Genomic DNA, 112,103 nt, shown 5'->3' on the forward strand with positions numbered 1-112,103 from the left:
CGACGCCCGGCAAGTCGTGCCCCATGGGGGTTCGGCGTCTTTCACCGATGCGCCAGGAGGGTGCGAAAGACGCTACAACTGTTCAGACCAGTAAGACCGAACGATCCCAGTAAAACCGCGGCCTGGCACCCCTGAAATCCACTCTTGGCACGACCCGTGCTCTGTCGAATCGCAGAAATCACTTTCCGCCGATTCGGAGATTTGCCATGACCCAGCGTTACAGCGCCCTCCTCGCCATCCTGTTTGCCAGCCTGATGCTGAGCCAGGCGCCCGCCCACGCCGACGGTCTGGAGGATGTGGTCAAGCGCGGCGTCCTCAAGGTTGCCGTGCCCCAGGACTTCCCGCCGTTCGGCTCGGTCGGCCCGGACATGAAGCCTCGCGGCCTCGATGTCGACACCGCCAGACTGCTGGCCGACCAACTCAAGGTCAAACTCGAACTGACGCCGGTCAACAGCACCAACCGCATCCCGTTCCTGACCACCGGCAAGGTCGACCTGGTGATTTCCAGCCTGGGCAAGAACCCCGAGCGCGAGAAGGTCATCGACTTCTCCAGCGCCTACGCACCCTTCTACCTCGCCGTATTCGGCCCGCCGGATGCCGATATCAAAAGACTGGACGACCTCAAGGGCAAGACCATCAGCGTCACCCGTGGCGCCATCGAAGACATCGAGCTGAGTAAAGTCGCTCCCGAAGGCGCGACCATCAAGCGCTTCGAAGACAACAACTCGACCATCGCCGCTTACCTCGCCGGGCAAGTTGACCTGATCGCCAGCGGCAACGTGGTGATGGTGACCATCAGCGAACGCAACCCGAAACGCATTCCGGCGCTGAAAGTGAAGCTCAAGGATTCGCCGGTCTACGTCGGCGTAAACAAGAACGAGCCGGCGCTGCTGGGAAAGGTCAATCAGATCCTCGCCACCGCCAAGACCGACGGCGCTTTGGATAAGAACGCCCAAACCTGGCTCAAAGAGCCGCTGCCGGCCGATCTCTGATCGCCGCAGGGGAGACTTGATATGTCCTATCAGTTCGACTTCATTCCAGTGGTGCAAAACACCGACCTGTTGCTGCGCGGTGCGCTGTTCACCCTTGAACTGACCGCCATCGGCGCGGTGCTCGGGGTTGGCCTGGGTATCGTCGGGGCGCTGGTGCGGGCGTGGAACATTCGTCCGTTCTCCGGGATTTTCGGCGTCTACGTCGAGTTGATCCGCAACACGCCGTTTCTGGTGCAGCTGTTTTTCATCTTCTTCGGCCTGCCGTCCCTGGGTGTGCAGATTTCCGAATGGCAGGCCGCGGTGCTGGCGATGGTGATCAACCTCGGCGCCTACTCGACCGAGATTATCCGCGCCGGCATTCAAGCGATCCCTCGAGGGCAGCTGGAAGCCGCTGCCGCCTTGGCGATGACGAGATTCGAAGCCTTCCGCCATGTGGTCCTCCTGCCAGCGCTGGGCAAGGTGTGGCCGGCCCTGAGCAGCCAGATCATCATCGTCATGCTCGGCTCGGCGGTCTGCTCACAGATCGCTACCGAAGAATTGAGCTTCGCCGCCAACTTCATTCAGTCGCGTAACTTCCGCGCCTTTGAAACCTATGCCCTGACCACGCTGCTTTACCTGTGCATGGCGTTGTTGATCCGCCAGTTGCTGAACTGGATCGGCCGCCGGTACATAGCCAGGAGCAGCCAATGAGCGATTTCACTTTCTGGGACATCCTGCGCAACCTGCTCACGGGCCTGCAATGGACGCTGGCACTGTCGCTGGTGGCGTTTATCGGCGGTGGCCTGATCGGCTTGCTGGTCATGGTCATGCGCATTTCGAAAAAACCCCTGCCGCGCAGTGTCGCCCGCACCTGCATCGAACTGTTCCAGGGCACGCCGCTGTTGATGCAGCTGTTCCTGGTGTTCTTCGGCGTGGCGCTGGCCGGGGTGGAGATTTCACCGTGGATGGCGGCGGCGATTGCCTTGACGCTGTTCACCAGCGCCTACCTGGCCGAGATCTGGCGCGGTTGTGTCGAGTCGATTCCCAACGGCCAATGGGAAGCCTCTTCAAGTCTGGCACTCAATCCGCTGGAGCAACTGCGTTACGTGATCCTGCCGCAAGCCCTGCGCATCGCCGTGGCGCCGACCGTGGGCTTCTCGGTGCAGGTGGTCAAAGGCACCGCCGTCACCTCGATCATCGGCTTCACCGAACTGACCAAGACCGGCGGCATGCTCGCCAACGCGACCTTCGAGCCGTTCATGGTCTATGGCCTGGTGGCCCTCGGTTACTTCCTGCTCTGCTACCCCTTGTCCCTCAGTGCGCGCTACCTGGAAAGGAGACTGCATGCCTCTGCTTAGAATTTCGGCCCTGCATAAATATTACGGCGACCACCATGTACTCAAAGGCATCGACCTGAGTGTCGAGGAAGGCCAGGTGGTGGCGATCATCGGCCGCAGCGGCTCGGGCAAGTCCACCTTGCTGCGCACCTTGAATGGCCTGGAGTCGATCAACGACGGCGTGATCGAAGTCGACGGCGAATACCTCGACGCCGCCCGCGCCGACCTGCGCAGCCTGCGGCAGAAAGTCGGGATGGTGTTCCAGCAGTTCAACCTGTTCCCGCACCTCACCGTCGGCGAAAACGTCATGCTGGCGCCGCAAGTGGTGCAGAAAGTGCCAAAAGCCAAAGCTGCCGAGCTGGCCCGGGAGATGCTGGAACGGGTCGGGCTGGGGGAGAAATTCGATGCCTTCCCGGATCGGCTGTCCGGTGGGCAGCAACAGCGGGTGGCGATTGCCCGGGCTTTGGCGATGTCGCCGAAGGTTTTGCTGTGTGACGAAATCACCTCGGCGCTGGACCCGGAACTGGTCAATGAAGTGCTGAGCGTGGTTCGACAGCTTGCCAAAGAGGGCATGACCTTGATCATGGTCACCCATGAAATGCGCTTTGCCCGGGAGGTTGGGGATAAGTTGGTGTTCATGCATCTGGGTAAGGTGCATGAGGTGGGGGATCCGAAGGTTTTGTTTGCCAATCCGCAGACGGCGGAGCTGGCGAACTTTATTGGTACTGTTGAAGCGGCAGGCTGATAGTTCTTCAGCGCCAGTGATACCCTCATCGCGAGCAAGCTCGCTCCCACAGGATCTGCGCTGGAATACGATTGTGTGTTCAACCCGGAAACCTGTGGGAGCGAGCTTGCTCGCGATTGGCTGCGCAGCGGCCGCCGGCTTTGCTGCTCAGGATCAATGCTTTGAACTCTGCGCGTTGGCGGCAGCGTTTGATCGTGGCACGATGTCAGGGTTATCGACCGAGACCCCCAGACCATGCCGCAATCCCAAGCCAAGAATCTGTCCCTGATCGCCGCAATCGACCTGGGCTCCAACAGCTTTCACATGGTCGTGGCCAAGGCCCAGAACAGCGAAATCCGTATTCTCGAACGTCTCGGGGAGAAGGTTCAGCTGGCCGCCGGTATCGACGATGAGCGCCAGCTCAGCGAAGAATCCATGCAACGCGGTCTCGATTGCCTGAAGCGTTTCGCCCAACTGATCAGCGGTATGCCGCTGGGTGCGGTGCGAATCGTTGGCACCAACGCCTTGCGTGAAGCCCGTAACCGCGTCGAATTCATCCGTCGCGCCGAAGAAATCCTCGGCCACCCGGTGGAAGTCATCTCCGGTCGTGAAGAAGCGCGTCTGATCTACCTCGGCGTCTCCCATACCCTCGCCGACACTCCGGGCAAGCGCCTGGTGGCCGACATCGGCGGTGGCAGTACCGAATTCATCATCGGCCAGCGCTTCGAGCCGTTGCTGCGCGAAAGCCTGCAAATGGGCTGCGTCAGCTACACCCAGCGCTATTTCAAGGACGGCAAGATCACCCCGGCCCGCTATGCTCAGGCGTACACGGCAGCGCGGCTGGAGATCATGAGCATCGAACACGCCCTGCACCGCCTGACCTGGGATGAAGCCATCGGCTCCTCGGGCACCATTCGCGCCATCGGCCTGGCGCTGAAGGCCGGCGGTCATGGCACTGGCGAGGTCAACGCCCAGGGCCTGGCCTGGCTCAAGCGCAAACTGATCAAGCTCGGCGACGTCGAGAAGATCGACTTCGAAGGCATCAAGCCTGACCGCCGGGCGATCTTCCCGGCCGGGCTGGCGATTCTCGAAGCCATCTTCGATGCCCTTGAGCTGCAACGCATGGACCACTGCGAAGGCGCCCTGCGCGAAGGTGTGCTCTATGACCTGTTGGGTCGTCATCACCACGAAGACGTCCGTGAGCGCACCCTCAGCTCGCTGATGGAGCGTTATCACGTCGATCTGGAACAAGCGGCGCGGGTCGAACGCAAGGCGTTGCACGCGTTCGATCAAGTGGCCGAGGATTGGGACCTGGATGACGGCATCTGGCGCGAACTGCTGGGCTGGGCTGCCAAGGTTCATGAAGTGGGCCTGGACATCGCTCACTATCACTACCACAAGCATGGCGCCTACCTGATCGAGCATTCGGACCTGGCGGGATTCTCCCGCGAAGACCAGTTGATGCTCGCATTGCTGGTGCGCGGTCACCGACGCAATATTCCCCGGGACAAGTTTGCCGAGTTCGGCGATGAAGGCATCAAGCTGATTCGCCTGTGCGTGCTGCTGCGCTTTGCGATCCTGTTCCATCACATCCGCGGCACCCAGCAAATGCCTCAGGTCGTGCTGCACGCCAACGGCGACAGCCTGGATGTTTTTTTCCCGGAAAACTGGCTGGATGAAAACCAGCTGACCCAGGCCGACTTCGGTCTCGAAGCGGAATGGCTGACTCGGGTCGGCTTTGTGCTTAACGTGCGCTGACACTGAAAAAGGCCTTCTTCGGAAGGCCTTTTTTTATGTCCTGAATTCAGCAAACAACGCCCCCCCTGTGGGAGCGAGCTTGCTCGCGATAGCGGACTAACCTTCAACATAAATATTGAATATGCTGCCCCCATCGCGAGCAAGCTCGCTCCCACAGGTTCCTGGCGTTAGCGAACTGTGAGAATCGGACTGCCCAAACGCTCCAGCAGCGTCGCTTGCGCACTGCGCGGGTTCTGGTTGCCGGTCGGTGTGTTGCGGATATAGCGACCGTCCGCCTGCAGGCTCCAGCTATGGGTGTTGTCGGTCAGATACAGCTCCAGCTCCTTCTTGACCCGCATGATCAGCTTCTTGCCTTCCACCGGGAAGCAAGTCTCAACGCGCTTGTCGAGGTTACGCTCCATCCAGTCGGCACTGGACAGGAACATCTGCTCCTCCCCGCCGTTAAGGAAGTAGAAGACCCGGGTGTGCTCCAGGAAACGCCCGATGATCGAGCGCACGTGGATGTTGTGCGAAACCCCGGCGATGCCCGGCCGCAGGCAGCACATGCCGCGCACCACCAGATCGATACGCACCCCTGACTGACTGGCCTTGTACAGCGCGCGGATGATCTTCGGATCGGTCAGCGAGTTGAACTTGGCGATGATGTGCGCCGGTTTGCCGTCGAGGGCGAACTGAGTCTCCCGGGCAATCATGTCGAGCATGCCCTTCTTCAGCGTGAACGGCGCGTGCAGCAACTTCTTCATGCGCAGGGTCTTACCCATGCCGATCAGCTGGCTGAACAGTTTGCCCACGTCTTCGCACAAGGCGTCGTCGGAGGTCAGCAGACTGTAGTCGGTGTACAGGCGGGCGTTGGCCGCGTGGTAGTTGCCGGTACCCAAGTGAGCGTAACGGACAATTTCGCCGGCTTCGCGACGCAGGATCAGCATCATCTTGGCGTGGGTCTTGAAACCGACCACGCCGTAGATCACCACTGCACCGGCCGCTTGCAGCCGGCTGGCCAGTTGCAGGTTGGACTCTTCATCGAACCGCGCACGCAACTCGATGACCGCGGTGACCTCCTTGCCGTTACGCGCGGCATCGACCAGTGCATCGACGATTTCCGAGTTGGCGCCGGAGCGGTACAGGGTCTGGCGCACCGCCAACACGTGCGGGTCCTTGGCCGCCTGGCGCAGCAGGTCGACCACCGGAGTGAACGACTCGAACGGGTGCAGCAACAGGATGTCCTGCTTGCTGATCACGCTGAAAATGTTCTCGCTGTTCTGCAGCAGTTTCGGGATCTGCGGCGTGAACGGCAGGTACTGCAGCTCGCGCTGACTGTCGAGACCGGTGATGCTGAACAACCGGGTCAGGTTGACCGGGCCGTTGACCTGATACAGCTCGGTCTCGTGCAGGTTGAACTGCTTGAGCAAATAGTCGGACAGTTGTTTCGGGCAGGTATCGGCGACTTCCAGACGCACCGCGTCACCGTAGCGACGGGAGAACAACTCGCCGCGCAAGGCGCGGGCCAGGTCTTCGACATCTTCGGTGTCGACGGAAAGGTCGGCGTTACGGGTCAGACGGAACTGGTAGCAACCCTTGACCTTCATGCCCTGGAACAGGTCATCGGCATGAGCGTGGATCATCGACGACAGGAACACATAGTTGTCGCCAGGGCCGCCGACTTCTTCCGGCACCTTGATGACCCGCGGCAGCAGACGCGGGGCCGGGATGATCGCCAGGCCGGAATCGCGACCGAAGGCGTCGATACCTTCGAGTTCGACGATGAAGTTCAGGCTCTTGTTCACCAGCAACGGGAACGGGTGGGTCGGGTCGAGGCCGATCGGGGTGATGATCGGGGCGATCTCGTCGCGGAAAAAACGGCGAACCCAGGTTTTGATCTTGGTGGTCCAGTGACGCCGGCGGATGAAGCGGACCTGATGCTTTTCCAGTTCCGGCAACAGAATGTCGTTGAGGATCGCGTACTGGCGGTCGACGTGACCGTGTACCAACTCGCTGATGCGGGCCAGGGCTTGATGCGGTTGCAGGCCATCCGCGCCGGCCTGCTCACGGGCGAAGGTGATCTGCTTCTTCAGGCCGGCCACACGGATCTCGAAGAATTCGTCCAGGTTGCTGGAGAAGATCAGCAGAAATTTCAGCCGCTCCAGCAACGGGTAGGACACATCCAGCGCCTGTTCCAGCACGCGGATATTGAACTGCAGTTGCGATAGCTCGCGATGGATGTACAGGCTGCTGTCATCCAGGCCGGGAATGGCAATCGCCGGCGTCGCCGCGGCAGGCTCGGCCACCACCGCGGAGGGAGCAGGGTCCAGTTCCGGCGGGGTTTCGGCGATTCGCTCTACCACAGGTTGAGCCTCTTTTACGGCGACTTCAGTGAGTCCTTCGGTAGTCATGGAATGTTCCTGGGAGGGCTATTGTTGCTCTCGTAACAATTGAGCGGCACGGACGGCAAAGTAAGTCAGGATGCCATCAGCGCCTGCACGTTTAAAAGCGGTCAGGGATTCGAGGATAACCCCTTCGCTCAACCAGCCATTCTGGATCGCTGCCATGTGCATGGCGTATTCGCCGCTGACTTGATAAACAAATGTCGGTACTTTGAATTCTTCTTTGACCCGATAGAGGATGTCCAGATACGGCATGCCCGGCTTGACCATGACCATGTCCGCGCCTTCAGACAAGTCCGCCGCCACTTCGTGCAGGGCTTCGTTGCTATTGGCCGGGTCCATCTGGTAAGAGGCCTTGTTGGCCTTGCCCAGGTTCAGCGCCGAACCCACCGCATCGCGGAACGGGCCGTAATAGGCGCTGGCGTACTTGGCAGAGTAGGCCATGATCCGTACGTTGACGTGATCGGCCAGCTCCAGGGCTTCGCGGATCGCCTGGATGCGCCCGTCCATCATGTCCGACGGGGCTACGACCTGAGCGCCAGCTTCGGCGTGGGACAAGGCCTGCCTGACCAGCGCATCGACGGTAATGTCGTTCTGCACATAGCCTTCTTCGTCAAGGATACCGTCCTGACCGTGGGTGGTGAACGGGTCCAGGGCAACGTCGGTGATCACGCCCAGCTCGGGGAATTGCGCACGCAAGGCGCGGGTGGCGCGCTGGGCAATGCCGTCGGGGTTCCAGGCTTCGGCGGCGTCCAGGGATTTGAGTTCAGGCGGCGTCACCGGGAACAGGGCTAATGCAGGAATGCCCAGCTCGACCCACTTGGCCGCTTCTTCCAGCAACAGATCGATGGTCAGGCGCTCGACACCCGGCATCGAGGCCACCGCTTCGCGACGGTTTTCACCGTCCAGCACGAATACCGGCAGGATCAGGTCATCGACGGTCAGAACGTTTTCACGGACCAGTCGACGCGAAAAATCATCACGGCGATTGCGACGCAGGCGGGTTGCTGGAAACAGACGGTTGGCGGGGGTAAAGCTCACGGCAGACTCCTGAGCCCGCGCTGGGGGCGAGCGTGACAGTTATAAGCGACCATTATGACCGTCGTATTACAGTTATGTGCACCCTGTGACCGGGGGGCGTTCTCAATTAGTTTCCCCGCCGCGCCGGGTCTGCTGTTGTGTAGGGCAAGGCGCGAGAAGAGAACGCCCCCTGTAGTCGCATTCCATTCTCCTTGTAGGAAATGTTCACGTCGAGACACATTTGGACACTTTCATGAATGTGCACGAAGGGTTAGGCTGCGCGTTCATTTCGCCAGCATCCAGACAATGCTCCAACAATTTCTTCAGGAATTCGGCTACTTCGCCCTCTTTCTCGGCACGTTCTTCGAAGGCGAAACCATTCTGGTGCTCGCAGGCTTCCTCGCGTTCCGCGGATACATGGACCTCAAAGTGGTGATGATCGTGGCGTTCCTCGGCAGTTATGCCGGTGATCAGCTGTGGTATTTCCTGGGGCGCAAACACGGCCGCAAGTTGCTGGCACGCAAACCGCGCTGGCAATTGCTGGGCGACCGGGCGCTGGAACATATCCGCAGGCACCCGGACATCTGGGTGCTGAGTTTCCGCTTTGTTTATGGACTGCGCACGGTGATGCCGGTGGCAATCGGCCTGTCGGGCTATCCGCCGGGACGTTATCTGCTGCTCAACGGGATCGGTGCAGCGATCTGGGCTGCCGCGCTGGCTGCCGCGGCCTATCACTTCGGCGCGGTGCTCGAAGGCATGCTCGGCAGCGTCAAGAAGTACGAGCTGTGGGTGCTGGGCGCCCTGCTGGTAGTAGGCTTTGGCCTGTGGCTGCGGCGGCGCTTCAAGAATGCCCGTCTGGCGAAGAAAATCTACGCCGACGAGCAAGCCCTGAAAGCCGAACAGGCCAAAGCCGACGGTCCTAAGACGCCAGTCGAGTGAAGCGGTTTCTGCAACAGTAGAGACCGATAACGCTGAGCAGGCTGTAACTGAGCACCCCGACCCAGCCCACCGCACTGGCCGGCCACAGCCCGACCACTGGCGCCAGCCATACCAGCGGCAGGTTCGATGCCAGCCGCAGCAGCTCCAGCTTCAACGCCCACGGGCGATTCTCCAGGGCCACGCCCAACACGAACAAACCCAGCGCCACGGCACTCCAGCCGAGCACCAGGGCGGCTGTCGGCAGATGCTGCGCAAGATTCATCAAGTAGCTGCCCAGCGCGATGTAGACGCAAAACTGCAACGCCACGTAAAGCTGCTGACGCCCATCCAGCGGCACCTCGAACTTGCGGAACTGACTCAGGTCCGGTTTGTTCATCGGGTACTTCGCCGCCACATCCGCCGGCCGCCAACCGGTGCGCATGAACCAGATCCGCAACTTGTCCCACCTGCTCCCGGCTCGCCGTGCGTCATCCCATAATTGCACGTAGAACTGCACGTTCGCCCACAACGGATTCCAGCTCGCCAGCGGCGTGGTCACGCCGAAAATCACCGGCTCGTTGTCGTCCTCTTCCTGGAACGAGCCAAATAGACGGTCCCAAATAATGAACACCCCGCCGTAGTTGCGATCCATGTAGAGAGCGTTCTGTGCATGGTGAGCCCGATGATTGGACGGTGTGACGAAGAACCACTCGAGCCAGCCGAGCTTGGGAATGTGCCGGGTATGCACCCAGAACTGATACAGCAGGTTCAACGCGGCGACGCTGACGAACACCAGCAGCGGCACTCCCAGCACGGCCATGGGCAGGTAGAAGATCCAGCTCAGAAGAAACCCGGTGCTGGTCTGGCGCAGGGCGGTGGAGAGGTTGTAGTCCTCGCTCTGGTGATGCACCGAATGCGCCGCCCAGAGGATATTGCGCTCGTGACCCAGGCGATGCAGCCAGTAGTAACAGAAGTCGTACAGGACGAAGGCGAACACCCAGACCCAGACACTGTCGGGCGCGAGCTCGAACAGCGCCAGATGCTTGAGGGCAAATGCGTAGGTGACCAGGCCGACACCCTTGGTCAGCAAGCCCGTAGTGGTCGACAGCACGCCGGTGCTGATGCTGTTGATCGCGTCGGCCACCCGGTAATTGCTCACACCGCGCCAACGGTCGGCCAGCAGCTCGATGGCGATCAGCACAAAGAAAAACGGCACCGCATACAGAATGAAGTCCATGACGCGCCCTGATCGGAGTCTTGAGGACAGATCCTATGTGTAGTCGCGAATTATCCCTATGGCAACGAGTGACAAATTAGTGGACATTTAACGCCATGAATCTGGAGAAAAGCCCATGAGCAAAAAAATTGCAGTGATCCTTTCCGGCTGTGGCGTGTACGACGGCGCCGAGATCCACGAGAGCGTGATTACCCTGCTGCGCCTGGACCAGCGTGGCGCCCAGGTGCAGTGTTTCGCACCGAATATTGCGCAGTTGAATGTAATCAACCACCTGACCGGCGAAGAAATGCCCGAATCGCGCAATGTGCTGGTGGAGTCGGCGCGAATCGCCCGGGGCAATATCAAGGATATTCGCGAAGCGGACGTTGAAGAATTCGATGCGCTGATCATTCCCGGGGGGTTCGGAACGGCCAAGAACCTCTCCAACTTCGCCATCGAAGGCGCGGGCTGCACCGTGCAGCCGGAAGTCCTGGCGCTGGCTGAAGCCTTTGCCGAAGCGGGCAAACCGGTCGGGCTGATCTGCATCTCGCCGGCGCTGGCAGCGAAAATCTATGGGCCGGGCGTGACCTGCACCATCGGCAATGATGCCGAGACTGCCGCCGCGATGAACAAGATGGGTGCGACCCACACAGACTGCGCGGTGACTGAAATCGTTGAAGACAAGGCGCGCAAACTGGTGAGCACTCCGGCGTATATGCTGGCGCAATCGATTAGCGAGGCGGCTTCCGGCATCAACAAACTGGTCGACCGCGTGCTCGAACTGACCCACGAAAACGACGCCTGACACCTGATCGTTCCCACGCTCCGCGTGGGAACGATCAAGGTGAACGGGACAACCGGGTGAGGATCCGGTCCAGCGCATTGGCAAACGCTTGCTTCTCGCGTTCGCCAAACGGTGCCGGTCCGCCACTCATCTGCCCCTGCTCGCGCAAATCGGTGAACAGATTGCGTACCGCCAGCCTGTCCCCCATGTTCTGTGCATCGAACTCCTTACCACGTGGGTCCAGCGCTGCAACCCCCTTCTTCACCAGCCGGTCCGCCAGCGGTACATCGCTGCAAATCACCAACTCACCGAAAACCGCGTGCTCCACCAGGTAGTCGTCCGCCGCATCCGGACCACTGGGCACCACGATCAGCTTCACCAGGGCCAGGCCCGGCTTGATCTGCGGCTGCCCGGCCACCAGCACCACTTCGAACCGGCGCTTGAGGGCGAACTTCACCACCAGATCCTTGGCGGCCCGGGGGCAGGCGTCGGCATCGATCCAGACTCGCATCATTTTTCCTCTTCCAAAAAAATTCGCGAGCAGGTCGAATCGTCGCACCGTCGCTCCCACAGGTTATACGCCATCCTGTGGGAGCGAGCCTGCTCGCGAATGTGAGCGAAGCGAATGCTGTTTAAGAAACCGGCACCCGCCGCTTCTCAGCCATCCGGCTACGACTGTACAACACGATGATCGCCAGGATCGCCACCACCTGCGCACTCAGCGAATACGCATCCGCGTGGATCCCCAGCCAGTCGAAGTCAAAGAATGGCACCGGTCGCGTGCCGAAGATCCCGGCTTCCTGCAACGCCTTCACGCCGTGCCCGGCAAACACCACCGACAGCGCGCACAGCAGCCCGGCGTTGATGCTGAAGAACAACGACAGCGGCAGTTTCGCCGAGCCGCGCAGGATCACCCAGGCCAGACCGACCAGCAACACCAGCGCCGTCGCACCACCGGCCAGCACAGCGTCATGACCTGCCGGGCCGGCCTGCAGCCACAGGGTTTCATAGAACAGGATCACTTCGAACAGTTCGCGATACACCGAGAAGAACGCCAGGGTCGCAAACCCGAAACGCCCGCCGCCGCCCACCAGGCTGCTCTTGATGTAATCCTGCCAGGCCGCTGCATGGCGACGGTCGTGCATCCACACGCCGAGCCAGAGCACCATGACGCTGGCAAACAGCGCCGTCGCACCTTCGAGTAACTCGCGCTGCGAGCCGCTGACGTCGATCACGTACGCCGCCAATGCCCAGGTCCCGAGGCCGGCCAACAAGGCCAGGCCCCAGCCGACGTTGACGCTGCGCACCGCCGATTGCTGGCCGGTATTGCGCAGGAACGCGAGGATCGCTGCCAGCACCAGAATCGCTTCCAGTCCTTCACGCAGCAGGATCAGCAAGCCGGAGATATAACTCAGGGACCAGCTCAAACCATCGCTGCCCAACAGGCCGGCGGCTTCCTTCAACTTGGCCTTGGCCGCGTCCAGGCGCAGCTGGGCTTGGGCCACGGGCAGTCCGTCCTGCAACGATTGACGGTAAGCCATCAGGGATTTTTCAGTGTCTTTGCGCACGTTGGCGTCGACGTTGTCCAGAGAGCTTTCGACCAGCTCGAAGCCTTCCAGGTAGGCGGCCACCGACAGGTCATAGGCCTGATCGCGATCGCCGGCCCGATAAGCCGCGAGGCTCTTGTCCAGGGTCTCGGCGGTGTAGTCGAGCAATTGCGCCGGGCCACGCTTGACCTGCGGCGGTTGAGCGCGTTGCGCACGGAAGGTCGCCGCCGCTTGGGGTCCGTCGGCGGCCTGCACTTCTGCCGGAGTCTGACGCGCCAGGTCAGCGATGTTGTAACTCTTCGGACTTTGGGCAGCGGCCGGATCGGCACTGAAGCTGGCGATGTAAGTCGCCAGGTCCCAACGCTGGCGATCGTCCAGCTGATCGGCGAAGGCTGGCATATCGGTGCCTTCGACACCCAGGCCCAAGGTGTTGTAGATCGCGTAGAGGCTCAGGTGGTCCAGGCGCGCCGCATCACGCAGATTGGCCGGCGGCGGTGTCAGGCCGACGCCCGCGGGGCCATCGCCGGCACCCGTATCGCCATGGCAGACGGAACAATGCTGGGCGTACAGCGGCGCTCCACGAGTCGGGTCCGGGGTGATGATCGGGGCCTGGCTGACTTCATAGGCCACTGCCAGTTTCGAGCCGAGTTGCCGTGCCTGGCGGGCGACGTCCGCGCCGTCCTGACGCGCTGTGATCGCACTGCGCAGTGTAGTGACACCTTGCTCGAGCCCGGCCTTCTCCGGCTTGGCCGGCAGCGCGACGATCAGGCCTTGCAGCACCTTGATAAATTCCAGCTGCTCGCGGTATTCGGACTCGTCGATGACCTTGCCTGCTTGCACGGTTAGCGGGTAGTCCGCGCCAATGTAATCGAGCAAATGCAGGGCTTGCGGCGCGCCTTCCACGGTGTCGGCCAGCAGATTGAAACTGCAAAGGGCAAACAACGGCAATACCAGCCAGGCCAGAAAACGGGACGGGACAGTCATGAATGAATCTCAATTGGAAATACGAAGTAACACATTGTTCACTTCCAATGCCATTCACTCAAGCTTTGTTCGTTGATATCGCGACGCCTGCAAAAAAAAACCTGTGGGAGCGAGCTCGCTCGCGATGGTCTCAAGGGCAACGCGTCTATTCAGAAGAAACGCGTTACCGTTGACGTCCATCGCGAGCGAGCTCGCTCCTACAGGGTATTAATCGAAGGTCGGTTGTTTGTGGCCGACCGATTCAGACAGCAACTTTGCGCAGCGTCGCCATGAACGCCGCTGCCCCAATGAACAGGCCGGCAAACGTGCGGTTCATGCGTCTTTGCTGTTTGGGTGTACGCAGCATCCGCAGTACTTTGGACGCCAGCCCGGTGTAACCGGCCATGACAATCAGGTCAACAAAGACCATGGTCACACCGATGATCAGGTATTGCGCCAGCAGCGGTGCATGGGGGTCGATGAACTGCGGCAACACCGCCAGCATGAACACCAGCGCCTTGGGGTTGCTGATGTTCACCAGGAAACCCCGGAACACCAGGGCCATCGGCTTACCAATCTGCCGCACCGCCGCGTCATCGCTCATGTCGCTGGGCAGCGCTCGCCATTGCTTGATCGCGAGGAAAACCAGATAGGCCACGCCAAACCATTTGATCGCGTAGAAGGCCGTGGCCGAAGCGGTGAGGATGGCGCCAACACCGGCGCCGACAATCGCGATCTGCACCGCCAGGCCCAATTGCAGGCCCAGAGCGTTCCAGTAGCCGCGCCAGAAACCGTATTGCAGACCGCTGGACATCGACGCAATGGCGCCGGCACCGGGAGACAGGCTGATCACCCAGCAGGCGGCAAAAAACGCCAGCCATGTTTGAAGCTCCATTGCACACCTCGATTCGGACTCGTGACAGACGTCTAAGCTAATGCTGCTTTGGGCTGATGACTACCGATTTTTTGTAGAACAGAGCGACTGCCAAACTGCGTTTACCGCTGTAAGGCCTCATCGCGAGCAGGCTCGCTCCCACAGTGGTGCTCGGTTGATCATAGAAAACAGGTTCGCTGAGGATCAAATGTGGGAGCGAGCCTGCTCGCGATAGCGGTGTATCAGGCTACAGAAAGCCTATTTCTCGAACCCATTCGAAGGGAATACATCACTACCACGCCAGCGCCTAACCGAACGCTGGAAGAACAGGCTGTTCGGCACTTGCACCATGGCGCTGCCGGTGCCGAGTTCTTCGGCTTCGATCAGCGTGGTGTAGAGCAGGTTGATCGCCACCACCCGCCCCTTGACCCCGAGCTTGTCGGTGGTGTCCACCAACTCGACCACGTCACCGATGCGGAATGGGCCGACGGTAAAGATCAGGATGGCGCAGAGCAGGTTGGAGAGCACACTCCACATGGCGAAAAACGCCACCGCCGCCACCGCGACAAAGCCGGACAATGCAGTCCAGAGCACCGTGGCCGAAACCCCGAGGCGCTCCAGGACGAAGATCAGCGCACTGCCCATGATCAGCCAGCGCAGACCACCGCGCAGCGGCATCAGCAACTGTGGCGGCAATGGATAGCGCTCGCCCAGGCGAGTCAGGCACTTGGCGACGAAGCGTTGCGCGATGTAACCCGCCAACAAAATCAGCAGGATTTGCCCGAAGAGCCAGAGCGGCTCGATCCACATTGCCGCCAGCGGCAGCTTGAAGGCCTCCATCAAGACAGCGCCTCCAGCTCCGCCTGCATGCTTTCGAGCAATTCCAGGGCTTCCATCCAGGCTTCTTCCAGCTCGGCTTCACGCACCTTCAGCCGGGCTTGTTCGGCTAGCAGGTCACGCAGTTCGTTCTTGCGTGCCGGTTCGTAAATATCGCTGTCGCCAAGGCTGGCATCGATTTTCGCCAGTTTCTCGTGCAGCTTGCCCAGCTCGGCTTCGAGCTTGTCCGCCTCGCGCTTGTGCGGGGCCAATTGCTGACGCAGCGCCGCGGCGGCCTGGCGCTGGGCTTTCTTGTCGGTCTTGTCGGGATTGACCGGGGTATTACTGACCGGGGCATTGCGCTGACGGTACTCCACCAGCCACCGTGTGTAGTCTTCGAGGTCGCCGTCGAATTCCTCGACCTTGCCGTCCGCCACCAGGTAGAAATTGTCGGTGGTGCTTTTAAGCAAATGACGATCGTGGGAGACCACCAGTACCGCACCGGTGAACTCCTGCAGCGCCATGGTCAGCGCCAGGCGCATTTCCAGGTCCAGGTGGTTGGTCGGTTCGTCGAGCAGCAACAGGTTCGGCCGGCCCCAGGCGATCAACGCCAAGGCCAGGCGGGCCTTCTCGCCACCGGAAAAATTCAGCACCGGTTCGTCGATCCGCGCGCCACGGAAGTCGAAACCACCGAGGAAGTCACGCAGGGTCTGCTCGCGCTCAGTGGGCGCCAGGCGCTGCATATGCAGCAACGGGCTGGCCTTGGAGTCGAGCGAGTCCAGCTGATGCTGGGCGAAGTAACCGACAACGGTGTTCTCGCCACGGGTCAGTCGACCGGACAAAGGTTCGAGATCACCGGAGAGGTTCTTGATCAGGGTCGATTTACCTGCACCGTTAGGGCCGAGCAGGCCGATCCGCGCGCCGGGGGTCAGTTGCAGCCTGACCTTCTCCAGCACGGTTTTGTCGCCGTAGCCCAAACGAGCATCGGACAGGTCGATCAACGGACTGGAGATCTTCGTCGACTCGCGAAAGACAAAGTCGAACGGCGAGTCGACGTGGGCGGCGGACAACTCTTCCATCCGCTCCAGCGCCTTGATCCGGCTCTGGGCCTGACGGGCCTTGGTGGCCTGGGCCTTGAAACGGGCGATGTAGCTTTCCATGTGCGCACGTTGCGCCTGCTGCTTCTCGTAGGCCTGCTGTTGCTGGGCCAGACGCTCGGCACGGGCGCGTTCGAACGCGGTATAACCACCGCGGTACAGGGTGATCTTGCGTTGATCGACGTGCGCCACGTGATCGACCACGGCATCGAGGAAGTCGCGGTCGTGGGAAATCAGCATCAAGGTGCCGGGATAGCTTTTGAGCCACTCTTCGAGCCAGATGATGGCGTCGAGATCCAGGTGGTTGGTCGGTTCGTCGAGCAGCAACAGGTCCGAGGGACACATCAAAGCCTGCGCCAGATTCAGACGCATCCTCCAGCCACCAGAGAAATCTCCTACCTGTCGATCCATCTGATCGTTGGTGAACCCCAAACCGGCCAGCAGTTTGCGCGCCCGGGCATCGGCGGTGTAGCCGTCGGCACTGTCGAGCTCGGCGTGCAGACGGGCCTGAGCGGCACCATCATGGGCCGCTTCGGCGGCGGCGAGGTCGTGTTGCACCTCGCGCAGGCGCAGGTCGCCATCGAGCACGTAGTCGACCGCGATCCGATCGAGGGTGTCGATCTCCTGGCGCATGTGGGCGATACGCCAGTCCGCCGGCAGGAAGCAATCACCCGAGTCCGGATGCAGGTCACCCAGGAGCAAGGCGAACAGGCTCGATTTGCCGGCGCCGTTGGCACCGATGAGGCCGGCTTTGTGGCCGGCGTGCAGGGTCAGCTCGGCGTCTTCTAGCAGACGTTGCGGGCCACGCTGTAAAGTCAGGTTCTGAAGTCGAATCATAATGGCGGCGGAGTCTACCAGCTTCGCTCGCAACTGGCGCGAGTAGCACGATGTCCTCTGACCTGTGGAGTTTTTCCCTTGGCACTTACGCCCGTCCTGGCGTCGAAGCCGCGTGCCTGAAATTGCAGTCGACGGGCGCCAATGTGTGCCTGCTGCTCTGTGGACTGTGGTTGGGACAGCGGGGAGTCGCCTGTAACGAGCAACGATTGCAGGCGCTTCGCAACGTGGTCGAGCCATGGGACTCAGAGGTTGTACAGCCGCTACGGACATTGCGCACGCAGTGGAAATCCGCTGCGGCCAAGGACATGGAACTGAATGCGTTACGCGAACAGGTGAAGGCACTGGAGCTCGAAGCCGAGCGACTTCTGTTATGGCGGCTGGAGCGATCGACGCACAGTTGGCCGCAGTGTAAGGCGACCGATCTCTCGGCCTGGCTGGAAGGTGTGACGGCAGGTGCCGCCCACCTGGACCGCGACGCGCTGCATCAGCTGCGCGTCGCGGCAACCGGCACTTAGGAAGCGCTGGTTGGGGTGGTGCTGGTGCTCGACGAAGCGGCTGGCGTTGGCGCAGGCGTGGTGGTCGAGGTGGTTGCTGCAGGCGAAGCCGAAGGAGACGGCGCTGGAGTCACTGGCTTGGCAGCGGGCGCAGGAGTCGGCTTGGTAGCGGCGACCGGCTTTTTCACGGCCGGTTTGGCTGCTGGCTTGGCGGCTGGCTTGGCAGCGGCAGGTTTTGCTGCGGCAGTTTTCGCGGCAGTCGCTGGCTTGGCGGCAGCTGTTTTGGCAGCCGGTTTAGCAGCAGTTTTTGCAGCCGGCTTGGCCGCTGCGGTTTTCGCTACGGCCGGTTTCGCAGCCGCGGTTCTTGCAGCAGGTTTAGCGGCCGTTGTTTTCGCAGCAGCTGGCTTGGCGGCAGGTTTGGCAGCCGCGGTTTTAGCCGCTGGTTTCGCAGCGCTGGCAGCCACGGTTTTTTTCGCCGCAGGTTTAGCGGCTGGTTTTGCTGCGGCTTTCACCGGTGCCTTGGCGGCGGTTTTTTTAACAGGAGCCGCAGCAGGCTTGGCCGGTGCTTTTGCAGCAGCCGGTTTGGCAGCGGCGTTCTTGGCAGGTGCCGCAGCAGGCTTGGCTGAACGCAGGGACAACGCCTTGCCGACAGCCTCTTGTACACGACCGACGCCCTGGGCCAGTTTCAGGCTTTCTTGAGCATCGCGCTTGAGTTGCAGGATATAGCTGCGGGTTTCGGATTGACGATCCTTGAGGGCGTCGAGCAGGTCCTCAAGCTCCTTCACTGCGCCCTTGGCTTTGGTCTGCGCCTTGGCCTTGCCGGCCGACGCAGCGTCCTGCAATTTGGTACGGGACTTGTGCAGTTTTTCCTGTGCTTTGCCGCGTTGTTTTTCCAGTTTGGCGAGCAGTTTTTCAGCATCAGCCAAGGCTTGGGAACAAGCGGTTTCCAGATGCTCGAGCAGGCTGCCCGAGAGTTGTTGGAGTAAGTGCAACGGGGTATTTACAGGCTTCTTGGTGGCCGACATGGTTCACTCCTGGCTGACGTGGGTGCGGCTCATACTAGACCTCTGCTGCTACCGCCGCTAGGGCATGTTGACAGTATCCAAAGCGCTGCGTTGCAACGGATGGAAAATGTTCTGCGCTTGCGCAAAACCAGTTCCCCGTTAAGCGTATTCACACTGGCATAATCCACCGCATCTCAGGTCGGAGAGTGCCCATGTCGCGTTACCTTTTTTTATCGCTTTGCGTGTTTTTTTCCGTGGCTCAGGCCGCGGAAAAATCCACGGAAAACGACGCCCGCGATCTCGCTTACAGCCTGGGCGCAAGCCTTGGCGAACGCCTGCGCCAAGAGGTCCCCGACCTGCAACTTCAAGCGCTGGTCGAGGGTTTGCAGCAAGCCTATCAAGGCAAACCCCTGGCACTGAAAGACGAGCAGATCGAACAGATTCTTGCCGAGCACGAAGCCCAGGTTGCCGAGCGACCGGCCATACCGCACAGCGAAGTCGCCCTTGAAAAAGAGCAGCGTTTTCTCGCCGAGGAAAAAGCCAAACCCGGGGTTCGCGAATTGGCAGACGGAATATTGCTGACGGAACTCGCTCCGGGCACCGGCGCAAAAGCCGGCCCGAACGGCAAGGTCCAGGTGGTGTATGTGGGTCGCCTTCCCGACGGCTCAGTGTTCGATCAGAACAGTCAGCCGCAATGGTTCAGTCTCGACAGCGTGATCAGCGGATGGCGCACTGCATTGCAACACATGCCGATCGGCGCCAAGTGGCGATTGGTGATTCCATCGGCCCAGGCGTATGGTGCCGACGGTGCTGGCGACCTGATCGCGCCGTTCACGCCGCTGGTGTTCGAAGTCGAATTGCTCGGCGCTACGGGCTGAATGGCACAAACGAAAAACGGCGCGCATAGCGCACCGTTTTCAACATCTTGCAGGAAGGCAGGTCTTGCAGGAAAAAGGTTCAGGCCTGAACCGGATCCTCTTCCTTGTGAGCCGTGTGCAACACTTCGATCAGGCAATCTTCCAGTTCGAAGCGTTCGTGCAACAGGCCACCCAGCTCCTTGAATTTCTCTGCGACGCATTTGCCCGCATCACACAGGTCGTTGAACGCGAGCAGTTTCTCTGTGATGACGTCAATGCGCGGATAGATCGTCTCGGCCAGTTCCAGGCCGCGCTTGTCGTTGAAGGCCTTGGCCTCGCCCGTCAGCTGTTCGTAGATTTCGAAATGCCCGGCGGACACATAGTCGACCAGCACTCCGCAGAATTCCTGCAGCGGTTTGCGGTTTTCACCCAGAGCCTCAGGCTTGGCGCCGAGATCATCATAGGCCCGAACCAGTTCGTGACGCTCCTGCAACCAGCGGTCGATCAGCAGATGAACTCCACCCCAACGTTCCTGAGCATTCTGACAACTTTCGAGCATGGCGGTCTCTCTTCCCTTGTGGGTCATGCTGCCCTACACCTGTCGCACACTTGAGCATCAAGTTTCGGCCAGGCAGAGCGTCATTCGAGCAACATAATTCCAATGACACGTGCGGGCCAGATTATGCCCGCGCGACAATGGCTTCAAGGTACGCAGGAGATAAAGTTCATACAAGTGTTTAATCACCCACCAATGCCCGGTGCGATGACTCGCCGCTGAGCGGTCGCTGACACGCGCCCCAGACCAGCCGCAACAGCTGGCAAACACCCAGAATCATCGTCGCGACGAAGAACAGCAGGCTCCACTCCGGAATGCTCAGGTCGAACAATGTCCAGGAAACATGCGCGCATTCGGTCGTGCCTTCGAACATCTGCTGCACAACGAACAACCAGGGTGAGGTGGCGAACAGGTCCGCCAGATTGGGAACGCAGTTCGACAGCTGATGCACCGGATCGCTTTGCAACAGTACCTGCCGCAACGCGGTGACCGTACCTGCCAGGCTGCAGCAAAACCCGAGCAGCCAATACATGAACGTACCGAAGCGTCCGGGACCATGCACCGACGCCATCAGGCAGACCCCCGTGAGCAGCGCCAGGCAAATCCGTTGCAACAGACACAACCCGCAGGGCTGGAGGCTGACTGCATATTCCAGGTAATAGGACACACCCAGGGCCAGGGCACCTGCAATGAAAGCCATGAAAAACAAGGAGCGTGAGCAGGCCAAAGACATGGCTTTTCCGTAACAGTGGAGACAGGCGGTTACGGTAGAGTAAAGCGCGCTAGCCTTTCAAGGCAGGCCGGCAGGGACAGTTCAGCAGATGTGTAGGGAATTCCCGACAGAAGCGAGAGGATCAGGTGTAGTCCTTTGTAGGATTATTCCGTCAGCGGCTACAAAGGTAAAAAATCGCCAATGGAAGGCAAACGTTGCGATACGGATTTGCCTGTGGCGAGTTCACCCACCACAGGTTTTCTGTCAGCCATCGCTGCACGATGGTAGGAGCCGGCTTGCTGGCGAAGACGGCGTGTCAGGCGACATCAATGTTGGAGGTGATGACCTCTTCGCTGCGGTGCGGCGATCCGACAAGCCAGCTCCTACAGGTCCCGGAACGCATCAAGCGTGGGCCGGTACCGGCAACGGCGCCGCCAGCAGGCGCTCATCCAGCATGCCCAAACCCTCCTGGAACAGCTGATTGCTGCGCTGGGTGTCGCCCAGTTGCGCCAGCAGTCGCGCCAGTTCCGCGCAGGCTTCCGGATTGCGCTGCACGCGCAGGCTGCTTTCCAGATAGTCCCGGGCCTTGCCCCACAAGCTGCTTTGCAGACATAGGCGCCCCAGGGTCAGCAACAGGCTCGGGTCGGCCGCATGATCCTTGAGCCAGCTTTCCGCAGTGTGCAGTTGACGTGCCGGATCACTGCCGCGCACCAACCCGTACAGGCGCGCCAGATGACTGTCGTAGTTGCGCTTGAGCGCTGCGCGCAGGACCTCTTCGGCTTCGACCTGGGCCCCCAGTTGCCGCAGTTGCTCGGCATAGGCGAGCACCAGTTGCGGCTCCTGACGCTGAGCAGAAGTGAGCTGCTGCCAGGCGCGGTTGAGCGATTGCAATCCTACCGTTCCGTCTTCTTCCCGATGCGCGGCCAGGGACAGGTTTTCCCCCCAGGCCCGGCGTTCCAGTTCGGCCAGTTCGGTCGGTGGCAGGACCTTGTCCTTGCGCAGCTCCGGCAGCAGGCGAATCACCGCCGACCAGTCGCCGCGCTGCTGAAGCAGGCGCTGCAACTGGCGCAAGGTCTGGACGTTATGCGGATGACGCTCGTGCATGGCTTCCAGGGTCACCAGGGCGCCGTCGGTGTCGCCGCGATCAGTCTGTAATTGAGCGTGACTCAAGGCGATTGCCAGCTCGGCCTGCGGCTGTCGTTCGAGGGCGCGCTCCAGCAGCCTGTCGCTTTCCTCGTAGTGACCTTGTTCGTTCGCGGCGCGGGCAGCGCCAAGGTAGTACAGCAGCGGTTGGCGCTCGGCTTCGGCGGCCCGATGCAGATGACGCTGCGCACTGGCCCAACGCCCCTCTGCCAGGTCCAGCTGACCGTGTTCGATCGCCACTTGCACCCGGCGACTGCGATTGCGCCGCGACCAGGGATTGACCACGCCGCTGGAGGTCATCACCAATTCGATCAACGCCTTGATTCCCCAGAATACCAGCCAGAGCACGGCGACCAGGGCCAGGGTCGCCCACAGGCTCGATTCATAGCGAAAGCTCTTGTAGGCGATCAGCACGTAGCCGGAATGCTCGGCAATCGCCAGCCCCAGTGCGGCGGCTGCGGCGATGACCAGGAACACGATCACATAGAGGCGTTTCATGGCGTGGCCTCCGGCTCGGTGCGCGCGGCAGGTTTGGCCATCGGCTTGACCGAATCCTCGGCGTTGACGTTACGCCGTTCCAGATACCCCTGGACCGCACTCAGCGTGCCGGTCAGATCCGGTGTGACCACGCTGACCGGCTGCTTGCTCAATTCACCCACTTGCTCAAGCATCACGTTGCTCTGAGGGTTGTCCGGGTTGAAGTTGCCCTTGAGCACATCCCGCGCCTCGGCCATCGCTTGAGTGTAAACGGCGGCCTGGCCATTGAGTGCCGCCCACTGCGCCTGCTCCAGTGCCAGGCTCAGGGCCAGGCGCACCTGACTCAGGCTTTGCCCTGCCAGCAACGGACGAACATTTTTGTCGGCATTGAAATCGATGCGGATGTAGCGCGAGATCTGATCCCACCACTGCGCCCAGCGACTGGCACCGTCGCCATCGGCGGTCAGCCCCAGCAAGGATTCGCCACGATCCTTGTACTCGGGCGCCAGTTCGGTGAGGTTGATCACCTGATCGCGCAGCGCCCCCAGGCGCAGGAACAGCCCGGTGCGGTCCGGTTGTTCAGTGCTGCGCAACGCCACCAGCGTTTTGGCTACCTGCTCGCGAGCGGCAAAGGAACCCGGATCGTTCTGTTCGCGCAGAATTTCATCGGCACCCTGTACCAGGGCCTGGGCGCTGCTGATGTCCTGCAACGCGGAAAGACGCAGGCTGGCCAGACGTAACAGATGCTCTGCTTCGGCCAGGCGCCAATCCTTGCGGCTGGCGCCCAGGACAGTTTCCAGTCGCTGGTTCAGGCGTTGCTGATCGCCCTGGAGTTGGACCACCAGACGACTGCGTGCTTCAAGCTCGTCGGCGGCGGGCAGTTGTTCGAGGCGCGCAGTCAGGCGCTGCTCATTGAGCTTCAGGCTCTGCGCCTGATCGTTCAACGCCTGCACCTGATTCAGTTGCTGCTGGTTATTGGCTTGCAGGTGACGCACCTGCCAGACGCCCCACCCCCCCACGGCAACACCGGCGGCGCCCAGTAGCAGCGCGACAATTGCCAGCCCGTTGCCTCGGTGCTGCACTTGAGCAGGTGGAGGCGTTTCAACCGGTGCATCGAGCACTGGCTGGACATCATCTTTTGGCAAGGCTGTTTCGCTCACGTATCCATCCTTTGCATTAGAGAACGGGTCCGGGATGCTCCCGTAACGCCGTCAGCAAAGCCGCGGCACTGGCGCCACGACAATCCACAACTTTTTCGGCCCCGGCGGCACGTGCCAGCTCGGCAACCCTGGGGCTTGGCACAAACAACGGCAACCGCGCCAATTGCGGCCAGGCATCGCCGGCCATCTGCCGCAGGTGCTCAAAACCCTGTCCACTGCTGACCACCAGCCCGTTCAAGCGTTCCGCCCGGATCCGCCCGGGCAGCGCCGCTGGCGGATAGTGCGGCAGTTTTCGCCGATACAACTCCAGGTACTCGACACTAGCACCTAGCTCACGCAAACGCTCAGCCAGCAGCTCGCGCCCACCCTCCCCGCGCATGATCAGCACCTGTGGATCGGCCCGTGCGATAGCCTCGCGCAGCCGGGGAAGTTCAAGCAAGGCTTCGCTGTCATCGCCCTCAACCGGGAAGCTGACGTCCACCCCGTGAGCCTCGAAGATCTGCGCAGTCGCCGCGCCCACGCTGAACCACTGCAGGCAAGGGGGTTGCGACCAATACTGGCCGAGCAGGTCCACCGCCATTCTAGCGGCCGGCTTGCTGACTACAATCACCGCGCAATAGCGCTCCAGGTCCTGGATCACTTCACGCATTGTGTCAGAGACAGGAATCGACTCGATCTCCAAAAGCGGCAAGCTGCTGCTGAAAATCCCCACTTGCGCCAAAGCATTGCTTAGCGCCGCTGACTCGTCCGAGGGACGCGTCAGTAACAGGCGCCAGCCGGTCACTCGTGACCCGCCTCGCCGTAGACCGCTTTCAGGATGTCGTTGGCGCCCTGGTTCAGCAGGTCTTCGGCCACTTGCACGCCCAAGGCTTCGGCATCACGGCGTGGCGCACGGGCTTGTGCACTGAGCAGCAGACCGCCGCTCGGATCGCCCACCAGGCCACGCAACCAGATCTGCTCGCCTTCAAGTACGGCGTAACAGGCGATCGGCACCTGGCAGCCGCCATTGAGGTGCTTGTTGAGGGCACGTTCGGCGGTGACGCGAGTGGCAGTGTCCTGATGGTGCAGCGGCGCCAGCAAGGCGTGGATGTCGCTGTCGACGCTGCGGCATTCGATCCCCACTGCGCCTTGGCCACCAGCCGGCAGACTGTCGTCGACGCTGATGGCCGAGGTGATGCGATCTTCAAAACCGAGACGAATCAGGCCGGCGGCAGCCAGGATGATGGCGTCGTACTCGCCGGCATCGAGCTTGGCCAGCCGAGTGTTGACGTTGCCGCGCAGGAAGCGGATTTCCAGGTCCGGGCGACGGGTCAGCAACTGGGCCTGGCGGCGCAGGCTGGAGGTGCCGACAATGCTGCCCTGGGGCAACTCATCCAGGCTCGCGTAAGTATTGGAGACGAATGCATCGCGCGGGTCTTCTCGTTCGCAGATGCAGAACAGACCGAGGCCTTCGGGGAAGTCCATCGGCACGTCCTTCATGGAGTGCACGGCGATGTCGGCTTCGTTTTCCAAAAGCGCGGTTTCCAGCTCCTTGACGAACAGGCCCTTGCCGCCGATTTTCGACAAGGGCGAGTCGAGCAGTTTATCGCCACGACTGACCATGGGTACCAACGTCACGAGCAGTCCGGGATGAGCCTCTTCCAGACGGGCTTTGACGTATTCGGCCTGCCACAGGGCGAGAGCACTTTTGCGGGTGGCGATGCGGATTTCGCGAGAGGACATGGATCAATCAATCCGTACTGAATAGATACGGCGGATAATAACAGCTCAGCCAAATCCACTTTGACTTGTATCAGGTAATGCCTGCCCTCCCTGGCCCCGGATGTCCGGCAATCGGGTGTGAAGTTCGCCTGGGACCGGCGAGTTAAAGCTGTTGCATCATTTTGCGAACACCCGCCACATGGCGGCGGCTGACGATCAGCGCATCACCGTTCAAGCCTTTGAGGAACAGCTGAAAATGTCCCAGAGGCGTGCGTTGCAGGCGTTCGATTCGCTCGCGGGCGACCAGCGCATTGCGGTGGATGCGCACGAAACGGTCGCCGAATTCATCTTCGAGGGCCTTGAGTGGCTCGTCCAGCAGCACCTCGCCGCCTTCATGGCGCAAGGTCACGTATTTATGATCGGCAATAAAGTAGACCACCTGACCCAACGGGATCAGTTCGATACCTTTGCGGGTACGGGCGCTGATATGACTGCGAGGCCCGCTGCCACTCTCGGCAGCCGGGCGGGTCAGGGCGGCGAGCTGGACACGATTGGGTCGCTCGGCTTTCTTTAACGCTTCATGTAACTGTTCTGTACGCACAGGTTTCACCAGATAGCCTACGGCGCCTGCCTGTAAGGCTTCCACGGCAAATTCATCGGGCCCTGTGCAAAACACCACGGCTGGCGGGGTTTCGCGTTCGCACAATCGTGCAGCCACTTGCAGGCCATCGAGGCCTGGCATGCGGATATCGAGCAACACGATATCCGGCTTGTGGCTGTCGATCAGTGCCAACGCCTCTTCGCCGTTCGTGGCGCTGGGCTCCAGGACACTGTATCCCTCGAGTTCGCCGACCATTCGGCTCAGGCGCTCGCGGGCCAGGGGTTCGTCATCAACGATCAGGACATTCATATTGCGCTGGATTCCTGCGTGAGTCTCGCACAAGGATAGCGTAGACAGGTGAAGTGACGTCCGTCACCGCGATCCACGCTAAGACTAGCGCGAGGGCCAAAAAGTGCCGCCGGTCCGACGGCTAAATTTTCATCTGGCGTGCGTTTGGCGGCCCGGGCCCGCACTGGCGAGGCATCGCCACAGGGTTTTCTGATACACAATATGAACACCCCTCTTTTTATAGGCAGCTGCAGCGCCCGGAAGTGCGCTGATCCTACTGTCCAACTGTAGACGGTTGCCGGGACGATATTGCTCAATTGAAAAATATCGTTGCGCAATTTGCGTGTGGCTTGCCTCAAGTATGGGCCGACGCTTCAAGAAAAACCTGTCGACCAGTGTCAGCGACAGGATTGGCAACCCTGTTATTATCCGCGACAGCTTTCAACGCCATCTTTCTTCAGCCGATACGAGCGAATTCATGAGCACTGACAAGACCAATCAGTCCTGGGGCGGCCGCTTCAGTGAACCCGTCGACGCCTTCGTCGCCCGCTTCACCGCCTCCGTCACCTTCGACCAGCGCCTGTATCGCCACGACATCATGGGTTCGATCGCCCACGCCACCATGCTGGCGAAGGTCGGCGTGCTGACCGATGCCGAGCGCGACAGCATCACCGATGGCCTGAAGACCATCCAGGGTGAAATCGAGGCCGGCCAGTTCGACTGGCGCATCGACCTCGAAGACGTGCACATGAACATCGAGGCGCGCCTGACCGACCGCATCGGCGTGACAGGTAAAAAGCTGCACACCGGTCGCAGCCGCAACGACCAGGTCGCTACCGATATCCGCCTGTGGCTGCGTGACGAGATCGACCTGATCCTGAGCGAAATCACCCGCCTGCAACAAGGTTTGCTGGAACAGGCCGAGCGCGAAGCCGGCAGCATCATGCCCGGTTTCACTCACCTGCAAACCGCGCAGCCGGTGACCTTCGGGCACCACATGCTGGCCTGGTTCGAAATGCTCAGCCGTGACTACGAGCGCCTGGTCGACTGCCGCAAGCGCACCAATCGCATGCCATTGGGCAGCGCTGCGCTGGCCGGCACGACCTACCCGATCGATCGCGAATACACCGCGCAACTGCTGGGCTTCGACGCGGTGGGTGGCAACTCGCTGGACAACGTTTCCGATCGAGACTTCGCTATCGAGTTCTGCTCGGCGGCGAGCATCGCGATGATGCACTTGTCGCGTTTCTCCGAAGAACTGGTGCTGTGGACCAGCGCCCAATTCCAGTTCATCGATCTGCCGGACCGTTTCTGCACCGGCAGCTCGATCATGCCGCAAAAGAAAAACCCGGACGTACCCGAGCTGGTGCGTGGCAAGACCGGCCGCGTGTTCGGCGCGCTGATGGGCCTGCTGACCCTGATGAAAGGCCAGCCTCTGGCCTACAACAAGGACAATCAGGAAGACAAGGAGCCGCTGTTCGACGCCGCCGACACGCTGCGCGATTCGCTGCGGGCCTTTGCCGACATGATCCCGGCGATAAAACCCAAGCACGCGATGATGCGCGAAGCGGCCCTGCGCGGGTTCTCCACCGCCACCGACCTGGCCGATTACCTGGTGCGTCGTGGCCTGCCGTTCCGTGACTGCCACGAAATTGTTGGCCATGCGGTGAAGTACGGCGTTGAAAGCGGCAAAGACCTGGCGGAAATGAGCCTGGAAGAACTGCGCAAGTTCAGCGACCAGATCGATCAGGACGTGTTCGCCGTGCTGACCCTGGAAGGCTCGGTGAACGCCCGTGACCACATCGGCGGGACTGCGCCGGCGCAGGTCAAGAAGGCTGTAGTGCGCGGCCAGCAACTGCTCGCCAGCCGCTAAGCAGTCAAAAGCATCGTCGGAACGCCGCCCGGAGCAAGCTCGCTCCCACAGTGGATCGGTGTTGAACACACATCTTGTGAACACCAAAAATCCATTGTGGGAGCGAGCTTGCTCGCGATGACTGACTTCAGATCACTACAAAACCTATCTCTTGGAAGCGACCATCGCCATAAACGCCGGCATCGCCGCGTCCTTGTCCGCCGCGATCCGCTGCACATGCGGATTCTGCTCCAGACGCTCCAGCAGTGCCTTGGCCGCCGGCATCTCCGCCAACAGATCGATATCAAACAGCTTCTGCGCTACCGCACAGGCCAGCGGCACGCTGTACAGGAAATACAAATCCGCCACGCTCAAACTGTCACCCGCCACATAAGGGGCGAACTTGCCGTGCCTGCCCAGGGAGGCAAACCCCAGCAGCAGTTCAGCTTTGGTCTTGTCCTTGATCGCCTCCGGCACCGACATGCCGAAAAACGCTTCGGGATAACAGGCGCGACCCGGCAACTCGATGTACAGTTCAATCTCCTTGGCCAACGCCAGCACCTGCGCCCGTTCAAAAGGATCGCTCGGCAGCAATGGCGTGCCTTTCTGGCTTTGCTCGATGTACTCGAGAATCACACTGGTTTCGTTGATGAAACCCTGTTCCACGCCCAGCACCGGCACCTTCCCGCGCGGGCTGATGGCTAACGCTTCGGCGCTCGGCCCCGGGTAAAACAGTACTTCTTCAAACGGCTGTCCCTTCTCCAGCAACGCCAGCTTGACCATGTTGTAGTAGTTGCTGACACAAAATCCATAAAGCTTGAGCATCACATAGCCTCCAGGCCGTGCAAGGGGTTGGCAGGGCCAGTTATAGAACGCCTGGGCGTTTCTCGCTAGCAGCATCACAGCGCTGAATGCAGGTAAACTGGCCGTCTTTTCTTAAGGAGCCTGCCATGAGCGAGCCAAACGATATCGACATCGACGACGAAGAGTTCGCCGAAAACACGCTGGTCGAAGCCATCGAAAACCAGATCGAAAGCGACAATCCGCCAGCAGCCAAGGCGACTTTCAACAAGCTGACCCTGGTGGGTTACGAGCGTGAGGAAATCCTCAACCTGATGGCCCATGTACTGGCGGTGGAAATCGACGCGATTCTCGAAGAAGACCGCGCGTTCAACACCGAATGGTATGAAACTGCGCTGCGTGCATTGCCGGAGTTGCCGCCAGAAAAGAAGTAAGAGCAAAGATCAAAAGATCGCAGCCTTCGGCAGCTCCTACGGGGGGATCGCATTCCAGGTAGGAGCTGCCGAAGGCTGCGATCTTTTTATTTCAGGCAACCATTTTTCCGGCCCTGACTACACTGGAAGCTGTCTCGCTCCTGCAAAGGCGAAAAAACCCTGTCGCGAGCACTGGACATGCCGCACGAGTGGGCTCACCTTAGGGGCGCTGTCGTCCAATTCCTAGAAAGTCTGGAGTCCTTATGTCGCTTACCCCTGAGTTGGTTGCCGAACTGGAAATCCTCGCACTCTTCAACCTGGACAGTTCCCAGGAAGGTTTGAAAATTCATCAGACCGCTGCCCCGAAAGCCATAGCCGCCGCCCAACGCCTGTACGAAAAAGATCTGATCGACCAGCCCGATGGCGGGTATCTGACCAGCCTGGGCCGTGACGCCGCGCAAAATATACAAACCGTGCTGACTATTCTGAGCGTCCAGGAAACAGCCTGAGTTTTACCGCGTCGCCCACGGAAACCCCTGCTACGGGATTTCCGTGGGCACACTTTGTTACCTGCACGGCTACTGTGCAGCTACCTGTCGTGCCCAACGATGGAAATCTGACGCCAGAAAAACAAAATCAGCTTAAAAGTCCAGGGGCCGAGGCGCTAGACTGCCCCTCATCCTGAGGCCTTCCACGTCCGGACCCATCGAGCCGGTTTGAGCTGACATGACCCACCCCCATGAAATCCGCCCCGACCTGGAAGAAGGCATCGACCGCAAGGTTCTGAGCCAACTGCGCGCACGGTTCCTGAAGCTCAATGAAGGCCGCATGGCACGCGCCATGGGAGGACTTTCAACCCGCCAGCAAGGCGTGCTGACCCTGCTGCCGCTGTTTTTTCACGTCAATCATCCGCTGCTGCCAGGTTACGTTTCCGGCAGCACGCCGGCCGGATTGTCGAACTACGAACCGAACGCCAACGTCCTCGCCGAAGCCCAGCGCCTGACCCGCTCGTTTTCCTATAAACCGCGCCACGGCAGCAATCCGCCCCGACCGATTCACGGCCTGTTCCTGATGGGCAGCCTCGGCACCCTGGCCCAGGCCGATCAGAGCGACATGGACGTATGGGTCTGTCATGCACCGGACTTGAGCGAAAGCGAACTGACCGAGCTGCGTAAAAAGTGCCAGCTGCTCGAAACCTGGGCCATCAGCCAGGGCGCCGAGGCGCATTTTTTCCTGATCGACCCGGCCCGCTTCGTGCTCGGCGAGCGCGACCATCAACTGAGCTCGGAAGACTGCGGCAGCACCCAGCACTATCTGCTGCTGGACGAGTTCTACCGCACGGCGATCTGGTTGGCCGGACGCACGCCAATCTGGTGGCTGGTACCGGTTTACGAAGAGGTCGCCTACGAACGCTACACCCACGCATTGCTTTCCAAACGCTTCATCCGGGCCGACGAAACCCTGGACCTGGGGCATCTGGCGTACATTCCGCCCGGCGAATTCGTCGGCGCCGGGCTGTGGCAGTTATTCAAGGGCATCGAATCGCCGTACAAGTCGGTGCTCAAGCTACTGCTGACCGAGGTCTATGCCAGCGAACATCCCAAAGTCCATTGCCTCAGCCTGCGCTTCAAACACGCCGTATTCGCCAACCAGCTCGACCTCGATGAGCTGGATCCCTACGTCATGGTTTACCGACGCCTCGAGGAATACCTCAGCGCCCGTGACGAGCCGGAACGTCTGGAGCTGGTACGGCGCGCGCTGTATTTGAAGGTGAATCGCAAGCTCACCGGCAGCAGCAGTCGCAGCGCGAGCTGGCAACGCTCGCTGCTTGAGCGCCTGACCCACGAATGGCACTGGGATCAGCGTCAGCTGGCCCTGCTCGATAGCCGCAGCCAGTGGAAAGTCCGCCAGGTCGGCTCGGAGCGCCGAGCCTTGGTCAATGAGCTCAATTACAGCTACCGCTTCCTGACCCGGTTCGCCCGCAACGAACAAACTGTCAGCCTGATCAATAAACGCGAGCTCAACGTGCTCGGTCGACGTCTGTATGCGGCCTTCGAGCGCAAGGCAAACAAGGTCGAGTTCATCAACCCGGGCATCGCCCCTGACCTGGCCGAAGACACCCTGACCCTGGTGCAGGCGCCGAACAGGAAAGAGTCCGGGCAAACTCAATGGGGTTTGTATAACGGCAGCCTGACCGCCAATGAGTGGGAGCATTTCGCGCCGATCAAGCGCAGCCGTCAATTGCTGGAGCTGCTGACCTGGTGCCACCGCAATGGCGTCATCGACAGCAGCACCCGCCTGGCCTTGCATCCCGGCAGCAGCGACCTGAGCGAGTTCGAACTGTTCAACCTGCTCGGCAGCCTGCAACAGAGCATCACCCTGCCCCTGGCGACCGTCGCCGAAGAGCCGCTATTGCGCGTGAGTGTGCCGAGCGAAGTGCTGATCCTGGTAAACGTCGGCATCGATCCGCTCAAGCACCACCGCGACCTGAATATCCTGATGACCACCGAGCGCACCGATTCCCTGAGTTACGCCGGGGTCCGGGAAAATCTGGTGCTGACCCTGGACCAGGTCACGCTCAACAGCTGGAACGAGGTACTGGTCAGCCGTTTTGATGGCCCCCATGCCTTGCTCGCCTGCGTACGCGATTACCTCAACAACCTGCCGAAGGGGCTGCAACAGCCCAGGCTGCGGGTTCATTGCTTCTGCCACAACCGTGCGCAATTCATCGCCCGGCGGGTCGAAGACATTCTCGACACCGCGCAGAACCTGTTGCTGAGCGAACTCAATCATCGCTACCTGATTCAGGTCCAGCAGCATTTCCACGTGCTGGAACTGGTGCCCGGCCATGTCAACCACGTCGTCCTCGCCTCGCTGCCGGCGCTGGTCGAATACCTGGGCGCAGACCTCGCCAGCTACAGCCCGTTGCACCTGGACCCGATGGCGCTTGAAGACCAGGATCTGGCGCTGGTATTACCGATGGGGCAGCCGGAATGCGTTCAGGTGTTCTATCGGACCAGCGAGTTCCACGCCGATCTGTATGTACTGGATGAATTCAATGCCCTGTGGCATCAACGTTTGCCCTACCACGATGAGCAAAGCCTGCTGGTGCCGTTGCAGAGATTCCTGCAATCGATCCAATACCGGCGCGAAGCCTTGCTGCCGATGGACGCTGCCCAGTCCCTGAGCCTGGACACCTTGTATTTCCAGCTGCTGCCATCGGGCCCCGTGCGAGCCCGTCGGGTCGAAGCCCGGCCGGCGCCGCAAACCCCGGTCAACGATCCGTTCTACGATGTGCAGGCGATCGTCGGCAAAGCCGCACCGGGGCAGGTGCAGATCACGTTGTATTGCAATCAGCGGGAGTTTTCAGAGCTGGAACATGGCGACCAGCTGTTCAGCGTGGTCGCCAGGGAAATCGTCGGGCAGCGCCGCGAGACCGCGCGCTACCGTTGCTACATCACCGACCTGGACCTGTCCGGTCTGCTCGGTGATGGTCAGCGTTCAAGCAATCTGTATTTGCGCTACAAGGCCGATCTGGAGCGCGCATTGAACGAGGCGCTCGAGCAGATCTGAGGGGCATGTCATTCCGGGAAGGAGCCGCCATTGGCAGGCTGTGATTCGACTTCCAGCAGGGTCAGCTTGAGGGTCTTGCCGCCCGGAGCCGGCCAATCGATATGCTGGCCAACCTTGAGGCCAAGCAATGCGCTGCCTACCGGCGCCAGAATGGAAATCTTGCCTTCGTCGGCATTGGCATCCTTGGGGTAAACCAGCGTCAGGTGGTAATCCTTGCCGCTGCTCTCTTCACGGCAATGCACACGGGAATTCATGGTCACGACATCGGCGGGCACTTCATCGTGACCGACCAGGGTATCGGCGCGATCCAGTTCGGTTTGCAGCGCGATAACGCCCGGCAGCGTGTCATCCAGGCTGTCGATCAGGCGCTCCAGACGTTGTACGTCCAGACGGGTAAGGGTGATGGAAGGTGCGGTCATGATCAGGGCAGACTCCTTTCTTCTGCACGAAAAAAGCAAAACCCCGCCAGAAAAAGGCGGGGTTTTCACGAGCCTCGATGGGTTGAGGCGTACCCGGACACTATCACAGCTCAATAAATATACAAGCCGCCACTCGGCGGCGTAGGAGCTGCCGAAGGCTGGGATCTTTTGATCTGGTTTTTAATCGATCGGGAATCGCTGAATATCAAAATCAAAAGATCGCAGCCTGCGGCAGCTCCTACAGGGGATTGGCGGTGGCCTTGCGATAGGAGGCCTGGGTGCAGATAACCCGTCGGCGCTCATCATCGGCCGAGCGCCATTCGCGGATGTCTTCGACATGGCGAAAACACCCAAGGCAGACCTTCTGCTCATCCAGCCGACACACACCGCTGCACGGCGAAGGCACCGCCGGGCTGACATTGCTGTAGAGCGGTTTGGGCGCACGAACGGGCGCAGGCTGGGTCACGACCTTACAGACCTTCGAAATCGAGTTCGACGTCAGCCTGCTGCTTGACGATGCGCTCGAGCATTTCGCCCAATTGCTCTTCGCTCTTGTCGCACATCCAGCGCTCGCTCTCTTCGTCATAGTCGAAGTGGAAGCCACCGGACACTGCCGCCAGCCACAACTGACGCAACGGCTCCTGGCGGCTGAAGATCAGCGCCGTGCCGTTTTCGAACTTGACGGTCAGCACGCCGGCCGAACTTTCCAGATCGATATCCAGGTCACTCTCGTCAAAAATATCCTCCAGCGATTGCTGGGTGGCATCGACCAGATCGTGGAAACGGGCTTCGGTCAAACTCATTGCGGCAACCTCAAAAAGTGTCTACTCACGCTCAAGCGCCGCAAGATACGGGCGAGCTCCGGTGAATGCAAAGGATAACGATCAAGCGCCGATATAGGTACATCAAACATCGCCCCTGTGGGGGCGAGCCTGCTCGCGAAGGGGTTGGCACATCCAACATCTTTGTTGACTGAACCACCGCTTTCGCGGGCAAGCCCGCTCCTACGGGGGATTGCACCTGGCTGGCCGGCATCGGGTATAGGCCCGCCGGACGGGAGCTCCGTTACATAGGCAAGCTGCCGGGTGGCCGGTATACTCCGGCGCAATTAACGCATTTTCAAGGATTTCGCCATGAAGCGCCTGATCTCTTCCTTTGTTGCGCTCGCTTCGCTCGTCGCTTTTGCCAGCCTGTTATCGGCCTGTGGTCAAAAAGGCCCGCTGTACCTGCCTGATGAGAACCTGGATCCTGTCGAGCAAGCCAAATCGTCGCAACAGCAGCCTGCGTCTAAAGCCCACAAGCACGACGTCTACCAATAAGGGAACATCATGGACGCTTTTAACTACCGTGACGGTGAGCTGTTCGCGGAAGGTGTTGCCCTGTCCGCCATCGCCGAACGCTTTGGCACGCCGACTTATGTCTACTCCCGTGCCCACATCGAAGCCCAGTACCTGGCTTACGCCGATGCTCTGGCCGGCACGCCACACCTGGTCTGCTTTGCGGTCAAGGCCAACTCCAACCTGGGTGTACTGAATGTCCTGGCGCGTCTGGGCGCCGGTTTCGACATCGTCTCCCGTGGCGAGCTGGAACGCGTATTGGCCGCTGGCGGCAGCGCCGACAAGATCGTGTTCTCCGGTGTCGGCAAGACCCGTGACGACATGCGTCGCGCCCTGGAAGTCGGCGTGCATTGCTTCAATGTCGAATCCACCGACGAGCTGGAGCGCCTGCAGGTTGTCGCCGCCGAGCTGGGCGTGCGTGCACCGATCTCGCTGCGCGTGAACCCGGACGTCGATGCCGGCACGCATCCGTACATCTCGACCGGTCTTAAAGAAAACAAGTTCGGTATCGCCATCGCCGACGCCGAAGATGTGTATATCCGCGCCGCGCAGTTGCCCAACCTGGAAGTGGTCGGCGTCGATTGCCACATCGGTTCGCAACTGACCACCCTGCCGCCATTCATCGATGCTCTCGACCGCCTGCTGGGCCTGGTCGACCGCCTCGGCGATTGCGGCATCTACCTGCGCCACATCGATCTCGGTGGTGGTTTGGGCGTGCGTTATCGCGATGAAGAGCCGCCCTTGGCTGCCGACTACATCAAAGCCGTGCGCGAACGTCTCGACGGTCGTGACCTGGCGCTGGTGTTCGAACCGGGCCGTTTCGTCGTCGCCAACGCCGGCGTGCTGCTGACCCAGGTCGAGTACCTCAAGCACACCGAACACAAAGACTTCGCCATCGTCGACGCGGCCATGAATGACCTGATCCGCCCGGCGTTGTACCAGGCTTGGATGGACGTCACCGCCGTGCGCCCGCGCACTACCACAGCCCGCGCCTACGACATCGTCGGGCCGATCTGCGAGACCGGCGACTTCCTGGCCAAGGATCGTGAGCTGGCCCTGGAAGAAGGCGACCTGCTGGCTGTGCATTCAGCCGGTGCCTATGGGTTTGTCATGAGTTCCAACTACAACACCCGTGGCCGTGCCGCTGAAGTGTTGGTGGACGGTGATCAGGCATTTGAAGTGCGTCGCCGTGAGACGGTAGCCGAGTTGTTTGCTGGCGAAAGCCTGCTGCCGGAGTAAAACCATGCTGCTGCGTTTTACCAAGATGCACGGCCTGGGCAATGACTTCATGGTCCTCGACCTGGTCAGCCAGCACGCGCATATTTTGCCCAAGCACGCAAAGCAATGGGGTGACCGGCACACCGGAATCGGTTTCGACCAGTTGCTGATCGTCGAAGCGCCGAGCAATCCGGACGTGGATTTCCGTTATCGGATTTTCAACGCCGATGGTTCCGAAGTGGAACAGTGTGGCAACGGTGCGCGCTGTTTCGCCCGCTTTGTGCTCGACAAGCGCCTGACCGCGAAACGGCAGATCCGCGTCGAAACCAAAAGTGGCATCATCGAGCTGGATATCCGCAGCGACGGGCAGATCGGGGTCAACATGGGCCCACCGCGCCTGGTGCCGTCCGAGATTCCGTTCGACGCAACGGAACAGGCCCTGAGTTATCGGGTTGATGTCGAGGGTACTGCGATCGAACTGGCCGCCGTGTCCATGGGCAACCCCCATGCAGTGCTGCGGGTCAGCGACATCAACAACGCACCGGTGCATGAACTGGGGCCGAAAATCGAACACCATCCGCGCTTTCCTTCGCGGGTCAATGTCGGTTTTCTCCAGGTCATCGACCGCAATCGTGCGCAGCTGCGCGTCTGGGAACGCGGGGCCGGGGAAACCCAGGCTTGCGGAACCGGCGCCTGTGCTGCCGCAGTGGCCGCGATCAGCCAGGGGTGGATGGATTCGCCTCTATTGATCGACCTGCCCGGCGGGCGCCTGTCCATTGAATGGGCCGGTCCTGGCGAACCGGTGATGATGACCGGCCCGGCAGTGCGCGTTTATGAAGGACAAGTGCGTCTTTGAGAGAGTCAAATCCATGAAAGATAAGCCTAAGGTTCCCGCCCTACAGCCCGACGAATCCCCTTCCGAAAGCCTTGAGGCGGCGGCGATTGCCGCGTACCTGGAGGCTCATCCGGATTTTTTCGTCGAACACGAAGAACTGCTCCCGGCCTTGCGCATTCCCCACCAGCGCGGCGACACCGTATCGCTGGTGGAACGCCAGATGACCATCCTGCGCGACCGCAACATCGAGTTGCGTCATCGCCTCTCGCACTTGATGGATGTCGCCCGCGACAATGACCGTCTCTTCGACAAGACCCGCCGCCTGATTCTCGCGCTGATGGACGCCACCAGCCTGGAAGACGTGGTGATCAGCGTCGAAGACAGCCTGCGCCAGGACTTCCAGGTGCCCTTTGTCAGCTTGATCCTGCTGGGCGACAACCCGATGCCGGTAGGCCGCTGGGTGACCCATGCCGATGCACAGACGGCCATTGGCGGCCTGCTCTCGGAAGACAAGAGCGTCAGCGGTAGCCTGCGTGAGCACGAACTGGACTTCCTGTTCGGCGAAGAACAACGCAAGCAGATCGGCTCCACTGCGGTCGTCGCCATCAGCCATCAAGGCATCCATGGCGTCCTGGCCATCGCCAGTCGCGACCCGCAGCACTACAAGAGTTCGGTCGGCACGCTGTTCCTGAGCTACATCGCCGAAGTCATGGGCCGCGTGCTGCCACGGGTCAACAGCTCCCTGCGCACGGTACGCTGATCGTGGAACGGCAACTGGACGCTTACTGCGAACACTTGCGCAGTGAGCGACAGGTGTCGCCCCATACACTGTACGCCTACCGTCGCGACCTCGACAAAGTGCTTGGCTGGTGCGTCAAACAGAACATCGATAGTTGGGCCGCTCTGGATATCCAGCGCCTGCGCAGCCTGATCGCGCGCCTGCATTCCCAGGGCCAGTCGTCGCGCAGCCTGGCGCGGCTGCTCTCGGCCGTACGCGGGCTGTATCACTATCTGAACCGCGAAGGTCTTTGCGACCACGATCCGGCCAACGGCCTGGCGCCGCCCAAGGGCGAACGCCGCCTGCCGAAAACGCTCGATACCGACCGCGCGCTGCAATTGCTTGAAGGCGCGGTGGAAGATGACTTTCTGGCGCGTCGTGACCAGGCGATTCTGGAGTTGTTCTATTCCTCGGGTTTGCGCCTTTCGGAGCTGACCGGGCTCAATCTCGACCAGCTGGATCTGGCCGACGGGATGGTCCAGGTGCTCGGCAAGGGCAGCAAGACGCGGCTATTGCCCGTCGGCAGGAAAGCACGCGAAGCACTGGAACAGTGGCTGCCATTGCGAGCCATGACCAATCCGGCGGACGACGCCGTGTTTGTCAGCCAGCAAGGTCGCCGCCTCGGCCCTCGGGCGATTCAGGTACGGGTCAAGGCCGCTGGCGAGCGCGAGCTGGGCCAGAACCTGCATCCGCACATGCTGCGACACTCTTTCGCCAGCCACCTGCTCGAATCGTCGCAGGACTTGCGTGCCGTGCAGGAATTGCTCGGCCACTCGGACATCAAGACCACCCAGATCTACACCCACCTGGACTTCCAGCACCTGGCGACGGTCTACGACAGCGCCCATCCACGGGCCAAACGCATTAAAGGCGATGATTCATGACCATCCAATTGATCACCTTCGACCTCGACGACACCCTGTGGGACACCGCCCCGGTGATCGTCAGCGCCGAAGCCGTATTGCGTGAATGGCTGATCGAGCACGCCCCCAATCTGGGCGCCCTGCCGGTGGAGCATTTGTGGACTATTCGTGAACGGATTCTGAGCAGCGAACCGAGCCTCAAGCACCGCATCAGCGCCCTGCGTCGGCGTGTGCTGTTCCACGCGCTGGAAGAAGCCGGCTACGACCACGGCCAGGCTTCGGACCTGGCCGACAAGAGCTTTGAAGTGTTTTTGCATGCGCGGCACCAGATCGAAGTGTTCCCTGAAGTCGAACCGACACTCGAGACCTTGGCCAAGCACTACGCCTTGGGCGTGGTCACCAATGGCAACGCCGATGTGCGCCGATTAGGGCTGGCGGATTACTTCAAGTTTGCCCTGTGCGCTGAAGACATTGGCATCGCCAAGCCCGATGCGCGACTGTTTCATGAGGCGTTGCAGCGTGGCGGGGCAACGGCGCAGACCGCGGTGCACATCGGTGATCATCCGGGTGATGACATTGCAGGTGCCCAGCAGGCAGGGTTGCGGGCGATCTGGTTCAACCCGGCGGGCAAAGCCTGGGAAGCGGATCGTTTGCCGGACGCGGAGATTCGCAGCCTGAGCGATTTGCCGGCGTTGCTGGCCCGCTGGAATGCGCAACACTGATCCTGAATTTACACACCCCCCCTGTGGGAGCGAGCTTGCTCGCGATGAGGCCGTAACATTCACAATTGATGTTGACTGACACACCGCCATCGCGAGCAAGCTCGCTCCCACAGGCATCCCCGCCAGGCTCCTGATTTCTCGGCTCCCATGAAAAAGCCCGCAGCGACGGCGGGCTTTTTCAGCAAGCACGGGCAGAGGCTCAGATAGGCCGGCTACCGTACTTGTTGTCAGGCTTCTTGGGAGGATCGGCGACCACATTGGCCTCCACTTCCTGCACCTTGCCGCCGCGCGCAAGAAACTCTTCCATGGCCTTGGCCAGGGCATCGCGCTCCTTGTTCTTGGCTTCGACGCTCGGCAGTTCATCGACCGACACCGCAGCCTTGGCCTTGCCTTTGGCAGTCGGAACGGGCGTATCACCGCCGTCGTCTTCAGCGACGTCTTCCGCCACCGCTTCAAGGCCTTCTTCGGTTTCGTCGTCGTCGCCTACTTCGAGGTCGTCGTTTTCCAGATCATCGTCGCTCATGTTCTACCTCATGACTTGCGAAAAGCAGATTAGTTATAGCCCAGCTTTGCCGTCTGTCGACGGTTGCCGGAAAAAATTCAACCGCCATTGGGGACCAACGGCTTTGCCTCTTCACCGTGCAGGGTGGCGAGGACTTTACGAGCACCACCCTGATCACGGTGCTCGCCCAGATAAACGCCTTGCCAGGTCCCCAGCGCCAATCGGCCTGCCTGAATCGGCAAACTGAGCTGACAGCCAAGCACGCTGGCCTTGAAGTGCGCCGGAAGGTCGTCCAGGCCTTCGTCGTTATGCTCATAGCCGTCCGTTCCTTGTGGGATCAGACGATTGAAAAATCGTTCGAAGTCGCGACGTACCGCCGGATCGGCGTTCTCGTTGATGGTCAACGACGCCGAGGTATGCTGTAGCCACAAATGCAACAGACCGACCCGACATGCCTTGATTTCAGGCAGGCCGGCGAGTAACTCGTCCGTTACCAGATGAAAGCCCCGGGGCCTCGCCCGCAAGGTAATCAGAGTCTGTTGCCACATACAGTTCTCCGCACGTTCGGGGCGCATTCTAGCGCGCTCTGGGAAAAAACAAAGGCCCTAATATTCCTTCAATCATGTAAGCCATTGGCCGCACAAAAACACGCTGCGTAAACGCCACGAAACCTGTACGAAAAAACCTTTCAGCTGCTCCTTCACTGACAAACTCCAGACAAAAAAATGCCCGGCAAGCCGGGCAAATTTTTAGGCGCGTTCTTACAAGTTGTAGCCGCGCTCGTTGTGAAGTGCCAGGTCGATGCCGACGGCCTCTTCTTCTTCGGTGATACGCAGACCCATGACGGCGTCCAGCACCTTGAGGATGATGAAGGTGACGATCGCGGTGTAGATCACGGTGAAACCCACGCCCTTGAGCTGGATCCAGACCTGCGCACCGATATCGGTGACGGTGCCGAAACCACCCAGGGCCGGAGCGGCGAATACACCGGTCAGGATCGCGCCGAGGATACCGCCGATACCGTGCACGCCGAAGGCGTCCAGGGAATCGTCATAGCCAAGTTTGCGTTTCAGGGTGGTGGCGCAGAAGAAGCACACCACGCCCGCTGCCAGACCGATCACCAGCGCGCCCATCGGGCCCACGGTGCCTGCGGCAGGCGTGATGGCGACCAGACCCGCTACCACACCCGAGGCGATACCCAGTGCGCTTGGTTTGCCGTGGGTGACCCACTCGGCGAACATCCAGCCCAGTGCGGCAGCGGCGGTGGCGATCTGGGTGACCAGCATCGCCATACCGGCAGTGCCGTTGGCCGCTGCGGCGGAGCCGGCGTTGAAACCGAACCAGCCGACCCACAGCATTGCAGCGCCCATCAGCGTGTAGCCGAGGTTATGCGGTGCCATCGGGGTAGTCGGGAAGCCTTTGCGCTTGCCCAGTACCAGGCAGCAGATCAGGCCGGCCACACCGGCATTGATGTGCACCACGGTGCCGCCAGCGAAGTCGAGCACGCCCCAGTCCCACATCAGGCCGCCGTTACCGGACCAGACCATGTGCGCGATCGGTGCATACACCAAGGTGAACCAGATGCCCATGAAGATCAGCATGGCGGAGAACTTCATCCGCTCGGCAAAGGCACCGACGATCAGCGCCGGGGTGATGATGGCGAAGGTCATCTGGAAGGTGATGAACACCGCCTCAGGAAACAGCGCCGCGGGACCGGTCAGGCTCGATGGCGTGACACCGGCGAGGAAAGCCTTGCCCATGCCGCCGAAGAAGGAGTTGAAGTTGACGACGCCCTGCTCCATGCCGGTGGTGTCGAACGCGATGCTGTAGCCATAAATGACCCACAGGATGCTGATCAGACCGGTAATGGCGAAGCACTGCATCATCACGGAAAGAATGTTTTTCGACCGAACCATGCCGCCGTAGAACAGCGCGAGGCCGGGAATAGTCATGAACAGCACAAGGGCTGTCGAGGTCAGCATCCAGGCAGTGTCACCCGAATTGAGGACTGGGGCCGCCACTTCGTCTGCCGCCATGACCAGGCTGGGCATTACGAGGGACAACAGGGCTCCTAGCCCTGCGAATTTACGCAGAGTCATATTGTTTTCTCCTGGGGCGTGGGGTGTAGCGGCTTAGATTGCGTCGGTATCGGTTTCGCCGGTACGGATGCGAATCGCCTGTTCCAGATTGACCACGAAGATCTTGCCGTCACCGATCTTGCCGGTGTTGGCAGCCTTGGTTATCGCCTCGATAACCCGATCCAGATCCTTGTCGTCAATGGCGACATCGATTTTCACCTTGGGCAGAAAATCGACCACGTATTCCGCGCCGCGATACAGCTCGGTGTGACCCTTCTGCCGACCGAAGCCTTTGACTTCAGTAACGGTAATGCCCTGCACGCCGATCTCGGACAGCGACTCGCGTACGTCGTCCAGCTTGAACGGCTTGATGATGGCAGTGACTAGCTTCATGAAAACTCTCTCCCGAATTGGTGGACTTGCCCCAGGAAAACAAACCCGACTCAAGTCTAAGCGCAGTGCCTGGCTTTGTAACGCATCGTCGGCCTTACCCGCCCGTCCGACGCCAGCTAACCGCTCCTGACGAAACTCCCCGTTCCGCTTGGCGCACTGCATTCGTCACAGCGACTGCATCAGTGCATGGGTCACTACCGCCTAAGCAGAAAGCTTGCCATCTCCACAAAATCCCCTGAATTCAATGGCTTGATCGCAACCAACTGACCCTGCGCCAGAATGGCCCGACGATTACGCACAACAACAGTGCGATGCCGTCCGTCCGCATGCGCGAAAAGCGTGCATCCCTGCAGTCCGGATTGACTATAGACACTGCGTGATACACTGCTCGCCATTGTTTCCAGGACCTTTCCCATGCTCGCGCCCAAAGACTTCCTCGACGCCCTGAGCGGCACCGCCTCCCGCCTCTTCAGCGGCGACAACCCACTGCCGAAAAGCGAAATCGAAAGCCAGTTCAAGGCTTTGTTGCAGAGCGGCTTCAGCAAACTGGATCTGGTGAGCCGGGAAGAGTTTGATAGCCAGATGGTCGTGCTGGCACGAACCCGGGCACGGCTGGAGAGTCTTGAAGCGAAAGTGGCCGAGCTGGAAGCGAAGCTCAATCCGCCAACCGAGTAACACCGCAATCCCTGTGGGAGCGGGCTTGCCCGCGAATAGGGGCACCTCGGTCTTCCGCCACCCCACACTGGCTAGACCACCCCTGTAGGAGCTGCCGAAGGTTCGGGCCGCGTTCGGACGATCTTTTGATCTTCAGCCCCGCAAACATCTCAGCAACGTCCTACAAACATCACCACCGCCGTCCGATTGCGCCGCAAAGCCCCGGTTCCTAAGCTCACCCAATGCTGAATGTTCAGCACTGGGTTTGGCGACCCGGAAGCTTAAGGCGTACGACGACCATCGACTCGAGTCATGGCGGTTGTGCGTGGGAGACTTTCGGGTCTGCCGGGTTCCTTTTGCTCCGGTTCGCCAACCCGCGTACAGCTGCCACCCAATCCTTTGGCGACGATTGCTGGCAGCCCTTTCAAGCAAAAGGAGCTGTATCAATGAATAGCGATGACGCTTATCTAATCCCCCACATCTTCACCCGCCACAAACTCCACCTCCACGCCCTCCTCCTGCAAAACCAACCCTGGTTCAGCGCCCGCGACCTCGGCCGACTGCTGCGCCTCTTCCTCGACGAACGCACCGTCCGAAAACTCGACCCCGACCAACGCCAAACCGCAAAAATAATCACCCACGGCCGCATCGAAAACACCCTGCTGATCAGCGAATCCGGCGTCTACGCGCTGCTGGTCTATCACTACTGCCCCGAATACCGAGGCCTGCGCGAGTGGCTGACCCACGAAGTAGTGCCAGCCCTCAGAGACGCCCAGCAACCGGCTTCAACCGAACGCCCGATTCTGAGCCGGCTGAATTGGCCGCAGATGTCGCTGAGTTTGCTGCACTGGAACAACCAGCCGTGGATTCGGCTGCAGGATGTGCCACACGTACTACCTGATCAGGATGTGTCAAAACGTACAGACAATACGCCTTGGTGGAAGCGAGCTTCGCGGATGCTGCAATCGTTTTAACACCAATTTGCACCGCTTATGGACTACGCCTGCTGCGCATCAGACGTAGTCATTTTCCACAACCATAGCCAATTCCACCTGTCGTGCGTCTGACGTCCTTCATACATCTAAGTACGGTCCTACAGTAGCCAGCTCCTGCGTCTGAATACGTGACCACGCCCGCGTCCGTTACCTTCTTCGCCTCGATCTCAACAGTACAAAAGCGATGAGAAGAAAAGGAAAAGGCACAGAACTCCGCAATCAGATATTCAAATCTGATGCTCGCAATCTCACTTACGAAGCCATTTCCGATGATCCTGACATTCGTGCCGCAGGCATCAACGTCTCAGCACTCAGGCTCGATCCGATCACCGTGGCTGCGATCAACTCCTGTCATCTGTGGGAAGAAATAATCCTGTACCCGTGGGAATGCATCCCGGACTGGAAGCGCAAGGATGCAAGGGGGCTGGATCTGGCTATCTGGTATGAAGAAGAGCTCTGTGGCTTGTGCTATGCGACTCCGCGTGAAAGCACTATCTGCATAAAAATTGTGCTTTTGCAGGGACATACAAGAAACACCCCCGCTTTGCGAGGCTGGATCGCTCCAATTGCATTGCTGGCTACGGAGCTTTATGCGCGGATGCTGGGCTGCGATGAGATCGAGGTACAACAACCCGACCCGGGTGCCATTTCCTATTATCAAAAACTTGGATTCATTTTTGACAAAACCAACCGCCTTGTCTTTTCGCTAGACGACCAATAAGATCAATCCACTCATCCAGGCACGCGAGGTGTCTATGAAACCCAAAAAGCAAAAAGCAAAGTCATTAATGATCGCTGAGTATCATGCCGAGGCGCTCCGCTTGGCCGGAAACGTTTCTGCCAGTCAGCGTCGCTTTTTTAAAGTCGCAGCAACGTATGGCAAAGAACTTGAACCTGATGGCTTGCTTGCAGGTGCACGAGTCTGACAGCCCGCCCGAAGAAACCGCCCGAGTGGCGGTTTTTTTTACATCCGAATTAGCTCATTAAAACCCGCACATCTTCCGACGTTTCCCCAAAAGCGTATGCATGGCACGCTAGTCGGACAGGTACCACGAGCAATACCGAATCAGAAATAAAAAAGGCGTCCATCGGACGCCTTTTAGGTAATTTTGAGGAGTAGTCGCAGCGATTCTTTAGCTCCCAGCCTTGCGACCTTGGGTTCAGAATCCGACAGGCGAACCCATCGTCACTACTTCAGAGAAACCAGCTTTCTCTGCTGCCAAAAATGCGGGGGGCCTTAGCTGGTGCCCAGTCCCGACGAATGCGCAGTTGCAGTCCTCAAAAACAATGATTCGTTAATGCCAGCCTATAGTCAAGTCGCCATCTTGGGCGTCATAGACGGGTCATTGATACTTCTTGTAAACGTCTACTCCAGCGCCTCCTTCCAGCTCGACTACCCTTAAAAAGCCGCAGGAAGCGGTTCTCCGTCAGCTCAAGGAGCGACCATGTCCCTCTCCATCGTCCACAGCCGCGCCCAGATTGGCGTGGATGCACCCGCCGTCACCGTGGAAGTCCATCTGGCCAACGGCTTGCCTTCGCTGACGATGGTCGGATTGCCCGAAACAGCCGTGAGGGAGAGCAAGGACCGCGTGCGCAGCGCGATCATCAATTCGGGTCTGCAATTTCCGGCGCGGCGCATTACGTTGAATCTCGCCCCCGCCGATTTGCCAAAGGACGGCGGGCGGTTCGACTTGGCGATTGCCTTGGGGATCCTGTCGGCCAGTGTCCAGGTGCCGACGTTGACGCTGGACGATGTGGAATGCCTTGGGGAATTGGCGCTGTCCGGTGCAGTGCGGGCGGTTCGCGGTGTGTTGCCGGCGGCACTGGCCGCGCGCAAGGCGGGACGGACATTGGTGGTGCCGCGGGCCAATGCCGAAGAGGCGTGCCTGGCGTCGGGGTTGAAGGTGATTGCAGTGGATCATCTGCTGGAAGCCGTTGCGCATTTCAATGGTCATACGCCCATCGAGCCTTACATTTCGGATGGCTTGATGCATGCCAGCAAACCTTATCCCGACTTGAACGAAGTGCAGGGCCAACTCGCGGCCAAGCGTGCGTTGCTGATTGCGGCGGCGGGCGCGCATAACCTGCTGTTCAGCGGGCCACCGGGGACGGGTAAAACACTGTTGGCGAGTCGTCTGCCGGGGCTTTTACCACCATTGGCAGAAAGTGAGGCGCTGGAAGTCGCGGCGATTCAATCAGTCGCCAGCTGTGTGCCGTTGAGCCATTGGCCGCAGCGACCGTTTCGCCAACCCCATCACTCCGCCTCCGGCCCGGCCCTGGTAGGCGGCGGCTCGAAACCTCAACCCGGTGAAATCACCCTCGCCCATCATGGCGTGCTGTTCCTCGATGAACTCCCGGAATTTGATCGCAAAGTATTGGAGGTACTGAGGGAGCCACTGGAATCCGGCCACATCGTGATCGCCCGCGCCAGGGACCGCGTACGTTTCCCGGCGCGCTTCCAGCTGGTCGCGGCGATGAATCCCTGCCCCTGTGGATATCTTGGTGAACCGAGTGGGCGCTGTTCCTGCACACCGGACATGGTCCAGCGCTATCGCAACAAATTGTCGGGCCCGCTGCTGGACCGTATCGACCTGCACCTGACCGTCGCCCGCGAAGCCACGGCGTTGAATCCCGCATCGAAACCCGGTGACGACACGGCCACCGCGGCGGTGCTGGTCGCCAATGCACGAGAACGGCAACAGAAACGCCAAGGCTGTGCGAACGCATTCCTTGATCTGCCGGGACTGCGCAGACACTGCAAATTATCCACAGCCGATGAAAACTGGCTGGAAACCGCCTGCGAGCGTTTGACCTTGTCCCTGCGAGGCGCCCACCGGCTGCTCAAAGTGGCGCGCACCTTGGCGGACCTTGAGCAACTCGATGGCATTCGACGCGAACATGTGGCTGAGGCGCTTCAATACAGGCCGTCGAGCCCATAGTCGTAATAAGTGTTTTTTCTGAAAAATCTCATTCACTAAGCATTTTTTTGCCCAAATAAGGTTTTTTGTACAAATTCATCTGATTCTAAGCGCCACTCACATCAACCATTGCTGTAAGCGTTTTTTTAATGAAACATGTATTTCTAATCGTTTTTGAGCACGAGTAAGCGAATTTATGTCCAGCATCGGCTATCTCTGGCTGTCTCACGAATACCGGATATTTCCAGTACAACCGTTTCCCATCAGCAGCAAGATAGGCTCACGTCGCTCAAGCACCCAGCTGGGAGATCTGCGCAACGAGATCTATCCGGAGGTTTATCGTCCCAAGCCCAATATGAGTGATCACTTGGCGTTTGCTCTGCGTTATGAAGGCGTGCATTTGGAATTCCTCGCGCGTCTTTACGCCTTAGAGACGGTGAAAGAGGCGCTGGAAGAGTGGATTACTCGAGAGCCCGTTGGGATATTTGCCCGGCGAGCGTGCTTTCTCTACGAGTGGTTGATGCCGGATGAACTGAGCGTTGCGTCTACTAGAACAGGTAACTATGTCGATGCATTGAATCCGAAGGATTATCTCGTCGGGACAGCCGTCAATAACCCCCGATGGCGTGTTCGAAATAATTTGCCGGGCAGCAGGGCATTCTGTCCAATGATTCGTCGGAATGAGGCAGTCCGAAACGCAGAACGTTACGACATTGCGAGCAAACTGGGAGAGCTTGAATCCGATTTCGGCATCGATCTAATCATGCGCAGTACCGTGTGGCTGACAGTCAAGGAAAGCCGGGCCAGTTTTCTCATCGAGCATGAGCAGGACGAAGAGGACCGTATACGCCGATTCGCCAATGTCATGGAAACGGAATGCGGAACACATTCCGATCCCCTTGAGCCAGATACGCTGGAAGGGTTACAGCGTGAAATTCTTGGGAAGACGGCGTTACGCTACGGCATCCGTCGCTCGCCAGTTTATGTAGGGCATACCGCGCGTTATCAGCCAGTAATCGATTACATCGCCCCGCATTGGGATCACACCCGCTCCATGCTCACGGGCCTGAGCCAATTTTTGCAGAATACTCAATCTCAGTCATCGATCTTACGTGCAGCCGTTGCCTCATTCGGCTTTGTCTATATCCACCCTATGGCTGACGGTAATGGGCGCATCTCCCGTTTCTTGATCAACGATGTACTACGGCGCGATGGAGTAGTACCTCCACCTGTCATTCTTCCTGTCTCAGCCACGATTACTCACAGCACTCAAAACAAAGCCGCCTATGATCGCGTACTTGAGAGTTTTTCCCGCCCACTGATGAAACATTACGCGCCCCAGTACCGGTTTGGCGAAACCGTCGAGGCAGAGGATGGCGTTCATTACAACCTCCACTTCACGGGGTATGACGATGCGTTGCCGACATGGCGCTACCCAGACCTGACGGCTCATGCGGTTTATTTGGCGCAAGTCATCAACGATACGTTGACTCAGGAAATGCGGCTGGAGGCGCAATTTCTTTGGGCGAATGACACCGCCCGCAGAAGCATCAAACAATTCCTGGAGGCGCCGGACAATGAATTGGATCAGATCATCCGGGCCGTACGCCAAAACGGACATACGCTTTCCAACAAATTACTCAAGCGCTATCCGCTGTTTGTAGAAAGACCAGAGTTAGGAGAGCGCCTCACGCGTGCAGTGGAGGAAGCTTTCAGCGAACTGAAATAAAAAACGGTCGGGATGTCATCCCTTGGTGAGATCCACCAACGGTACCTGCCGCACCTCGGTTTCCCGCCCATCCTGAATCTCGCTCACCCGCTTCAGCGCCTGATCCACGGCGCCCTTGTCCGCCAACAAGCTATAGCTGATCTGGAACTGCTTCTGTTCCTTCGGCCCAATCGTTGGTACCAGGCCCAATGGCCGCTGATACCGGCGGTTGTAGGAAAAACTCGTTCCCGGCTCCAGACCCGTGACATAGCCTTGCCCTTGGGTGTCGGTGTTTTTCCACAGGGAGAACACGGGCAATGTTTGAGTATTGAAGCCGACCGAAACGCCCAGGCTGCCGGCCTTGTTATGCAGCACCGTCAGCGTGTCGCCCTTGGCGTCGGCGTAGGGCACCACGTTGTACACCGTTTCGTCGTAGTCCTTGGTGGGTGCGCGGTAGGTTTGCCAGTCCGGCAGATCGCCTTTGGCCTTGTCGTTGAATGGCGATACCTGTTTCACCGGCGCGGCGAAGCGGGCGCCCTGCTCGAGGAACGGGGTGCTGAAGTTGCTGTGGTACAGCGCCTGGTATTCCTTCGGATAGTCGCCGTTATTGGTCAGGGTGTCGTTGAGGCTGAAGCTCACACTGCCTGGTTCGGTGACCAGTTCGGTCGCGACGGAGAAGTCGACCTTCTTGAACGCCTGCTCTTTCAACTCGCCGCGCAGGCTGATGGCATAAGGCGGTTTCTCGTCGATGTGCAGGGTGACTTTGCTGGCCGGGATATTGGCGGCGCGACCGTGCAGGGTCAGCAATTCGCCATTGTCCATGCCGGGATGGCCGACCCATTCGTAGCCGCAACGGGTGACCAGTTCGTTGAAGCCTTCCAGCCAACCCAGGCCACCGCGACCGTTGAGTTCGATGAAGGATGGATTGACCACCTCCTTGACCGGCGAATCCCATCCCATGCGCACAGTGCCGACCGACGCCTGCAAGACGTTCATCCCTCGTGTTGGCACCACCGAGAGTTTCATTGTGCCGTTATCGATGTCGACGATGCTGACGCCCTCCTGCCGACCGCCGTGCAAGGTGCGCAGAGTCACGGAGAAGGGTTTGTCGGTTTTCACGCCGAGTTGCTGGCTGGTGATTTGCCAGTTCTGGGCGGCCTTGTCGGTGTCGAGCAAGACGTAGTCCCAGGCCATGGCGTGGGAGGCAGCGGTCAGCGCGCCGAGGCTGACGAAGAGTTTGAGCGGGGTCATGGCAGCATGCCTTTCTTGGAGTTGTGCCATTTTTATAGACTGGCTGAAACGATTCATCAAGCTCTATAAACAAGATAAACCATGTCCGTCGATTCGGAGCATTGGGATAACCCAGAACAATTGAGCGATCCCTTCGCGAGCAGGCTCGCTCCCACAGGGTATCTGCGGCGAACACAAAATGTGTGACCACCGAAATCAATGGTGGAAGCAAAGCCGCCTCGATTCAGCCCAAGCGCTCGACGTCCGGTAACTCCATCGCCCGCACTTCGCCCTGCAGGAAATCGCTGAGCCGGCGCATACGCTCACCACCCGGTCGGGTTTTCGGCCAGACCAGGTAATATTTCTCACCACTGGCGACGGCCGTCGGCCACGGCAGACTCAGGCGTCCCTGGGCAACGTCCTCCGCTACCATCAGCAGATCACCCATGGACACGCCGTATCCTCGGGCGGCGGCAATCATGCCCAGCTCCAGCGTATCGAACACCTGCCCGCCCTTGAGCGAGACCTGATCGGTCAGGCTCATGCGCTCCAGCCAATTGCGCCAGTCACGACGATCAGGGGTCGGGTGCAGCAGTTCGGCATTGGCCAGGCGTGCTACGTCCCACGGCTGATCCTTCAGAAGATTCGGCGCGCCGACTGGAATCAGCTCTTCCGGGAACAGGAAACTGGCCTCCCAGTCCGGAGGAAAATTCCCGTTACTGAGGATGACGGCGCAGTCGAAGGGTTCATGGTTGAAGTCCACCGAGTCGACGTCCATCCAGGCGCTGGTCAGTTGCACCTCGTTGCCCGGTTGCAGATGCCGGAAACGGCTGAGCCGCGCCAGCAGCCAACGCATGGTCAGGGTGGACGGCGCTTTCATGCGCAGGATGTCATCCTCGGCGCGCAGCGTATTGCAGGCCCGCTCCAGGGCCGTGAAGCCTTCGCGGATGCCGGGCAGGATCAGCCGCGCTGACTCGGTCAGTTGCAAATTGCGCCCGCTGCGGTGGAACAGCCGACAGGCGAAATGCTCTTCGAGCGTTCGGATGTGCCGGCTGACTGCACTCTGAGTGATCGACAACTCTTCGGCGGCGCGGGTAAATGAACTATGCCGTGCCGCCGCTTCGAATGCGCGAAGGGCATATAAGGGAGGAAGACGACGAGACATCAGGAAGGCTCCTACAGCGCAATGACACCAAGTTATCAGAAACTCATAAGCATGAGTTTTAATCATGCCACCCATCCTTTTTATCCCTTTGTGAAAACCCCGCAGAGCGCCGAGAATCGACGCTCCCCCTGTTCTCTTTGACGATCGAGCGTGATGACCATGCAGCATCCAGCGCGTATTGAACTCTGGGCCATCCTGCGGCTGGCGGGGCCGTTGATTGCCTCGCAGTTGGCGCACATGCTGATGGTCCTCACCGACACCTTGATGATGGCGCGCCTGAGCCCCGAGGCACTCGCTGGCGGTGGCCTTGGTGCAGCCAGTTATTCGTTCGTGTCGATCTTCTGCATCGGCGTCATTGCGGCGGTCGGCACCCTGGTAGCGATCCGTCAGGGTGCCGGCGACATCGTCGGTGCGGCGCGCCTGACCCAGGCCGGCTTGTGGCTGGCGTGGTTGATGGCGCTGGTGGCGGGTTTGCTGCTGTGGAACCTCAAACCGGTACTGTTGCTGTTCGGCCAGACCGAAACCAACGTCGAGGCGGCCGGGCAGTTCCTGTTGATCCTGCCGTTCGCCCTGCCCGGCTATTTGAGCTTCATGGCCCTGCGCGGTTTCACCAGCGCCATCGGCCGGGCGACGCCAGTGATGGTCATCAGCCTCGGCGGCACGGTGGCCAACTTCCTGCTCAATTACGCGTTGATCACCGGCATGTTCGGCTTGCCGAAAATGGGTCTGGTGGGCATCGGCCTGGTGACGGCGATCGTTGCCAACCTCATGGCGCTGGCGCTCGCGCTGCACATCCGTCGGCATCCGGCCTACGATGCTTATCCACTGCGCCAGGGCCTGTCGCGGCCCAACCGTCAGTATCTGCGGGAACTGTGGCGCCTCGGCCTGCCCATTGGCGGCACCTATGCGGTGGAAGTCGGGCTGTTTGCCTTCGCCGCGTTGTGCATGGGCACCATGGGCAGTACGCAACTGGCGGCGCATCAGATCGCCCTGCAGATCGTCTCGGTGGCGTTCATGATTCCGGCAGGGCTTTCCTATGCGATCACCATGCGCATCGGCCAGCACTACGGTGCGGGGCAACTGTTGGGCGCGCGGCTGGCCGGGCGGGTCGGGATTGCTTTCGGGGCGGCGGCGATGCTGGGCTTTGCGATGGTCTTCTGGCTGCTGCCGAATCAGTTGATCGGCCTGTTCCTGGACCACAACGACCCGGCATTCCGCGAGGTCATCGACCTGGCCGTGAGCCTGTTGGCGGTGGCGGCGTGGTTCGAGCTGTTCGACGGGACGCAAACCATCGCCATGGGCTGCATTCGCGGACTCAAGGATGCCAAGACCACGTTCCTGGTCGGGCTGGGTTGCTATTGGCTGATTGGTGCGCCGGCCGCCTGGTGGATGGCCTTCCATTTGAACTGGGGCCCGACGGGCGTCTGGTGGGGCCTGGCGCTGGGGCTGGCGTGTGCGGCGGTGAGCCTGACGCTGGCGTTTGAGTGGAAGATGAAGCGGATGATTCGGCGGGAGCCTTCGTCAGGGGCGAGTTTCCAAATCGCCCAGCCGGATTGAGATCCCCTGTGGGAGCAAGCCCGCTCCCACATTTTGTCCGTGTTTAAACCACCACTTCCAGTGCCGGCTGCTGACCGCTGCCAAAGCTCAGATACTCAACCAGGTCCGCCAACGGCAACGGCTTGCTGATCAGGTACCCCTGCACCTGATCGCAACCAAACCCGCGCAACAGATGCAACTGCTCCGGCGTTTCCACCCCTTCGGCGACCACTTCGAGATTGAGGTTGTGCGCCAGATTGATCATCGCATGCACCAGTTTGCGATTTTCTTCGCGCTGTTCCATGCCGCCGACAAAGCTCTTGTCGATCTTCAGTAAGGCAATCGGCAGGCTGTTGAGGTGCACGAACGAAGAGAATCCGGTGCCGAAGTCGTCCAGGGAGAAGCGTACGCCCAGGCGCCCCAGGGCATCCATGGTCTGTTTCACCAGATCACTGCGGCGCATGACCGCGGTTTCGGTCAGTTCGAACTCCAGCCACTGCGCCTCGACGCCGCGCTCGGCAATCAGCCGGCTCAGGGTCGACAGCAATTGGCTGTCCTGGAACTGTCGGAACGACAGGTTGATCGCCATGTGCAACGCCGGCAAACCCCGTTCGCGCAGCGCCTGCATGTCCCGCAAGGCGCGGGAAATCACCCAGTAACCCAGGGGCACGATCAAACCGCTTTGCTCGGCCAGCGGCACGAATTCGCTCGGTGGCAGCAAGCCGCGTTCCGCATGCCGCCAGCGCACCAAGGCTTCGAGGCCGACGATATGCCCGTCCGCAAGGTTCAGCCGTGGTTGGTAGTGCAACTCCAGCTCATCGCGACGCAAGGCCCGGCGCAGCTCACTTTCGAGGTCAGCCATGCTGCGGGCATTGCGATTGATGCGTTCGTTGAAGATATGAAAGGTGCAGCCCTGTGTGCTCTTGGCCTGCTGCATGGCAATGTGCGCGTGCCACATCAGCGGGTCGGCCCCGGCCTGGGCCCGGGCGTGGGCAATACCGAGACTGGAACCGATCAGCAGGCTTTCGCCGTCGATCCAATAGGGCTCGGCCAGTGCTTCGGTGATGCGTTCGGCCATCCATTCGGCGCGTTCGGGCGCGCGACGGGTGTCGATCAGCAAGGCAAATTCATCGCTGCCCAACCGGGCCAGTTGATCGCCGGCTTCGAGTTGGCTTTTGAGCCGAGCCACCACTTGCAGGATCAATCGGTCACCGGCCTGATGGCCGAGGGAGTCGTTGGCATGACGGAAGTTGTCGAGGTCGAGGTGGCCGAGCGCCAGGCCGCGGCCTTCGTTTTCCGCCAGGCGCGCTGCCAGCAAGGTCTGGAACCCCTGGCGGTTGGCGATGCCGGTCAGCGGGTCTTGCTCGGCCAGGCGCTGCAGGGTGTTTTCCAGCACGCCGCGCTCACGCACATGGCGCAGGCAACGGCGCAGCATGCCCGCATCCAGCAGATCGCGCACCAGCCAGTCGCTCACACCATCGGGCGGCGACAGCGGCTCATGTTCGAGCAGCAATACCGTCGGCAGATTGCAACGACCCGGCAGAGGCGCAAGCGCCGGGATCGTCAATAACACCGCGCTGCGGTTGTCATCGAACAGACGGCTGACCGACTCCCAGCTCGGCGCGCTGATCAGCACGGTTGAGCTCCCCATCGGAGCCAGACACTCGCGCAATAACGCCGCCCACCCCGGCTCTTCGGCCAGCAGCAGCAAACGCAAGGGTTCGACAGGCGTAGACAAGCTGGCTCCCCAGACTCTGCAATGATGTAGGCGGCGGGCATTATGCAGCGCCGGTCACCAATGACCAAATGACATCGGTTGTCTAACGCAGCCTTGAATTCGAATTTTCGAACTTTAGTCGCAAACTCAGCGATCATCCTGCGTGAAAGTAACAAAACCGGCAATTGGAGAACGCGCGCTGCGTCACAAGTCGGAGAGAGCAGCACAATTCGCTGAGCCTGTTAAAATGCCGGCCCATTTCGCAACCGACTCCCTTATTTCGTATGTCCCGACTCAATCCCCGGCAGCAAGAAGCCGTGAGCTACGTCGGCGGCCCTCTTTTGGTGCTCGCCGGCGCGGGCTCCGGCAAGACCAGCGTGATCACGCGCAAGATCGCGCACTTGATCCAGAACTGCGGCATTCGCGCCCAGTACATCGTCGCCATGACCTTTACCAACAAGGCCGCGCGCGAGATGAAGGAACGGGTCGGCACCCTGCTCAAGGGCGGCGAAGGCCGCGGCCTGACGGTGTGCACCTTCCACAACCTGGGCCTGAACATCATCCGCAAGGAACATGTTCGCCTGGGCTACAAGCCGGGCTTTTCGATCTTTGACGAGACCGACGTCAAAGCCTTGATGACCGACATCATGCAGAAGGAATACTCGGGCGACGACGGTGTCGACGAGATCAAGAACATGATCGGCTCCTGGAAAAACGACCTGATCCTGCCGCCCGAAGCCCTGGAAAATGCGCGCAATCCCAAGGAACAGACCGCCGCCATCGTTTACACCCACTATCAGCGCACGCTCAAGGCGTTCAATGCGGTGGACTTCGACGACCTGATCCTGCTGCCGGTAAAACTGTTCCAGGAACATGCCGACATCCTTGAAAAGTGGCAGAACAAAGTCCGCTACCTGTTGGTGGACGAGTATCAGGACACCAACGCCAGCCAATATTTGCTGGTGAAGCTGCTGATTGGCACCCGTAATCAGTTCACCGTAGTGGGCGACGACGACCAGTCGATCTACGCCTGGCGCGGCGCACGCCCGGAAAACCTGATGCTGCTCAAGGACGATTACCCGTCCCTGAAAGTGGTGATGCTGGAACAAAACTATCGCTCCACCAGCCGCATCCTGCGGTGCGCCAACGTGCTGATCTCGAACAACCCGCACGAATTCGAAAAGCAGCTGTGGAGCGAGATGGGCCACGGCGACGAAATCCGCGTGATCCGTTGCCGCAACGAAGACGCCGAAGCCGAACGCGTGGCCGTGGAACTGCTGACCCTGCACCTGCGCACGGATCGGCCATACAGCGATTTCGCAATCCTGTACCGCGGTAACTACCAGGCCAAGCTGATCGAACTGAAGCTGCAACACCACCAGATTCCGTATCGTCTGTCCGGCGGCAATAGCTTTTTCGGTCGTCAGGAAGTGAAAGACCTGATGGCCTACTTCCGCCTGATCGTGAACCCGGACGACGACAACGCCTTCCTGCGGGTGATCAACGTCCCACGCCGGGAGATCGGTTCGACCACGCTGGAAAAGCTTGGCAACTACGCCACCGAACGCAAAATCTCGATGTACGCCGCCACCGACGAAATCGGCCTGGGCGAACACCTGGATGCCCGTTTCACCGATCGCCTGTCGCGCTTCAAGCGCTTCATGGACAAGGTCCGCGAGCAGTGCGCCGGCGAAGACCCAATCTCCGCCCTGCGCAGCATGGTCATGGACATCGACTACGAGAACTGGCTGCGCACCAACAGCTCCAGCGACAAGGCCGCCGATTACCGCATGGGTAACGTGTGGTTCCTGATCGAGGCGCTGAAGAACACGCTCGAGAAAGACGAAGAAGGCGAGATGACCGTCGAAGACGCCATCGGCAAACTCGTGCTGCGCGACATGCTGGAACGTCAGCAGGAAGAGGAAGACGGCGCCGAAGGCGTGCAGATGATGACCTTGCACGCCTCCAAGGGCCTGGAATTTCCCTACGTGTTCATCATGGGCATGGAAGAGGAAATCCTCCCGCACCGCTCCAGCATCGAAGCCGACACCATCGAGGAAGAACGCCGCCTGGCCTACGTCGGAATTACCCGCGCACGTCAGACCCTGGCCTTCACCTTCGCCGCCAAGCGCAAGCAATACGGCGAGATCATCGACTGCGCACCCAGCCGTTTCCTCGATGAACTGCCGCCGGACGACCTGGCCTGGGAAGGCAATGACGACACCCCGAGCGAAGTCAAAGCCGTTCGCGGCAATACGGCATTGGCGGATATACGCGCGATGTTAAAGCGCTAGAATTGAACACTTTTTAATCTACTTTCGGCGCCCGTAGCGCCAATAGAGGAAGCTGCTGTGGAAGCACTGCACAAGAAAATTCGCGAAGAAGGCATCGTGCTTTCCGACCAGGTCCTGAAAGTCGACGCCTTTCTGAACCACCAGATCGACCCGGCCCTGATGAAGCTGATCGGCGATGAATTTGCCACGCTGTTCAAGGACTCGGGCATTACCAAGATCGTCACCATCGAAGCCTCGGGCATAGCCCCGGCAATCATGACTGGTCTGAACCTCGGCGTGCCGGTGATTTTCGCCCGCAAGCACCAGTCCCTGACCCTCACTGAAAACCTGCTGTCGGCGACCGTTTACTCGTTCACCAAACAGACCGAAAGCACCGTGGCGATCTCCCCGCGCCACCTGACCAGTAGCGACCGTGTGCTGATCATCGATGACTTTCTGGCCAACGGTAAGGCGTCGCAAGCGCTGATCTCGATCATCAAACAGGCCGGCGCTACCGTGGCGGGTTTGGGGATCGTGATCGAGAAGTCGTTCCAGGGGGGGCGTGCGGAACTGGATGCGCAGGGTTATCGGGTTGAGTCCCTGGCTCGCGTGCAGTCGCTGAAGGATGGCGTTGTGACCTTCATCGAATAAACCAGTTGCACCACTGAACCTGTGGGAGCGGGCTTGCCCGCGATGAGGCCATAACATTCAACATCTATGTTGACTGATACACCGCCATCGCGGGCAAGCCCGCTCCCACAGGGTTTTGTATTGATTGTTATGGCGCGGAGGCCTTCAGGCCGGTGAGCAGCAACCGCTGAAACAAATCCTCTTTCAGCCCTTCCGGATTGGTCAGCCGCATCCGCTCCAGATGCCCGGGAAACGCCAACGGCTCTGGCGCATCCAGCGCCGCCTTGCCCAATTCCAGAATCTCCGTGAGCTTGAACTTGCTCTTCAACCAGTTCAGCGCCCGCAACAGGTCCCGCTCCTCGGCGGTGAAATCACACCCCAGTGGATACTCAGGAAACAGGTTCGGATGCCGCGCCTGAATTGCCTGCAATCGCTCAGGATTGTTATCCACAAACCGAGGATCGAGGCGGAAACTCTTCGGCAACTTACCGACATTCTGCGCCTGCTCGATCAAGCCTGACTGAAAGCGTGAATCGCTAATATTCAACAACGCCTCGATCACCGCCGCATCGGTCTTGCCCCGCAAATCGGCAATGCCGTATTCGGTCACCACTATATCCCGCAGATGCCGCGGGATCGTGCAATGACCGTATTCCCAGACGATGTTCGAACTGACTTCACCGCCCGACTCGCGCCAACTGCGTAGCAGCAGCACCGAGCGCGCGCCTTCCAGCGCATGGCCCTGGACCACAAAGTTGTATTGCCCGCCCACACCGCTGAGCACCCGCCCGTCTTCCAGCTGATCCGCCACCCCGGCACCCAACAGGGTCATGGTGAACACGGTATTGATAAAGCGCGCATCGAGACGCTGCAAACGCTTGAGTTCTTCCTGACCATAGAGCTCGTTGATGTAACTGATGCGGGTCATGTTGAATTCGAGTCGCTTGCTTTGGGGCAATGCTCGCAAGCGCTCATAAAAACTGCGCGGCCCGAGGAAAAAGCCGCCGTGCACCGAGATACCGTCGGTTTGCACGGCCTCATCCAGGGTGCCGGCATTCGCCTGTTGTTGGGTCGGTACATCGGAGTAAACCTTGCGCCGCACAATCCCGGCATCAGCCAGCACCAGCAAGCCGTTGACGAACATTTCGCTGCAGCCGTAAAGGCCCTTGGCAAAGGGTTCGACGCCGCCTTCGCGATCGATCAGTTGCGCCCACTGCCTGAGATTGAGGTCCGCCAACACTGCCTTGTAGCCATCGTTGTCGGCCTGTCGAGCCAGCAATGCCGCGGTCAGGGCATCACCCATGGCGCCGATGCCGATCTGCAAGGTGCCGCCATCGCGCACGAGCGTGCTGGCGTGCAGGCCAATGAAGTGATCCTGAAAACCCACCGGCATGTTCGGCGTGGAGAACAGCGTCGTGCTGTCTTTCTCGTCAATCAACAGGTCGAAGGCATCGAAGCCGATTTCCGCGTCGCCAGGCATGTACGGCAAGTCGTTGTGCACCTGCCCTACCAGCAGGATCGTCTCCCCTGCGGCCCGGCGCTTGTCGATCATCGGCAACAGGTCGAGGGTGATGTCCGGGTTGCAGCTCAGGCTCAGGCGGTCGGGATGCTCGCTGTGACTGGCCACCAGTTGCGCCACCAGGTTCAAGCCGGCAGCGTTGATGTCCCGGGCGGCGTGGCTGTAGTTGCTGCTGACGTAATCGCGCTGCGCCGGTGCACTGTTGAGCAGGCTGCCAAGCTGCAGGAAGAATTGTTGTATACGAATGTTGGACGGCAGGTTGTCTTGGTGTAGACCCGCCAGGAAATCCAGTTCCGGGTAGTCGCCGAAAACCCGCTCGATGAAGGGTTCGAGGAAGCGCTTTTGCAGACCGTCGCCTAACAAAGGGCGGCCGAGGCACAGGGCGGTGTAAATGGTCAGCTGCCGCTCGGGCAGTTGTGCAATGCGTTGAAACAGCGCGTTGACGAAGTGGTTGGGTTTGCCCAGGCCGAGGGGCAAGCCCATGTGGATATGCGCCGGCAATCGTGCCAACACGTCATCGACCGCCTGCTCGATAGAACACAGCTGCACCATCTGATCCTCCCTTACATTCCGTGAATCGGGATTGGACCGGGCTTGCCGGGCCTTTGCTGCAAAGAATAGTCCGAAGGGCAAATCGCACGCACAAAAAAGCCGCTTGGAAGCGGCTTTTTCGCGGAAGATGAAGCCTTATTTCAGGCCGGACATCTTCTGGATGGCGCCCTTGAGGTCGTCATCGGAGCAATCGGCGCAGGTGCCTTTAGGTGGCATCGCGTTGATGCCGGAGATCGCCTTTGCCAGCAAACCATCAAGGCCGCCTTCCTTCTTGGCGCGCTCGCCCCAGGCTGCGGCATCACCGACTTTTGGCGCGCCCAACAGGCCGGTGCCGTGGCAAGCGTTGCAATGCTTGGCAATCACTGAGTCAGGGGTTTTGGCATCACCGCCACCCGCAGAAGCGGCCACTTCCATTCCCTTACACTCTTGACCTTGTACACAGACTTTGCCGACTGGTTCAAGGCGTTTTGCAATGTCGTCGTTAGTCGCAGCTTGAGCGCTGACTGCCCATAGGGCCAATACGGTTGCTGGTGCAGCCAGCATTTTCATAATTAGATTCACGCGTTCACCCTCAATGGTGGCTAGTCACGCCCACGGCCACGGTTCGCAGGCGGGCGCAAGTATAACGGTAAGCCCGCCACACTGAAACAACCCCAAAGTCGAAGGGGTCTTGTTGTGCAACGGAAAAACAGTTCGGGTGCCTCCACCATGCTGGCAGGGCGCCTCTTTTGTTAAAAGTTCGCGGGTGTAGCTGCGCTGATTAGTCGCGCCGGCGCATCGAACGGATTGCGAAAACGGTGCGGCTTGGTGCTTTCAAAGTAGTAGCTATCGCCGGCTTCGAGCACAAAAGTTTCAAGCCCGACCACCAGTTCCAGTCTTCCTTCGAGCAAAATCCCGGTTTCCTCGCCCTCGTGGGTGAGCATCTCGTCACCGGTGTCGGCGCCTGGCGGATAGATTTCATTGAGGAAGGCGATAGCCCGGCTCGGATGGGCCCGGCCGACCAGTTTCATGGTCACTGCACCATCGGAAATGTCGATCAGCTCGTTGGCCTTGTAGACGATCTGAGTCGGTTTTTCCTGCAGAATCTCTTCGGAAAAGAACTCGACCATGGACATGGGAATCCCGCCCAATACCTTCCTCAGCGAACTGATCGAGGGGCTGACGCTGTTCTTCTCGATCATCGAAATGGTGCTGTTGGTGACGCCCGCCCGTTTGGCGAGTTCACGCTGGGAAAGGCCTTTGAGCTTACGGATGGATTGCAGTCGTTCACCGACGTCCAAGCTTGCGCCTCCAGGATTCAGGTTATTGGAATATTGAGCGTTATCATGGCGACAGCGTTCAGTATTTACAACACTTTGGCCTGAATCCTGTGCGGCGAGGCGACTTTCGGTCCGGGGTGCCTTGGGCTAAGCCCCGCAATAGAGCTTCGGCACCCGGTGCAAGTTGCAGAATATCTGGTAAGGAATCGTGTCGGCGGCCTTGGCCACGTCGCTGGCGAGGATATTTTTGCCCCACAACTCCACGGTCGAACCCAGGCCCGCTTGCGGCACATCGGTCAAGTCGATGCAGAGCATGTCCATCGACACCCGCCCGATCAATTGGCTGCGCTGTCCAGCGACCATCACCGGGGTACCGGTCGGCGCCTGACGCGGGTATCCATCGGCGTAACCCATGGCCACCACGCCAACGCGCATTGGTTTGGGCGTGATGAATTTCGCGCCATAACCGATCGGCTCGCCGGCTGGCAGTTCACGCACGCAAATCACTTTCGATTCGAGGGTCATCACGGGTTGCAGACGTGACGCCACGGCGTTGGCTTCCTCGAAAGGCGTCGCGCCGTAGAGCATGATGCCCGGACGCACCCAATCACTCGAAATCTGCGGCCAACCCAGCACCGCCGGCGAGTTGCGTAGGCTGATCTCGGCGGACAACCCCTGGCGCGCGGCTTCAAAGACTGCCACTTGCTCGGAACTGGCCTGACTGTGCAGCTCATCGGCGCGGGCGAAGTGACTCATCAGCACGATCTTCGCGACCTTGCCGCTCGCCAGCAACCGTTGATAGGCCGCCTGATAATCCTTCGGATGCAGGCCGACCCGGTGCATGCCCGAATCGAGCTTGAGCCAGACCGTGATCGGCTTGTTCAGCGCAGCTTTTTCGATGGCGTCGAGCTGCCACAACGAATGCACCACGCACCAGAAATCATGCTCGACGATCAGCGACAGCTCATCGGCTTCGAAAAAACCTTCGAGCAGCAACACCGGCGCACGAATGCCGGCGGCGCGCAGTTCCAGGGCCTCTTCGATGCAGGCCACGGCGAACCCGTCCGCCTCGGCCTCCAGTACCTGGGCACAACGCACTGCGCCATGGCCATAGGCATCGGCCTTGATCACCGCGAGGGCACGGGCCCCCGTGACTTCACGGGCGATCTGGTAGTTGTGACGCAGGGCTTGAAGGTCGATCAGGGCACGGGCAGGACGCATGGCGGCAGACTTCTGGTCGGTCAATGGGAAGAAAAACCGGCGCTGGCTGAGGGCATAACCGCCAGTAGCACCGGGAGAGGGATCGTTTTGAACTACTTACCTCAGAGTGGTTATCTCTGAGCTTACGGCAGAGCGGCTACAACCGACAGTTCCACCAAAATTTCCGGTTCGCACAGCTTCGATTCAACCGTGGCGCGAGCCGGTGCGACGCCTTTTGGCAGCCACTTGTCCCAGACCGCATTCATGCCTTCGAAGTGCGCTTCAATGTCTTTCATGTAAATCGTCACCGACAACAGACGGCTCTTGTCGGTCCCGGCCAAGTCCAGCAAACGCTCGATATTGGCGAGGGTTTCACGGGTCTGCTGTTCAATCCCGGCACTCATGTCGTCGCCGACTTGCCCTGCCAGATAGACGGTGCCGCTGTGGACAACGATCTGGCTCATGCGCTCATTGGTGAGCTGGCGCTGGATTGACATGTTTTGCGGACTCCTGGGTTTTGTTGCCATAACGGGAAATATCGAGGCCTTCGGCGCTGATTTGCGGCGTTTTCTTCGCCATCAGGTCAGCCAGCAAACGACCGGAACCGCAGGCCATGGTCCAGCCGAGCGTGCCGTGACCGGTGTTCAGGAACAGGTTCTTGAACGGTGTGGCGCCAACGATCGGCGTGCCATCCGGCGTGGTCGGACGCAGACCGGTCCAGAAACTCGCCTGGGTCAGATCGCCGCCCTGAGGATAAAGGTCGTTGACGATCATCTCCAGGGTTTCGCGCCGACGCGGGTTCAGCGACAGGTCAAAACCGGCTATTTCAGCCATGCCGCCGACGCGGATACGGTTGTCGAAACGGGTGATCGCGACTTTGTAGGTTTCGTCGAGGATGGTCGAGGTCGGGGCCATCGCCGGGTTGGTGATGGGCACGGTCAGCGAGTAACCCTTGAGCGGATACACCGGTGCCTTGATGCCCAGTGGCTTGAGCAACTGCGGCGAATAGCTGCCCAGCGCCAACACGTAACGGTCAGCGGTTTCCAGCTTGCCGTCGATCCACACGCCGTTGATGCGGTCGCCGGCGTAGTCGAGGCGTTGAATGTCCTGGTCGAAGCGGAATTCCACACCCAGTTTGGTAGCCATTTCGACCAGGCGGGTGGTGAACATCTGGCAGTCGCCAGTCTGGTCGTTCGGCAGGCGCAGAGCACCGGCGAGGATGTTGGTAACGCTGGCCAGCGCCGGCTCAACGCGGGCAATGCCAGCGCGGTCAAGCAGTTCGAACGGCACGCCGGACTCTTTCAACACGGCAATGTCTTTCCAGGCGCCGTCGAGCTGAGCCTGGGTGCGGAACAGTTGGGTCGTACCGAGGCTGCGGCCTTCGTAGGCAATACCGGTTTCGGCGCGCAACTCGTCGAGGCAGTCACGGCTGTACTCGGACAGACGCACCATGCGCTCCTTGTTCACCGCATAACGGCTGGCGGTGCAGTTGCGCAGCATCTGCGCCATCCACAGGTATTGATCGATGTCGGCGGTAGCCTTGATTGCCAGCGGTGCGTGGCGCTGCAACAGCCACTTGATGGCCTTGAGCGGCACACCTGGCGCCGCCCACGGCGAGGCATAACCCGGCGACACCTGCCCGGCGTTGGCGAAACTGGTCTCCATGGCCGCAGCCGGCTGACGGTCCACCACCACCACTTCAAACCCGGCACGGGCCAGATAATAAGCACTGGTGGTACCGATGACGCCGCTACCCAAGACCATAACGCGCATTTTCATATCCCTCATCGCGGCTTGCCGCTGACGTTTGTTGTTCAGACCGTTGATGAGGGCAGTGTAAAAAAGATTAGCCAGTGCTTTTCACTATATAAATGCCTATATTTGGCGACAATTCTCGGCAAAAACCCTTTTCACGGAGGCGCATCCCCTATGCGTACCAACACTCAGACCAAACGTGAGTTGGACAAGATCGACCGCAACATCCTGCGGATCCTGCAAACGGACGGGCGGATTTCCTTTACCGAGCTCGGGGAAAAAGTCGGGCTCTCGACCACGCCTTGTACCGAGCGGGTCCGGCGACTGGAGCGCGAAGGGATCATCATGGGCTACAACGCCCGGCTCAATCCGCAGCATCTCAAAGGAAGTCTGCTGGTGTTTGTCGAGATCAGTCTCGACTACAAATCCGGCGATACCTTCGAAGAGTTCCGGCGCGCGGTGCTGAAACTGCCTCACGTGCTGGAGTGCCATTTGGTGTCAGGGGATTTCGACTATTTGGTGAAAGCACGGATTTCCGAGATGGCTTCGTACCGAAAACTGTTGGGCGATATCCTGCTCAAGCTGCCCCATGTGCGGGAATCCAAGAGCTATATTGTGATGGAAGAGGTGAAGGAGAGCTTGAATCTGCCGATTCCGGATTGAAGATTATGCGGTGCCTATTCGGGCCCCATCGCGGGCAAGTCGGATCGCCGCACCGCCGCTCCCACAAGTTCACCACTGTTCTTGTGGGAGCGGGCTTGCCCGCGATTGAGTCGACTCGGATCGGCTGAAGTAACGCCGCTGCCTAAACCAACACCTGCCGGGTCGACGCCATGTATTCATGAATCTGCTTCTCGACCCGCGGATGAATCAGCTCCACCGGCCCCCGCCCATTGGGGCATGGCAAGGTCTTGGTAGTGCCGAACAGCCGACAAATCAACGGCCGCTCGTCATACACGGTGCAGCCGTCAGGCCCCAGGTGGACGCAATTGAGCTCATCCATCGCCGCGTCCTGCTCGGCCCGGGTCTTGCGCGGCAGACGGGACATTTCTTCCGGCGAAGTGGTCACCGGCCCACAGCAGTCATGGCAACCGGGCACGCACTCGAACGAGGGAATCTGCTGGCGCAATGTGCGAACTTTCTGACTGTTGCAGCTCATCGAAGCGTTGACCGAATGCGGGATAGACCGGGATTCTGACGCAAAAGCCGCGATCCAGACAGCAACAACCGACCAGTGTTGCCCGTACCGGAAGGTCAGGCTTATGCTCCGTCAAATTTTCTATACACCCGAATCAGGAACACGCACATGAATGCCCGTGCTCAGCAATCTGTCCCAAACCAGCACACGGCTTCCTATTACGCCGCCAGCAGTCTGCCGCAGCCTGATCACCCGGTGCTGCAAGGCGAGCTGGTGGCGGACGTATGCGTGGTCGGTGGCGGGTTTTCCGGGTTGAACACGGCGCTCGAACTGGCCGAACGCGGCCTCAGCGTGGTGCTGCTCGAAGCGCACAAGATCGGCTGGGGCGCCAGCGGACGCAACGGCGGGCAATTGATTCGCGGCGTTGGCCATGGTCTCGATCAATTCGCCAGCGTGATCGGTGCGGACGGCGTGCGTCAGATGAAACTCATGGGGCTGGAAGCGGTGGAAATCGTCCGACAACGAGTCGAGCGTTTTCAGATTCCCTGCGACCTGACCTGGGGTTACTGCGATCTCGCCAACAAGCCGCGCGACCTGGAAGGCTTTGCCGCAGACGCCGAAGAACTGCGCAGCCTCGGCTACCGTTACGAAACCCGGTTGCTGCAAGCCAACGAAATGCACTCGGTAGTGGGTTCCGACCGTTACGTAGGCGGCCTGATCGACATGGGCTCCGGGCATTTGCATCCGCTCAATCTGGCCTTGGGCGAAGCGGCCGCCGCACAGCAACTGGGGGCGAAACTGTTCGAACGCTCGGCCGCCACCCGCATCGAATACGGCCCCGAGATCAAGGTCCATACCACCCAGGGCTCGGTTCGCGCCAGGACACTAGTGCTGGGCTGCAACGCCTACCTCAATGATCTCAACCCCGAACTCAGCGGCAAGGTGCTGCCCGCCGGCAGTTACATCATCGCCACTGAACCCTTGAGCGAAGAACTGGCGCACTCCCTGCTGCCGCAGAACATGGCGGTCTGTGATCAACGGGTGGCGCTGGATTACTACCGGCTCTCGGCGGATCGGCGCTTGCTGTTCGGTGGCGCTTGCCATTATTCGGGTCGCGACCCAAAGGACATCGCCGCCTATATGCAGCCGAAGATGCTGGAGGTTTTCCCGCAGTTGGCCGGGGTGAAGATCGACTATCAATGGGGCGGGATGATCGGCATCGGCGCCAATCGCCTGCCGCAGATTGGTCGGCTCAAGGATCAGCCGAATGTGTATTACGCCCAGGCTTATTCCGGCCACGGGGTGAATGCCACGCATTTGGCGGGCAAGTTGTTGGCTGAGGCGATCAGTGGGCAGCACAGTGGGGGCTTCGATCTGTTTGCCCAGGTGCCGCACATTACCTTTCCGGGCGGCAAGCATTTGCGCTCGCCGTTGTTGGCGTTGGGGATGTTGTGGCATCGGCTTAAAGAGTTGGCCTGATGGGGTGATGGCGTCCTTGTGGACGCAAGAATCAGATCCGCCAAAAAGGCTTAAGCCCCTCCTCCCAAGCCTGCTCCCGACTCAGCCCCACATCCCTGAGTTGCTCCGGCGTGAGCGTGAGCAACGCCTTGCGCGTGTGCAGACGATGCCAGAACAGACCCCAGCGACCCAGGCCGGACGGTGCATTGCGCAGGATCGCCTCGCATGCTCCGTTATTTTGCCCTGCCGCCAGTTCCTGACTGCGTAACGTCAGCCGCACATCGCTCAAGCCGTTCATGTTGATTGCTCCTGTTTACTTGGGTAGCCAGAGCTTTCATGATGCGTGGACGGCGAAAAGCATTACAGACGCAACGTAATAGTATTAATTCCATACAGATTCGCGGTATTAACCTCTGAATCGCAATTTTTTGCCTCATCTGTATTGGTCAACTGAACCATCCACACCGAGACTGCGCCATGACCCTTTACGTCAACCTCGCCGAGTTGCTCGGCACGCGTATCGAACAGGGCTTTTATCGCCCCGGCGACCGGCTGCCGTCGGTGCGGGCCTTGAGCGTCGAACACGGCGTCAGCCTGAGCACCGTGCAGCAGGCCTATCGGATGCTGGAAGACAGCGGCCTGGCGATGCCGAAACCCAAGTCGGGCTATTTCGTGCCGGTGAGTCGAGAACTGCCGGAGCTGCCGGCGATCGGCCGTCCGGCGCAACGGCCGGTGGATATTTCCCAGTGGGATCAGGTGCTGGAGTTGATCCGCGCGGTGCCTCGCAAGGACGTCGTGCAACTGGGTCGCGGCATGCCGGACATCACCACGCCGACCATGAAACCGCTGCTGCGTGGCCTGGCACGGATCAGTCGGCGACAGGACATGCCCGGTCTGTATTACGACAACATCCACGGCACCCTCGAACTGCGCGAGCAGATCGCCCGGCTGATGCTCGACTCAGGCTGCCAGTTGAGCGCCAACGACCTGGTGGTCACCACCGGTTGCCACGAAGCGCTGTCCACCAGCATCCGTGCCATTTGCGAGCCGGGAGACATCGTGGCCGTGGATTCGCCAAGTTTTCACGGCGCCATGCAGACGCTCAAGGGTCTGGGCATGAAAGCCCTGGAAATCCCTACCGACCCGCTCACCGGAATCAGCCTCGACGCCCTTGAACTGGCACTGGAACAATGGCCGATCAAGGCCATACAGTTGACACCCAACTGCAACAACCCGCTGGGCTACATCATGCCCGAATCGCGCAAACGCGCGTTGTTGACACTGGCACAGCGGTTCGACGTGGCGATCATCGAGGACGATGTGTATGGCGAGCTGGCCTATACCTATCCACGACCGCGCACGATCAAGTCCTTCGACGAGGATGGCCGTGTCCTGCTCTGCAGTTCCTTTTCCAAGACCCTGGCACCGGGCCTGCGCATCGGTTGGGTGGCGCCGGGCCGTTATCTGGAGCGGGTGCTGCACATGAAATACATCAGCACCGGCTCCACTGCCCCGCAACCACAGATCGCCATTGCCGAATTCCTCAAGGCCGGGCACTTCGAACCGCATTTGCGCCGAATGCGCAGCCAATACCAACGCAACCGCGACGCCATGATCGACTGGGTCACCCGCTACTTTCCGGCAGGCACCCGGGCCAGTCGGCCGCAAGGCAGCTTCATGCTCTGGGTTGAACTGCCTGAGGGCTTCGACACCCTGAAACTGAATCGCGCCTTGCACGACCAGGGCGTACAGATTGCCGTGGGCAGCATCTTTTCCGCTTCGGGCAAGTACCGCAATTGCCTGCGGATGAACTACGCTGCCAAACCAACAGCGCAGATCGAAGAAGCGGTGCGCAAGGTCGGCGCCGCGGCAATCAAACTGCTCGCGGAAAATGACAGCTTCACTGACTGACCTTTATCGGGAAACCAGCGTCCATATGCCGACACCTGCCGCCAATTGGAACGTTGCCACGTGAGAGTCAGACAGCCCCTGCTCGCTCTTCTGCTACTCGCCTCGCTCCTGGGCGGGTGCGCCAGCTTCGACGTTCAGCGCGAACCGAGCCAGGCCCTGCCTGCCAGCGACTCGGCGTTCGGTCGCTCGATCCAGGCCCAGGCCGCGCCCCATGAAGGTAAATCCGGATTTCGCTTGTTGTCCAACAGCAGTGAAGCCTTCACTGCCCGCGCCGAACTGATTCGCAACGCCCAAAGCAGTCTCGATTTGCAGTACTACATTGTCCACGACGGGATCAGCACCCGCATGCTGGTGGAAGAACTGCTCAAGGCTGCTGACCGGGGTGTACGGGTGAGGATCCTGCTCGACGACACCACCAGCGACGGCCTGGACTGGACCATCGGCACGCTGGCAGCCCATCCGCAGATTGAGATCCGCTTGTTCAATCCGCTGCACCTGGGCCGTGCCACGGGCGTGACGCGAGCCATGGGCCGGCTGTTCAACCTGTCGTTGCAACACCGGCGCATGCACAACAAGCTGTGGCTTGCGGACAACAGCGCAGCAATCGTGGGTGGGCGCAACTTGGGCGACGAGTATTTTGATGCCGAGCCCAACTTGAACTTTACCGACATCGACATGCTCGGCATCGGGCCGGTCGCGGAACAACTCGGACACAGCTTCGATCAATACTGGAACAGCGCGCTGAGCAAACCGATCGATGAGTTTCTGTCGCGCAAACCGACGCAAAACGATCTGCGCAACAGCCGGACCCGACTGGAAGAATCCCTGGAAGAGACGCGCAAACAGAATCATGCGCTGTATCAACAATTGATGACCTTCACCACCAATCCACGCATGGACGTCTGGCGCCGCGAGCTGATCTGGGCCTGGAACCAGGCGTTGTGGGATGCCCCCAGCAAAGTACTGTCCAAGGGTGAACCCGACCCGCATTTGCTGCTGACCACCCAATTGGAGCCCGAGCTTACGAGTGTCAGCAAAGAGTTGATCATGATTTCGGCGTACTTCGTGCCCGGCCAGCCGGGGTTGGTTTACCTCACCGGCCGGGCCGATGCCGGGGTGTCGGTGAGTTTGTTGACCAACTCACTTGAAGCCACTGACGTACCGGCCGTGCATGGCGGTTACGCGCCCTATCGCAAAGCGCTGCTGGAGCATGGGGTGAAGCTTTACGAATTGCGCCGCCAGCCCGGAGAAGGTGGCGGCAGCGGGCCTGTTTTTTACAGCAGGTCTTTCCAAGGCTCCGATTCCAGCCTGCACAGCAAGGCAATTATTTTCGACCAGCAGAAATCGTTCATTGGCTCGTTCAATTTCGACCCGCGCTCGGTCCTGTGGAACACCGAAGTCGGCGTGCTGGTGGACAGCCCGGCCCTTGCCGCGTACGTGCAAAAAGCGGCACTGGAGGGTATGGCGCCGCCGCTGAGCTATCAGGTGAAACTGGAAAATGACCGGGTCGTCTGGGTGACCGAAGACAACGGCAAAATGCACGTACTGACCAAAGAGCCGGGGAGCTGGTGGCGGCAGTTCAATTCCTGGTTCAGCACCGCGGTCGGCCTGGAGCGCTTGTTGTAACCCTGTGGGAGCGGGCAGTTTTGCGTCAAGCAGGCTCGGCGACCGTGCCGAACGCGCCTTGGCGCGACAGCAGAATTACCAATCCGAACGCGCCGGCCGCCATCAGCAACGGCAAGGCGTGACCGCTGATCCACTGACTGCCGGCACCCGCCGCCAACGGGCCGATCAGGCAACCGATCCCCCACAGCTGCGCAATATGCGCATTGGCCCGCACCAGTGCATCGTCGCGATAGCGCTCGCCGATCAAGATCAGCGACAAGGTGAACAGACCACCCGCACTGGCGCCGAACAACACCCACAGCGGCCAGATCAGCAGCGTATCGATCAGCAACGGGATTGCCAGGCTCGACACCAGCAAGACGACCGCACAGCCGGTGAACAGCGTGCGCCGCGACAAGCGATCGGCCAGCGCGCCAATCGGCAACTGCAGCAACGCATCGCCCACCACCACCGTGCTGACCATCGCCAAGGCAATGTCGGTGGTAAAGCCTTGCCGCAGGCAGTAGACCGGCAACAAGGTCAGAATCATCGCTTCAAACGCCGCAAACAATGACACCGCCCAGGCAATCGCCGGCAGGCCACGGCAGAAGCCCAGCAAGTCACTGAAGGTCACGCTGCAGGCTTCGCTGGTCGGTGCACCGCTGCGACCCAGCAATAGAAAAGGTGCCGCGATCAGCAAACCGACGCCGACCCAGAAACCGTAATCATGCTCAGTGCCCAGCACGCCCAGCAGCAACGGCCCGGCCAGCTGACTCAATGCGTAGCTGCTGCCATACAGCGCCACCAATCGGCCGCGCCATTGCTCGACCACCAGTTGGTTGATCCAGCTTTCACCGAGAATGAAGACGAGGGTCAGGATCACCCCGATCATCAGCCGCAGCACCAGCCACACCGGATAGCTCGGCAGCAGCGCCAGCAAACCGATGGACAACGCCCCGGCCCACAGGCACAGGCGCATCAGATTGGCCGTACCGAGACGCGCCGCCAGATGGCTGGAGATCTTCGCACCCAATAGCACGCCAATGGCCGGCATTGACGCCATGACACCAATGGCGAACGAACCGTAACCCCAGCCTTCGAGGCGAAACGACACCAACGGCATACTGACGCCCAAGGCCAGGCCGACACTCAAGACAGACGCCAACACGGCGAAATAAGTCGCCCAACGCATGTTCCACGCTCCTGTGGATATTATTTTTCACAGACAACACAAAACAAATGTGGGAGCGAGCCTGCTCGCGAAGACGGAGCAACATTCAACATTGACGTCGACTGTCATACCGCTTTCGCGAGCAGGCTCGCTCCCACAGGGGATCCTCGTCGTTTGGGGAATCTGTTTGGAACAGACTCCCCTGCCGGCTTACAACTTGATCCAGGTCGCCTTCAGCTCGGTGTACTTGTCGAACGCGTGCAGCGACTTGTCGCGACCGTTGCCGGACTGTTTGAAACCACCGAATGGCGCGGTCATGTCGCCACCGTCGTACTGGTTGACCCACACACTACCGGCGCGCAGTGCCTTGGCAGTCAGGTGAGCCTTGGAGATGTCTGCAGTCCATACCGCAGCGGCCAGGCCGTACGGCGTGTCGTTGGCAATCTGGATCGCTTCTTCGGCACTGTCGAAGGTGATGACCGACAGCACCGGGCCAAAGATCTCTTCCTGAGCGATTTTCATCGCATTGCTGACGCCGTCGAAAATCGTCGGCTCAACGTAGGTGCCACCGGTTTCCTGAAGAATACGCTTGCCGCCAGCCACCAGCTTGGCGCCGTCGGTGTGACCGGACTCGATGTAGGACAGCACAGTGTTCATCTGCTGGGTATCCACCAGGGCGCCGACGTTGGTCGCCGGGTCCAGCGGGTTGCCCGGCTTCCAGGTTTTCAACGCTTCGATCACCAGCGGCAGGAAGGTGTCCTTGATCGAACGCTCGACCAGCAGACGCGAACCGGCGGTGCAGACTTCGCCCTGGTTGAAGGCGATCGCGCTGGCAGCCGATTCGGCGGCGGCTTGCAGGTCCGGCGCATCGGCGAACACGATGTTCGGGCTTTTGCCGCCGGCTTCGAGCCAGACGCGCTTCATGTTCGATTCGCCCGAGTAGATCAGCAGTTGCTTGGCGATCTTGGTCGAACCGGTAAACACCAGGGTATCCACATCATTGTGCAGGGCCAGGGCCTTGCCGACGGTGTGGCCGTAGCCCGGCAGTACGTTCAGCACGCCTTTCGGAATGCCGGCTTCGACGGCCAGCGCTGCGAGGCGAATAGCGGTCAGCGGCGATTTTTCGGACGGCTTGAGAATCACCGAGTTACCGGTGGACAGCGCCGGCCCGAGTTTCCAGCAGGCCATCATCAACGGGAAGTTCCACGGCACGATCGCGCCGACCACACCGACTGGCTCGCGAGTGACCAGGCCGAGCTGATCGTGGGGGGTCGCGGCGACTTCGTCGTAGATCTTGTCGATGGCTTCACCGCTCCAGCTCAGGGCTTGCGCCGCGCCAGGAACGTCGATGTACAGGGAGTCGCTGATCGGCTTGCCCATGTCCAGGGTTTCAAGCAGCGCCAGTTCTTCGGCATGCTGCTTGAGCAGGCTGGCGAAGCGAATCATGGTGGCTTTGCGTTTGGTCGGTGCCAGGCGCGACCAGACGCCGGAATTGAACGTGGCGCGGGCGTTTTCAACAGCGCGCTGGGCATCGGCGGCGTCACAGCTGGCGATCTTGCCCAGCAGACGGCCATCGACCGGGCTGATGCACTCGAAGGTCTCGCTGGAGACGGCATCGGTGTATTCGCCATTGATGTAGGCGCGGCCTTCGATCTTCAGATCGCGAGCCCGTTGCTCCCAATCGGCACGAGTCAGGGTGGTCATACGAGTGTCCTCCTCTTATTGAATACGAGCGCCCCGCGTTCTTCGCGGGCGATCTCAGGAATACTGCCTGGCCAGCCTGCACTTTCGGCCCAGGGCAACCGCCACCCTAAACCAGTGGCCGGGGTTGTTTCAATATATTTGACACAAGGTCGGTAAACGGGCTTGCGGTGTTCATTTTAATAAACATAGACTTTGAGTCTTCCAGCCACTCGCGCCGCAATCACGGGGGATTACAACAATGAGCATCCAGGACATCGTCGACTTCAGCCAGGCGACCACCCAGCCCGATCGCTATCGGCCAGACCCGGCAAAAGTCCTCAAGGGCGACCCTGAACAAGCGGTGTACAACCACTACAACAGCCCGTGTGGCCAGATGAGTGCAGGCGTTTGGGAGGGCGAAGTCGGCCAGTGGCATGTGAACTACACCGAGCACGAATATTGCGAGATCGTTCAGGGCGTTTCAGTGCTGCGCGATAACGAGGGCAACGGCAAGACATTGCGCGTGGGCGATCGCTTCGTGATCCCGGCCGGGTTCAGGGGCACCTGGGAGGTGCTGGAACCGTGCCGCAAGATCTACGTGGTGTTTGAACAGAAGGCCTGAGGAATGTGTTGTCTGGGCCGACGCTTTCGCGAGCAGGCTCGCCCCCACATTGGATCGCGGTCTAATGTGGGAGCGAGCCTGCTCGCGAAGGGGCACTAACAGGCAACGCATAACCGACAGGCAACAAAAAAGGCCCGTATCTCGCGATACGGGCCTTTTTCGTAAGAGGGAAAATCAATTACTTGATTTTGCCTTCTTTGTAGATCACGTGCTTACGAACAACCGGATCAAATTTCTTGATCTCGATCTTGTCCGGAGTAGTGCGCTTGTTCTTGTCGGTAGTGTAGAAGTGACCAGTACCGGCGCTCGAAATCAAACGAATCAATTCACGCATGATTAGCTCCCTTAGATCTTGCCAGCGGCGCGGATTTCGGCCAGCACGACAGTGATGCCACGCTTGTCGATGATGCGCATGCCTTTGGCAGATACGCGCAGACGCACAAAACGTTTCTCTTCTTCAACCCAGAAGCGGTGATGCTGCAGGTTCGGCAGGAAACGACGACGGGTTTTGTTATTTGCGTGGGAAATGTTATTCCCAGTCACCGGACCCTTACCGGTAACTTGACAGACTCTCGACATGCCTCAGCCCTCTAAAACCACATGCCCAACCCGGCATGGGTTGGCCGCTTAATCTCTCAGTCATTTGGCGCCAGGCGCCGCGTTTCTTTAAGGGTCTTACCGGCTACACCTACAAACGAAGGAACCGGGCCCCTAGAAAAGAGCGCTGCTTTATACCAGAAAGACTGAAGAGCAACAACATTCAGTGCGCGTTGAGTTGATAAAAACCCGTTTTTTCTGGCTCCGAGCGCCCAAGACAAAGGCTGTCGTCGATAGCGACCACTCGTCGCAGAAAATCTGCCGAGCCACCCATCGAGGTTTTCTGCCAACCGCCGCACACCACATCAATCGCACATAGTCCCCTTAAAATGAAAAAGGGGATAGTCATTTGCAAAAGAGCCCACTAGGGTAAGCCTTTTCCAGACTGCACTTGCAGATGGGCCTTCGATCTGTAAAGGAATCCGACCATGCGCCTCGCTGCCCTACCGCTGTTGCTTGCCCCGCTTCTACTGAGCCCACAGGCTATGGCCGCAGCCTTGAGTGTCTGCACCGAGGCCAGCCCTGAAGGCTTCGACGTGGTGCAATACAACTCGCTGACGACCACCAACGCCTCGGCCGATGTGCTGATGAACCGCCTGGTGGACTTCGATACGGCCAGCGGCAAAGTGGTCGCCGGCCTCGCGGACAGCTGGGAAGTCACCCCCGATGGCTTGACCTATGTCTTCAAGCTGCACCCGAAAGTGAAATTCCACCGCACCGAATACTTCAGCCCGGCTCGCGACCTGACCGCCGAAGACGTGAAGTTCAGCTTCGACCGCATGCTCGACCCTGCACATCCGTGGCACAAAGTGGCCCAGAGCGGCTTCCCGCATGCCCAGTCGATGCAGTTGCCTGCATTGATCAAGAAGATCGACGCGCTGGACCCATTGACCGTGCGCTTCACCCTCGACCATCCCGACTCGACTTTCCTGCCGACCCTGAGCATGGGCTTCGCCTCGATCTATTCTGCCGAATACGCCGACAAACTGATGAAGGCCGCCACCCCTGAAAAGCTCAACAGCCAGCCGATCGGCACCGGTCCTTTCATCTTCACGCGCTTCCAGAAAGACGCCTCGATTCGATACAAGGCCAACGCAGACTACTTCCGTGGCAAGCCGTCGGTAGACCCGCTGATCTTCGCCATCACCCCGGATGCCAACGTGCGCCTGCAGAAGCTGCGCCGCAATGAGTGCCAGATCGCCCTGTCGCCCAAACCTCTGGACGTGCAATCGGCGTTGAAGGAACCCACTTTGAAAGTGGAAAAGACGGACGCGTTCATGACCGCGTTCGTCGCCATCAACAGCCAGCATCCACCGCTGGACAAGCCTGAGGTGCGCCAGGCGATCAACCTCGCATTTGACAAGGCCAACTACGTCAAAGCCGTGTTCGAAGACACCGCCGAGCCCGCCAATGGCCCATACCCGCCGAACACCTGGAGTTACGCCAAAGGTTTGCCGGGCTACCCGCATGACGTCGAAAAGGCGCGGGCACTGATGGCCAAGGCCGGGCTCAAGGACGGTTTCAAGACCACCATATGGACCCGACCTTCCGGCAGCCTGCTCAACCCGAATCCGAGCCTCAGCGCTCAGATGCTGCAATCCGACCTCGCGCAGATCGGTATTCAGGCCGAGATTCGGGTGATCGAATGGGGCGAGTTGATTCGCCGGGCCAAGGCCGGTGAACACGACCTGCTGTTCATGGGCTGGGCCGGTGACAACGGGGACCCAGACAACTTCCTCACGCCGCAGTTTTCCTGCGCCGCGCTCAAGTCCGGCACCAACTTCGCCCGTTACTGCAATCAGGACCTGGACAAGCAGATCAGTGCCGGCAAAACCACCAGCGAGCAAGGTGTGCGCACCAAGCTCTACGAACAGGCCCAGGCGCAGATCCAGCAGCAAGCGCTATGGCTGCCACTGGCCCATCCAACTGCCTTCGCGCTGACACGCAAGGATGTCGAGGGGTATCAAGTCAGCCCGTTTGGCCGCCAGGATTACTCGAAGGTCAACCTCAAGTAACACCTTCACCACAAAACCTGTGGGAGCGGGCTTGCTCGCGATGGCGTACTGTCAGCAACTATTCAGTGACTGAAAGAATGCAATCGCGAGCAAGCCCGCTCCCACAGGGATCTTGCGTTAGTCGCCCCGCTACAGCCACCCATACTCGGCCATGGACAGCGGATCGCCGTCACCGATGATGAAATGGTCCAGTACCCGCACATCGATCAGCTCCAGCGCCTCCTGCAGGCGCTTGGTCAACGTGCGGTCGGCCTGACTGGGGTTGGTATTACCCGACGGGTGATTGTGGCAGAGGATCAATGCTGCGGCGTTGTGGGCCAAGGCACGCTTGACCACCTGCCGGGGATGGACACTCGTGCTGTCGATCGAGCCGCGAAACAACGCCTCGAAGGACAGCACTTGATGCCTGGAGTCCAGAAACAGACAGCCGAACACCTCATGAGGCTCGTGGCGGAGCATCGACTTCAGGTAATCACGAACCGCCTGCGGATTTTCCAGCGCCGATTTCTGGCGCGCACGTTCGGCCAGATGCCGCCGGCCCATTTCCTGCGCTGCTTGCAATTGAGCGAACTTCGCCGGCCCAAGCCCCAACTGCCTGCTGAACGCTGTCTGATCAGCCTCGAGTAACGAGCGCAGGCTGCCAAACTGACTCAAGAGGTGTCGCGCCAGGTCCACCGCACTTTTGCCGGCCACACCGGTTCGTAAAAAAATGGCCAGCAGTTCGGCATCCGAAAGACTCGCTGCCCCCAGTTCAAGCAATCTCTCCCGCGGCCGCTCGGCCGCTGGCCAATCGCGAATACTCATAACACCTCCCTGGAATATGGGCGCCGCTGTTCCGTAGCGGTCGCTGTGATATCGTAGCCCATCTTTTTTGCGGGCGATTTCATCCCTGGGGAGGGGGTATCGCCCTGCAGTCATCAACGAAATGAAAGGCAGACCTATGCAGCGGCTGTATCGGAAACGCATCGTTCTGGGCGTCGGCGGTGGCATTGCTGCCTATAAAAGCGCCGATCTGGTTCGCCGCTTGATCGACCAGGGCGCCGAAGTACGCGTGGTCATGACCCGTGGTGGCAGTGAGTTCATCACCCCGCTGACCATGCAGGCCCTCTCCGGGCACCCGGTCCACCTCGACCTGCTGGACCCTGCGGCCGAAGCCGCCATGGGCCACATCGAGCTGGCCAAATGGGCCGACCTGGTGCTGATCGCCCCCGCCACCGCGGACCTGATCGCCCGCCTGGCCCAAGGCATTGCCGACGACTTGCTGACCACGCTGGTGTTGGCCACCGACGCCGTGGTCGCCGTGGCCCCGGCGATGAACCAGGCCATGTGGCGCGACCCAGCGACCCAGACCAACCTGCAAACCCTCGAAAGCCGTGGCCTGAAAACCTTCGGCCCAGCCTCCGGCAGCCAGGCCTGCGGCGACGTCGGCATGGGCCGCATGCTCGAAGCCACCGACCTCGCCCAGTGCGCGGCGGACTGCTTCCAGCGTCAGGCACTGACCGGCAAACACGTGCTGATCACCGCCGGCCCGACCCAGGAAAACATCGACCCGGTGCGTTACATCACCAACCACAGCTCCGGCAAAATGGGTTTTGCCCTGGCCGAAGCCGCGGTGGAAGCCGGTGCCCGCGTAACGCTGATCACCGGCCCGGTGCACTTGCCGACGCCGGATCGCGTCACCCGAATCGACGTGGTCAGCGCCCGCGACATGCTCGCCGCGTGTGAAGCCGCGATCCCCTGCGACCTGTTTATCGCCTCGGCAGCAGTCGCAGACTACCGTCCGGAAGTCGTCGCCCCACAGAAACTCAAGAAAGATCCTACGAATGGCGACGGCTTGTTGCTACAGATGGTGCGTAACCCGGACATCCTGGCCACCATCGCCACCCGCCCCGACCGTCCGTTCAGTGTCGGTTTCGCCGCCGAAACCGAACACCTGCTCGACTACGCTGCCCGCAAGTTGAAAGACAAGAACCTCGATTTGATCGTCGCCAATGACGTCGCGAATCCGAGCATTGGCTTCAACAGCGAAGAAAACGCCTGCAGCGTGATCGACCGTCAGTTACACGCCACACTTTTCGCCCAGACCAGCAAGAGCAAGATTGCCCGCCAGCTGATCACTTTTATCGCCGAACGTCTGAACCAGGTTTAATTTACATGCACGCTTTGCAAGCCAAGATCCTCGACCGCCGCATCGGTACCGAATTCCCGCTGCCGCAGTACGCCACGCCCGGCTCCGCCGGCCTCGACCTGCGCGCCATGCTGGAAAAAGACACCGTCATCAAGCCGGGCGAAACCCTGCTGATTCCTACCGGCCTGTCGGTCTACATCGGCGACCCTGGCCTGGCGGCGCTGATTCTGCCGCGCTCCGGCCTGGGTCATAAACACGGCATCGTGCTGGGTAATCTGGTCGGTTTGATCGATTCCGATTACCAGGGCCCGCTGATGGTGTCGTGCTGGAACCGTGGTCAGACCGATTTCAACATGGTGGTCGGCGAACGCCTGGCTCAGCTGGTGTTGGTGCCGGTGGTTCAAGCGCACTTCGAGATGGTCGAAGAGTTCGTCGAAACCCAGCGCGGCACCGGTGGTTTCGGACATTCCGGCAGCCACTGATTCCAAGTGTCCAGGCCGGGCTCCCTGCCCGGTCGAAACCCCGGGCATTGCATTTATGGATGAAAATTGCACAAACCCAGCCGGAAGGTTTACCGCTCAAGATCAAGGCTTTGGCCGGCCATTGGCTCGCCGCGGCGGGTGACATGGCCTTTGCACACCACGAACTCTCTGTGGAAAACGCCGTCATACCCTTCAGTTTGAGCCCGCTGACGAGTTTTTCGCCGGCAGGTCCAGCCACTTTCAAGATGGAGCATTCCCAGTAATGAGCACCCCAGCAAACGTCGCACCCAAGTTCCCCGACAGCATCTTCCGCGCCTACGATATTCGCGGCACCGTCCCGGAATTCTTGAACGCTGAAACCGCTTATTGGCTTGGTCGCGCCATCGGCTCCCAGAGCCTGGCCCAGAACGAACCCAACGTTTCGGTTGGCCGCGACGGGCGCCTGTCCGGCCCGGAACTGGTAGAACAACTGATCAAAGGCCTGGCCGACAGCGGCTGCCACGTCAGCGACGTCGGCCTGGTGCCAACCCCTGCGCTGTACTACGCCGCCAACGTACTGGCCGGCAAATCCGGTGTCATGCTGACCGGCAGCCACAACCCGTCGAACTACAACGGCTTCAAGATCGTCATCGCTGGCGACACGCTGGCCAACGAACAGATCCAGGCCCTGCATGATCGCCTCAAGACCAACAACCTGAGCAGCGGCAAGGGCAGCATCACCCAGGTCGAGATCCTCGATCGCTACAACACTGAAATCGTCCAGGACATCAAACTCGCCAGGCGCCTGAAGGTGGTTGTCGACTGTGGTAACGGCGCGGCCGGCGTGATCGCCCCGCAGCTGATCGAAGCCCTGAACTGCGAAGTCATCCCGCTGTTCTGCGAGGTCGACGGCAACTTCCCGAACCACCACCCGGATCCAGGCAAGCCGGAAAATCTCGTCGACCTGATTGCCAAGGTCAAGGAAACCAACGCTGACCTGGGCCTGGCCTTCGACGGCGACGGCGACCGCGTCGGCGTGGTGACGAACACTGGCAGCATCGTTTACCCGGACCGTCTGCTGATGCTGTTCGCCCGCGACGTGGTGGCGCGCAACCCGGACGCGGAAATCATCTTCGATGTCAAATGCACCCGCCGCCTGACGCCGCTGATCAAGGAATACGGCGGTCGTCCACTCATGTGGAAGACCGGTCACTCGCTGATCAAAAAGAAAATGAAACAAACCGGCGCCCTGTTGGCCGGCGAAATGAGCGGGCACATCTTCTTCAAGGAACGCTGGTTCGGTTTCGACGACGGCATCTACAGCGCCGCGCGTCTGCTGGAGATCCTCAGCAAGGAAAAATTCACCGCGGAAGAGCTGTTTGCGACCTTCCCGAACGATATTTCTACGCCGGAAATCAATATCCATGTGACCGAAGAGAGCAAATTCAGCATCATTGATGCATTGCACGACGCGAAGTGGGGCGAAGGCGCTGACCTGACCACCATTGATGGCGTGCGAGTCGACTACGCCAAAGGCTGGGGCCTGGTTCGCGCCTCCAACACCACACCGGTGCTGGTGCTGCGCTTCGAGGCCGATGACGAGGCTGAATTGCAGCGCATCAAGGACGTATTCAAAGTCCAGTTGAAGCGTGTTGCACCTGATCTCCAACTACCGTTTTGATTTATTGAAGCGCCTTTTATCGAAGTGCCGGAGCCCTGAATGACCCTCGAACGCGAAGCCGCCGCCAACACCGCCAAGGTCCTGTCCGAAGCGCTGCCTTACATCCGCCGCTATGTCGGCAAGACGCTGGTGATCAAATACGGCGGCAACGCGATGGAAAGCGAGGAGCTGAAAACCGGCTTCGCCCGCGACATCGTGCTGATGAAAGCCGTGGGCATCAACCCGGTGGTGGTTCACGGCGGCGGCCCGCAAATCGGCGACCTGCTCAAGCGCTTGTCGATCGAGAGCCACTTCATCGATGGCATGCGCGTGACTGACGCGCAGACCATGGACGTGGTGGAAATGGTCCTCGGCGGCCAGGTGAACAAGGACATCGTCAACCTGATCAACCGTCATGGTGGCAGCGCCATTGGCCTGACCGGTAAAGACGCCGAGCTGATTCGCGCGAAAAAGCTCACCGTGACCCGCCAGACGCCGGAGATGACCCAGCCGGAAATCATCGACATCGGCCAGGTCGGTGAAGTAGTCGGCATCAACACCGACCTGCTGAACCTGCTGGTCAAAGGCGACTTCATCCCGGTGATCGCGCCAATCGGTGTCGGCGCCAACGGCGAGTCCTACAACATCAACGCTGACCTGGTGGCCGGTAAAGTCGCCGAAGCGCTGAAAGCCGAAAAGCTGATGCTGCTGACCAACATCGCCGGCCTGATGGACAAGTCGGGTACGGTCCTGACCGGCCTGACCACCCAACAGGTTGACGAACTGATCGCCGACGGCACCATCTACGGTGGCATGCTGCCGAAGATCCGTTGCGCGCTGGAAGCGGTGCAAGGCGGCGTGGGCAGTTCGCTGATCATTGATGGTCGGGTGCCGAATGCGATTCTGCTGGAGATCTTCACCGATACCGGTGTTGGTACCTTGATCAGTAACCGCAAGCGTCACTAAGCGATAGCGCATACGAAAAGACCCCGCTCAGCCAGGCTGAGCGGGGTCTTTTTTTGCTCTTGTGGGAGCGAGCTTGCTCGCGATGGCGGCTTAACAGTCAACGATGATGTTGAATGTAATGGCATCATCGCGAGCAAGCTCGCTCCCACAGGGGATTGTGGTCAGACGCCGAATTGGGCGCGGTAGGCTTCCACGGCAGGCAAATGTTGCTTGAGTTGCGGATCATCAGCCAGGAATTCGAGCACCTGATTCAGCGACACAATACTGATCACCGGAATACCGAAGTCGCGCTCCACCTCCTGGATCGCCGACAACTCACCGTTGCCACGCTCCTGACGGTTCAGGGCAATCAGCACACCGGCCGCCTTGGCACCGTCCTGGGAAGCGATGATCTGCATCACTTCGCGGATTGCAGTGCCTGCGGTGATCACGTCGTCGATGATCAGCACCTCGCCGGTCAACGGCGCGCCGACCAGACTGCCGCCTTCACCGTGGGCCTTGGCCTCCTTGCGGTTGAAGCACCATGGCAAATCACGCTCATGGTGTTCGGCCAGGGCCACTGCAGTGGTCGCTGCCAAGGGGATGCCTTTGTAGGCCGGACCGAACAGTACGTCGAAGGGAATGCCGCTCTCGACGATGGCTGCCGCATAGAACCGACCCAGCTGCGCCAGGGCCTTTCCTGAGTTGAACAGGCCGGCATTGAAGAAGTAAGGACTGGTGCGTCCGGACTTCAGGGTGAACTCGCCGAAGCGCAAAACGCCGCGATCGATGGCAAAACGAATGAAATCGCGCTGATACGCTTGCATGAAAAAACCCCAAATACCACGGATTTAGCTAATTAGGTTGACGCCGTGTATCATACACGCACGCGATTTTTGGGGCCATTTATGCGGATCATCAGTGTGAACGTCAATGGTATTCAGGCTGCAGTGGAGCGAGGGTTGCTCAGTTGGCTGCAAGCACAGAATGCCGACGTCATCTGCCTGCAGGACACCCGCGCCTCCGCCTTTGAACTGGACGATCCAGCCTTCCAACTGGATGGCTACTTCCTTTATGCCTGCGAAGCCGAAGTTCCCGCCCAGGGTGGCGTGGCTTTGTATTCGCGGTTGCAACCGAAGGCAGTCATCAGCGGTCTCGGCTTCGAGACGGCCGACCGCTACGGGCGCTACCTGCAAGCCGATTTCGACAAGGTCAGCATCGCGACCTTGCTGCTCCCTTCGGGGCAGAACGGCGATGAAGACTTGAACCAGAAGTTCAAGCTAATGGACGACTTCGCCCGTTATCTGGATAAACAGCGACGCAAACGTCGCGAGTACATTTATTGTGGCTCGCTATACGTGGCGCAACAGAAGCTGGATATCAAGAACTGGCGCGACAGCCAGCAATCCCCGGGATTCCTGGCACCTGAACGTGCCTGGATGGACGAGATTGTCGGCAACATGGGGTATGTCGATGCCCTGCGCGAAGTCAGCCGTGAAGGCGACCAGTACAGCTGGTGGCCGGACAACGAACAGGCGGAAATGCTCAACCTCGGTTGGCGTTTCGACTATCAGTTGCTGACCCCGGGCCTGCGCCGCTTTGTACGCAGCGCACGTTTGCCACGTCAGCCACGGTTCTCGCAGCACGCACCGCTGATCGTGGACTACGACTGGACGCTGACCATCTAGTTTTTCGCTGGCACAAAAGCCAACGCCAAGACTGTGTGAATCAGGCAATCTGCTGGCCGATTACAGAAAATGCCCGTATCGCGAGATACGGGCATTTTTCTTATGCGGCGGCGAAAAATGGCAGAGCAAGGTACAACTTGATCACAATGACATTAATGATATCGATGAAAAAAGCCCCCACCATGGGCACCACGAGGAACGCTATCTGCGAAGGTCCGTAGCGCTGTGTCACCGCTTGCATGTTAGCGATGGCAGTTGGCGTGGCACCCAGTCCAAAACCGCAGTGCCCTGCCGCCAGTACTGCCGCATCGTAGTTACTGCCCATAACTCTGAATGTCACGAAAATCGCAAACAGTGCCATGACCAACGTTTGTGCAGCCAGTATGAGAAAGAACGGCAACGCCAGCGCGGCCAGATCCCAAAGCTTGAGCGACATCAGCGCTATCGCCAGAAAAAGCGACAAGCTGACATTCCCCAACACAGAGACTTCACGTTCAAAAACCTGATACAGACCCAGTGCGGATAGTCCGTTTCGTAAAACCACTCCCACGAACAAGACGCACACGAACGTCGGCAACTCAAACGCGGTTCCGTGTAAAAAGCCATTCAAGAGGGTGCCTGCCAACAAGCTGACGGCGATCAGGGCAAGTGTCTCGATAAACGAAAATGGGGTGATCGAGCGCTCTTTGTTTGGCTGCTCAAAGCCCTTTGGCAACCGAGGCTTTTCTTGCTCGCAACCAGGTACCTGGACACGCGTGATGAGCAGGCGAGCGACCGGCCCACCAATCAAGCCACCTAGCACCAAGCCAAACGTCGCCGAGGCCATTGCCAGTTCAGAAGCGGAGGCCAGACCGTACTTCTCACTGAAGGTCGCTCCCCACGCAGCACCTGTACCGTGACCGCCCGCCAACGTGATTGAGCCTGTCAGCAGGCCCATCAGGGGATCGAGCCCCAACAGTGTTGCGAGCCCGATGCCCATGGCATTCTGGACCACCAAAAGCCCGGTGACCGCCAGTACAAAAATCCCCACTACCCGTCCGCCCTTCTTCAGGCTTGCGAAGTCTGCACTCAAGCCAATGGTGGCAAAAAAAGCCAACATCAAGGGAGTCTGTAGTGAAGTGTCAAATCGAACTTGAACGTCAATTGATCGCAAAGCCAAGAGCACCAGAGCAACCACAAGGCCGCCGGCAACAGGCTCAGGGATATTGTAGGTACGTAAAAAACCGACACGTGCAACTAGTCCGCGCCCTAGCAACAGCACTAAAGAGGCGGCCACTAGCGTTCCATAAAAATCGAGATGAATCATTGGGATATTCTTGCGGATATTCAGAGGCGAACTTTTTACCCGGACACGCCTTTTGAACAGGTTGATACGTCTCAACACTGATTGGTTTTAGATTCAGCGACCGTCAATGGCGTGAACAATATTGCAATATTCTTAAATAAATATTACTTGGTACAATTTTATCAAGCACCCGCTCTCACTGCTAACAATATAGACAGCAATGAACTTTGTAGTTGTGACTAAACATGTAAGAAATAATATGTATTAATTTACAAGAGGCAAATGGCGACGGTACACGACTAAAGAGTTCATCGAATACCAAAAAAACAAACACCCCGACAAGTCGAGGTATTTGTTTTGAAACCGTGGCGAACTCGACTTCCCGGACCTGACTAGTCTCGGCGCTTCGCGCACCCTCATTGCCCAATGTGGGAGCGGACTTGCTCCCGCAGAAGGATCAGTGCTGAGTATTAATTGATCAACCGCCAGGTGAACGGATACCGATAAGGCACCCCCTCATTGGCCTTCACGCCACCAATGATCGTCAGCACCACTGCACCGATCGCCACCAGACCGATCAGGAAGAACCCGACGACCACCACCATGAGCAAGATGGAAATGGCGGAAGCGATCGCAACCGTGATCTGAAAGTTCAGCGCCTCCTTGCCCTGCGCATCCACAAACGGGTCCATCTCGCGCTTCATCTGCCAGAGAATCAACGGACCGATGAGCGTGCCGAACGGAAGCCAGATCCCCAGCAAGGCGGACAGGTGACAAAACATCGCCCATTGCCGAACCTCTTTGCTCGGCGTGGGAAGCAGCTGTTGCTCGTCACTCATAACGTCCTCCTTGCCTGGATCGGGTTCGATCAGTCGGCCAGTGCAGCCTTCTGCAGCTCGAAGATTTCGCTCATGCCTTTCTTCGCCAGTTCCAGCATGGCGTTCAACTCTTCAGGCTGGAACGGCGCGCCTTCGGCGGTGCCCTGGACTTCGATGAAACCGCCGGTGCTGGTCATGACCACGTTCAGGTCGGTCTCGGCAGCCGAGTCTTCCAGGTAGTCGAGGTCGAGCACAGGCTCGCCCTGATACATGCCGACCGAAACGGCAGCGATCATTTGCTTGAGCGGGTCGCCGCCTTTCAGGCCACCGCGTTTCTTGATCACTTTCAAGGCATCGACCAGGGCAACCATGGCACCGGTGATGGATGCAGTGCGGGTGCCGCCGTCAGCCTGGATCACGTCGCAGTCGACGTACAGGGTGACGTCGCCCAGCTTGGACATGTCCAGCGAAGCGCGCAGGGAACGACCGATCAGACGCTGGATCTCCAGGGTGCGACCGCCTTGCTTGCCACGGCTCGCTTCACGCTGGTTACGCTCGCCGGTGGCGCGCGGCAGCATGCCGTACTCGGCGGTCAACCAGCCCTGGCCCTGACCCTTGAGGAACCGCGGCACGCCGTTTTCGACGCTGACGGTGCAGATGACCTTGGTATCACCGAACTCGACCAGTACAGATCCCTCGGCGTGTTTGGTGTAGTTGCGGGTAATGCGGATCGAGCGGAGCTGATCGGCAGCGCGACCACTTGGACGTTTCATAGGGAATACCTGTACGGGGACGGAAAACTGCCGAGCATTATAGAGCCGTGGGCCCCGCCTGGGCACTTCTAAAAAATCCAGCCGACGACTGAAGGCCCGCAATAGAGCATAGCCGACGGCCTGCAGCTCTTTGTCACACGGTGTGTTTGGGCCCATCCGCCCCACTGCGCTACAATCCTGCGCCTTTGCTGCCTCTGGGCTTAAATTCATATTGATCGGGTCCGCGAAACCTTTGGTAACGCAGGAACCTGAATTGCGAGGTACCTCCATGGTGCACAGCATGACCGCCTTCGCCCGCGTCGAGAAAGCCGGTGCCCAAGGCACCCTGAGCTGGGAACTGCGCTCGGTCAACAGCCGCTACCTGGAGCCGCACTTGCGTCTGCCGGAATCGTTTCGCGACCTCGAAGGCGCGGTTCGCGAAGCGCTACGCCAGGGAATCTCCCGCGGCAAGCTCGAGTGCACCCTGCGTTTCACCGAAGAAAACACCGACAAACCATTGCAAGTGGACCGCGAGCGCGCCGCGCAATTGGTCGCGGCTGCCGAGACCATCGCCGGCCTGATCAAGAATCCGGCCGCCCTGAATCCGCTGGAAGTCCTGGCCTGGCCTGGCGTGCTGGTGGGTGATGCCACCGATCCGCAAGCCTTGAGTGCCGAAGCACTGACGCTGTTCAACGAAGGATTGAAAGAGCTCAAGGCCGGCCGCGAGCGCGAAGGCGCGGAGCTGGCGCGATTGATCAACGATCGCCTGACATCCATCGAAGAAGACGTGGTGACCCTGCGTGAACTGGTCCCGCAGATGCTCGCCACCCAACGCCAGAAAGTCCTCGACCGCTTTGCCGACATGAAAGCCGAAATGGACCCTCAGCGCCTGGAACAGGAAATGGTCATGCTCGCTCAGAAGAGCGACGTCGCCGAAGAACTGGACCGCCTGAGCACTCACATCATCGAAGTTCGCCGGGTGCTCAAGTCCGGCGGCGCTGCCGGTCGGCGCCTGGACTTCCTGATGCAGGAGCTCAACCGCGAAGCCAATACATTGGGCTCCAAAGCCTTCGACCCGCGCAGCACCCAGGCGGCGGTCAACCTCAAGGTGTTGATCGAGCAGATGCGCGAACAAGTGCAGAATATAGAGTAAGGCATACCCGACATGACCCACAGCACCGGCACCCTGTACATCATTTCCGCCCCCTCGGGCGCGGGCAAGAGCAGCCTGGTCAAGGCCCTGACCGACGCTAATCAGGAGATCCGCGTCTCCGTTTCCCACACCACCCGCGCCATGCGCCCCGGTGAAGTGAACGGCGTGAACTATCACTTCGTCGAACGCGGCGAGTTCGTGAAGATGATCGAGCACGGGGATTTCCTCGAGCGTGCCGAAGTGTTCGGCAACCTCTACGGCACTTCGCAAAGCCACCTGCAGCAGACCCTGGACGAAGGCCACGACCTGATTCTGGAAATCGACTGGCAGGGTGCTGAGCAAGTGCGCAAGTTGATGCCCCAGGCCCGTTCGGTCTTCATTCTGCCGCCATCCCTGCAGGCCTTGCACCAGCGCCTGACCAATCGCGGCCAGGACAGCGACGAGATCATTGATGGCCGGATGCGTGAAGCCGTCAGCGAAATGAGCCACTACGTCGACTACGACTACCTGATCATCAACGACGATTTTGCCCATGCACTGCGCGATTTGCAGGCGATTTTCCGTGCCAATCAGCTGCATCAGAAGCGTCAGCAACAGCGTCACGGTAAATTATTGGCTGAATTGCTTGGCTGAACAGCTCTTCCCAAAACCGTTACAAGAGCTTTACATTGGTACTTATAGCGCGTTGAAGAGCTGGGCAAAAAATCAGCGCTTCCCTAAACGCTGGTGATTTTTTAAACTGTCGAGTCCGCTCGCCCAACCGGGCAGCGCGCATATTGCATTCGCTCCGAGGAATACCATGGCCCGCGTAACTGTTGAAGACTGCCTAAACCACGTGGAAAACCGTTTTGAGCTGGTCATGCTGTCCACCAAACGTGCCCGTCAACTGGCCACCGGCGGCAAAGAGCCACTGGTTCAGTGGGAGAACGACAAGCCTACCGTGGTAGCGCTGCGTGAAATCGCTGAAGGCCTGATGAGCTACGAGTTCATCGCCAATGCTGAAATCGTCGAAGACGAACCGCTGTTCGCAGCGTTCGAGGACGAGTCCAACGAGGCCGTCTAAGCCATGCCTGGTCGACGTAGCACGGCGCGGGGTCACAACGAACGGCAGGAATTATCATGCCGAGCATAGACGCCCTCGCCGCTCGCTTATCGACCTACCTCGGCAAGGACCAGGTCAACCTGGTCCGCCGAGCGTACTTCTACGCCGAACAAGCCCACGACGGCCAGCGCCGCCGTAGCGGTGAGGCGTACGTCACGCATCCTCTTGCGGTGGCGAATATTCTTGCCGACATGCACATGGACCATCAGAGCCTGATGGCGGCCATGCTGCATGACGTGATCGAAGACACCGGGATTGCCAAGGAAGCGCTGCAGGCGCAGTTCGGCGAAACCGTGGCCGAACTTGTCGACGGGGTCAGCAAACTGACCCAGATGAACTTCGAGACCAAAGCCGAAGCCCAGGCGGAAAACTTCCAGAAGATGGCCATGGCCATGGCACGCGACATTCGCGTGATCCTGGTCAAGCTGGCCGACCGCCTGCACAACATGCGCACCCTGGAAGTGCTGTCCGGCGAAAAGCGCCGGCGGATCGCCAAGGAAACCCTGGAAATCTATGCACCCATCGCCAACCGGCTGGGCATGCACGCCATCCGCATAGAATTCGAGGACCTCGGCTTCAAGGCCATGCACCCGATGCGTTCCGCGCGGATCTACCAGGCGGTCAAGCGTGCCCGGGGCAACCGCAAGGAAATCGTCAACAAGATCGAAGAATCCCTCAGCCACTGCCTGGCCATCGACGAAATCCAGGGCGAAGTCAGCGGTCGCCAGAAACACCTCTACGGCATCTACAAGAAAATGCGCGGCAAGCGACGGGCCTTCAACGAGATCATGGACGTCTATGCGTTCCGGATCATCGTCGACAAGGTCGATACCTGCTACCGCGTGCTGGGTGCCGTGCATAACTTATACAAACCACTGCCGGGACGCTTCAAGGATTACATCGCGATCCCCAAGGCCAACGGTTACCAGTCGCTGCACACCACGCTGTTCGGCATGCACGGTGTACCGATCGAAATCCAGATCCGCACCCGTGAAATGGAAGAGATGGCCAACAACGGCATCGCCGCCCATTGGCTGTACAAATCCAGCGGCGACGAGCAGCCCAAAGGCACTCACGCACGCGCACGCCAGTGGGTCAAAGGCGTGCTGGAGATGCAGCAACGCGCCGGCAACTCGCTGGAATTCATCGAGAGCGTGAAGATCGACCTGTTTCCGGACGAGGTCTACGTGTTCACGCCCAAGGGCCGGATCATGGAGTTGCCCAAAGGCTCCACGGCGGTCGACTTCGCTTACGCGGTTCACACTGACGTGGGCAACAGCTGCATTGCCTGTCGGATCAATCGTCGTCTCGCACCGCTGTCCGAACCGCTGCAAAGCGGCTCCACGGTCGAGATCGTCAGCGCGCCCGGCGCCCGGCCGAACCCGGCGTGGCTGAACTTCGTGGTGACCGGCAAGGCGCGGACCCACATCCGCCATGCGCTGAAACTGCAACGTCGCTCCGAGTCCATCAGCCTTGGCGAACGCCTGCTGAACAAGGTCCTCAACGGTTTCGACAGCTCCCTGGACAAAGTCCCGGCCGAGCGCGTCAAGGCGATGCTGACCGAGTACCGCCTGGAATTGATCGAAGACCTGCTCGAAGACATCGGCCTGGGTAATCGCATGGCCTATGTCGTTGCCCGTCGCCTGCTCGGTGAAGGCGAACAGCTGCCCAGCCCGGAAGGTCCACTGGCGATTCGCGGCACCGAAGGCCTGGTGCTCAGCTACGCCAAGTGTTGCACGCCGATCCCTGGCGACCCGATTGTCGGTCACCTGTCCGCGGGCAAAGGCATGGTCGTGCACCTGGACAACTGCCGCAACATCAGTGAAATCCGTCACAACCCGGAAAAATGCATCCAGCTCTCGTGGGCCAAGGATGTCACCGGCGAATTCAATGTCGAACTGCGCGTCGAGCTGGAACACCAGCGCGGTTTGATCGCCTTGCTGGCCAGCAGCGTCAACGCGGCCGACGGCAATATCGAAAAAATCAGCATGGACGAACGCGATGGTCGCATCAGCGTGGTCCAACTGGTGGTCAGCGTGCACGATCGCGTGCACCTGGCCCGCGTGATCAAGAAACTGCGTGCCCTGACCGGGGTGATCCGCATCACCCGCATGCGCGCGTAGCCCATCCATTACAAGGAGTCATTCATGACCAAGACTGTTATCACCAGTGACAAGGCCCCGGCCGCCATCGGCACTTATTCCCAGGCGATCAAGGCTGGCAACACCGTTTACATGTCGGGCCAGATTCCTCTGGACCCGAAAACCATGGAACTGGTCGAAGGCTTCGAAGCCCAGACCGTCCAGGTGTTCGAGAACCTGAAGGCCGTGGCCGAAGCCGCCGGTGGTTCGTTCAAGGACATCGTCAAACTGAACATCTTCCTCACCGACCTGAGCCACTTCGCCAAGGTCAACGAGATCATGGGCAAGTACTTCGACCAGCCTTACCCTGCCCGCGCCGCCATCGGTGTCGCCGCGCTGCCGAAGGGTTCGCAGGTTGAAATGGATGCCATCCTGGTCATCGAGTAAATGCATACGGCGCAGCCCTCGACGGGCTGCGCTGCTGATGCTGCAAAAGAAAGCGTCCAGAAAGGATTCCACCATGCGCCAAGCGCTTGCTCTCTCGCTGCTCGCCCTGTTCTTGGGCGGATGTGCCAGCAACCCTGCCGACCGTGACATCAGCGGCACCTGGATCAACCAGGTGGCGATCGATGCTGCATCCAGAGGCGGCCCCCTGCGTGAAGCGCTCCAGGCCTATGGCCCGAACCTGGAGTGGGACGTCAACACCAAAGCCAGTCAGGCCCGCTACACCAACGGTTTTGAAAACGTCGACGGCAAGCTGCTGGGCGAAAAGTCCGGCGCCTGGACAATCGATTTTTATGGCAGCGCCGGTAGCGAGCTGAAGCGCGATGGCAAGCAATTGAGCCAGGCCGCCAGCGAGAATGAGCCGGAACAGGTCTTCGACCGCGCCCAGGTTCAAGTGCCGGACGGCGCACCGCTTGGCGCCAGTTTCGAGCGCGCGCTGTATTCCTCTTATATGGGTGGCAGCTGGAAAGTCATCAATGGGCCTGGTGAAGGCAACACCGTACAGTTCCAGGCCGACGGCCAGGTTGCCGGTTTGCCAGGGGCGGATCGCTATGCCCTGTGCCTGGCCGGTGATTGCGCTTCGATGAGCGGCGGTAACGACAACATGTGGCTGCAACTGAACGGCCAGGGCAACACCTGGATCTTTGCGCGCAAAGGCAAAGAACTGGAAATTCTCCAGGCTGTGAACACGGCGCAGGCGGACGAAATGCCTCAGTTCACGCCGGGTGAGCGCAAGTGGTTGCTCGAGAAGCAGTGACCCGGTCTCACAGCCTACGCAAGACAATGTAGGAGCCGGCTTGCTGGCGATAGCGGTGTATCAGTCAACAGGGATGTTGAATGTTACGGCCCCTTCGCCGGCAAGCCGGCTCCTACAGGTGTTATGGGTGCCTGGAAGTCAGCAGCGGCCTTCGAGAATCGCGGCATAACCTTCACGATAGCTTGGATACTTCGGCACCCAGCCCAACGCCTTCACCCGGGCATTGCTGCACTGTTTGCTGCCCGTACGACGCACACTCGCATCCTCAGCCCACTCAGTCACGCCCAGATACTCACGCAACCAGTCCACCACTTGCGCCAGTGGTGCAGGTGCGTCGTCCACGCCGATATAAACGTCAGCCAGCACCACGCCACTTCGATCCGCCTCCAGCAGAAACGCCAACAGCCCTGCCGCGTCGTCGACGTGAATCCGGTTGCCGTACAACGGCGGATCGATCGCCACGCGATACCCTCGACGAACCTGGGTCAGCAGCCACTCACGGCCCGGACCGTAGATGCCGGTCAAGCGCACGATGCTGGCGGGGATACCGCTCTGGAGCGCCACTTGCTCTGCTTCCAGCATCAAACGACCTGAGTAGCCTGCAGCAATGGTCGGCGAAGTCTCATCCACCCACTCCCCCGCCTGCTGACCGTAAACACTGCTGCTGGACACAAACAGCACCCGCTTGGGCTGCTGGCCATGCTGCTTCAACCAGCTCAGCACGTGCTGCAAACCCTCGACATAGGCGGCGCGATAGCCCGCTTCGTCATGGTCGGTGGCGGCAGCGCTGTACACCAGATAATCCAGCGGACCCGTGGGCCAGTCAGCCGGACACTGTTCGCGGAACAAGTCACCGGCGACACCGATGACTCCGGCCGGCAGCCGCGAAACACTGCGACGCAGACCATAAACCTGCCATCGTTCGGCCAGCAATTGCGTGGCCAGACGACTGCCGACATCACCGCAGCCGGCGATCAAAACAGAAGGCGCGGACATCAAAAAACTCCTATCGCAAAGCCACAGACTAGCGCCGGCAAGGGACGAGCGGCTAGTAATGCAGGAAAAAAAGATACTCTATTACTTCTGTTAACAAGAATTACTTGCAATAATGCCCGCCACTTTTGTTCTCGGCCTCACGAGGCCTGGAAGAGCATCTACCGTTTTTCTTTCTCAGGTCCGGCCAGCATGACACGCAATCTATTCCCCGCTTCGCCAACCAAACGACCTCGCGCCTGGAGCGCAGTGGCCGCCCTGCTGCTCAGCCTGATGCTGGCGCCAACCGCCGCTTTCGCTGACGCACAAGCGCCAGCCACCCCGGCCGCTACGGCTGCGGTACCTGCCGATCAAGCGCCAGCTGCCGCGCCTGCCGTGACGCCAGCCGCGACTGACCCGGCCCAGGCTGTAGACACCACCGCCGACGACGTTCCTGAAGTCCTCGAAGCCGACAACACCCTGGGCATGGCCCATGACCTGTCACCATGGGGCATGTACCAGAACGCCGACATCATCGTGAAAATCGTGATGATCGGCCTGGCCATCGCTTCGATCATCACCTGGACCATCTGGATCGCCAAGGGCTTCGAGCTGATGAACGCCAAGCGTCGTCTGCGCAATGAGATCGTCCACCTGAAAAAAGCCACCACGCTTAAAGAAGCCAGCGCGTCAGCCACCAAGGCTGGCACCCTCGCCAACTTGCTGGTCCACGACGCACTGGAAGAGATGCACCTGTCGACCAACAGCCGCGAGAGAGAAGGCATCAAGGAACGCGTCGCCTTCCGCCTCGAGCGCTTGGTTGCAGCCTGCGGTCGCAACATGAGCAGCGGCACTGGCGTGCTCGCCACCATCGGTTCCACCGCGCCGTTCGTCGGCCTGTTCGGTACCGTGTGGGGCATCATGAACAGCTTCATCGGCATCGCCAAAACCCAGACCACCAACCTTGCGGTCGTGGCGCCCGGCATTGCCGAAGCGTTGCTGGCGACTGCTCTGGGTCTGGTTGCCGCGATTCCTGCGGTGGTGATCTACAACGTGTTCGCCCGCTCCATCGCCGGTTACAAGGCGCAGGTATCCGACGCATCGGCAGAAGTCCTGCTGCTGGTCAGCCGCGACCTCGACCACCAGCCTGAGCGCAGCTCGCAACCGCACATGGTGAAAGTGGGGTAATCGGCCATGGGCCTGCATTTGAAAGAAGGCGCAGACGACGATCTGGCCGAGAACCACGAAATCAACGTCACGCCGTTCATCGACGTGATGCTGGTGCTGTTGATCATCTTCATGGTGGCCGCGCCGCTGGCCACCGTGGACATCAAGGTCGACTTGCCCGCTTCCACCGCCAAACCGGCGCCACGGCCAGAAAAACCGGTGTTCCTCAGCGTGAAAGCTGACCAACGCCTGTTCCTCGGTGAAGAAGAAGTGAAAGCCGAAGCGCTCGGCGCCACGCTGGACGCCAGGACAAAGGGCAAGAAAGACACGACGATCTTCTTCCAGGCCGATAAAGGCGTGGACTACGGCGACCTGATGAGCGTGATGGACAACCTGCGCTCCGCCGGCTACCTGAAGGTCGGCCTGGTCGGACTCGAGACGGCAGTCAAGAAATGATCACGACGCGCCATAAGCTGACGCGTTACGGCGGGAGCCTGGCCGTGGTGCTGGGCGTCCATGCGCTGGCCATTGCGCTGGCATTGAACTGGACGTCACGCCCACCGATCGAGCTGCCGCCGCAGGCGATGATGGTCGAGCTGGCGCCGGTTCCGGCCCCGCCACCGCCGGCACCGCCCAAGGTGATAACGCCGCCACAGCCACCCGCCCCGGTGGAAGAACTGCCGATCCCGAAACTGGCTGAAGCGCCCAAGGCCGAGATTGCCGTGCCGAAGCCGGTCAAACCCAAGCCCAAGCCTCAACCGCCCAAGCCTGTGGAGAAAAAACCGGAGCCACCCAAGGAGAAACCTTCCGAGGAAAAACCGGCCGACACCCAGCCGACCCAGGCACCGACGGAGAAATCCGCACAACCGGCACCGGGACCCTCGGCGGCGCAGCAAGCGGCCAAGGCCAGCTGGCAGGGTACGCTGCTCGCCCACCTGGCCAAGTACAAAAAGTACCCGGCCAGTGCCCAGGCGCGGGGCAAGGAAGGCTTGAACCGTCTGCGCTTTGTCGTGGATGCCGAAGGTAACGTGTTGTCGTTCGAACTGGTGGGTCGTTCCGGCAACGCCGATCTGGACCGGGCCACCCTGGAAATGATCAAGCGCGCCCAGCCGCTGCCCAAGCCACCGGCCGACATGTTGACAAACGGCGCCATCGAAATCGTTGCACCCTTTGTTTACTCGCTGGAAAAACGCCGGCGCTAAAACATCGCCGACCCAATGTGGGAGCGAGCCTGCTCGCGAAGAGGTCATCACATTCAACATCTTCGTTGATTGTTACCCCGCATTCGCGAGCAGGCTCGCTCCCACAGGGTTGTGTAACAACCGTGAATGGCACCGAAAGGTGCCTTTTTGCATGCTGCCAGCGGCAAACCCGCATTGCCCAGTGTCACCCAACACACTCAGTCTGATAACGTGCGTCTATCGATTGCAGCCGGTATGCTTGGCCCGCAACTTCATGGACGCTTGCTATGACCCTCACAGAATTACGCTACATCGTTACCCTCGCCCAAGAGCAGCACTTCGGCCACGCGGCCGAGCGTTGCCATGTCAGCCAGCCGACGCTGTCGGTGGGCGTGAAAAAGCTCGAGGATGAACTCGGTGTGCTGATTTTCGAGCGCAGCAAAAGCGCCGTGCGCCTGACCCCGGTCGGCGAAGGCATCGTGGCCCAGGCGCAGAAAGTCCTGGAACAGGCGCAAGGCATCCGCGAACTGGCCCAGGCCGGCAAGAACCAGCTGACCGCGCCGCTGAAAGTCGGCGCCATCTACACGGTCGGCCCGTACCTGTTTCCGCACCTGATTCCGCAACTGCACCGGGTCGCTCCGCAGATGCCGTTGTACATCGAAGAAAACTTCACCCACGTGCTGCGCGACAAACTGCGCAACGGCGAGCTCGACGCGATCATCATCGCCCTGCCGTTCAATGAAGCCGACGTGCTGACCTTGCAGCTCTACGACGAGCCGTTCTACGTCCTGATGCCGGCCCAGCACCCGTGGACGCAAAAGCAATCCATCGACGCCGCCCTGCTCAACGACAAAAGCCTGCTGCTGCTCGGCGAAGGCCACTGCTTCCGCGACCAGGTGCTGGAAGCCTGCCCGACCCTGGCCAAAGGCAACGACGGCGCCAAGCACACCACGGTGGAATCCAGCTCGCTGGAAACCATCCGCCACATGGTCGCGTCCGGCCTGGGCATCTCGATCCTGCCACTCTCGGCGGTGGACAGCCATCACTACGCCCCCGGCGTGATCGAAGTGCGCCCATTGTCGCCCCCGGTGCCATTCCGCACCGTGGCCATCGCCTGGCGCGCGAGCTTCCCGCGGCCCAAAGCCATCGAGATCCTCGCTGACTCCATTCGCCTGTGCTCGGTGGCCAAGCCGCCCGCGCCGGTGGTTGCCGGATAAGCCGCAGCCATGACCGAGTTGTCGCAAGTGTCGGTGACGACACTCAAGGGTGTCGGCGAAGCCATGGCCGAAAAATTGGCCAAGGTCGGCCTGGAGAATCTCCAGGACGTGCTGTTTCACCTGCCGCTGCGTTATCAGGACCGTACCCGTGTGGTGCCGATCGGGCATTTGCGGCCCGGGCAAGACGCGGTGATCGAAGGCACCGTCAGCGGCGCGGACGTGGTCATGGGCCGACGCCGCAGTCTGGTGGTGCGCTTGCAGGATGGCACCGGCGGGCTCAGCCTGCGCTTCTACCATTTCAGCAACGCCCAGAAAGAAGGCCTCAAGCGCGGCACACGCATTCGCTGCTACGGCGAAGCACGGCCCGGGGCGTCGGGCCTGGAAATTTATCACCCGGAATACCGCGCCATCACCGGCGACGAGCCGCCGCCGGTGGATGAAACCCTGACCCCGGTTTACCCGCTCACCGAAGGCCTGACGCAGCAGCGCCTGCGCCAACTGTGCATGCAGACCCTGACGATGCTCGGCCCGACCAGCCTGCCCGACTGGCTGCCGACTGAACTGGCGCGCGACTATCAATTGGCGCCGCTGGCCGATGCGATCCGCTACCTGCATCACCCGCCGGCCGATGCCGATGTCGACGAACTCGCCCTCGGTCATCATTGGGCGCAGCACCGTCTGGCCTTCGAAGAACTGCTGACGCATCAACTGTCCCAGCAGCGTTTGCGCGAGAGCATGCGCTCCTTGCGTGCGCCGGCGATGCCGAAAGCGACGAAACTGCCGGCCAGGTACCTGGCCAACCTGGGCTTCACCCCGACCGGCGCCCAACAACGGGTCGGCAACGAGATTGCCTACGACCTCAGTCAGCACGAACCCATGCTGCGGCTGATTCAGGGCGACGTCGGCGCGGGCAAAACCGTGGTCGCCGCCCTCGCCGCCTTGCAGGCACTGGAAGCCGGGTACCAAGTGGCGCTGATGGCGCCCACCGAGATCCTCGCCGAGCAGCACTTCATCACCTTCAAGCGCTGGCTTGAACCGCTGGGCATCGAAGTGGCGTGGCTGGCGGGCAAACTCAAGGGCAAGAACCGCGTGGCCGCGCTGGAACAGATCGCCAGTGGCATACCCATGGTGGTCGGCACCCACGCGCTGTTCCAGGACGAAGTGCAGTTCAAGAACCTCGCGCTGGCGATCATCGACGAACAGCACCGCTTTGGCGTGCAACAGCGCCTGGCGTTGCGGCAGAAAGGCGTCGGCGGACGGATGTGTCCGCATCAGCTGATCATGACCGCCACGCCGATTCCGCGGACGCTGGCCATGAGTGCCTACGCCGACCTCGACACCTCGATCCTCGACGAACTGCCGCCCGGCCGAACGCCGGTGAACACGGTGCTGGTCACCGACGCCCGGCGGGTCGAAGTCATCGAACGGGTGCGCGGCGCCTGTGCCGAAGGGCGTCAGGCCTATTGGGTGTGCACACTGATCGAAGAGTCGGAAGAGCTGACCTGCCAAGCCGCCGAAACCACTTATGAAGACCTCACTGCCGCCCTTGGCGAGTTGAAGGTCGGGCTGATCCACGGCCGCATGAAGCCCGCCGAGAAAGCCGCCGTCATGGCCGAATTCAAGGCCGCCAACCTGCAACTGCTGGTCGCAACCACTGTGATTGAAGTCGGCGTCGACGTGCCCAATGCCAGCCTCATGATTATCGAAAACCCCGAACGCCTCGGCCTCGCGCAGCTGCACCAGTTGCGCGGGCGCGTCGGTCGGGGCAGTGCCGCCAGCCATTGCGTATTGCTCTACCATCCACCGCTGTCACAGATCGGTCGCCAGCGGCTGGGCATCATGCGCGAAACCAACGACGGGTTTGTCATCGCCGAAAAAGACCTCGAACTGCGCGGCCCCGGCGAAATGCTCGGCACGCGCCAGACCGGCCTGCTGCAATTCAAGGTCGCCGACCTGATGCGCGACGCCGACCTGCTGCCTGCCGTGCGCGACGCTGCGCAGGCGCTGCTGGAACGCTGGCCGGATCACGTCAGCCCGCTGCTCGACCGCTGGCTGCGTCACGGACAGCAATACGGCCAAGTGTGAGCAGCGTCGCAGTTTCCGGATCGGCGTGTTAAACATGATGGTTATACTCCTGCAACTGTTCGAGAACGGATCCACGCCATGACTGACGCTGCCCTCGCCCCCGAAACCCCGCATACGCCGTCTGCAATTCGGCTGCTGCTGGGCAAGCTGGGCATTGCCTTTGATGAAGTCCTCGATCACTACGACCTGAGCGCCGCGCGCAAAGTGCAGGCGGTTTTGGTCGATGATGCGGTCGGCACGCTCATGGTGCTGTTCCCTCAAAACCAATTGCTGGACCTCAACCGCCTCGCCGAACTCACAGGTCGCCGGCTGACCGCCGTGCCCACCGAACGTCGGGTAAAAATACTCGGCAAACACAACCTGAGCCTGCTGCCCGGCCTGCCGGCGCTGACCAGTTCGCCCTGCCTGTACGAAGAAAGCCTGCTGCGCGAACCGACATTGTTGATCGACTCGGGGGAGCCGGGCGTATGGCTGGAGGTCACCCGCGAAGACTTCAAAACCCTGCTGACCAAGGCCAGCGCCGCCCACTTCGGCGAAACCCTGACCAGCATCCGCCCGAACCTCGATCGGCCCGACGATGACCGCCAGGAAATCACCCAGGCCGTCCAGGCGTTCACGGCGCGGCGCATCCAGCAACGCCTGGAAGAAACCATCGAAATTCCGCCCCTGGCCGCGACCGCGCAGAAAATCATCAAGCTGCGGGTCGATCCCAACGCCACCATCGACGACATCACCGGCGTCGTCGAAACCGACCCGGCCCTGGCCGCGCAGGTCGTCAGCTGGGCGGCGTCATCCTACTACGCCTCGCCGGGCAAAATTCGCTCAGTGGAAGACGCCATCGTCCGGGTGCTGGGTTTCGACCTGGTGATCAACCTGGCGCTGGGCCTGGCCCTGGGCAAAACCCTGAGCCTGCCCAAGGATCACCCGCAACAGACCACCCCGTACTGGCAGCAGTCGATCTACACCGCCACCGTCATCGAAGGCCTGACCCGCGCCATGCCGCGCGCCCAGCGCCCGGAAGCCGGCCTGACCTACCTCGCGGGCCTGCTGCACAACTTCGGCTACCTGCTGCTGGCCCACGTGTTCCCACCGCACTTCTCGCTGATCTGCCGCCACCTGGAGGTCAACCCGCACCTGTCCCACAGTTTTGTGGAGCAACACCTGCTGGGCATCAGCCGAGAACAGATCGGCGCGTGGCTGATGCGCTACTGGGACATGCCCGATGAACTGGCCACTGCCCTGCGCTTCCAGCATGACCCGAGCTACGATGGCGACTACGCCGAATACCCGAACCTCGTCTGCCTGGCCGTGCGCCTGCTGCGCAGCCGCGGCGTCGGCTCCGGCCCGGTCGAAGACATCCCCGACGCTCTGCTGGAGCGTCTGAGCATCAGCCGCGCCAAAGCAAACGACGTCGTCAGTAAAGTGCTGGAAGCTGAAGTCCTGCTGCGCGAACTGGCCTCGCAGTTCACCCCGGCCTGAAAAGCATCGTCGGATCGCCGCTCGGACCAAGCCTCGCTTCCACAGGATTGTGTCGTTCAACCCATTCGGGAACGACGCAAATCCTGTGGGAGATTCTATGGTTGAGGGGAAGCCTCAAACCTTGGCTTTGGCTTTCCTCGGCTTCAAATACTTGGTCAACCCCTGGAACCAGATCACCAGCGCCGGGTTGCCCTTGATCTGAATCGACTTGTCCTGAATCCCCGTCATGAACGCCAACTGCTTGTTCTTCGCCTGCATCGTCGCAAAGCCATACGCCGCATCTTTAAAGGCAATCGCAAACGCCGGCTCGGCATACGCACCGGACTTGCTGGTAATACGCTGATCCTTCACCCGGAAATGCCGCGCCACTTTCCCATCCAGCGTCTGCAGCTGGAACACCAGATCCTTGTCACCTAACTGCTGCTGGAACGCAGGATTAGTTCGGCTTGCCTTACCCATCAACAGACCCAAAACCCACAGAAGAAAACGAAATTTCATACGCACAGCCTCAATGGAAAATGAACGGCCGGCGCAGTGTAGCGGCTCCAAGCGAGAACACCACCATCGCGTTGCGTTAGAAGAAGATGTCGTAGTTTTTGATGCCGATGACTACCAAGTCATTACCGGTACTCACCGAAGCAGCGAGGACTTCGACCTTTCTGTAGTTGTTGCCGCAGGCTGTAACTTTTTGGCTCTCGGTCCCTTCAATCTTTTCGGAAATTTCCTGCATTACGTGGCGCCATCCATGAACTACCCGCCCATTGCTTTCGCCGATAACCTCTGGCTGTCACCGAATAATCGGTGACTCGGACGTGCAAGTCCTGAATCGGCACAATCGGTTATGGCTATTCATCGAGCGTTTTCCTATGCTCGCGGATTGTTATGGCGGCTGTGTGTGGGAGACCTTCGGGTCTGCCGGTTTGCCGATTCCGGTCTTGCACACCTATACACAGCTGCCACCTCTCTCGAAGTGCAAGCGAATTGGTGTTAGCTCCTTAATATCGGTACTACTCCAATGATCAAACCAACACCCAATCCCCCAAGCCCCCGAAACGGCCACCTCTTCACCGTTTCCCCCGACATCCATACCGAAACCCTCTTGGCCAACGCCTCCGAAGACCTGCTGTCCATCAGCGCCATCGCCGCAGACCTGGCCGACGACGTAGAAGGCCGAAGCCGTTCTGTAGCCTTGGCAATCAGCAGAATGGCCGACAGCGTATATCTACTGGTGGAACGAGCACTGGATCATATCGATTCACCGAATCCGGCGGAGCATCCAGATAAGGCTTAAAGAAACGTAGGGGATGGAAATTGCCGACGATGTCCATCCCCGTCCAGTCCCAGGCATCTTCCCTGTTTCCTAAAACGACGTAGGACACTTCCTTTTCGCTCTCCACTGCCTTGAATTACCTCTCTTTCCACGTACTTTGCGCTAGCCCGGCTCATTCCCGAGCCGGAGTAACTCATCGTTAACAGTGGCGTGCTTCCCGCGGTTGGGAGGCCAGGAGAGAGGGAGATCAAGGCATGGCTACCGGGTATTACATAGGACCGGGCGATAAAACCACCTGTGGTGGCACGGTTCTGGGTGGGGGCGACGCCACTTTCAGTTTGTTCGGCCTCGTTCATGTCTACGAAGGAGATCTGGTCACCTGCGGAAAAAACGATGAGAGTTATCAGATCCATGGAGGAGTTTCTCACGTCCTCAACCATGGCAAGCGGGCTGCGGGCACGCTTGATAGCTTCAGCGGCTGCCCTTGTAAAGCCCAACTGATTCCCTCGAACTTCGAGGGCAGTTATGAGAATGAATCAACTGTCGCCAGAACTGCCAAGCCATCCACTCAACCGGCCACGACCGCACCTTCGCCGACATTCACGGGTCGTTCGGCTACGTCGCGTGCATCTGGCTTTACGTCTGCGACAAACGCTCCTTCTGCGCCACAATTCAGCAGCCTCGACGTGCAGGAGCCAGGCTTCTACATCGTGCCCAAGAGCACCACCCGCGAACAACTCGAAGCCTCGTTATTCACCTTGCGCGACCCGGCGGTGATGGGCAAATTCAAGCTGCTCAATCCCAACCTGCGCGATGTCAAAGCCGGCTCAATGATCGTGCTGAGCGACCCCAATAACTACCAGTGCACTCGTGAAGAAGCCCTGCTCATGGACGTGGCGGCCAAGACCAATCAGATGTTGGCAACGCTTAGCCCGGATGACGCGGATTTCATGGTGCAACACCGCGATGCCATCCAGGCCTTCTTGGGCTTTGGCTCGACCGCAATCGGCGTCGGTGCAAGTATTCTCAACAACAATCTGGAAAACGTCCGAGAGACCCTGAAAGAGATTGAAGCGTTGCATCAGCATTCATTCCAGCGCGATGGGCACCTTGGCTCACCGGCTTTTATTGCCGAGCGTCAACGCTTGCTTGGAAAGCTCGATATCCACATGACCAGCCTGACACGCAAAGGTATCGGCTTCCCGGACCACCCTAATTTGAATCGGGCGCTGTTCCTCTCTCCTCCCAGCCTGGTTCATCGCTGGACGGAAGCCGGCGGCGTAGGACAGATGCCGGGATACGCCACTCATCTGGAGGGGGTGGCCAAGGCTTCCAAATACATCAAGTACGGTGGCTGGGTCGGCACGGCCATTGGTGGCGGTGCATCTGCTTTAAAGGTTAAAAATGTGTGCACGGCGGGAAATGTAGAGGCGTGCAAGCGGGTTAAATTTACCGAGACTGGTAATTTTGCGGGAGGATTGGCCGCTGGTGCGATCTTTGGGCTGGCATCAACGGGCGCCGCAAGCACAGCTATATGTGTCGCACTAAGCGTGCCGACCGCCGGACTAGGTACTTTAGCTTGTGGCATCGTGTTAGTTGGTGTCGGTAGCTATGCTTCCAGTACGCTTGGCAGTTCAGTAGGCGAAGATCTCGGCGAGGTTATCTATGAGGCTATTCAATGAGTTTGAGCACCGGGGACAAAGCATTTCTTGTTGCAGGACTAATGAGTTTTGGCGGTATATTTGTTTGTATCGGAGTCGCTCTGCATCTGGCTTATTCAAAAATGGACTTGATGCTTGAGCACCTCAAAAACTCGCCTGCCGTTATGATTCAAGCTCCCCTCAGGAATGGCGGGCCTTGGGGAAAACTAATTTTGGTAGGATGGATATCCGGAGTTCTTACTTTCCCTGATTATTACCTGAAGCGGGGCGGACTCAATATTGAGGACTTGAACAAATTTCCACTGCAACTGAGGCGAAAGCTGAAAATAATAAAATGGGCCGCGATGACGTTACTAACTCTAATGATTTTATTGTTTGCTGTTAGAAAATTATAAACAGCCTTCCAGCCCCTCTTGAGCGCAAGCTTGTAATTTGGCGCTGGGGGTATTGATTCTTTGTGGATCGCTTTTTTTTACTAGGTGGTATTGGTAAAGCTGCTGGCTGTATATAGTTGCCGGGGATGTCACTATGGGAATAAGAGCTGCTTAAATAACCACCGCCACAAAAAATGGGCACCCAATCTGGTTGGCGTGCCCATTTTTTTCCGCTCCCCCGCTAAGCGGGCTGCGGAGACAGATTACGGATTAACACTATCTTTCAAAAATTTGCCCGGCTTGAACGCAACGGTATTACTGGCCTTGATTTTCACTGGCTCACCGGTTTGCGGGTTCTTGCCCGTACGTGCTCCGCGATGGCGTTGCAGGAAGGTCCCGAAGCCCACCAGCGTGACGCTGTCCTTGCGGTGCAGAGCGCCGGTGATTTCTTCGAGAACGGCGTTGAGGACGCGATTGGCCTGCTCTTTGGTGAGGTCTGCTTTTTCTGCGATTGCGGCGGCGAGTTCTGGTTTACGCATTAGTGAAGCCCCTTTGACGGTTTTTGTTGTTATGTCCGTGCCGTTCTCGTTGGAACAGCGCCCAAGGCGCCACAGATGCTCTACTCTGCGGCAGACGGGAATGAGGATGGCACGCACGGCAGAGCCGCGCCAGTCTCGGCGCGACCTTTGTAGGGGCAAAAGCGGGGTGATTCCGACAGAACGACCGGTATTTACGCCAGCAGTGGCGGAAGCTCTTTGTTCAGTGCCAGTTTTTGCATTACTGCCGCGCCTGTCAGGGCATAACCGAGCAATTTTCCGTCGGCATCGCGGCATAAAACCTTCAGGTCGGCCCCCTGCCCTTCGACCGTCCAGACGCCTTCCGTGCCCCGTGGCGGCGGCGATACCACCAATGGGCAGACCGGCGTTTTCACGGTGATCGGCATCGGGCCGTAGTTTACGGCGACAGGGTTTCCGGCAAGGGTCTGTGCCAGCGCTCTCGCACAGCTCATCAGGGGCATGACGTACAGAAGATTCAGCCCATCGACTTCGGCGCAATCCCCCAGCGCGTAGATATTGGCGTGGGAGGTTTTCAGTTGACGGTCGACCACCACGCCGCGATTGACCTGCACACCGGCAGCGGCGGCCAGGTCGATGCGCGGACGCAGGCCAATCGCCGACACCACCACATCGCAAGGGATGACCTGGCCATCGGACAGATGCGCTTCAAGCCCGTCAGCGACTCGCTGCAGGCGGTTGAGCACAGGCCCGAGGTGGAAGCGTGCACCGAGACTTTCCAACCCGGCCTGGACCGCCGCGGCGGCTGCCGGGTGCAGCAGGGTCGGCATCACCTGCTCGCAGGGTGCAACCAGTTGCACCTCGTAACCACCCAGGATCAGGTCATTGGCGAATTCACAACCGATCAAGCCGGCACCGAGCAACAACACCCGACGCTTGCCGGCCGCCGCCGCGCGAAAGCGGGCATAGTCTTCCAGGTCGTTGATCGGGAACACGCAATCAGCCGCATCGCCATCGATGGGCACGCGTACGGTTTCTGCACCCCAGGCCAGCACCAGGTCGCGGTAGATCACCGATTCTTCGCCGATCCACAGGCGCTTGTGGCCCGGATCGATGCCGCTGATACGGGTGTGGGTACGCACTTCGGCCTTCAGCTGTTCGGCCATGGTGCCCGGCTCGGCCATGCTCAGGCCATCGGCGTCCTTGTTCTTGCCGAAACCGGTGGAGAGCATCGGTTTGGAGTAGGAGCGTCCGTCATCTGCGGTAATCAATAGCAGCGGGGTTTCGCCATCGAGTTTGCGAAACTCCCGGGCCAGGTTGTAGCCAGCCAGCCCGGTGCCGACGATCACGACAGGTGCGTTCATTCCTTACTCCTCTAGTCTTAGTTGATTTCGATCATTTCGAAATCCATCTTGCCCACGCCGCAATCCGGGCACAGCCAGTCTTCCGGCACGTCCTGCCACAGGGTGCCCGGCGCAATCCCGTCATCCGGCCAGCCGTCGGCTTCGTTATAGATCAGGCCGCAGACCACACATTGCCACTTTTTCATTCAGGTACATCCTCAGATTCAGGCTTTTGCCGGCGCGAACGGTCGATGGTTGGAGCGCTGCCGTCCGGCTCAGGGGCGTTTTGTACTGATCGGGCCCGGCAGATGCAAGCCTGTTCGGCGCAACGAGGGGGCCGATCAATCAAAATCGCCGACTGACATGGTAAGCTCGCCGCCTCATTTGCTGCCAATAATGACTCACTGTGCAACACTCAAAATCCCCCTGCGCGACGTCGCTCTGGCTCTCCGAAAGCCAATTGGCGCCCCTCCCAGACACGTCAACTCTCGACTGGCTGTTCGATGAAGGTTCGTTGACCCGGCGGCTGACCCGCCTGTCGAATGACGGTTTCAGCGTCACGCCGCTGTTCGAAGGCTGGCAGCCACTGCGCGCCGACGAATGTGCCGCGCTGGACCTGGCCGAAGGCAGCGAGGGTTGGGTGCGTGAGGTGTATCTGCGCGGGCATGGCGAAGCCTGGGTCTTTGCCCGCAGTGTGGCGTCGCGCAGTGCGTTGCAGGGCGATGGTTTGCACATGGACGAATTGGGCAGCCGTTCTCTGGGTGAATTGCTGTTTTGCGATCAGGCGTTCCAGCGCCGGGCCATCGAGGTTTGCCACTATCCTCAGGAGTGGCTGCCGGCAGATTCCCGAGCGCCTGAGTTGTGGGGCCGTCGCTCGCGCTTCGACCGCGGGGCCTTGAGCGTGCTGGTGGCCGAGATTTTCCTGCCGACCTTGTGGCGCGCCGCCTGCGCCCATCCGGAGAATTGCTGATGTACCAGAGCCTGCTCAAGTCCCTGAATCGCGTGAACCCTCGGGCCTGGGACTTCATTCAGCTGACACGCATGGACAAGCCGATCGGCATTTACCTGCTGTTGTGGCCGACACTGTGGGCGCTGTGGATTGCAGGGAAAGGCTCGCCGTCCCTGGCCAATGTGGTGATTTTCGTCCTCGGCGTGGTGCTGACGCGCGCGGGCGGTTGCGTGATCAACGATTGGGCCGATCGCAAGGTCGATGGTCATGTAAAGCGCACCGAACAGCGGCCATTGGTGAGCGGCCGGATCAGTTCGAAGGAAGCGCTGGTGTTCTTCGCTCTGCTGATGGGCGTGAGCTTCCTGTTGGTGCTGTGCACCAATGCGACGACGGTCTGGTTGTCGTTCGGCGGCCTGGCGCTGGCCTTCACTTACCCGTTCATGAAGCGCTACACCTATTACCCACAGGTCGTGCTGGGTGCGGCGTTCTCCTGGGGGATGCCGATGGCGTTCACCGCCGAAACCGGGGAACTGCCCGCCGCAGCGTGGTTGTTGTGGATCGCCAACCTGCTGTGGACGGTGGGCTACGACACTTATTACGCCATGACCGACCGCGACGACGACTTGAAGATCGGCGTTAAATCCACGGCGATTCTATTCGGCGAGGCAGACCGGGTGATCATCCTGGCCCTGCAAGGGTTGGCGCTGGGCTGCTTGCTGCTGGCTGGTTCGCAATTCGACCTAGGTGGCTGGTTCCACCTGGGATTGCTGGCGGCGGCGGGCTGTTTTGCGTGGGAGTTCTGGTACACCCGCGGCAAGGACCGGATGCGTTGTTTCAAGGCGTTCTTGCACAACCACTGGGCCGGGTTGGCAATTTTTGTGGGGATTGTGCTGGATTACGCGCTGCGGTGACTGCAGGCACTCTGTAGTAGCTGACGCAGATTGTGGCGAGGGTGCTTGCTCCCGCTGGGCCGCGAAACGGACCCAAAAAACTGCGAGTGCTCCGCACTGGAGCGCCAGCCCGGTCGACCGGGACGGTGCGGCGTTCCGACAAGCTCCCCCGCCACGGTCATCACCAACGGCTACAGGTTTACATCTTCGGCCCATGGAGGACGTGCCACTTGTCCATTTTCTTGTCGCCTGTCATGTCTCCTGGCTTCTTGTCTTGAACGAAGTAGTACAGCGGCTTGCCATCAAACGCCCACTGCATCGTGTTGTCGTCACGCTTGATGATGGTCCACTTGCCTTCAGCCTTATCGGCCGCGGTGGCTTTCAGCGGTGGCCAGTTTTCTGCGCACTTGCCGGTGCAAGCCGACTTGCCGCCAGTGTCGTTGTCGAAGGTGTACAACGTCATGCCCTTGTGGTCGACCAACATGCCGTCTTTAACCATGCCCGGGTCTTCGGCGAAGGCCATAGTCGGCAGTGCTAGCGCAGCGGTAACCAGCAGAGCCTTCCAGGATTGAGCGATGTGCTTCATGGAAACCTTCCTTTTGTGGTTGTCAGGATTCGGACTTAGAGCTTAGTCCAGGTTCATGACAATCGCCGGGCGACTAAAATACTGTCACACGACTGCAATAATTCCGTTATCTAATGCGGCGCAAGACAGTTAAATGACAAGAGGAATAACGCATGGTTGGCAGGAGCATTCTGATCGTCGACGACGAAGCACCCATTCGCGAAATGATCGCCGTTGCGTTGGAAATGGCCGGCTACGATTGCATGGAGGCGGAGAACTCGCAGCAGGCCCATGCCATCATCGTCGACCGCAAGCCGGATCTGATTCTGCTGGACTGGATGCTGCCGGGCACGTCCGGTATCGAACTGGCCCGACGCCTCAAGCGCGATGAGCTGACCGGGGACATCCCGATCATCATGCTCACCGCCAAGGGCGAAGAGGACAACAAGATCCAGGGCCTGGAAGTCGGCGCCGATGACTACATCACCAAACCCTTTTCCCCACGCGAGCTGGTGGCGCGCCTCAAGGCCGTGTTGCGCCGTGCCGGGCCTACCGACGGTGAATCGCCAATCGAAATCGGCGGCCTGCTGCTGGACCCGATCAGCCATCGCGTGACCATCGACGGCAAACCCGCCGAGATGGGCCCGACCGAATACCGTCTGCTGCAGTTTTTCATGACTCACCAGGAACGCGCCTACACCCGCGGTCAGCTGCTGGACCAGGTCTGGGGCGGCAACGTCTATGTCGAAGAGCGCACCGTCGACGTGCATATCCGCCGCCTGCGCAAAGCCCTCGGTGATGCCTATGAAAATCTGGTACAAACCGTGCGCGGCACCGGCTACCGGTTTTCTACCAAAGCCTGATCCGGACTGTTCCCGACCGACAAGCTGACAAGGACGCGCTTTTAGTGAACCAAAACTGGCATGGCACCCTGATCCGCCACATGCTGCTGCTGGTCACCGCCTGCCTGGTGATCGGCCTGATATCCGGCTACTACGGCTGGAGCCTCGCCGCGGGCTTGGGCCTGTACCTGGCCTGGACCCTCAAGCAACTGCTGCGTCTGCACGAATGGCTGCGCCTGCACAAACCCGACGAAGCGCCGCCCGACGGCTATGGCCTGTGGGGTGAGGTGTTCGACAGCATCTACCACCTGCAACGCCGCGACCAACGGGTTCGCGGGCGCCTGCAAGCGGTGATCGACCGGGTTCAGGAATCCACCGCTGCATTGAAAGACGCGGTGATCATGCTCGACAGCGACGGCAACCTCGAATGGTGGAACCGCGCCGCCGAAACCCTGCTCGGCCTCAAGACGCCACAGGACAGCGGTCAGCCGGTGACCAACCTGGTGCGCCATCCGCGCTTCAAGGAATACTTTGAGCAGGACAGTTACGCCGAGCCGCTGGAAATCCCGTCGCCGATCAACGATCGCCTGCGCATCCAGCTGTACATCACCCGCTATGGCAACAACGAACACCTGATGCTGGTGCGCGATGTGACACGCATCCATCAGCTGGAACAGATGCGCAAAGACTTCATCGCCAACGTCTCCCACGAGCTGCGCACGCCGCTGACGGTGATCTGCGGTTATCTGGAAACCCTGCTCGACAATGTCGAGGAAGTGAACCCGCGCTGGTCCCGCGCCTTGCAGCAAATGCAGCAGCAAGGCGGGCGCATGCAAACCTTGCTCAACGACTTGCTATTGCTGGCCAAACTGGAAGCCACCGATTACCCATCGGACAACCAGCCGGTGGCCATCGACGGCTTGCTGCAATCGATAAAGAGCGATGCTCAACAGCTATCGGGCCAGAAAAACCAGAGCATCACGCTGGAAGCCGATCCGACCATTTTGCTCAAGGGCAGCGAAGCCGAGTTGCGCAGTGCGTTTTCCAATCTGGTGTTCAACGCGGTGAAATACACCCCGGCCAACGGCAATATTCGCATTCGCTGGTGGGGCGATGAACAAGGCGCGCACCTGAGTGTGCAGGACTCCGGGATCGGCATCGACAGCAAACACCTGCCACGCCTGACCGAACGTTTCTACCGCGTCGACTCCAGCCGCAACTCCAACACCGGCGGCACCGGGCTCGGGCTGGCAATCGTCAAACACGTACTGCTGCGTCACCGTGCGCGGATGGAAATCAGCAGCGTGCCGGGTCATGGCAGCACTTTTACCTGCCACTTTGCGCCGGCCCAGGTCAGTAAATCCCGGGTCATCAGCGCCGCCGACTGATACCGGCCAGCACGCGCCACTAGGCAATCGACCGGTCAGCCGCTACATTGGCTGACTTGTGCCTGCCTTTCAGGCTCCGCATCCATCCCCTTTTCGAATCCACGGAACCTGCAAAACTCCATCATGGACCCATCCCCTGGCTTGACCCTCGCGACACTCTTCGCCGATTTCGGCATGATTCTTTTTGCTCTGATCCTGGTTTTGCTCAACGGCTTTTTCGTTGCAGCGGAATTCGCCATGGTCAAATTGCGCTCGACCCGGGTCGAGGCCATCGCTGAAAAGAACGGCTGGCGCGGACACATCCTGCGTACCGTTCATAGTCAGCTCGATGCGTACCTCTCGGCCTGCCAATTGGGCATTACCCTCGCCTCCCTGGGCCTTGGCTGGGTCGGTGAGCCTGCGTTCGCGCACATTCTCGAGCCGGTCCTGAGTGCCGTTGGCGTAGAGTCCGCCGAAGTGGTCAAAGGTGTGTCGTTCTTTACGGCATTCTTCATCATTTCGTACCTGCACATCGTGGTCGGTGAGCTGGCGCCGAAATCCTGGGCCATCCGCAAACCCGAGCTGCTGTCGCTGTGGACCGCGGTGCCGCTGTACCTGTTCTACTGGGCCATGTACCCGGCCATTTACCTGCTCAACGCCAGCGCCAACACGATCCTGCGGATCGCCGGCCAGGGTGAACCCGGCCCGCATCACGAGCACCATTACAGCCGCGAAGAACTGAAGCTGATCCTGCACTCCAGCCGTGGCCAGGACCCGAGCGACCAAGGCATGCGCGTCTTGGCTTCGGCTGTGGAAATGGGCGAGCTGGAAGTGGTCGACTGGGCCAACTCCCGGGAAGACCTGGTGACACTGGAGTTCAACGCGCCGCTCAAGGAAATCCTGGCGATGTTCCGTCGCCACAAATTCAGCCGTTATCCGGTGTACGACAGCGATCGTCAGGAATTCGTCGGCCTGTTGCACATCAAGGATCTGCTGCTGGAACTGGCGGCCCTGGACCACATTCCCGAGTCGTTCAACCTCGCCGAACTCACTCGGCCACTGGAGCGCGTGTCGCGCCACTTGCCGCTGTCGCAGTTGCTGGAGCAATTCCGCAAGGGTGGCTCGCACTTCGCCGTGGTCGAAGAAGCCGATGGCAACATCATCGGCTACCTGACCATGGAAGACGTGCTGGAAGTGCTGGTGGGCGATATCCAGGATGAACACCGCAAGGCGGAACGCGGGATCCTCGCTTACCAGCCGGGCAAGCTGCTGGTGCGGGGCGATACACCGCTGTTCAAGGTTGAACGGTTGCTGGGCATCGACCTGGACCACATCGAAGCCGAAACCCTCGCCGGGTTGATCTACGAAACCCTGAAACGGGTACCGGAAGAGGAAGAAGTGCTGGAAGTCGAAGGTTTGCGGATCATCATCAAGAAGATGAAAGGGCCGAAGATCGTGCTGGCGAAGGTGTTGATGCTCGATTGATTGCAATGCGGTAGACCGCATTGATCCCTTGCTTTTAGAAGCTCACTGCTTGCCCAACGCAAAGTTGGGCAACGCCCCCACCGGCTGATTGAACTGGTACGGAATCGACACCAGTCCCAACCCGGTATTGCGCTGCACCACGAAATGCAAATGCGGTCCGCTGCTGTTGCCGGTATTGCCCGACAGCGCCAACGCACTCCCCACTCCGACCCGTTGCCCCTCGCGAACGCTCACCGAACCTTGCTTGAGGTGCAGGTACACGCCCATGGTCCCGTCATCGTGCAGCACCCGCACGAAATTGCCTGATGGATCGGTGCCGCGCCCGGTCTGACTGTTTTCGGTTTTCACCACCACCCCGCCCCGAGCCGCGATGATCGGCGTGCCTTCAGGCATGGCGATGTCCATGGCGTAACGGCTCTTGGCACCGAAGTGACTGTATTGACCATTCGCCCCCTGGCTCAAGCGAAACGGCCCGCCACGCCAGGGCAACGGATAACGATAGGCCATGGCGGCTCCTGAGGGGTCGCCCAGGGAATACTGGAACCTTGGGGTATACGCCAGAGGCCTCCCGGCCTGAGTAGCCGTGAGTAGCGCCAAGCGAATGTTGCTGCGAGCCGGCATCACCCGGCGGATCGGACGACTCGGTGCACCACTGACGTTCTTCAATCCGGCGAAACTCAGCTCGATCTCGACCGGGGCATACAGATCGTTGCGCACGAACACGCTATCCATGCCCTTCTGCTTCTTGATATCGAGGTACACCTGACGCTCGAGGTGCTCGACCATGCGATCGCGAAAAACGAACACCTGGGCGCCCTGCGTGGGGCGGTCGCTGTAGGAGACCACGCCATTGGCGTCTTTGGTCTTGTAGATCGTAATGGCCACAGCCGAGGTGGAGGCCAGGAAAAGACCACAGAAAAACAGCAGTCGCGCGAGCATGGGCAAGATTCTGTCGAGTAAGGCCTGGGGGATGAGCCTAGCAGCTGCAATGGACCCGGGTAGTGGGCAGATGTTTCAAAATGGGCAGCCCGACGGATGTGTGGTGTAGGTGATGGCCCCTTCGCGAGCAAGCCCGCTCCCACACTGGTTATGTGTCGATCACTTAAATATGGACCGACTCCGATCAAATGTGGGAGCGAGCCTGCTCGCGAAGGCGGCCTGACAGACGATGAAGATTACGCGCCCGGTATGAAATGCTTATGCGCCGTCCCACGCGCAATCAACCGAGAGATGTAGTCCAGCTTCTGCGCATCCTGATCGACAAAGCGGAAGGTCAGCTGCAACCATTCGCTGTCGGGCTTTTGCTCGTGGGCGACGATGGCGTGCAGGTAGCCGTTCAGGCGGGCGGTTTCAGCGTTGTCGCCTTGTTCCAGATCGAGCACGGCACTGTCGAGGACTTGCGGCAGGGTGTCGGTGCGCTTGACCACCAGCAGTGCTTCCCTGAGGCTCAAGGCCTTGATCACACACTGCGCATTGCCATTGGGTAAACGCAGTTGGCCCTGGCCGCGACCGCCGCCGGGTGCTGAGGACGCTGGCGCCTTGACCGGCGGGCTGTTGAGCAGGCCGCGAGACCCGAAGGTAGCCGCAGCCGGCGCAGCGGCGACGGCAGATGGTACGACCACAGCGGCCTTGCCGCCCGTCAACGCATTCAGGGAATCATTACCGAAGGCCGAATTCATTTTGCTCGGCACGCTGTTCATCAAGGTATCGAGCTTGCCGACCTTGTTCAGTGCCTGCTTGACCTTGGTCACCAACTGCTCGTTGGTGAAGGGTTTGCTGACGTAACCGGAAACGCCGGCCTGGATCGCCTGGACGACGTTCTCTTTGTCGCCGCGACTGGTCACCATCATGAATGGCAGGGTCTTGAGGTTGTCCTGCTCGCGGCACCAGGTCAGCAGTTCCAGGCCGGACATTTCCGGCATTTCCCAGTCGCACAGCACGAGGTCGAACGTCTCCCGTGCCAGCAGAGACTGAGCTTTCCTGCCGTTGACCGCCTCTTCGATGCGGATGCCCGGGAAGTAGTTGCGCAGGCACTTCTTCACCAGGTCACGAATGAACGACGCGTCGTCCACGACC

111 protein-coding genes and 3 pseudogenes (1 of these 114 cut by a window edge) are annotated in these 112,103 nt (G+C 59.9%); 61 read left to right on the forward strand and 53 right to left on the reverse strand.

What is annotated here, in order from left to right; genetic code table 11:
* Positions 1-206: 206 nt before the first annotated feature.
* The 5 genes from ACA067_RS31605 (at position 207) to ppx (ending at position 4,790) form a co-directional block, all read left to right on the forward strand.
* The gene (locus ACA067_RS31605) at positions 207-992 is read left to right on the forward strand and encodes a transporter substrate-binding domain-containing protein (protein WP_497459952.1); all 786 of its coding nucleotides are present in this window, start codon (positions 207-209) and stop codon (positions 990-992) included.
* Positions 993-1,013: 21 nt separating this feature from the next.
* Positions 1,014-1,682, forward strand: coding sequence for an amino acid ABC transporter permease (locus ACA067_RS31610; protein ID WP_497459953.1), 669 nt, complete (start codon positions 1,014-1,016; stop codon positions 1,680-1,682).
* Positions 1,679-2,329 carry an amino acid ABC transporter permease gene (locus tag ACA067_RS31615; RefSeq protein ID WP_497459954.1) on the forward strand — a complete coding sequence of 217 codons (651 nt, stop codon included), beginning with the start codon at positions 1,679-1,681 and terminating at the stop codon, positions 2,327-2,329. Before ACA067_RS31610 ends, ACA067_RS31615 begins: the two co-directional genes overlap by 4 nt.
* Positions 2,316-3,053: an amino acid ABC transporter ATP-binding protein gene (locus ACA067_RS31620; RefSeq protein WP_497459955.1), complete on the forward strand. Its 738-nt coding sequence runs from the start codon at positions 2,316-2,318 to the stop codon at positions 3,051-3,053. The genes ACA067_RS31615 and ACA067_RS31620 overlap by 14 nt, the downstream gene beginning before the upstream one ends.
* A 234-nt stretch (positions 3,054-3,287) precedes the next feature.
* Entirely contained in the window at positions 3,288-4,790 is a 1,503-nt protein-coding gene (gene ppx / locus ACA067_RS31625; RefSeq protein ID WP_497459956.1) for an exopolyphosphatase, read from the forward strand.
* A gap of 167 nt (positions 4,791-4,957) precedes the next feature.
* Here the strand turns inward: ppx and ppk1 are convergent, their stop codons facing one another.
* Positions 4,958-7,180, reverse strand: a complete 2,223-nt coding sequence (gene ppk1, locus ACA067_RS31630) for a polyphosphate kinase 1 (protein WP_497459957.1) — start codon at positions 7,178-7,180, stop codon at positions 4,958-4,960.
* Positions 7,181-7,198: 18 nt separating this feature from the next.
* Entirely contained in the window at positions 7,199-8,212 is a 1,014-nt protein-coding gene (hemB, locus tag ACA067_RS31635) for a porphobilinogen synthase (RefSeq protein ID WP_497459958.1), read from the reverse strand.
* A 285-nt stretch (positions 8,213-8,497) separates the two neighbouring features.
* Here hemB and ACA067_RS31640 point away from each other — a divergent pair, with 285 nt between their 5' ends.
* On the forward strand, positions 8,498-9,130 hold the full coding sequence (locus ACA067_RS31640; protein ID WP_497459959.1) for a DedA family protein: 633 nt from the start codon (positions 8,498-8,500) through the stop codon (positions 9,128-9,130).
* Here ACA067_RS31640 and ACA067_RS31645 read toward each other — a convergent pair.
* Positions 9,111-10,346, reverse strand: coding sequence for a sterol desaturase family protein (locus ACA067_RS31645; RefSeq protein ID WP_497459960.1), 1,236 nt, complete (start codon positions 10,344-10,346; stop codon positions 9,111-9,113). The genes ACA067_RS31640 and ACA067_RS31645 overlap by 20 nt on opposite strands.
* A 115-nt stretch (positions 10,347-10,461) precedes the next feature.
* Between ACA067_RS31645 and elbB the strand changes: the two genes are divergently transcribed.
* Positions 10,462-11,130 carry an isoprenoid biosynthesis glyoxalase ElbB gene (gene elbB / locus ACA067_RS31650; RefSeq protein ID WP_497459961.1) on the forward strand — a complete coding sequence of 223 codons (669 nt, stop codon included), beginning with the start codon at positions 10,462-10,464 and terminating at the stop codon, positions 11,128-11,130.
* Between the two features lie 34 nt (positions 11,131-11,164).
* On the opposite strand, the gene ACA067_RS31655 is transcribed toward elbB, so the two are convergent.
* From ACA067_RS31655 to ACA067_RS31675, 5 genes are all read right to left on the reverse strand, one after another.
* Positions 11,165-11,620: a YaiI/YqxD family protein gene (locus ACA067_RS31655; protein ID WP_497462877.1), complete on the reverse strand. Its 456-nt coding sequence runs from the start codon at positions 11,618-11,620 to the stop codon at positions 11,165-11,167.
* Positions 11,621-11,741: 121 nt separating this feature from the next.
* Positions 11,742-13,640, reverse strand: a complete 1,899-nt coding sequence (locus ACA067_RS31660; RefSeq protein ID WP_497459962.1) for an FTR1 family protein — start codon at positions 13,638-13,640, stop codon at positions 11,742-11,744.
* A gap of 241 nt (positions 13,641-13,881) precedes the next feature.
* Positions 13,882-14,514, reverse strand: coding sequence for a homoserine/homoserine lactone efflux protein (rhtB, locus tag ACA067_RS31665; protein ID WP_150747929.1), 633 nt, complete (start codon positions 14,512-14,514; stop codon positions 13,882-13,884).
* Positions 14,515-14,751: 237 nt separating this feature from the next.
* Positions 14,752-15,333: a mechanosensitive ion channel domain-containing protein gene (locus tag ACA067_RS31670; protein ID WP_497459963.1), complete on the reverse strand. Its 582-nt coding sequence runs from the start codon at positions 15,331-15,333 to the stop codon at positions 14,752-14,754.
* Entirely contained in the window at positions 15,333-17,243 is a 1,911-nt protein-coding gene (locus tag ACA067_RS31675; RefSeq protein WP_497459964.1) for an ATP-binding cassette domain-containing protein, read from the reverse strand. Before ACA067_RS31675 ends, ACA067_RS31670 begins: the two co-directional genes overlap by 1 nt.
* Before the next feature lie 50 nt (positions 17,244-17,293).
* Between ACA067_RS31675 and ACA067_RS31680 the strand changes: the two genes are divergently transcribed.
* Positions 17,294-17,758: a TIGR02444 family protein gene (locus tag ACA067_RS31680; RefSeq protein ID WP_497459965.1), complete on the forward strand. Its 465-nt coding sequence runs from the start codon at positions 17,294-17,296 to the stop codon at positions 17,756-17,758.
* Here the strand turns inward: ACA067_RS31680 and ACA067_RS31685 are convergent.
* The gene (locus ACA067_RS31685) at positions 17,755-18,762 is read right to left on the reverse strand and encodes an AlgP family protein (protein ID WP_497459966.1); all 1,008 of its coding nucleotides are present in this window, start codon (positions 18,760-18,762) and stop codon (positions 17,755-17,757) included. The genes ACA067_RS31680 and ACA067_RS31685 overlap by 4 nt on opposite strands.
* A 191-nt stretch (positions 18,763-18,953) precedes the next feature.
* On the opposite strand from ACA067_RS31685, the gene ACA067_RS31690 reads away from it, so the two are divergent.
* On the forward strand, positions 18,954-19,619 hold the full coding sequence (locus ACA067_RS31690; protein WP_497459967.1) for an FKBP-type peptidyl-prolyl cis-trans isomerase: 666 nt from the start codon (positions 18,954-18,956) through the stop codon (positions 19,617-19,619).
* A gap of 79 nt (positions 19,620-19,698) precedes the next feature.
* Here the strand turns inward: ACA067_RS31690 and rsd are convergent, their stop codons facing one another.
* From rsd to ACA067_RS31730, 8 genes and pseudogenes are all read right to left on the reverse strand, one after another.
* Positions 19,699-20,157, reverse strand: coding sequence for a sigma D regulator (gene rsd / locus ACA067_RS31695; RefSeq protein ID WP_150798684.1), 459 nt, complete (start codon positions 20,155-20,157; stop codon positions 19,699-19,701).
* 178 nt (positions 20,158-20,335) lie between these two features.
* The gene (locus ACA067_RS31700; protein ID WP_497459968.1) at positions 20,336-20,887 is read right to left on the reverse strand and encodes a disulfide bond formation protein B; all 552 of its coding nucleotides are present in this window, start codon (positions 20,885-20,887) and stop codon (positions 20,336-20,338) included.
* 381 nt (positions 20,888-21,268) lie between these two features.
* The gene (locus ACA067_RS31705) at positions 21,269-22,507 is read right to left on the reverse strand and encodes a heme biosynthesis protein HemY (RefSeq protein WP_497459969.1); all 1,239 of its coding nucleotides are present in this window, start codon (positions 22,505-22,507) and stop codon (positions 21,269-21,271) included.
* Entirely contained in the window at positions 22,504-23,646 is a 1,143-nt protein-coding gene (locus ACA067_RS31710) for a uroporphyrinogen-III C-methyltransferase (protein WP_497459970.1), read from the reverse strand. The genes ACA067_RS31705 and ACA067_RS31710 overlap by 4 nt, the downstream gene beginning before the upstream one ends.
* Before the next feature lie 16 nt (positions 23,647-23,662).
* Positions 23,663-24,430, reverse strand: a complete 768-nt coding sequence (locus ACA067_RS31715; RefSeq protein WP_497459971.1) for a uroporphyrinogen-III synthase — start codon at positions 24,428-24,430, stop codon at positions 23,663-23,665.
* Positions 24,427-25,368, reverse strand: a complete 942-nt coding sequence (gene hemC, locus ACA067_RS31720; protein ID WP_497459972.1) for a hydroxymethylbilane synthase — start codon at positions 25,366-25,368, stop codon at positions 24,427-24,429. The genes ACA067_RS31715 and hemC overlap by 4 nt, the downstream gene beginning before the upstream one ends.
* Before the next feature lie 142 nt (positions 25,369-25,510).
* The gene (locus ACA067_RS31725) at positions 25,511-26,257 is read right to left on the reverse strand and encodes a LytR/AlgR family response regulator transcription factor (RefSeq protein WP_497459973.1); all 747 of its coding nucleotides are present in this window, start codon (positions 26,255-26,257) and stop codon (positions 25,511-25,513) included.
* Positions 26,254-26,370, reverse strand: a pseudogene (locus tag ACA067_RS31730) (sensor histidine kinase); the annotation flags it as partial. The pseudogene ACA067_RS31730 and the gene ACA067_RS31725, both read right to left, overlap by 4 nt.
* A gap of 344 nt (positions 26,371-26,714) precedes the next feature.
* Between ACA067_RS31730 and argH the strand changes: the two are divergent.
* Complete coding sequence (gene argH / locus ACA067_RS31735) at positions 26,715-28,109, forward strand: argininosuccinate lyase (RefSeq protein ID WP_497459974.1); 1,395 nt, start codon at positions 26,715-26,717, stop codon at positions 28,107-28,109.
* Positions 28,110-28,253: 144 nt separating this feature from the next.
* Here argH and ACA067_RS31740 read toward each other — a convergent pair whose 3' ends face one another.
* Complete coding sequence (locus ACA067_RS31740) at positions 28,254-28,913, reverse strand: glutathione S-transferase family protein (RefSeq protein WP_497459975.1); 660 nt, start codon at positions 28,911-28,913, stop codon at positions 28,254-28,256.
* A 125-nt stretch (positions 28,914-29,038) separates the two neighbouring features.
* Here ACA067_RS31740 and ACA067_RS31745 point away from each other — a divergent pair, with 125 nt between their 5' ends.
* From ACA067_RS31745 to ACA067_RS31755, 3 genes are all read left to right on the forward strand, one after another.
* The gene (locus ACA067_RS31745) at positions 29,039-29,323 is read left to right on the forward strand and encodes a hypothetical protein (protein WP_497459976.1); all 285 of its coding nucleotides are present in this window, start codon (positions 29,039-29,041) and stop codon (positions 29,321-29,323) included.
* 242 nt (positions 29,324-29,565) lie between these two features.
* Complete coding sequence (locus ACA067_RS31750) at positions 29,566-29,811, forward strand: TIGR02647 family protein (RefSeq protein ID WP_150748704.1); 246 nt, start codon at positions 29,566-29,568, stop codon at positions 29,809-29,811.
* A gap of 217 nt (positions 29,812-30,028) precedes the next feature.
* Complete coding sequence (locus tag ACA067_RS31755) at positions 30,029-32,875, forward strand: class I adenylate cyclase (protein ID WP_497459977.1); 2,847 nt, start codon at positions 30,029-30,031, stop codon at positions 32,873-32,875.
* A gap of 8 nt (positions 32,876-32,883) precedes the next feature.
* Here the strand turns inward: ACA067_RS31755 and rnk are convergent, their stop codons facing one another.
* The 3 genes from rnk to cyaY all read right to left on the reverse strand — a co-directional run bounded on the left by rnk (position 32,884) and on the right by cyaY (position 34,097).
* Positions 32,884-33,294, reverse strand: coding sequence for a nucleoside diphosphate kinase regulator (rnk, locus tag ACA067_RS31760; RefSeq protein WP_150798695.1), 411 nt, complete (start codon positions 33,292-33,294; stop codon positions 32,884-32,886).
* Between the two features lie 238 nt (positions 33,295-33,532).
* The gene (locus ACA067_RS31765; protein ID WP_497459978.1) at positions 33,533-33,760 is read right to left on the reverse strand and encodes a DUF1289 domain-containing protein; all 228 of its coding nucleotides are present in this window, start codon (positions 33,758-33,760) and stop codon (positions 33,533-33,535) included.
* A gap of 4 nt (positions 33,761-33,764) precedes the next feature.
* On the reverse strand, positions 33,765-34,097 hold the full coding sequence (gene cyaY / locus ACA067_RS31770; RefSeq protein WP_497459979.1) for an iron donor protein CyaY: 333 nt from the start codon (positions 34,095-34,097) through the stop codon (positions 33,765-33,767).
* 330 nt (positions 34,098-34,427) lie between these two features.
* Between cyaY and lptM the strand changes: the two genes are divergently transcribed.
* From lptM to ACA067_RS31800, 6 genes are read left to right on the forward strand one after another with little or no spacing between them, the layout of a single operon-like run.
* Positions 34,428-34,613, forward strand: coding sequence for an LPS translocon maturation chaperone LptM (lptM, locus tag ACA067_RS31775; protein WP_497459980.1), 186 nt, complete (start codon positions 34,428-34,430; stop codon positions 34,611-34,613).
* Between the two features lie 9 nt (positions 34,614-34,622).
* A complete protein-coding gene (gene lysA, locus ACA067_RS31780) occupies positions 34,623-35,870 on the forward strand; it encodes a diaminopimelate decarboxylase (RefSeq protein WP_497459981.1) in 1,248 nt (415 codons plus the stop codon).
* A 4-nt stretch (positions 35,871-35,874) separates the two neighbouring features.
* Complete coding sequence (dapF, locus tag ACA067_RS31785; protein WP_497459982.1) at positions 35,875-36,705, forward strand: diaminopimelate epimerase; 831 nt, start codon at positions 35,875-35,877, stop codon at positions 36,703-36,705.
* A gap of 13 nt (positions 36,706-36,718) precedes the next feature.
* On the forward strand, positions 36,719-37,444 hold the full coding sequence (locus tag ACA067_RS31790; RefSeq protein ID WP_497459983.1) for a DUF484 family protein: 726 nt from the start codon (positions 36,719-36,721) through the stop codon (positions 37,442-37,444).
* A gap of 2 nt (positions 37,445-37,446) precedes the next feature.
* Positions 37,447-38,346 carry a tyrosine recombinase XerC gene (gene xerC, locus ACA067_RS31795; protein WP_497459984.1) on the forward strand — a complete coding sequence of 300 codons (900 nt, stop codon included), beginning with the start codon at positions 37,447-37,449 and terminating at the stop codon, positions 38,344-38,346.
* A complete protein-coding gene (locus ACA067_RS31800) occupies positions 38,343-39,047 on the forward strand; it encodes an HAD family hydrolase (RefSeq protein ID WP_497459985.1) in 705 nt (234 codons plus the stop codon). The genes xerC and ACA067_RS31800 overlap by 4 nt, the downstream gene beginning before the upstream one ends.
* A gap of 199 nt (positions 39,048-39,246) precedes the next feature.
* Here the strand turns inward: ACA067_RS31800 and sutA are convergent, their stop codons facing one another.
* The 4 genes from sutA to glnK all read right to left on the reverse strand — a co-directional run bounded on the left by sutA (position 39,247) and on the right by glnK (position 42,020).
* Positions 39,247-39,570, reverse strand: a complete 324-nt coding sequence (gene sutA, locus ACA067_RS31805; RefSeq protein ID WP_497459986.1) for a dormancy-specific transcriptional regulator SutA — start codon at positions 39,568-39,570, stop codon at positions 39,247-39,249.
* A 77-nt stretch (positions 39,571-39,647) separates the two neighbouring features.
* Positions 39,648-40,097 (reverse strand): secondary thiamine-phosphate synthase enzyme YjbQ, encoded by a 450-nt coding sequence (locus ACA067_RS31810; protein ID WP_497459987.1) that lies wholly within the window; start codon positions 40,095-40,097, stop codon positions 39,648-39,650.
* A 213-nt stretch (positions 40,098-40,310) separates the two neighbouring features.
* Entirely contained in the window at positions 40,311-41,648 is a 1,338-nt protein-coding gene (locus ACA067_RS31815) for an ammonium transporter (protein WP_497459988.1), read from the reverse strand.
* A 33-nt stretch (positions 41,649-41,681) separates the two neighbouring features.
* A complete protein-coding gene (gene glnK / locus ACA067_RS31820; protein WP_002555808.1) occupies positions 41,682-42,020 on the reverse strand; it encodes a P-II family nitrogen regulator in 339 nt (112 codons plus the stop codon).
* 414 nt (positions 42,021-42,434) lie between these two features.
* On the opposite strand from glnK, the gene ACA067_RS31825 reads away from it, so the two are divergent.
* From ACA067_RS31825 to ACA067_RS31850, 6 genes are all read left to right on the forward strand, one after another.
* On the forward strand, positions 42,435-42,695 hold the full coding sequence (locus tag ACA067_RS31825; protein ID WP_121733396.1) for an accessory factor UbiK family protein: 261 nt from the start codon (positions 42,435-42,437) through the stop codon (positions 42,693-42,695).
* Between the two features lie 425 nt (positions 42,696-43,120).
* Entirely contained in the window at positions 43,121-43,648 is a 528-nt protein-coding gene (locus tag ACA067_RS31830) for a BRO-N domain-containing protein (protein ID WP_497459989.1), read from the forward strand.
* Positions 43,649-43,853: 205 nt separating this feature from the next.
* The gene (locus ACA067_RS31835) at positions 43,854-44,390 is read left to right on the forward strand and encodes an N-acetyltransferase (protein WP_497459990.1); all 537 of its coding nucleotides are present in this window, start codon (positions 43,854-43,856) and stop codon (positions 44,388-44,390) included.
* Between the two features lie 34 nt (positions 44,391-44,424).
* On the forward strand, positions 44,425-44,595 hold the full coding sequence (locus ACA067_RS31840) for a hypothetical protein (protein WP_339501832.1): 171 nt from the start codon (positions 44,425-44,427) through the stop codon (positions 44,593-44,595).
* Between the two features lie 519 nt (positions 44,596-45,114).
* Complete coding sequence (locus ACA067_RS31845; RefSeq protein ID WP_497459991.1) at positions 45,115-46,608, forward strand: YifB family Mg chelatase-like AAA ATPase; 1,494 nt, start codon at positions 45,115-45,117, stop codon at positions 46,606-46,608.
* Between the two features lie 175 nt (positions 46,609-46,783).
* Positions 46,784-48,316 (forward strand): Fic family protein, encoded by a 1,533-nt coding sequence (locus ACA067_RS31850; RefSeq protein WP_497459992.1) that lies wholly within the window; start codon positions 46,784-46,786, stop codon positions 48,314-48,316.
* Between the two features lie 15 nt (positions 48,317-48,331).
* On the opposite strand, the gene ACA067_RS31855 is transcribed toward ACA067_RS31850, so the two are convergent.
* The gene (locus ACA067_RS31855; protein ID WP_497459993.1) at positions 48,332-49,546 is read right to left on the reverse strand and encodes an aldose 1-epimerase family protein; all 1,215 of its coding nucleotides are present in this window, start codon (positions 49,544-49,546) and stop codon (positions 48,332-48,334) included.
* Between the two features lie 223 nt (positions 49,547-49,769).
* A complete protein-coding gene (locus ACA067_RS31860; RefSeq protein WP_497459994.1) occupies positions 49,770-50,690 on the reverse strand; it encodes a LysR substrate-binding domain-containing protein in 921 nt (306 codons plus the stop codon).
* Between the two features lie 159 nt (positions 50,691-50,849).
* Here ACA067_RS31860 and ACA067_RS31865 point away from each other — a divergent pair, with 159 nt between their 5' ends.
* On the forward strand, positions 50,850-52,247 hold the full coding sequence (locus ACA067_RS31865) for a NorM family multidrug efflux MATE transporter (protein WP_497462878.1): 1,398 nt from the start codon (positions 50,850-50,852) through the stop codon (positions 52,245-52,247).
* A 43-nt stretch (positions 52,248-52,290) separates the two neighbouring features.
* Here the strand turns inward: ACA067_RS31865 and ACA067_RS31870 are convergent, their stop codons facing one another.
* A complete protein-coding gene (locus ACA067_RS31870; protein WP_497459995.1) occupies positions 52,291-53,964 on the reverse strand; it encodes a putative bifunctional diguanylate cyclase/phosphodiesterase in 1,674 nt (557 codons plus the stop codon).
* Positions 53,965-54,227: 263 nt separating this feature from the next.
* Between ACA067_RS31870 and rep the strand changes: the two genes are divergently transcribed.
* Positions 54,228-56,237: a DNA helicase Rep gene (rep, locus tag ACA067_RS31875; RefSeq protein ID WP_497459996.1), complete on the forward strand. Its 2,010-nt coding sequence runs from the start codon at positions 54,228-54,230 to the stop codon at positions 56,235-56,237.
* 57 nt (positions 56,238-56,294) lie between these two features.
* Entirely contained in the window at positions 56,295-56,867 is a 573-nt protein-coding gene (locus tag ACA067_RS31880) for a xanthine phosphoribosyltransferase (protein ID WP_007934646.1), read from the forward strand.
* 127 nt (positions 56,868-56,994) lie between these two features.
* On the opposite strand, the gene ACA067_RS31885 is transcribed toward ACA067_RS31880, so the two are convergent.
* The 6 genes from ACA067_RS31885 to dadA all read right to left on the reverse strand — a co-directional run bounded on the left by ACA067_RS31885 (position 56,995) and on the right by dadA (position 63,149).
* Positions 56,995-58,917, reverse strand: coding sequence for an acetyl-CoA hydrolase/transferase C-terminal domain-containing protein (locus ACA067_RS31885; protein ID WP_497459997.1), 1,923 nt, complete (start codon positions 58,915-58,917; stop codon positions 56,995-56,997).
* Between the two features lie 135 nt (positions 58,918-59,052).
* Positions 59,053-59,478 (reverse strand): c-type cytochrome, encoded by a 426-nt coding sequence (locus tag ACA067_RS31890; protein WP_305881750.1) that lies wholly within the window; start codon positions 59,476-59,478, stop codon positions 59,053-59,055.
* A gap of 170 nt (positions 59,479-59,648) precedes the next feature.
* On the reverse strand, positions 59,649-60,197 hold the full coding sequence (locus tag ACA067_RS31895; protein WP_008150195.1) for a cupin domain-containing protein: 549 nt from the start codon (positions 60,195-60,197) through the stop codon (positions 59,649-59,651).
* 126 nt (positions 60,198-60,323) lie between these two features.
* Complete coding sequence (gene alr, locus ACA067_RS31900) at positions 60,324-61,397, reverse strand: alanine racemase (RefSeq protein WP_497459998.1); 1,074 nt, start codon at positions 61,395-61,397, stop codon at positions 60,324-60,326.
* Between the two features lie 122 nt (positions 61,398-61,519).
* Positions 61,520-61,873, reverse strand: a complete 354-nt coding sequence (locus ACA067_RS31905; RefSeq protein WP_150798715.1) for a RidA family protein — start codon at positions 61,871-61,873, stop codon at positions 61,520-61,522.
* Complete coding sequence (gene dadA / locus ACA067_RS31910; RefSeq protein WP_497459999.1) at positions 61,845-63,149, reverse strand: D-amino acid dehydrogenase; 1,305 nt, start codon at positions 63,147-63,149, stop codon at positions 61,845-61,847. The genes ACA067_RS31905 and dadA overlap by 29 nt, the downstream gene beginning before the upstream one ends.
* 156 nt (positions 63,150-63,305) lie before the next feature.
* Here dadA and ACA067_RS31915 point away from each other — a divergent pair, with 156 nt between their 5' ends.
* On the forward strand, positions 63,306-63,794 hold the full coding sequence (locus tag ACA067_RS31915; protein ID WP_003176896.1) for an Lrp/AsnC ligand binding domain-containing protein: 489 nt from the start codon (positions 63,306-63,308) through the stop codon (positions 63,792-63,794).
* A 142-nt stretch (positions 63,795-63,936) separates the two neighbouring features.
* Here ACA067_RS31915 and ACA067_RS31920 read toward each other — a convergent pair whose 3' ends face one another.
* Positions 63,937-64,290, reverse strand: coding sequence for a YkgJ family cysteine cluster protein (locus ACA067_RS31920; RefSeq protein ID WP_497460000.1), 354 nt, complete (start codon positions 64,288-64,290; stop codon positions 63,937-63,939).
* A gap of 147 nt (positions 64,291-64,437) precedes the next feature.
* Here ACA067_RS31920 and ACA067_RS31925 point away from each other — a divergent pair, with 147 nt between their 5' ends.
* Positions 64,438-65,748, forward strand: coding sequence for an NAD(P)/FAD-dependent oxidoreductase (locus ACA067_RS31925; protein ID WP_497460001.1), 1,311 nt, complete (start codon positions 64,438-64,440; stop codon positions 65,746-65,748).
* 31 nt (positions 65,749-65,779) lie between these two features.
* On the opposite strand, the gene ACA067_RS31930 is transcribed toward ACA067_RS31925, so the two are convergent.
* The gene (locus ACA067_RS31930) at positions 65,780-66,025 is read right to left on the reverse strand and encodes a DUF1127 domain-containing protein (protein WP_497460002.1); all 246 of its coding nucleotides are present in this window, start codon (positions 66,023-66,025) and stop codon (positions 65,780-65,782) included.
* 179 nt (positions 66,026-66,204) lie between these two features.
* Here ACA067_RS31930 and ACA067_RS31935 point away from each other — a divergent pair, with 179 nt between their 5' ends.
* Both ACA067_RS31935 and ACA067_RS31940 read left to right on the forward strand, forming a co-directional pair.
* Positions 66,205-67,638: an aminotransferase-like domain-containing protein gene (locus ACA067_RS31935; protein WP_497460003.1), complete on the forward strand. Its 1,434-nt coding sequence runs from the start codon at positions 66,205-66,207 to the stop codon at positions 67,636-67,638.
* A 60-nt stretch (positions 67,639-67,698) separates the two neighbouring features.
* Positions 67,699-69,264, forward strand: coding sequence for a phospholipase D family protein (locus tag ACA067_RS31940; protein ID WP_497460004.1), 1,566 nt, complete (start codon positions 67,699-67,701; stop codon positions 69,262-69,264).
* Between the two features lie 25 nt (positions 69,265-69,289).
* Here the strand turns inward: ACA067_RS31940 and ACA067_RS31945 are convergent, their stop codons facing one another.
* Together ACA067_RS31945 and ACA067_RS31950 are read right to left on the reverse strand one after the other, a co-directional pair.
* Entirely contained in the window at positions 69,290-70,435 is a 1,146-nt protein-coding gene (locus tag ACA067_RS31945; RefSeq protein WP_497460005.1) for an MFS transporter, read from the reverse strand.
* A gap of 189 nt (positions 70,436-70,624) precedes the next feature.
* A complete protein-coding gene (locus ACA067_RS31950; protein WP_497460006.1) occupies positions 70,625-72,118 on the reverse strand; it encodes an aldehyde dehydrogenase in 1,494 nt (497 codons plus the stop codon).
* Positions 72,119-72,356: 238 nt separating this feature from the next.
* Here ACA067_RS31950 and ACA067_RS31955 point away from each other — a divergent pair, with 238 nt between their 5' ends.
* Positions 72,357-72,719, forward strand: a complete 363-nt coding sequence (locus tag ACA067_RS31955; RefSeq protein WP_095126919.1) for a cupin domain-containing protein — start codon at positions 72,357-72,359, stop codon at positions 72,717-72,719.
* 178 nt (positions 72,720-72,897) lie between these two features.
* On the opposite strand, the gene rpmG is transcribed toward ACA067_RS31955, so the two are convergent.
* Both rpmG and rpmB read right to left on the reverse strand, forming a co-directional pair.
* On the reverse strand, positions 72,898-73,053 hold the full coding sequence (rpmG, locus tag ACA067_RS31960; protein ID WP_007894709.1) for a 50S ribosomal protein L33: 156 nt from the start codon (positions 73,051-73,053) through the stop codon (positions 72,898-72,900).
* 11 nt (positions 73,054-73,064) lie between these two features.
* On the reverse strand, positions 73,065-73,298 hold the full coding sequence (rpmB, locus tag ACA067_RS31965; RefSeq protein ID WP_003176907.1) for a 50S ribosomal protein L28: 234 nt from the start codon (positions 73,296-73,298) through the stop codon (positions 73,065-73,067).
* Between the two features lie 446 nt (positions 73,299-73,744).
* Between rpmB and ACA067_RS31970 the strand changes: the two genes are divergently transcribed.
* Complete coding sequence (locus ACA067_RS31970) at positions 73,745-75,331, forward strand: ABC transporter substrate-binding protein (protein WP_497460007.1); 1,587 nt, start codon at positions 73,745-73,747, stop codon at positions 75,329-75,331.
* A 129-nt stretch (positions 75,332-75,460) separates the two neighbouring features.
* On the opposite strand, the gene radC is transcribed toward ACA067_RS31970, so the two are convergent.
* Positions 75,461-76,135: a RadC family protein gene (gene radC, locus ACA067_RS31975; protein WP_497460008.1), complete on the reverse strand. Its 675-nt coding sequence runs from the start codon at positions 76,133-76,135 to the stop codon at positions 75,461-75,463.
* 136 nt (positions 76,136-76,271) lie between these two features.
* Here radC and coaBC point away from each other — a divergent pair, with 136 nt between their 5' ends.
* From coaBC to argB, 5 genes and pseudogenes are all read left to right on the forward strand, one after another.
* Positions 76,272-77,480, forward strand: coding sequence for a bifunctional phosphopantothenoylcysteine decarboxylase/phosphopantothenate--cysteine ligase CoaBC (coaBC, locus tag ACA067_RS31980; protein WP_497462879.1), 1,209 nt, complete (start codon positions 76,272-76,274; stop codon positions 77,478-77,480).
* Positions 77,481-77,485: 5 nt separating this feature from the next.
* The gene (dut, locus tag ACA067_RS31985; RefSeq protein WP_497460009.1) at positions 77,486-77,941 is read left to right on the forward strand and encodes a dUTP diphosphatase; all 456 of its coding nucleotides are present in this window, start codon (positions 77,486-77,488) and stop codon (positions 77,939-77,941) included.
* Between the two features lie 59 nt (positions 77,942-78,000).
* Entirely contained in the window at positions 78,001-78,204 is a 204-nt protein-coding gene (locus tag ACA067_RS31990) for a hypothetical protein (protein ID WP_497460010.1), read from the forward strand.
* Positions 78,198-79,601 (forward strand): annotated as a pseudogene (locus ACA067_RS31995) (phosphomannomutase/phosphoglucomutase); the annotation flags it as partial. The gene ACA067_RS31990 and the pseudogene ACA067_RS31995, both read left to right, overlap by 7 nt.
* A gap of 39 nt (positions 79,602-79,640) precedes the next feature.
* Positions 79,641-80,546: an acetylglutamate kinase gene (argB, locus tag ACA067_RS32000; protein WP_010465204.1), complete on the forward strand. Its 906-nt coding sequence runs from the start codon at positions 79,641-79,643 to the stop codon at positions 80,544-80,546.
* 161 nt (positions 80,547-80,707) lie between these two features.
* Here the strand turns inward: argB and pyrE are convergent, their stop codons facing one another.
* On the reverse strand, positions 80,708-81,352 hold the full coding sequence (gene pyrE, locus ACA067_RS32005; RefSeq protein ID WP_497460011.1) for an orotate phosphoribosyltransferase: 645 nt from the start codon (positions 81,350-81,352) through the stop codon (positions 80,708-80,710).
* Positions 81,353-81,433: 81 nt separating this feature from the next.
* On the opposite strand from pyrE, the gene crc reads away from it, so the two are divergent.
* Complete coding sequence (gene crc, locus ACA067_RS32010; protein WP_007934608.1) at positions 81,434-82,213, forward strand: catabolite repression control protein Crc; 780 nt, start codon at positions 81,434-81,436, stop codon at positions 82,211-82,213.
* A 100-nt stretch (positions 82,214-82,313) separates the two neighbouring features.
* Here the strand turns inward: crc and gltS are convergent, their stop codons facing one another.
* The 3 genes from gltS to rph form a co-directional block, all read right to left on the reverse strand.
* The gene (gene gltS, locus ACA067_RS32015; RefSeq protein WP_497460012.1) at positions 82,314-83,519 is read right to left on the reverse strand and encodes a sodium/glutamate symporter; all 1,206 of its coding nucleotides are present in this window, start codon (positions 83,517-83,519) and stop codon (positions 82,314-82,316) included.
* A gap of 449 nt (positions 83,520-83,968) precedes the next feature.
* Positions 83,969-84,337, reverse strand: coding sequence for a DUF4870 domain-containing protein (locus ACA067_RS32020; protein ID WP_497460013.1), 369 nt, complete (start codon positions 84,335-84,337; stop codon positions 83,969-83,971).
* A gap of 29 nt (positions 84,338-84,366) precedes the next feature.
* Entirely contained in the window at positions 84,367-85,089 is a 723-nt protein-coding gene (rph, locus tag ACA067_RS32025) for a ribonuclease PH (protein WP_046045041.1), read from the reverse strand.
* A gap of 268 nt (positions 85,090-85,357) precedes the next feature.
* Here rph and ACA067_RS32030 point away from each other — a divergent pair, with 268 nt between their 5' ends.
* The 6 genes from ACA067_RS32030 to ACA067_RS32055 all read left to right on the forward strand — a co-directional run bounded on the left by ACA067_RS32030 (position 85,358) and on the right by ACA067_RS32055 (position 90,665).
* Positions 85,358-86,221: a YicC/YloC family endoribonuclease gene (locus ACA067_RS32030; RefSeq protein ID WP_497462880.1), complete on the forward strand. Its 864-nt coding sequence runs from the start codon at positions 85,358-85,360 to the stop codon at positions 86,219-86,221.
* A gap of 12 nt (positions 86,222-86,233) precedes the next feature.
* The gene (gene gmk, locus ACA067_RS32035; protein WP_497460014.1) at positions 86,234-86,854 is read left to right on the forward strand and encodes a guanylate kinase; all 621 of its coding nucleotides are present in this window, start codon (positions 86,234-86,236) and stop codon (positions 86,852-86,854) included.
* A gap of 166 nt (positions 86,855-87,020) precedes the next feature.
* Complete coding sequence (gene rpoZ / locus ACA067_RS32040; protein WP_007894670.1) at positions 87,021-87,284, forward strand: DNA-directed RNA polymerase subunit omega; 264 nt, start codon at positions 87,021-87,023, stop codon at positions 87,282-87,284.
* 56 nt (positions 87,285-87,340) lie between these two features.
* Positions 87,341-89,446, forward strand: coding sequence for a bifunctional GTP diphosphokinase/guanosine-3',5'-bis pyrophosphate 3'-pyrophosphohydrolase (spoT, locus tag ACA067_RS32045; RefSeq protein WP_497460015.1), 2,106 nt, complete (start codon positions 87,341-87,343; stop codon positions 89,444-89,446).
* 24 nt (positions 89,447-89,470) lie between these two features.
* Complete coding sequence (locus ACA067_RS32050; protein ID WP_003229509.1) at positions 89,471-89,851, forward strand: RidA family protein; 381 nt, start codon at positions 89,471-89,473, stop codon at positions 89,849-89,851.
* A gap of 73 nt (positions 89,852-89,924) precedes the next feature.
* Complete coding sequence (locus tag ACA067_RS32055; RefSeq protein ID WP_497460016.1) at positions 89,925-90,665, forward strand: hypothetical protein; 741 nt, start codon at positions 89,925-89,927, stop codon at positions 90,663-90,665.
* 138 nt (positions 90,666-90,803) lie between these two features.
* Here the strand turns inward: ACA067_RS32055 and ACA067_RS32060 are convergent, their stop codons facing one another.
* Complete coding sequence (locus tag ACA067_RS32060) at positions 90,804-91,661, reverse strand: SDR family oxidoreductase (RefSeq protein WP_497460017.1); 858 nt, start codon at positions 91,659-91,661, stop codon at positions 90,804-90,806.
* 189 nt (positions 91,662-91,850) lie between these two features.
* Between ACA067_RS32060 and exbB the strand changes: the two genes are divergently transcribed.
* From exbB to ACA067_RS32090, 6 genes are all read left to right on the forward strand, one after another.
* On the forward strand, positions 91,851-92,825 hold the full coding sequence (gene exbB, locus ACA067_RS32065) for a tonB-system energizer ExbB (RefSeq protein WP_497460018.1): 975 nt from the start codon (positions 91,851-91,853) through the stop codon (positions 92,823-92,825).
* A gap of 6 nt (positions 92,826-92,831) precedes the next feature.
* Positions 92,832-93,260 (forward strand): TonB system transport protein ExbD, encoded by a 429-nt coding sequence (gene exbD / locus ACA067_RS32070; RefSeq protein WP_150711357.1) that lies wholly within the window; start codon positions 92,832-92,834, stop codon positions 93,258-93,260.
* Positions 93,257-94,006, forward strand: coding sequence for an energy transducer TonB family protein (locus tag ACA067_RS32075; protein WP_497460019.1), 750 nt, complete (start codon positions 93,257-93,259; stop codon positions 94,004-94,006). The genes exbD and ACA067_RS32075 overlap by 4 nt, the downstream gene beginning before the upstream one ends.
* 266 nt (positions 94,007-94,272) lie before the next feature.
* A complete protein-coding gene (locus ACA067_RS32080) occupies positions 94,273-95,202 on the forward strand; it encodes a hydrogen peroxide-inducible genes activator (RefSeq protein WP_064680448.1) in 930 nt (309 codons plus the stop codon).
* A 9-nt stretch (positions 95,203-95,211) separates the two neighbouring features.
* On the forward strand, positions 95,212-97,287 hold the full coding sequence (gene recG, locus ACA067_RS32085) for an ATP-dependent DNA helicase RecG (RefSeq protein ID WP_497460020.1): 2,076 nt from the start codon (positions 95,212-95,214) through the stop codon (positions 97,285-97,287).
* A gap of 78 nt (positions 97,288-97,365) precedes the next feature.
* Complete coding sequence (locus tag ACA067_RS32090; RefSeq protein ID WP_497460021.1) at positions 97,366-98,766, forward strand: aminoacyl-tRNA deacylase and HDOD domain-containing protein; 1,401 nt, start codon at positions 97,366-97,368, stop codon at positions 98,764-98,766.
* 114 nt (positions 98,767-98,880) lie between these two features.
* Here ACA067_RS32090 and ACA067_RS32095 read toward each other — a convergent pair whose 3' ends face one another.
* Positions 98,881-99,264 (reverse strand): helicase, encoded by a 384-nt coding sequence (locus tag ACA067_RS32095; RefSeq protein WP_497460022.1) that lies wholly within the window; start codon positions 99,262-99,264, stop codon positions 98,881-98,883.
* Positions 99,265-99,277: 13 nt separating this feature from the next.
* On the opposite strand from ACA067_RS32095, the gene ACA067_RS32100 reads away from it, so the two are divergent.
* The 4 genes and pseudogenes from ACA067_RS32100 to ACA067_RS32115 all read left to right on the forward strand — a co-directional run bounded on the left by ACA067_RS32100 (position 99,278) and on the right by ACA067_RS32115 (position 102,092).
* A complete protein-coding gene (locus ACA067_RS32100; RefSeq protein ID WP_497460023.1) occupies positions 99,278-99,571 on the forward strand; it encodes a hypothetical protein in 294 nt (97 codons plus the stop codon).
* 243 nt (positions 99,572-99,814) lie between these two features.
* Positions 99,815-100,057: pseudogene (locus ACA067_RS32105) on the forward strand (DUF6124 family protein); the annotation flags it as partial.
* 233 nt (positions 100,058-100,290) lie between these two features.
* Complete coding sequence (locus tag ACA067_RS32110) at positions 100,291-101,718, forward strand: PAAR domain-containing protein (RefSeq protein ID WP_497460024.1); 1,428 nt, start codon at positions 100,291-100,293, stop codon at positions 101,716-101,718.
* Positions 101,715-102,092, forward strand: coding sequence for a hypothetical protein (locus ACA067_RS32115; protein WP_497460025.1), 378 nt, complete (start codon positions 101,715-101,717; stop codon positions 102,090-102,092). Before ACA067_RS32110 ends, ACA067_RS32115 begins: the two co-directional genes overlap by 4 nt.
* Before the next feature lie 242 nt (positions 102,093-102,334).
* Here the strand turns inward: ACA067_RS32115 and ACA067_RS32120 are convergent, their stop codons facing one another.
* From ACA067_RS32120 to ACA067_RS32130, 3 genes are all read right to left on the reverse strand, one after another.
* Complete coding sequence (locus ACA067_RS32120; protein WP_003177201.1) at positions 102,335-102,610, reverse strand: HU family DNA-binding protein; 276 nt, start codon at positions 102,608-102,610, stop codon at positions 102,335-102,337.
* Positions 102,611-102,801: 191 nt separating this feature from the next.
* Positions 102,802-103,950: an NAD(P)/FAD-dependent oxidoreductase gene (locus ACA067_RS32125; RefSeq protein WP_497460026.1), complete on the reverse strand. Its 1,149-nt coding sequence runs from the start codon at positions 103,948-103,950 to the stop codon at positions 102,802-102,804.
* A gap of 17 nt (positions 103,951-103,967) precedes the next feature.
* Positions 103,968-104,135 carry a rubredoxin gene (locus ACA067_RS32130; protein WP_007954349.1) on the reverse strand — a complete coding sequence of 56 codons (168 nt, stop codon included), beginning with the start codon at positions 104,133-104,135 and terminating at the stop codon, positions 103,968-103,970.
* 200 nt (positions 104,136-104,335) lie between these two features.
* Between ACA067_RS32130 and ACA067_RS32135 the strand changes: the two genes are divergently transcribed.
* Entirely contained in the window at positions 104,336-104,899 is a 564-nt protein-coding gene (locus ACA067_RS32135; RefSeq protein WP_497460027.1) for a chorismate--pyruvate lyase family protein, read from the forward strand.
* A complete protein-coding gene (gene ubiA / locus ACA067_RS32140) occupies positions 104,899-105,789 on the forward strand; it encodes a 4-hydroxybenzoate octaprenyltransferase (RefSeq protein ID WP_497460028.1) in 891 nt (296 codons plus the stop codon). The genes ACA067_RS32135 and ubiA overlap by 1 nt, the downstream gene beginning before the upstream one ends.
* Positions 105,790-105,967: 178 nt before the next feature.
* On the opposite strand, the gene ACA067_RS32145 is transcribed toward ubiA, so the two are convergent.
* The gene (locus ACA067_RS32145) at positions 105,968-106,354 is read right to left on the reverse strand and encodes a COG4315 family predicted lipoprotein (protein WP_497460029.1); all 387 of its coding nucleotides are present in this window, start codon (positions 106,352-106,354) and stop codon (positions 105,968-105,970) included.
* 152 nt (positions 106,355-106,506) lie between these two features.
* Here ACA067_RS32145 and phoB point away from each other — a divergent pair, with 152 nt between their 5' ends.
* The 3 genes from phoB (at position 106,507) to ACA067_RS32160 (ending at position 110,027) form a co-directional block, all read left to right on the forward strand.
* Positions 106,507-107,196, forward strand: a complete 690-nt coding sequence (phoB, locus tag ACA067_RS32150; RefSeq protein WP_497460030.1) for a phosphate regulon transcriptional regulator PhoB — start codon at positions 106,507-106,509, stop codon at positions 107,194-107,196.
* An 80-nt stretch (positions 107,197-107,276) separates the two neighbouring features.
* Positions 107,277-108,563 (forward strand): phosphate regulon sensor histidine kinase PhoR, encoded by a 1,287-nt coding sequence (gene phoR, locus ACA067_RS32155; RefSeq protein WP_497462881.1) that lies wholly within the window; start codon positions 107,277-107,279, stop codon positions 108,561-108,563.
* Positions 108,564-108,686: 123 nt separating this feature from the next.
* Positions 108,687-110,027 carry a hemolysin family protein gene (locus ACA067_RS32160; RefSeq protein WP_497460031.1) on the forward strand — a complete coding sequence of 447 codons (1,341 nt, stop codon included), beginning with the start codon at positions 108,687-108,689 and terminating at the stop codon, positions 110,025-110,027.
* Positions 110,028-110,069: 42 nt separating this feature from the next.
* Here the strand turns inward: ACA067_RS32160 and ACA067_RS32165 are convergent, their stop codons facing one another.
* Together ACA067_RS32165 and ACA067_RS32170 are read right to left on the reverse strand one after the other, a co-directional pair.
* Positions 110,070-110,966 carry a peptidoglycan DD-metalloendopeptidase family protein gene (locus tag ACA067_RS32165; RefSeq protein WP_497460032.1) on the reverse strand — a complete coding sequence of 299 codons (897 nt, stop codon included), beginning with the start codon at positions 110,964-110,966 and terminating at the stop codon, positions 110,070-110,072.
* 236 nt (positions 110,967-111,202) lie between these two features.
* Positions 111,203-112,103, reverse strand: partial view of a response regulator gene (locus ACA067_RS32170; RefSeq protein WP_497460033.1) — the 3' portion only. Its footprint extends 20 nt past the window's final position; only the last 901 of its 921 coding nucleotides appear in the window; its start codon lies beyond the right edge, outside the window; it ends in the stop codon at positions 111,203-111,205.

This window comes from Pseudomonas sp. LBUM1674, from assembly GCF_059695635.1.

What these genes read in the sequence shown, in the direction of transcription:
- ACA067_RS31605 (WP_497459952.1), top strand. Translation starts at nt 207, where the DNA reads ATGACCCAGCGTTACAGCGCCCTCCTCGCCATCCTGTTTGCCAGCCTG.
- ACA067_RS31610 (WP_497459953.1), top strand. Translation starts at nt 1,014, where the DNA reads ATGTCCTATCAGTTCGACTTCATTCCAGTGGTGCAAAACACCGACCTG.
- ACA067_RS31615 (WP_497459954.1), top strand. Translation starts at nt 1,679, where the DNA reads ATGAGCGATTTCACTTTCTGGGACATCCTGCGCAACCTGCTCACGGGC.
- ACA067_RS31620 (WP_497459955.1), top strand. Translation starts at nt 2,316, where the DNA reads ATGCCTCTGCTTAGAATTTCGGCCCTGCATAAATATTACGGCGACCAC.
- ppx (WP_497459956.1), top strand. Translation starts at nt 3,288, where the DNA reads ATGCCGCAATCCCAAGCCAAGAATCTGTCCCTGATCGCCGCAATCGAC.
- ppk1 (WP_497459957.1), bottom strand. Translation starts at nt 7,180, where the DNA reads ATGACTACCGAAGGACTCACTGAAGTCGCCGTAAAAGAGGCTCAACCT.
- ACA067_RS31640 (WP_497459959.1), top strand. Translation starts at nt 8,498, where the DNA reads ATGCTCCAACAATTTCTTCAGGAATTCGGCTACTTCGCCCTCTTTCTC.
- ACA067_RS31645 (WP_497459960.1), bottom strand. Translation starts at nt 10,346, where the DNA reads ATGGACTTCATTCTGTATGCGGTGCCGTTTTTCTTTGTGCTGATCGCC.
- elbB (WP_497459961.1), top strand. Translation starts at nt 10,462, where the DNA reads ATGAGCAAAAAAATTGCAGTGATCCTTTCCGGCTGTGGCGTGTACGAC.
- ACA067_RS31655 (WP_497462877.1), bottom strand. Translation starts at nt 11,620, where the DNA reads ATGCGAGTCTGGATCGATGCCGACGCCTGCCCCCGGGCCGCCAAGGAT.
- ACA067_RS31660 (WP_497459962.1), bottom strand. Translation starts at nt 13,640, where the DNA reads ATGACTGTCCCGTCCCGTTTTCTGGCCTGGCTGGTATTGCCGTTGTTT.
- rhtB (WP_150747929.1), bottom strand. Translation starts at nt 14,514, where the DNA reads ATGGAGCTTCAAACATGGCTGGCGTTTTTTGCCGCCTGCTGGGTGATC.
- ACA067_RS31670 (WP_497459963.1), bottom strand. Translation starts at nt 15,333, where the DNA reads ATGGAGGCCTTCAAGCTGCCGCTGGCGGCAATGTGGATCGAGCCGCTC.
- ACA067_RS31675 (WP_497459964.1), bottom strand. Translation starts at nt 17,243, where the DNA reads ATGATTCGACTTCAGAACCTGACTTTACAGCGTGGCCCGCAACGTCTG.
- ACA067_RS31680 (WP_497459965.1), top strand. Translation starts at nt 17,294, where the DNA reads ATGTCCTCTGACCTGTGGAGTTTTTCCCTTGGCACTTACGCCCGTCCT.
- ACA067_RS31685 (WP_497459966.1), bottom strand. Translation starts at nt 18,762, where the DNA reads ATGTCGGCCACCAAGAAGCCTGTAAATACCCCGTTGCACTTACTCCAA.
- ACA067_RS31690 (WP_497459967.1), top strand. Translation starts at nt 18,954, where the DNA reads ATGTCGCGTTACCTTTTTTTATCGCTTTGCGTGTTTTTTTCCGTGGCT.
- rsd (WP_150798684.1), bottom strand. Translation starts at nt 20,157, where the DNA reads ATGCTCGAAAGTTGTCAGAATGCTCAGGAACGTTGGGGTGGAGTTCAT.
- ACA067_RS31700 (WP_497459968.1), bottom strand. Translation starts at nt 20,887, where the DNA reads ATGTCTTTGGCCTGCTCACGCTCCTTGTTTTTCATGGCTTTCATTGCA.
- ACA067_RS31705 (WP_497459969.1), bottom strand. Translation starts at nt 22,507, where the DNA reads ATGAAACGCCTCTATGTGATCGTGTTCCTGGTCATCGCCGCAGCCGCC.
- hemC (WP_497459972.1), bottom strand. Translation starts at nt 25,368, where the DNA reads ATGTCCTCTCGCGAAATCCGCATCGCCACCCGCAAAAGTGCTCTCGCC.
- ACA067_RS31725 (WP_497459973.1), bottom strand. Translation starts at nt 26,257, where the DNA reads ATGAATGTCCTGATCGTTGATGACGAACCCCTGGCCCGCGAGCGCCTG.
- argH (WP_497459974.1), top strand. Translation starts at nt 26,715, where the DNA reads ATGAGCACTGACAAGACCAATCAGTCCTGGGGCGGCCGCTTCAGTGAA.
- ACA067_RS31740 (WP_497459975.1), bottom strand. Translation starts at nt 28,913, where the DNA reads ATGCTCAAGCTTTATGGATTTTGTGTCAGCAACTACTACAACATGGTC.
- ACA067_RS31745 (WP_497459976.1), top strand. Translation starts at nt 29,039, where the DNA reads ATGAGCGAGCCAAACGATATCGACATCGACGACGAAGAGTTCGCCGAA.
- ACA067_RS31750 (WP_150748704.1), top strand. Translation starts at nt 29,566, where the DNA reads ATGTCGCTTACCCCTGAGTTGGTTGCCGAACTGGAAATCCTCGCACTC.
- ACA067_RS31755 (WP_497459977.1), top strand. Translation starts at nt 30,029, where the DNA reads ATGACCCACCCCCATGAAATCCGCCCCGACCTGGAAGAAGGCATCGAC.
- rnk (WP_150798695.1), bottom strand. Translation starts at nt 33,294, where the DNA reads ATGACCGCACCTTCCATCACCCTTACCCGTCTGGACGTACAACGTCTG.
- cyaY (WP_497459979.1), bottom strand. Translation starts at nt 34,097, where the DNA reads ATGAGTTTGACCGAAGCCCGTTTCCACGATCTGGTCGATGCCACCCAG.
- lptM (WP_497459980.1), top strand. Translation starts at nt 34,428, where the DNA reads ATGAAGCGCCTGATCTCTTCCTTTGTTGCGCTCGCTTCGCTCGTCGCT.
- lysA (WP_497459981.1), top strand. Translation starts at nt 34,623, where the DNA reads ATGGACGCTTTTAACTACCGTGACGGTGAGCTGTTCGCGGAAGGTGTT.
- dapF (WP_497459982.1), top strand. Translation starts at nt 35,875, where the DNA reads ATGCTGCTGCGTTTTACCAAGATGCACGGCCTGGGCAATGACTTCATG.
- ACA067_RS31790 (WP_497459983.1), top strand. Translation starts at nt 36,719, where the DNA reads ATGAAAGATAAGCCTAAGGTTCCCGCCCTACAGCCCGACGAATCCCCT.
- ACA067_RS31800 (WP_497459985.1), top strand. Translation starts at nt 38,343, where the DNA reads ATGACCATCCAATTGATCACCTTCGACCTCGACGACACCCTGTGGGAC.
- sutA (WP_497459986.1), bottom strand. Translation starts at nt 39,570, where the DNA reads ATGAGCGACGATGATCTGGAAAACGACGACCTCGAAGTAGGCGACGAC.
- ACA067_RS31810 (WP_497459987.1), bottom strand. Translation starts at nt 40,097, where the DNA reads ATGTGGCAACAGACTCTGATTACCTTGCGGGCGAGGCCCCGGGGCTTT.
- ACA067_RS31815 (WP_497459988.1), bottom strand. Translation starts at nt 41,648, where the DNA reads ATGACTCTGCGTAAATTCGCAGGGCTAGGAGCCCTGTTGTCCCTCGTA.
- glnK (WP_002555808.1), bottom strand. Translation starts at nt 42,020, where the DNA reads ATGAAGCTAGTCACTGCCATCATCAAGCCGTTCAAGCTGGACGACGTA.
- ACA067_RS31825 (WP_121733396.1), top strand. Translation starts at nt 42,435, where the DNA reads ATGCTCGCGCCCAAAGACTTCCTCGACGCCCTGAGCGGCACCGCCTCC.
- ACA067_RS31830 (WP_497459989.1), top strand. Translation starts at nt 43,121, where the DNA reads ATGAATAGCGATGACGCTTATCTAATCCCCCACATCTTCACCCGCCAC.
- ACA067_RS31835 (WP_497459990.1), top strand. Translation starts at nt 43,854, where the DNA reads ATGAGAAGAAAAGGAAAAGGCACAGAACTCCGCAATCAGATATTCAAA.
- ACA067_RS31840 (WP_339501832.1), top strand. Translation starts at nt 44,425, where the DNA reads ATGAAACCCAAAAAGCAAAAAGCAAAGTCATTAATGATCGCTGAGTAT.
- ACA067_RS31845 (WP_497459991.1), top strand. Translation starts at nt 45,115, where the DNA reads ATGTCCCTCTCCATCGTCCACAGCCGCGCCCAGATTGGCGTGGATGCA.
- ACA067_RS31850 (WP_497459992.1), top strand. Translation starts at nt 46,784, where the DNA reads ATGTCCAGCATCGGCTATCTCTGGCTGTCTCACGAATACCGGATATTT.
- ACA067_RS31855 (WP_497459993.1), bottom strand. Translation starts at nt 49,546, where the DNA reads ATGACCCCGCTCAAACTCTTCGTCAGCCTCGGCGCGCTGACCGCTGCC.
- ACA067_RS31860 (WP_497459994.1), bottom strand. Translation starts at nt 50,690, where the DNA reads ATGTCTCGTCGTCTTCCTCCCTTATATGCCCTTCGCGCATTCGAAGCG.
- ACA067_RS31865 (WP_497462878.1), top strand. Translation starts at nt 50,850, where the DNA reads ATGCAGCATCCAGCGCGTATTGAACTCTGGGCCATCCTGCGGCTGGCG.
- rep (WP_497459996.1), top strand. Translation starts at nt 54,228, where the DNA reads ATGTCCCGACTCAATCCCCGGCAGCAAGAAGCCGTGAGCTACGTCGGC.
- ACA067_RS31885 (WP_497459997.1), bottom strand. Translation starts at nt 58,917, where the DNA reads ATGGTGCAGCTGTGTTCTATCGAGCAGGCGGTCGATGACGTGTTGGCA.
- alr (WP_497459998.1), bottom strand. Translation starts at nt 61,397, where the DNA reads ATGCGTCCTGCCCGTGCCCTGATCGACCTTCAAGCCCTGCGTCACAAC.
- ACA067_RS31905 (WP_150798715.1), bottom strand. Translation starts at nt 61,873, where the DNA reads ATGTCAATCCAGCGCCAGCTCACCAATGAGCGCATGAGCCAGATCGTT.
- dadA (WP_497459999.1), bottom strand. Translation starts at nt 63,149, where the DNA reads ATGCGCGTTATGGTCTTGGGTAGCGGCGTCATCGGTACCACCAGTGCT.
- ACA067_RS31915 (WP_003176896.1), top strand. Translation starts at nt 63,306, where the DNA reads ATGCGTACCAACACTCAGACCAAACGTGAGTTGGACAAGATCGACCGC.
- ACA067_RS31920 (WP_497460000.1), bottom strand. Translation starts at nt 64,290, where the DNA reads ATGAGCTGCAACAGTCAGAAAGTTCGCACATTGCGCCAGCAGATTCCC.
- ACA067_RS31925 (WP_497460001.1), top strand. Translation starts at nt 64,438, where the DNA reads ATGAATGCCCGTGCTCAGCAATCTGTCCCAAACCAGCACACGGCTTCC.
- ACA067_RS31930 (WP_497460002.1), bottom strand. Translation starts at nt 66,025, where the DNA reads ATGAACGGCTTGAGCGATGTGCGGCTGACGTTACGCAGTCAGGAACTG.
- ACA067_RS31935 (WP_497460003.1), top strand. Translation starts at nt 66,205, where the DNA reads ATGACCCTTTACGTCAACCTCGCCGAGTTGCTCGGCACGCGTATCGAA.
- ACA067_RS31945 (WP_497460005.1), bottom strand. Translation starts at nt 70,435, where the DNA reads ATGCGTTGGGCGACTTATTTCGCCGTGTTGGCGTCTGTCTTGAGTGTC.
- ACA067_RS31950 (WP_497460006.1), bottom strand. Translation starts at nt 72,118, where the DNA reads ATGACCACCCTGACTCGTGCCGATTGGGAGCAACGGGCTCGCGATCTG.
- ACA067_RS31955 (WP_095126919.1), top strand. Translation starts at nt 72,357, where the DNA reads ATGAGCATCCAGGACATCGTCGACTTCAGCCAGGCGACCACCCAGCCC.
- rpmG (WP_007894709.1), bottom strand. Translation starts at nt 73,053, where the DNA reads ATGCGTGAATTGATTCGTTTGATTTCGAGCGCCGGTACTGGTCACTTC.
- rpmB (WP_003176907.1), bottom strand. Translation starts at nt 73,298, where the DNA reads ATGTCGAGAGTCTGTCAAGTTACCGGTAAGGGTCCGGTGACTGGGAAT.
- ACA067_RS31970 (WP_497460007.1), top strand. Translation starts at nt 73,745, where the DNA reads ATGCGCCTCGCTGCCCTACCGCTGTTGCTTGCCCCGCTTCTACTGAGC.
- radC (WP_497460008.1), bottom strand. Translation starts at nt 76,135, where the DNA reads ATGAGTATTCGCGATTGGCCAGCGGCCGAGCGGCCGCGGGAGAGATTG.
- coaBC (WP_497462879.1), top strand. Translation starts at nt 76,272, where the DNA reads ATGCAGCGGCTGTATCGGAAACGCATCGTTCTGGGCGTCGGCGGTGGC.
- dut (WP_497460009.1), top strand. Translation starts at nt 77,486, where the DNA reads ATGCACGCTTTGCAAGCCAAGATCCTCGACCGCCGCATCGGTACCGAA.
- ACA067_RS31990 (WP_497460010.1), top strand. Translation starts at nt 78,001, where the DNA reads ATGAAAATTGCACAAACCCAGCCGGAAGGTTTACCGCTCAAGATCAAG.
- argB (WP_010465204.1), top strand. Translation starts at nt 79,641, where the DNA reads ATGACCCTCGAACGCGAAGCCGCCGCCAACACCGCCAAGGTCCTGTCC.
- pyrE (WP_497460011.1), bottom strand. Translation starts at nt 81,352, where the DNA reads ATGCAAGCGTATCAGCGCGATTTCATTCGTTTTGCCATCGATCGCGGC.
- crc (WP_007934608.1), top strand. Translation starts at nt 81,434, where the DNA reads ATGCGGATCATCAGTGTGAACGTCAATGGTATTCAGGCTGCAGTGGAG.
- gltS (WP_497460012.1), bottom strand. Translation starts at nt 83,519, where the DNA reads ATGATTCATCTCGATTTTTATGGAACGCTAGTGGCCGCCTCTTTAGTG.
- ACA067_RS32020 (WP_497460013.1), bottom strand. Translation starts at nt 84,337, where the DNA reads ATGAGTGACGAGCAACAGCTGCTTCCCACGCCGAGCAAAGAGGTTCGG.
- rph (WP_046045041.1), bottom strand. Translation starts at nt 85,089, where the DNA reads ATGAAACGTCCAAGTGGTCGCGCTGCCGATCAGCTCCGCTCGATCCGC.
- ACA067_RS32030 (WP_497462880.1), top strand. Translation starts at nt 85,358, where the DNA reads ATGGTGCACAGCATGACCGCCTTCGCCCGCGTCGAGAAAGCCGGTGCC.
- gmk (WP_497460014.1), top strand. Translation starts at nt 86,234, where the DNA reads ATGACCCACAGCACCGGCACCCTGTACATCATTTCCGCCCCCTCGGGC.
- rpoZ (WP_007894670.1), top strand. Translation starts at nt 87,021, where the DNA reads ATGGCCCGCGTAACTGTTGAAGACTGCCTAAACCACGTGGAAAACCGT.
- spoT (WP_497460015.1), top strand. Translation starts at nt 87,341, where the DNA reads ATGCCGAGCATAGACGCCCTCGCCGCTCGCTTATCGACCTACCTCGGC.
- ACA067_RS32050 (WP_003229509.1), top strand. Translation starts at nt 89,471, where the DNA reads ATGACCAAGACTGTTATCACCAGTGACAAGGCCCCGGCCGCCATCGGC.
- ACA067_RS32055 (WP_497460016.1), top strand. Translation starts at nt 89,925, where the DNA reads ATGCGCCAAGCGCTTGCTCTCTCGCTGCTCGCCCTGTTCTTGGGCGGA.
- ACA067_RS32060 (WP_497460017.1), bottom strand. Translation starts at nt 91,661, where the DNA reads ATGTCCGCGCCTTCTGTTTTGATCGCCGGCTGCGGTGATGTCGGCAGT.
- exbB (WP_497460018.1), top strand. Translation starts at nt 91,851, where the DNA reads ATGACACGCAATCTATTCCCCGCTTCGCCAACCAAACGACCTCGCGCC.
- exbD (WP_150711357.1), top strand. Translation starts at nt 92,832, where the DNA reads ATGGGCCTGCATTTGAAAGAAGGCGCAGACGACGATCTGGCCGAGAAC.
- ACA067_RS32075 (WP_497460019.1), top strand. Translation starts at nt 93,257, where the DNA reads ATGATCACGACGCGCCATAAGCTGACGCGTTACGGCGGGAGCCTGGCC.
- ACA067_RS32080 (WP_064680448.1), top strand. Translation starts at nt 94,273, where the DNA reads ATGACCCTCACAGAATTACGCTACATCGTTACCCTCGCCCAAGAGCAG.
- recG (WP_497460020.1), top strand. Translation starts at nt 95,212, where the DNA reads ATGACCGAGTTGTCGCAAGTGTCGGTGACGACACTCAAGGGTGTCGGC.
- ACA067_RS32090 (WP_497460021.1), top strand. Translation starts at nt 97,366, where the DNA reads ATGACTGACGCTGCCCTCGCCCCCGAAACCCCGCATACGCCGTCTGCA.
- ACA067_RS32095 (WP_497460022.1), bottom strand. Translation starts at nt 99,264, where the DNA reads ATGAAATTTCGTTTTCTTCTGTGGGTTTTGGGTCTGTTGATGGGTAAG.
- ACA067_RS32100 (WP_497460023.1), top strand. Translation starts at nt 99,278, where the DNA reads ATGGAAAATGAACGGCCGGCGCAGTGTAGCGGCTCCAAGCGAGAACAC.
- ACA067_RS32110 (WP_497460024.1), top strand. Translation starts at nt 100,291, where the DNA reads ATGGCTACCGGGTATTACATAGGACCGGGCGATAAAACCACCTGTGGT.
- ACA067_RS32115 (WP_497460025.1), top strand. Translation starts at nt 101,715, where the DNA reads ATGAGTTTGAGCACCGGGGACAAAGCATTTCTTGTTGCAGGACTAATG.
- ACA067_RS32120 (WP_003177201.1), bottom strand. Translation starts at nt 102,610, where the DNA reads ATGCGTAAACCAGAACTCGCCGCCGCAATCGCAGAAAAAGCAGACCTC.
- ACA067_RS32125 (WP_497460026.1), bottom strand. Translation starts at nt 103,950, where the DNA reads ATGAACGCACCTGTCGTGATCGTCGGCACCGGGCTGGCTGGCTACAAC.
- ACA067_RS32130 (WP_007954349.1), bottom strand. Translation starts at nt 104,135, where the DNA reads ATGAAAAAGTGGCAATGTGTGGTCTGCGGCCTGATCTATAACGAAGCC.
- ubiA (WP_497460028.1), top strand. Translation starts at nt 104,899, where the DNA reads ATGTACCAGAGCCTGCTCAAGTCCCTGAATCGCGTGAACCCTCGGGCC.
- ACA067_RS32145 (WP_497460029.1), bottom strand. Translation starts at nt 106,354, where the DNA reads ATGAAGCACATCGCTCAATCCTGGAAGGCTCTGCTGGTTACCGCTGCG.
- phoB (WP_497460030.1), top strand. Translation starts at nt 106,507, where the DNA reads ATGGTTGGCAGGAGCATTCTGATCGTCGACGACGAAGCACCCATTCGC.
- phoR (WP_497462881.1), top strand. Translation starts at nt 107,277, where the DNA reads ATGCTGCTGCTGGTCACCGCCTGCCTGGTGATCGGCCTGATATCCGGC.
- ACA067_RS32160 (WP_497460031.1), top strand. Translation starts at nt 108,687, where the DNA reads ATGGACCCATCCCCTGGCTTGACCCTCGCGACACTCTTCGCCGATTTC.
- ACA067_RS32165 (WP_497460032.1), bottom strand. Translation starts at nt 110,966, where the DNA reads ATGCTCGCGCGACTGCTGTTTTTCTGTGGTCTTTTCCTGGCCTCCACC.